Raw genomic sequence first — 112398 nt, 5'->3', positions numbered from 1 at the left:
GAGCAGCACGCAACCACAAATAGTCCCCGGGCTGTGTCAGTGTGGGAGTCATCCACAGGGCTGGAGGACGGATGGGCGAAGGGCGTTGGGTGTTGGTGCGGGCGGGGGATGGGTTGAAGGGGAAGGCGTTGCAGTTGCTGCGGCAGGAGTTGGCTGAGCAGGACCTGGCTACGCAGGAGATGCCGGGGGAGGCGATTGCGGTGGGGCTGGCGGGTGGGGTGGCGCCGGTGGTGGTTGCGGAGTTGCGGGACTGGATTCATCGGCGGAAGAGTCCGGAGCGGGTGGTGCTGACGATCGGGGCGGATTCGCTGGAGGTGCAGCGGGCGACTGTGGACGACAGCACCAAGGAGATCGAGGCGTTTCTGGTGGGGAGCCAAGGGAGCGTTTGAACGTTGTGAGGCGAGTTCGGGCGGCGTAGCGTCAAAGGCGAACGGCGGGGTGACTCGTCACAGGAAGCTCTGCCCTGAACTCCCCTCCACAAGGGTGGAGCCCAAAGGAGCCCGGAGTGCCATGCACCCCGGGCTCCCTCGACCGGACGCAGACCGCTGCGGGACGTATCCAGCCCGGGATCATGCCGCGCGATCCTGAGAAGGCGTGCTGCCGGAGCCGGAACGACCCGCCCTGGTAGGTGCCGATGGCAAGCATCCTGGGCATTGAGAAGGGCCGGTCCGTTGTGGACCGGCCCCATCTGTTGTCTCTACAGGTTGCGGAAGAACTTCCGGAGGTCGGCGACGACATCCCCGGGGCGTTCGAGGGAGGCGAAGTGACCGCCTTCGGAGAAGTTGGACCAGTGGACGATGTTGGGGTTGTCGCGGTCGGCGAGTGGGCGGATGGTCTTGAAGTCGTCGGCGAAGACGGCGACGCCGGTCGGGGCGTGGTTGAGTTGGGGTTCGGCGGCGGCCTTGGCCTCTTCGTAGTGGTAGCGGCCGGCGGTGGCTGAGGTGTTGGTGAACCAGTAGAGGGAGACCTCGGTCAGGATCTGGTCGCGGGTGACCAGGCTGGTGCCGTTGCCGAAGTTGTTGAAGAGTTCGTTCCAGGCCAGCTGGCCGACGGGGGAGTCGGAGATACCGACGGCAACGGTCTGCGGGCGGGTGGAGTTGATGGCGTTGTAGCCGCCGACCGACTGGAACCACTGCAGGTGCTCGAGCGCCGCGTAGTCCTCGGGCGTGAACTTCTCGAACTCGGCCGGGTCGCCCGACGGGAACGAGAACAGCTGCAGTACGTGCAGTCCGAGGAAGCCTTCAGGATTGAGTACGCCGAGTTCCCGCGAAACCATCGCGCCACCATCGGAGCCGTGCGAGCCGTACGAGTCGTATCCGAGCCGGCGCATCAATGTGTCGAACGTCTTCGCGACCCGGGCCATCGTCCAGCCGCGGTCGACCAGCGGCGTGCTGAAGCCGAAGCCGGGGATCGAGGGCACGACGACGGAGAACGCGTCCTGGTCCGAACCGCCGTACGCCGCCGGGTCCGTCAGCGGACCGATCATGTCGAGGAAGTCGACGAAGGAACCCGGGTAGGTGTGCACCAGCAGCAGGGGCGTCGCGCCCTCGACCTTCGACGGGACGTGGATGAAGTGCACGGTCTGGTCGTCGATCTCGGTCAGGTAGTGCGGGAACTCGTTCATCCGCGCTTCCTGGGCACGCCAGTCGAAGCCGTTGCGCCAGTGGTCGACGGTCTCGCGCAGGTAGTGGTTCGGGGTGCCGTAGTCCCAGTTGTCGCCGGGCGCCGGCTCGGGCAGCCGCGTCCGCTCGAGGCGGGCGTGCAGATCGTCCAGGTCGCTCTGGGCGATGTCGACGGTGAAGGTCCGGATGTTCTCGTTTGTGCTCATGGCTTTACCGTAGAATCCGTATAGGAACATTAGGTTCCTAATTAACCAAGGAGTTTGGGCAGTGCTGGAGACGTCGTCGCGGTTGCTCTCGTTGCTGGCGCTGCTGCAGACCCGGCCCGCCTGGACCGGTGCCGAGCTGGCCGATCGGCTGGAGGTGACGACGCGCACGATCCGGAACGACATCGACCGGCTGCGCGAGCTCGGGTATCCGGTCGATGCGGCGCGTGGGCCGGCCGGTCACTACAAGCTCGGGGTCGGGGCCAAGCTGCCACCGCTGCTGCTGGATGACGAGGAGGCGGTCGCGGTCGCAGTCGGTTTGCGGACGGGTGCGGGGCTCGCCGGGATGGCCGAGAGCAGCGTGCGCGCTCTCACCAAGCTCGAGCAGGTGCTGCCGCATCGGCTGCGGCGTCAGGTGAACGCGGTTCATCAGGCCACGACGAAGGGGCCCGACGACACGGGCACGAACGTCGAGGCGCCCGAGATCGATCCGACTCTCCTGAGCACGATCGCGGCCTGTATCCGCGACGAGCACTACCTGCGGTTCGACTACGAGGTTCCCCAGGGAGCGCTCTCTCGGGATGCAGGATCTGCGCGTTCTTCAGATCTTCCGGTTCTCGTGCAGCCGTACCGGATGGTCAGCTGGAACCGGTTCTGGTACGTCGTCGCCCGTGATGAGCGCGACGAGTGGCGGACGTACCGGGCGGACTGGATGTCGTTGCGGATGGCAACGGGTATGCGGTACAAGCCACAGCCGATGCCGGGTGACGACTACACCGACTTTGTACTGCGCGACGTCGCGTCGACCGGGTGGAAGGTGCACGCCCGGATCACGGTGTTCGCTCCGGCGGCCGACGTTCTGAGCCGGATTCATGCGGCCGTCGGTGTCGTCGAGTCGGTCGACGAGGAGACCTGTGTGCTCGTGACGGGCTCGGATTCGCTGGAGATGATCGCGGTGTACGTCGGGATGCTCGGCCTCGACTTCCGCGTCGACGGCCCGGCCGGGCTGGTGGAGCATCTGAAGACCCTGGGGGAGCGTTATCTCCGGGCGATCTCCTAGGGAGTTTCACCTGGATCGAATGCTTAGGCAGGGTGCGGGTTAGGCGCTATATCTATGGAGTCCATAGATAATCAGAGGGGCTTCGCGATGACTGACTCCGCCCAGACTCAGCCCAGCCGTCGGCAGGTGCTTGGTTGGCTGACGGCTGGTACCGCCGCAGCTGGTTTGCCGTTGCTCGATGCCCGGGCCGCCAACGCCCTGGCCGCAGCGCCGGCTGGTGCCGCGGCCGCGCCGTTGACCGTCTGGCTGCCCTCCCCGGCCGACAAGATTCGCCGGGATCGGCCGTTCCCTGGTTCCTCCCCGGCCGCGATCAGCCTCGCCGCGGCACGGAACGAGTACGAATCGGGGCAGTTCGTCGTACGGACCACCAGCGGTACCACTCAGCTCGGGGTCAGTGCAGGTGAGCTGACCGGACCGGGTGGCGCGAAGCTGACGGAGATCGAGGTCTTCGAGCAGCACTACGTGCATGTGGAGAAGACCTGGCCGGAGAGTCAGCCGAAGTACATGCCGGGGCCTTGGCCGGATGCGTTGGCGCCGCTCCCGCCGAGCCGCACCCTGGCGGTGGGATCCGGCAGCAACCAAGGCATCTGGTTCACCGTGCACATCCCGAAGGACCAGCCCGCCGGCACGTATACCGGCAGCATCACTCTGACCGGTGGTACCAGCCCGATGTCCGTCCCGGTGGAAGTCGAGGTCTGGCCGTTCGAGATCCCGGACACCGCGAGTACGACCACGGCCGCCGCGATCTGGTACCAGCAGGTCGCGCGACACTATGGGCTCACGCACACCGACCCGCGGCACGAGCCGATGATGCGGAAATACTACGAACTGCAGAAAAAATACCGGCTGATCTCTACCGATCCGCCGGGGCCCTTCCGTGCCGCCCCGGCACCCAATGGGCTGTGGCCGGGGCCGGGATTCGAACCGGAGCCGACCGAGTTCCTCCGGTCGGCCGACCGATACTTGCTCGACCCCAGCGCGGGCCGGTTCCGGATCCCGCTGTATGCCACCGGTGACTACAACACCGGCTTCAAGTTCGATGCCGTGAAGGTCAGGCAGGTTCTGCAAGGCCTGCGTGAGCGCGGGATCGTGGACCGCGGCTACTTCTACTTTGCTGACGAGCCGATGACCGAAGCCGCGTTCGCGCACGTCAAGAAGTTCTTCGCCGACGTCTCCGCGGTAGCGCCCGACATCGACCACGTGCTGACCTTGACCGACCCGCCGAACCAGGACCTGCTCGACTTCGTCCGAGCCTGGTGCTTCGTCATCACCGTCCCCAAACCGGAGTTGCCCGGCATCGTCGAGGCACTGAAGGCCCGGGGCGACACAGTCTGGTGGTACACCGCCTGGCGGCACGCCTACCCGCTGCCCAGCATGTTCCTCGCCGACAGTTCGGTCAGCGCCCGCATGCTGCCCTGGATCCAGTACAGCCACGGGATCGAAGGCTGGTTGTTCTGGTCGACCACCGTCTTCGGCAAATGGGAGCACGACCGCGGGTACGCGCCCAGCGACCGCTGGACCGACCCGTTCCCCCTGCCTGGTGGGGACGCAGGCGACGGCTACCTGATGTATCCGAGTGCGGACGGCCCGGTCCCGTCGATCCGCCTGGACAACCTGCGCGACGGGTTCGAGGACTTCGAGTACCTCGCTCTGTACGACCGCAAGGCCGCTGAACTCGCAGGTGGGTGGGACCTGCCCGTACCGGCGAAGGCGCTGCAGTCGTACCACGACGTGCTCCACACGGGCCCCGCGCCGTACCGGGACGACCCGTCGCTGTTCCACCGCATCCGCCGCCAGGTGGGCGCGGAGGTGGCCCAGCTCTTCGGTAGTGCGCCGGCTGTGGTCCGGATTGCGCGGGCCACCGCGCACGGTGTCGTCGTCGAGCTCATCACCGGCCGCGACAACCCAGTGACCGTCGGCGGGGTCAGCAGCGAGCCAGTGCAGACGACGGCGACCGGTGCGCGGCACCGGGTGGTCGTGGACCTCGCTGCGGGCCAGCGGAACATCGCGATCACCGTTGCCGGCTCCACGTTCACACGGACAGTGGAGATCCGGCCGGTCGCCGTACCGCACGACATCCCCATCAACTCGTTCGAGACTCCGGCAGATGTGGCCCGGCTGATCACGCAGGAGGCCAGCGCGACCTGGTCCGACCAGCACCCCACGACCGGGCGACACTCGGCCAAGCTGGTCTTCAACGCCAATGCGGCCGACCCGGCGTGGTCTGGCGTCTACTTCTACACCGCGCGGGAGAACCGGCCGGACAACTCCATCGGGCGCAACGACTGGTCCAAGATCGACGCGGTGGCGTTTGACGCGTACAACGACTCCAACGACGTAGCGGTGATCTACTGCGACTTCCACGACCCAGTCCGGCTCGACAACGGCAACCCGTTCTACCTGTCTCCGCGCAAGCATCAGCGAGTCGTCATACCGCTCACCGGTCTCGTGAGTGACCTTCCGAGGATCACCTCGATCCACCTGCGGACTCCCAAGCGCAGTACGCCGTTGACGGTGTTCATCGACAATGTCCACTTCCAGCGCAGCCGGACCGACCTCCCGGTACCGGGAACGTGGAGCAGGCAGGACGCGGACCGGCTGCTCACGGTCCAGACGGTTCAAGCCGACGGCTCGATCCGGTACCTGCAGCAGGACGGCACCGGTTGGAGGGCGACCAGTCTCCCCGCGGGAGTCACGGGGGCTGTCGCAAGTGCCCTGGACCCGGCCGGGCGAATGAACCTCTTTGCACTGACGTCGGCTGGTGTCCTCAAGTGGAGCCGGAGCGGGCAGCACGTCCTCCTGGACCTGACGCCGACGAACGGGCCCAAGCAGCAGCTGACTGGACGTCCTGCGGCGATCGTGGACGTCGCTGGGCGGATGGCGTACTTCGTCCGATCGGTCGACGGTCACCTGATCCACGGTCGGCAGACGGCACCGGGCTCGCCTGTGTGGACTGCTACCTACATCACGGACGGCGGCGGCGCCAGGGTCCGCATCAGCGGCGACCCTGCTACTGCGCAGGACGTGTCGGGCAACCTCACCTACATGGTCCGCAATCTGGCCGGCGAGCTGTGGCACGGCTGGGAAAGCGCTCCGGGCAACAACCAGTGGACCGGGGACCGGATCCTGCAGGGCGGTACCGGCGAGGTGGTCCGGCTGGAGGGCCGTCCGGCCATGGCACAGGACATCTCTGGTCGACTGACCTTCCACGCCCGTAACGCAGCCGGTGCTTATGTCCACGGCTGGCAGTCCACCCCGGGTAACGGCCCGTGGCGCTGGGACCTGCTTCCGTTGACAGTGACTGTCGACGGGGACGCGGAGACCGTCACTGTGGCTGGCGATCCCGTCAGTGCCTTGGATGCCTCCGGCAAGCTGGTCAGCTTCGTCCGTACCACCGACAACCGCATCTTCCACAACTGGCAACGCCACCCAAGTAGCGGGCCCTGGGACGCCACCGTCATCCGCGTCGGGACCGCCTACGCACAGGTCAGCGGCGAAGGCGCGGTCGGCCAGGACAACACAGGTGTTCTGCACTACTTCGCGCCGACAGCCGCCGGGCCGCTGGGGCACTGGTATCAGTACGGGCCTGGTGTCGGTCCCTGGCAAAGCGGGCCGCTGCCGTCGTGACCCAGGCCGTGACGCCTACCGGCGGTCCTCGGTACCCAGGCCGGCGTTGCGAGCCTGGATGATCGCGGTGGCGCGGTCGGCGATGCCGAGTTTGGTGAAGATCGCGGAGACGTTGTTCGCGACAGTCTTGGAGGCGAGGTGCAGGCGGTCGGCGATCGCGGGGTTGGAGAGACCGGCCGCCAGGAGATCGAGGATCTCGCGTTCTCGGCTCGTGAGCTCGGGAAACGGTTCGGCCGCTGGGGCAGGAGCGGCGAAGAACCCGAGAACGCGGCGCGCGACGCCGGGTCCGAAGATCGCCTCTCCGGCGGCGACCGCGCGGATCGCGCGGGCGATCTCGTCCTGCTCCGCGCCTTTCACGAGGTAGCCGCGTGCTCCGGCGCGCATGGCCGCGAACACCGAGTCGTCGTCCTCGAACATCGTCAACACCAGTACGGCGACCTCGGGCGCCGACCGTGCCAGCTCACGGGTGGCCGCGAACCCGTCGAGATCAGGCATCTGCAGATCGAGTACGGCGACGTCCGGTCGGTTCGTGATCACCTCGCGAACCGCCTCTCGCCCGGTCGCCGCGACCCCGACCACCTCGATCCCGGGCAGCGACGTCAGCAACGCCGCCAACCCGGCCCGAACCACCGGATGGTCATCAGCCAACACAACCCGAATCACAGCGCAGCTCCCAAGAACGCGTTCTCTGCGGACGCGGCGACGATCGTGGATCGCGAGAACGCGCTCTCTGGAGACGCGGCGATGATCGTGAGTCCCGAGAACGCGCTCTCTGGAGACGCGGCGGAGATCGTTAGTCCCGAGAACGCGCTCTCTGGAGACGCGGTGGTGGTCATGGGGTGTCCAGGGGGAAGCGGGCGTGGACGCGGCCGCCGGTGGGGGTTGGGCCAGCTTCGAAGGCGCCGCCCAGTTCGGCGGCTCGCTCGCGCATGGCGTGCAGGCCGACGCCGGGGCGCCACGTGCCGTTGGGTGGGCCGTCGTCGGTCACCTCGACCTCCAGATCGTCGCCACAGCGCAACGCTAGTACGGCGGAAGTCGCGCGCGAGTGCCGGACCACGTTGGTGAGCGCTTCGGTGGCGATCCGGTACGCCGCGACTTCCAGCGCCGCGGGCAGTGCGGGCAACCCTTCCGCCGCGACCTCGACCTGGATCGACGCGCCGTCGGCCCGGAACGCGAGCTGATCCGCTCTCTGCTGCAGCGCGCCCACCAGCCCCAGCTCGTCCAACGCAGGCGGACGGAGGTCATCGACAAGACGCCGGACGTCGGCGATCGCCGTGCGCGTATCGGTCCGCAAGGTCGTGAGCAGATCACGAGCCTTACCGGTATCGGTGTCGATGAGGTTCGCGGCAGCGTCGGCGGTGAACGCTACTCCGGTGAGGGTGGGGCCGAGTCCGTCGTGCAGGTCTCGGCGGATCCTGCGTCGCTCTTCCTCGCGCGTCGCGACCAGCTTCTCGCGGGACGACTGCAGTTCGCTAGAGAGCCGGGTCGCGTGGACTGCGACGGCCAGCGGTACCGCGAGCAGTGCAAGCACATCGCGATCAGCGCTCGACAACGCGTTCTCGCCGGAGCGAAGTCCGATCGTCAGCTGGGCAACCGTCGTACCGCCGTACTCGAGATCCAGCGGTACGACGATCTGCGGCTCGGTGCCGTCGGCGGCGATGACGGTGCCGTCGACCGTGAGCGCGGTGTACGGGAAGCGGAGGCCGGAACGGATCGCGGCGACGACGCCGGGGAGTCCCGCGGACAGCTGTTCGCCGACCCGGGATGCGATCCGGGCGGGATCACGGCGATCTCCGTAGAGAGCGCGATCGACGAGTTGCTGGAGACGCGGCAGGATCGGGGCGATGATCAGCGCCACGAGAACGGTGATCGCTGCTGAACGGCCGACCCGCGACGGGATCAGTGAACCGAGGATGGCCGCGAGACCCGCATAAGAACCGATGGCCACGAGCGTCAGGAGTCCCCAGGTCAGCGCTCGGGACACGACCAGACGGATGTCGAGCAGCTGGTGCCGGACGATCGCGACCGCGACGGAGATCGGGATCAGCGGGATCGCGAGCAGCACCAAGATCGGCGTACCGGCGATCAGGCCCCAGGGCGTGATGAAGAGCAGTGCAATCACTGAGGCTAAAAGCAACCAGAGGAGCTGGCGGCGGCCGACCTCGTCGGCGCGGCGGAAACGGATCACCAGACAGCCGATAGCCAGCAGGAGCGCGATCAGGTTGCGGATCTCGGTGGCGGTCCACAGCGGCTGCAGGTCGGCGTACGAGGGGATCGCCAGAAACCCGTTCGGGAGACCGTTGGAGATCGGTTCGCCGCTGGCGCCCATCTCGATCACGAACAGCGGCGCGGTCACGATGACGCCGAGCGAGACCCAGCGCCAGCGTGGAGAGAGCGCTCTCCCATTCGGGAACAGGAGCAGAGCGAGCGGCAGGAACAGTCCGATCGACCACGGCCAGGCCAGGAGCGTGATGGTGACGACCAGGCGCTGAGCGGACCTCGGAGCACCGGCGTCGGCCAGCACCAGCGTCAGTGGGCCGCCGAGGGCGGTGGTCGCATGACCGATGCCGTCGGCAATGAACAGCCAGCCGATCGGATTGCTCGGGCGGTGCCACGCGATCACCGCGCCGCAGAGACCGAACGTGACTCCCATCAGGCCGTTCGTCACGACGAACCCGTCGAGCATCTCCTGCCAGCCCCAGCCGGCCCTCGCCGAGAACACCAGTCCGAGAGCGACCTCGAGAACGACCAGCGCACCCAGACCGCCGGCCAGACCACGCCGAGAACGCGCTCTCTCCGGACTCACGCGATCTCTCATACCGGCAGTGTGCCCCTGAGAGTGTCCCGGCGTCTCGGGATCACGATCCCGGACGGGCTGGGGAACTGCCCGAGAATGGGGGATCGCGCTCTCAGGTGCTCTCCGGCGGAACTCGCGACGGTGGTTCCAGACGAACTGGAAGGAGTTCTGAAATGTCTGGAATCTACAAAGCGGGCCTCGTGATCCTCGGCCTGGTCTCGGTGGCAGACCTGTCCACGCCGCTACTGAGCGACGGCGAGCACCCGCCGATGGCGGTCGCGATCGGTACCGCCGTGGTCGGCCTGATCAGCCTCGTACTGATCGCATTGGGCTGGCGGGGAAAGCGCTGGGTGCTGGCGCCGCTGATCGCGTTGCGGCTGGCATCGGCTCTGCTCGCGGTCCCGGCGTTCTTCGTGGCCGGCGTACCGGCAGCCGGAGTCGCAGCGGCCGGCGTCGGAGTCGCTGCGACGATCTTCGGAGTCATCGCGGTCCTGATGCCCGCACGCACCCCGGCGCGTGTGTGATGAGCCAGACGGTCGCAACAGCGCCGCGGGCGGACATCCGTACGGCGTCCCGGTGGTTCGCGGCGCTCATCCTGCCGATCGGTCCGGCCGCGGTCGCGTTGCTGCGGTACTTCCTGCCGTACGACACGGTCGATGATCCGGCGACGATCACCAGCAAGCTGATGGGCGATCCCGGCGGCACCTCGCTGATGCTTTGGCTGGGCTTCATTGCAATGCTCACCCTGGTACCCGGCGCCTACTTCGTCAGCCGGCTGATCCGGACCCGGGTGCCCTGGCTGACCGCGATCTCCCTGATCCTCGTCGTACCGGGCTATCTGGTGCTGCCGTGGATGGCGTCCGGTGACGCCTTCATCTGGTCGGCCGGACAGGCCGGGTTGGACGCAGCCTCGATCACGACGGCCGCCGAAATGCCGCATGGGTCGGTCAGTCTCGCCGCGGTCGTGTTCGTGGTGGGCCATGTACTGGGCACGATCCTGCTGGGGATCGCGCTCTGGCGTTCCCGGATGGTGCCGCGCTGGGCGGCGATCGCGACCGCGATCTCACAGCCGCTCCACATCGTCGCGGCAGTTGTCGTGGTCAGTCACACGCTGGATCTGGCCGCTTGGGGCCTGCAAGCAGCCGGGTTCGCCGCGGTGGGGTGGGCGATCCTGCGACTGCGCAACCACGACTGGGAACCGTTGCCCTAGAGAACGGATGTACCCACTGGCCGGCTCGCCCGGCGCCGGTCTCGAGCTGCTGAAGGGGGATAGCAGATGACCGAGATGCAGGCGCCGGGCGAGCTTGGGGCGAAATGCAGTCAGAGCCCCTGTTGCTTGAGGAAGGCAACGGTTCGGCTCATTGAGGTCGGCCAGGCCGGGCCGAACGCGTGTTCCTCGCCGGGGTACGTGTGCAGCGTTGCCTTCTTGCCGGCGGCGGTGAGCTCAGAGAGCGCTCTCCGGGACCAGACGATCGGGCAGGTCGAATCCGACTCGCCGTGATGGATCAGCACCGGTTCGGTGATCCGGTCGAAGAACGTCGCCGGAGAAACGTTTCTCCAGAACGCCGGGTTCTGGGCGGGCTCTCCGTACGCGCGCAGGATCGTGGCGGCGACCGCGCGGTTCGGGCGCGTCCAGCGGTTGAAGTTGTCGACGGTGTTGGTGCTGACCGATGCGAACACGACCGCGGCCTTCACCAGGCCGGGCTGGGTGACGAGCGTGTTGTACGTGATCCCGCCACCCATCGACCGGCCGAGCATTCCGATCCGGTCGGGATCGACGTACTCCGAGGTCTGTAGCGCGAGAACGGCGTTGATCACGTCCTCGGTGTAGCCGAGCCGCAGGTTGAGTTCGGAACGCGGATCGTCGGACGACTGCGCGTGATTGCGGTAATCGGTGTGCAGTACGACGTATCCGCGGCGGGCGAGGTAGTCCTGCTCGCGGGCGAGGCCGCGGCCGTTGGTGTAGACGGCGGGGTCGATGAAACCGTGGTTCAGGACGAGCGCGGGATGCGGGCCCGGGGTGCTCGGGACATTGAGGATCCCGGAGATCGTGAGAGCGCCGCTCGCATACGTCACGTGGTACCGGGTGTAGGCCGCGTTCCGGGCCAGGACACGGCCGAGGCGCAGGTCGCGGCCGTCGTACTTCTTCGCCATCAGTGCCGGGAGGGACACCGGGTGAGCGCTCTCTGGCGTTCTCGGCGGCGGTGTTGGACTCGGGGCAGGACTCGGCGTCGTACTGGCGGGCGGGGTCGATGGCCCGGCGGACGGCGCATTCCCGGTGCTGCCCGGGGTGGTCGGAGGGGTTGCCGCGTCTTTGCTGCTGCATCCGACAGCGGCTGCCATCACGAGCGCACCGAGTGTCGTCAACGCCGTCCGTCGCTCCATGCGCCCAGTCTGCCGTCCGGCATCGAAAACCGGTCGAAAGCGCTCGCAACGATGCGGGAGAGCGGTTGCTCGGCCGGCGCTGTGGCGACTCGGTGCGGGGCCGTGGCATTGACGAACGGGGTGAGCGGGAGGAGGGTCGAGGGGAAGCGGGCGAGGTCTGGGGGAAGGCCGGCCGCGCTGCCGGGGTGGGGATGCTCAGGGTTCGCGTTGCTCCCGGCAACGACCGGTCTCTGCGGTGCCGCGTCGTGGACGCGGGCCGCGTCGTGATCAGCGACCGGGCGGGGAGCACACATGAGCACCATCGAGAACATGAGAGAGCGCGTTCGCGGGCAGATCTTCACCGCCGGCGACGACGGGTACGACGACGCACGCCGCGTCTACAACGCGATGCACGACAAACGGCCGCAGGTCGTCGTGCGCTGCGAGAACGCCGGGGACGTGATGGCCGCGGTCGACTACGCGCGGACGAACGAGCTGGAGCTGGCGGTGCGTGGTGGGTCGCACAGCGTGCCGGGCTTCGGCACCGTCGACGGCGGAGTGGTGATCGACCTCAGCGGCCTGCGGAACGTCCGGGTGAACCCGATCAGCCGGACCGCACGAGCCGGTGGCGGAGCGACCTGGGGTGATTTCAACGCGGCCACACACGCATTCGGGCTGGCGACGACCGGCGGGATCATCTCGACCACGGGCGTCGGCGGCCTCACGCTCGGCGGCGGCATCGGGTACCTGGCCCGCGGTCTGGGCCTGTCCTGCGACAACCTGATCTCGGCTGACGTGGTCACCGCGGACGGGCAGTTCCTGATCGCGAGCGAGAAGGAGAACGAGGATCTCTTCTGGGCCCTGCGTGGTGGCGGCGGCAACTTCGGTGTGGTCACCGCACTGGAGTTCCGGCTGGCTCCGGTCTCCACCGTGTACGGCGGCCCGATGCTGTTCGAGATGGCGGACGCGGCCGCCGTACTGGCCGGATTCCGGGATCTGATCGCTGATGCGCCGGAAGAGCTGGGCGGATTCCCGGCATTCCAGCTCGCGCCGCCGCTGCCGTTCATTCCCGAGAACCGGCACGGAGATCCGTTCACGCTGATCGTGGCCTGCTGGGCGGGAGATCCTGACGCTGGAGAGAGCGCGATCTCGGGGTTCCGGGAGTTCGCGCCGGTGGTGGCCGAGCACGTCGGGCCGATGCCGTACCCGGCGCTGAACAGTGCGTTCGACGGGCTGGTCCCGGCCGGACTGCAGCACTACTGGAAGGCGAACTTCGCCACCGAGCTCACCGACGAGGCGATCCAGGCTCACCTGCGGCATGCGGCCGGCCTGCCGGCGGTCAACTCGACCGTGCACATCTACCCGATCGATGGTGCGTGTCATCGGGTGACCGCGGATGCCACGGCGTTCGCCTATCGCGACGCCAAGTTCGCCACGGTGATCGCGGGCATGTGGCCGGACCCGGCGCAGAACGCGGCCGGTACCGAATGGGTGCGGTCGTACTACGACGACATCGCGCAGCACTCCGAAGCCGGTGGCTACGTCAACTTCATGGCCGGCGACGACCAGGAGCGGATCCGCGACAACTACAAGGGGAACTACGACCGCCTGGTCGAGGTGAAGCGCAAGTACGACCCGGGCAATCTCTTCCACCTCAACCAGAACATCGTTCCCTAGACACAGCGACTCAGGAGACACAGCACTGCGGCCCGGTACGACGTACCGGGCCGCGCAGGTGATGTCAGGCTTTCGGGGCGAGCTTGTGAACGACGATGCCGGACTTGAAGGTCGTCGTGTCGAGCAGTTCGAGGTGGTGGATGTCCAGGCCCTGTCCCTGGAACATCGTTTCGCCGTCGGCCAGCACAGGGAAGACCCAGAAGTGGTACTCGTCGACCAGCTTGTTGTCCAGCAGCGTCTTGGACAGCGATCCGGTACCGAACTTGAGCAGGTTCCCGCCGTCCTGCTGCTTGAGCTCGCGGATCGCCTCGACGGTGTCACCCTGCAGCAGGGTGGCGTTCCAGGTCGTCTCGGTGAGGGTGCGGCTGGCGACGTACTTCGGGATGTTGTTGAAGGTGTCCGCCATCTCTCCACTGCGTGACGACCAGGCCTCGGCGAACCCCTCGTAGGTGCGCCGGCCGAGCAGCAGCGCCTCGGTCTCGGCCAGCAGGGCGCCGGAGTAGCCGAAGTGGTCCTCGTCCCAGTAGGGGCCGGAGTAGTCCTGCGGGTCGCTGATGACGCCGTTCAGGGTGACGAAGGTGGACTCGATGAGCTTACGCATGATGGTGCCTCTCTCTACGGTTGGTAGGGACGCTTGGTGCGGGCGTCCCGGAGTGCTTGGGCCCACCAGACGAGCTGGTCGAGCATGAGTTTGGCCTGGGCTTCGTAGCCCGCCGACGGACGTGGCCAGTCCCCGTCGGCGGTGAACTGCTCCCAGTAGCAGGGCAGTGTGACTGTGTTGCGGATGGTGACGGCCTGCAGCTCGGTGAACACCTGCCGCAGTTGGGCGGTGGCCAGCAGGCCCCCGCTCTCCCGGCCGTAGCTGACGATCGCGACCGGCTTGGCGTGCCACTCCTCGTAGTACCAGTCCAGTGCGGTCTTCAGAGGAGCCGGATAGCCGCTGTTGAGCTCCGGAGTGACCACTGCGAACGCTTCTGCCGCTGCGAGCCTCGGAGCCAGTACGGCGACCTCCGCGGGCGTCGGGTCGTCAGTATCCAGCAGTGTGGTCGGCAGGTCGGCGGCTGCGAGGTCGATCAGGTCGACCGTGAACTGCTTCGCTGCCTGTTCCGCCAGCCAGTGCGCGAGGGTCGGTCCGAAGCGCCCGTGGCGAGTGCTGCCGATGATGACTGCCAGTCGCATTTCCTGCCTCCTTCCTGTTGACCCAAACTCTGCCGGAAGGCGTTTACGGTTTCTTTCCGGTCGGAGCGGTGACCACCGGAAAGATAGGGTGCGGCCATGCGTTTCGGGGTGCTGGGACCGGTGACGGCCTGGACTGACGCGGGGGAGCCCGTGGTCATCCAAGGCCTGAAGGTTCGTGCGCTCCTGGCCGACCTGCTCGTACATGAGGGCCGTCCGGTCCCCGCGGACCGCCTGATCGATGACCTTTGGGACTCGCAGCTGCCCGGCAATCCTGCAGGGACCCTGTCCGCCAAGGTCTCTCAGCTGCGCCGTGCTTTCGAGGATGCCGAGCCGGGTAGTCGCGCCCTGGTCCAGTCGGGGCCGGCCGGCTACTCCATTGCGGTCGACAAGTCGTCGTACGACGCACTGGCGTTTGCGGACCGGGTGGAGGCCGGGGCGCTGAGCGAGGCGCTCGCGCTGTGGCGGGGACCGGCGTACGCGGACTTTGCGGACGAGGCCTTCGTCGAGACGGCAGTGGCTCGGCTGACCGAGCAGCGGCTGACTGTGCTGGAGCGGGCAGACGTGCCGGTCAGTGAGCTGACAACGCTGGTCGCTGAGCACCCGCTGCGCGAGGGCCTCCGGGCGGCGCACATGCGTGCTCTGTACCGCGCTGGTCGGCAGAGCGAGGCGCTGGAGAGTTTCGAGGAATTACGGCAGCTCCTGCTCGATGAGCTCGGTCTGGACCCGAGTCCGCCGCTGGTAGCGCTGCAGCAGTCGATTCTGGCCCAGGCGTTGCCACAGGCTCGCAGCAATCTGCCGGCCCAGCTGTCGGAGCTGATCGGCCGCTCAGATGCGCTGGATGCGATCAGCAGCAGTCTGAGCACGTCCCGGCTCGTCACGCTGACCGGACCGGGTGGAGTCGGGAAGACACGGCTGGCGTTGGCGACCGCAGCCTCAGTGGCTGACCGGTTCGCGGACGGCGTGGTCCTTGTCGAACTGGCCGCAGTGACGCCGGACGCGATCTCGGTGCGTGACTCGCTGACTGACGCATTGCACGCTGCCCTGGACCTGCGCGACAGCGCTGGATCAGCTGCAGCGACCGTCGAGCGCCTGGCATCAGTGCTGGGCTCACGGCTGCTGGTGCTCGACAACTGCGAGCAGGTGATTGCTGAGGTCGCCGACCTGGCGGACGACCTGCTGGCGGCCGCACCGGGTCTAAGAATGCTGGCTACGAGCCGGGAGCCACTCAACTTGGCCGGTGAGGTGGTGTGGGCGGTACCGCCACTAGACGTGCCCGCCGCCGCGTCAGATCCAGGTGCAGTGGCGGATTGCAGCGCCGTACAGCTGTTCGTCGCTCGTGCGTCTGCTGCGGCTCGTGACTTCGCACTGACCGCTGACAACGCTGCGGACGTTGCAGTGCTGTGCCGGCGACTGGACGGCATTCCGTTCGCGCTGGAACTCGCGGCGACCCGAGTGCGTGCACTGGGCGTCCGTGGGCTGGTAGCTCGCCTAGATGACCGCTTCCGCCTACTGGCGACCGGGCACCGCGGTGCTGCGCCACGACAGCAGACCCTGCTCGCGATGATCGACTGGAGCTGGGAGCTGCTCAGCTCCGACGAGCAGGTCGTGCTGCGACGGCTCGCCGTACATGCGGATGGCTGTACGGCGGAGGCCGCGTCAGCCGTGTGTGATGACGACGTGCTGGAGGTGCTGGTTCGACTTGTCGACAGGTCGCTTGTTGTTCCGGTGCACGGTGCGGACGGCCCGCGGTACCGGTTGCTGGAGTCGGTGGCGGCGTACTGCACGGACAAGCTCATTGCTGCCGACGAGTTGGAGTCTGTGCGGCAGCGACACCTGGAGTACTACGTGCGGCTCGCCGAGTCCGCCCAGCTGTTCGGTGAAGGCCAGGCCCACTGGCTGCGTGCTCTGGACGAGGACGCGTCCAATCTGCGGACGGCGTTCGATCGTGCGATAGCAACTGGGCAGTCCGGTCTGGCTGAACGGCTAGTCGATGCAATGGCGTGGTACTGGTTCCTGCGCGGGCGCCTGGCAGAGGCAGTGCGGTCTTTGAACGCCCTGCCTGATTCGGAACGCGCAGGTGCCTGGCGCACAGGCTTCCTGTACATGCAGGCGGATAGTGGGGCCGCTGCCGAGCGCGAGCGATGGCTGCCGACTGCAGACGCCCGCGGGCAGTGGTGGATCGCGTTCACGAGTAGTGATGTCGGCGAGCTCCAGACCGGCCAGGTGCTCTTGGATCGGTCGCTGAAGACGTTTGAGGCGGACGGAGACACCTGGGGTATCGCTGCAGTGCTGGTGGAGCGTGCGAAGCACGCGCACGTCCGCTCCGACGTGCATGCGTTGCGCGCGGACGCAGAGAAGGGCCTCCGGCTGTTCCAGTCGCTAGGCGACCGTTGGGGCATGCTGCAGGCGACGAGTTGGCTTGGTGCGGCCGCTGAGCTGGCTGGCGATTTTGACGAGGCTGCGCGGCTACATGGTGAGTGCGCGCAGATCGCGGAGGAGCTGGAGCTTTGGCCTGAGGTGGCCGGTGCGCTGGGGATGTTGGGCTGGACTGCCGTCAGACAGGGCGAGTACTCGGCCGCGCGAGCACATGGTGAGCGTGCGCTCCGACTGGCGACTGAGCAGGGCCAGCGGGCGCTCCAAGCGCTGGCAGAGATCGTGCTGGCGTTCGCCGCCCGACGTACAGGCGATCTGGACGACGCTGAGCGCCGGCTGCGGTTGCTGCTGGACGCGGCGCGGTCGCAGAGCGAGGCGGTGCTCTACCTGTCCATGGTGCTGGACGAGCTCGGCTTCGTGCTCGAGCTCAAGGGGGACCTGGCTGCGGCGCTGAAGCTCCACGCCGAGGCGTTCGAGGTAGCGGCCGGGTACGACGCCGTCCGCAGCCTGTGCTGGGCGCTGGAGGGCATGGCCTCCTGCCTGCCGGACAAGAGCCTCGCGGCCCAGCTCCTCGGCGCAGCAGCCGCGACTCGGGCGCGCGAACAGCATTTGAGCGCTGCGACCGAGGTGGACGATCTGGCGCGCGCTGTCGAGGCGGTGCGCGGCGCGCTCGGCCCGGACGCCTACGAGCGGGCGTACGTGCAGGGCGGTCTGCTGACCCCACAGGAGGCGTTCGATCTGCTCCAGGATGTTCTGTAGTTGAGATTATTTGCTGTACTGAGTACTTTTGAGCCATGGACTACGGCCACGATCTGGTCTTCGGAACCTTCCTGACCCCGGCGATCGACGATCCGGCGCGCGTGATCGCGCTGGCACAACTGACCGAGCAGGTCGGGCTGGACCTGGTGACCTTCCAGGACCACCCGTACCAGCCACGCCTGATGGACGCCTGGACGCTGCTGTCTGTCGTCGCAGCGCAGACCCAGCGCGTCAAAGTCGCGACGAACGTCGCCAACCTGCCCCTGCGGCATCCGGTCGTGCTGGCACGCAGTGTGGCCACCCTTGACCAGATCAGCGGCGGACGTGTCGAGCTGGGCCTCGGAGCGGGTGGATTCCTGGAGGCTGTTGCGGCCAACGCCGGACCACGCCTCACAACCGGTCAGAGCATCAGTGCGCTCGAAGAGGCCATCGCGATCATCCGGGAGGTCTGGACGCCGACTGGTGGCGGCATCAGGCTTCCCGGCAAGCACTACACCGTTTCCGGCGCAAAGCGCGGTCCGCAGCCGGCCCACGACGTACAGATCTGGCTGGGTGCCTACAAGCCGCGCATGCTGGCCGTCACCGGCCGCCTTGCGGATGGCTGGCTGCCCAGCAGTGGGTACGCCGGACCCGACCAGCTCGCTGCGATGAACAAGCTGATCGACGAGGCGGCTGTCGACGCAGGACGTGATCCAGCATCGGTGCGGCGGTTGTACAACGTGTCGGGGCGGTTCTCGGGCAGTGGTGGGTTCCTGGAGGGACCGGAGGAGCTGTGGATCGAGCAGCTCACCGAGCTGACCCTCGGCGAGGGCATGAGCACCTACATCCTGGCTTCTGACGACCCGACCGACATTCGCCGCTTCGCTGAGGTGGCGGTCGGAGTCCGAGAGGCCGTGGAGGCCGCCCGGACCGGGGCTGTGGTTCCGGCGGAGGTGGTTCCGCAGTCCGGCGGGTTCGCCGTCGTACCGACTCCGCCGCCTGCTGTACGACGAAGCGCCGTACAAGTACTCGACGAGTCGGAGCGACCCACGGGGCCGGCGCTTGATCCCGAGCGGGCGTACACGCCGTACCAGCTGTCGTCGGGGCAGCACCTGATCGACGTACACGATCATCTGCGCGCGGAGCTTGAGCAGATTCACGATCTGGTTGAGCAGGTGGCGGCTGGTTCGCTCGGCATCGGCCAGGCGCGCTCACACATCAACACGATGACCATGCGGCAGAACAACTGGACGCTCGGCACGTACTGCGAGTCCTACTGCCGGCTCGTCACTACACACCACTCGCTCGAGGACGCGTCGCTGTTCCCGCAGCTACGTCGGGCCGACCCGGCGCTGGTCCCAGTCGTGGACCGGCTGCAGGAGGAGCACCTGATCATCCACGACGTCCTAGAGGGCGTGGACAAGGCTCTGGTCGCACTGGTGGATGGCTCCGGCGACATCGACGGACTGCGCGCAGCGGTCGACCTGCTGGACGACACGCTGCTGTCGCACCTGTCCTACGAAGAGCGCGAGCTGGTCGAGCCGCTGGCCCGGCTCGGCGTGATGTAGCGGACTACTTCGCCTCGCCCAGCACTGAAGCGAGGATGTCGAGCAGACGCAGTACGGGAGCCTCACCGAGCAGCCGGGCCGCCGACGTGGGCGGCTCGGCGTTCAGACGGACCTGCAGGAGTTTGAAGTCGCGCACGTTCGCCGGATTCACCAGATCGGCGTGCATAGCGCCCAGCAGCTCCGCACCGGCGGATGCGTTCGTGTAGGTCATCCGGATGAAGCTGTCGCTGACAGGGAAGAGAAACGGCCGCTTCAGGTGCAGCAGCTTCGACTTCTTGGCCTGCCCGAAGCCCCGGTGCCCGGAGAACTTCTCGTCGAGCGCCATCGCAGCCTCGAACAGCTCACTCCCCGGCGCGGCGTCCTCCAGCCGCGCATCGACCGGCACCGCCGCGAACTCCTTGTCCGCATCCACCTCGAGCAGCCACGGGATGTCCAGCGCCCGCAGGTCGGAGCCGATCACCATCGTCCGCGCCAGGTCCTCCAGCGTCACCCGGCTCGGGTCGCTGCCACCGACATTCGTCATCCCCGGCAGGCCGTCGTAGTAGCGCAGTACGGCGCCGTTGCTCTCGGCATAGATCCGAAGCTGGGCGATCGCCTCGTCGACGACGATCTTCCGAGTACCGATGTTCATGGCCACACCCTCACACTCTTGGTGGCAGACCCGCCAGCAGGCGGACCATCATTCCTCACCGCGTTTCCGCAGATCGTAGGCGACCCCACGCTCACCCACACGCCTGGGTCACTTCCCGTTATCCACAACCTGTAACCATCCGTCCCGAATCCCCCGAATCGCCATAAACTCTCCGTAACAGGCCAACTACCGAACGGAGGCGAACGTGAGCACAGCCCGGCGACTGCTCGCCAGGGGTGAAGTGGACTACGGGCATGTCGACGCGATGATGCTGGAGGACGGCGTGTATGCGCTGGCGGGTGATTGGGGTTCGATGAGGATCCGTGCGGCGTCGGCTCGCGTGACGATCGACGGCTGAGGTAGGGAGTCAATGGCGAACCACGGAGAGGGTCTGCTTGCGGGGGTGGATCTGCCGGACAGCTTTGTCTATCCGAGGGCATTCCTGCGGGTGGTGGGGTTGGGGCTGGTTGATCTGGAGCCCTGGCAGGTTATGAGCGGAGAGCGGCTGTACCAGCGGTACCGGGGATTGGCGAAGCGGTATCCGGGGCGGGTGCTGGTTCCGCTTGCGGCGCGTCAGGACAACGACGACGTCGCTTGTTGGACCGTGGGGTCTCCGGAGGTTTTGCTCATTCACGATTTCGCCAGTGCGGGGTATGAGCTGATGGAGACGTTGCCTTCGTTCTACGACTGGTTGCGGCGGGCGGTCGAGGACCTTATCGAGTTCGAGCCGGAGGAGTGACGGTGGTATTGCCGATGTGGGCGGGCATCGAATGGGATCTACCGTGACGGCCTAGGAGGCGGGGCATATCGACACGATGCCCTGGAGAACGGCGCGCTGGCCGGCGACTGGGGTTCGATGGCCGATCGTGCCGGCGCTGCGCGAATGGTGCTGGGCGGTGGCTGAGCCGATGGTGTCGGACGGCGGCCAGGGCCTGTCCGCGGAGCCGCAAACCTGTTGCCTCTGCGAGGGGGATCGATGAGGCTGCTCGGCATGCTGACAGATGCCGAGGTCGCGTCGTTCATGCGGGATGGTTTCGTCGTTGTTCGGGGTGCTGTGCCGCGTTCGGTGGCGGATGCCTGTGTGGATGTTGTCTGGGCGGAGTTGGAAGGGCGTGGCATCAGGAGAGCTGATGCTGGGTCCTGGAAGACACCTGTGGAGCGGATCGGCTGTCCCGAGGACGGCGGCAACGGAGGTCCGTTTGCCGAGGCAGGTACGGCCGACGTCCTGTGGGAGGCCTACGACCTGTTGATCGGCCCGGGGAAATGGTGGAAGCGTCACGGGATGGGTGGCACGATTCCCGTTCGGTTCCCGCATCCTGCTGATCCGGGGGACGCAGGCTGGCACATCGAGGCCAGCTACTGGGACGGCACCGATTGGCGGGCGAATATCCGGAGCCGTGAACGCGGTCTGCTTTCGCTCTTTCTCCTGACCGATGTGGGCCCCGACGATGCTCCGACCCGAATCCGGGTCGGCTCGCACGCGGACGCCGCGCGGGTCCTGGCTCCAGCAGGCGATGGCGGGCTCACCATGGCCGAGTCGGGTCCGCCGATCGTCGAGGCAAGCGCGGACCGGCGGGTTATCGAGGCCACGGGCTCTGCCGGGGATGTCTATCTGTGCCACCCGTTCCTCGTCCACGCCGCCTCGTGGCCGCACCGCGGTATCAGCCCACGCATCATCACCCAGCCAGGAGTCGCGCTCTTGGAACCCTTCACCCTGACAGACCCAGCCGCCGCGCACCCCGTGGAAGCCGCCATCCTCGCTGCAATCTCCGGATAGCCAGAGCTCAGGCAGTTCGAGTCGGCGGGTGAGTTCGGTTGCGCCGACGTGGGTGGTTAGAGCCGGCGGCAGTAGATAGGGCCGTTCTTGGGGAGGACAGCCCGGGCTTCCCTTGGTCCAGGTCATGTGGGAGAGGCCGAAGGGCTGGCTGCATTTGTAAATGGGTTGAGGTGGGTGGGGTGGTTCGGATGATGGGGGTATGACTACGACCTTTGGGGTGTTGCTGACGAGACTGGTTGCTGATGTGGCGGCTGGGGTTCAGCAGCAGGGTGGTCGTTGCCGGAGGTCTTGCCGCTTCCGGTCGTGATGGAGGTGGTGGTCGCCGGGGTGCTGGCTGGGTACGGGATTGCTGTGCCGGTTGGGCCTGTGGGGACCTATCTCGTGGGGTTAAGTGCGCGGAGCTCGGGGCGTGTTGCGGTGTGTGCGGCCTTGGGGATCGCCTCGGCGGACGGAATTTACGCGCTGGTGGCTGCGGTCGCGGGGGCGGCGCTTGCGCCAGTGCTGGTTCCGGTCGTGGTGCCGTTGCGGTGGGTTTCCGTGGGGGTGCTGATCGGGCTGGCGGTGCTGGGGGTAGTCACTGGGGTACGGCGGTATCGGGCGCGCAGGTTGACCGGGATGACTCGGGAAGCGCCGGTGCGCGGGAGTACGGCGTACTTCGGGATGCTCGGGATGACGCTGCTCAGTCCGATGACGGTGATCTACTTCGCGGCGTTGGTACTAGGCAGCTCGGGAACCGGGTCGGCCCCGGTGTTCGTGGCGGCTGCGTTTCTGGCGTCGGCGAGCTGGCAACTGCTGCTCGCCGGTGGCGGCGTGCTGCTGGGACGCGTGCTGACTGGGAATCTTGGGCGACTCGTGACTGCGCTCGCGTCGAGTGTGGTGATCGTGGTGCTGGCGGTTCGCTTGGTGGTTTAGGCGATCGCCTGGGTGATCTCGGCCAACTCCGTTGCCCTTGGCCTGTAATCGAAGGTCAGATCGGACCATCGAGCTTGGTCGCACCAGTCGATGACCTCTTGGGCGTCGGGGCGGTCGGCGGGGTCCTTGGCCAGCATGCGCAGCAGTTGGCGGCTGACCCCGGCGTCCATTCCTGAGGGCACGATCGGTACGCCGCTCACGTGGCACCGGAGCACTCCGGTCGGGGTGTCGGCCAGGAAGGGCGGGGCGCCGGTGAGTAGCTGGTAGAGGACGCAGCCGAGTGAGTAGATGTCGGCGGCCGGGCCGGCGGGATCCGCGCGGGCGCGTTCGGGAGCGACGTAGAAGCTGGTCCCGAGAAGATGGTCGTGGGTCTCCCGGTCGTCGGTCGTGTCGTCGAGGAAGCGGGCGATGCCGAAGTCGGCGATCTTGACGGTGCCGTCGTCGCCGAGCAGCAGATTGGCCGGTTTGATGTCTCGATGGACGACGCCTTCGTGGTGGGCGGCGAGCAGGCCGTCGGCCGTTTGCGCGACGATCCGCACGACGGCCGGTAGCGGGAGTGGGCTGTGGCGACGCAGCTCGCCCGCGACCGTCGTCCCGTGGACGAACTCCATCACCAGATAGTGCGAATCGTCGTACGAGCCGAAGTCGTGGACGTCGACCACATGTGGATTGTTGATCACCGCACCGGCTTGGGCCTCGCGCCGTAACCGCGCACCTGCCTGGTGGTCCGCGAGGAGCTTGATCGCCACCGGCCGCATCAGCACGGTGTCCCGCGCGCGCCAGACCTCACCCATGCCACCGCGCCCGACGACCGCCTCCAGCTCGTACCTGTCCGCGATGCGCATGGGCTGCTCCCGGGTCTTTGCCCAGCCAGTACCCAATCACGGTACGCCGCCAAACCCACGGTTGCCTAGGGCAACTGGCGGGCCACCGCCCCGGCCGGGTTGAGGAACAGCAGGACCGGTGGGCCGGTGTTGGGCAAGATCTCTGTGTAGGCCTGCAGTTGCGGGGCGTAGTAGGCGACGCGGCTGTCCAGCGCGGCCGCGGGTACGGCGTCGGTCTTGTAGTCGACGACCGTGAGCCGGCCGTCGTCCTCGCGGTAGATCAGGTCGACGAAACCCTCGAGGACGGTGCCGTCGGGCTGCACGGTGCCGACGTACGACTCGCGCCAATGATCGCGGGCCGCTGCTCGCTGCACCACCTCGGCGCCGAGGGCCGAGCGGACCAGTGCAGTCACGACGTCGGTGTACTCAAGGACACCTTCGGCGAGGCACTGGGCTGCGACGGCGGATTCGAGGCCGGCGCCGGTGGACAGGTCGACGACCTGCAGTACGCCGTGGACTGCGCGCCCGATCGCGGTTCCGTACCGGCCCTTCGACCAGGGCGGGAGCTCGAGATCGCGTGGAGCCTTCGTCGTACCGGGGTCCACATCGGTCAACGCGGTCTCGGGACCGGTGCCTTCGAGGCCGGACGCACTGCGAGCAGAGGGACGGCGACTGGATTGGCGGGCCGCGGTGATCTGCTCGTCCCAGTCGCGGCGGCTCATCGGCGGGGTGACATCCGACGTCGACCGCGGGTCGCGATCGGCCGGCGGCGGGCCGTCGAACAGAGTGATCCCGGAGACCTCCGCAGCACCGGCGGAGGCGAAGAGCTCGGCATTGCTGGAGTGACGGCGAGTCCCCGACCGGTGCAGCGAGACGACCAGGTGGTCGCGGGCACGTGTCGCCGCGACGTACAGGAGGCGGCGGCGTTCGTAGTCGTCCATCTGTTCGTCGACGGGCTGGACAAGATCGAAATCCTCGGTCTGCACCGACGCCTTGAGCTTCACCGCGTAACCACCGTCCGGCGGCCAGAGCACCTGGACGCCGCGCTGACGGTTCGGCGCGGCCGTCATGCCGGACAGGATGACGATCGGGAACTCGAGCCCCTTCGCGGCGTGGATCGTCATCACCCGCACGGCGTCCGCATCGGTCTCGGGCAGCACGGCCTCGGCAACGCGGGACGTCTCCTCGCCCTGATGAGCGGCCCAGGCGAGGTACGAGCGCAGACCGCCGTGCTCGACCTCGGACCAGGCGCGCGCCTGATCGACGACGAACCTGATCCGGCGCCACGTGTCGCGAGCGCGCGGCCCGATCGCAGCGACCTCGAGCATGCGGCGGTCGGCGACGATCTTGGCCAGCACCTCGCTCGGTGTGAGCCAGCGAGAGGCGTAATACGTGCGGCGCAGCCACTCCATCGCTTCGCCGATGGGATGCGTCAGCAAGTCGTCGGGGACGGGCGCGGTCAGCGTGAACGAACCGCCGGACCGCTTCCAGGTGAACAGATCGTCGTCGCCACAACCGAAGAGAGGCGAGCGCAAGGTGGTCACCAGCGCGAGCTGATCGCTCGGATCGCCGAGCGCGCGGGCGCAGGCGAGCAGGTCGCGGACCTCGGCGGTCTGGTAGACGAGCGAGCTGGCCTCAGCCCGGTACGGGATGTCGGCCCGGTCCAACGCATCCTCGAGGAACGGCAGCGACGTCCGCGCCGGAACCAGTACGGCGATGTCGCCGGCCGCTGCCGGCCGCCAAGCCGACATGCGCTCGTCGTACACGAGCCAGCCGTCGCGGAGCGCCTGATCGATGGTCGCCGCGACATCGGAGGCTTCGCGCTCGCGCAGGACCGACGCCTGGGCGCGCGGCAGATCGTCATGGGGGACCGCGCCGAGGACTGTGACGGCGGGACCGGAGACAGAGTCGTCGTACGGCGCTGGGTCGGGCTCGGCCGGTGTGTCGCCCGAGCGCCGGAAGGGCAGCACCGTGGCCAGCGGCTCCGAGGGCTCGGGCTCCAGGAAGTCGAACAGGGTGAGTTCGTCGTCGGAGTCCCGGGTGACGTCGGCGGGAAGCGGGCCGGGCAGCGGAGGTGGGGCGGTGGTTGGCGTGGTTGTGCGGTGTGGTGTCAGGGCGTGGTACGTCGGCTGGGCCGCCTCCTGGGGCTGGATCAGCGTCGTGAACACGTGGTTGATCCAGTCGAGAACCGGCGGCACCGTGCGGAAGTTCGTGGTCAGCGTGACAGTTTCGCCGAGCAGGTCCTGTGCGGTCAGGTACGTCGCGATGTTGGCCCGGCGGAAGCGGTAGATCGACTGTTTGGGGTCGCCCACCACGAACAGCCGGCCGTCCGGAACCTCGACATCGCGCCAATCCTCAGCCTCGGCATCAGCGCCGGCCGCGATCCGGACCGCGAGCTCGATCTGGATCGGGTCGGTGTCCTGGAACTCGTCCAGCAGCAGCCGCTCGTACCGCTCGTGCAGCGCAGACCGGACCGAGGCGTCCCGCCGGAGCAGGTTGCGCGCGAGCACCAGCAGATCGTGGAACTCCAGCCGCCCCTCGGCACGCCGTACCTCGGCCGACTCCAGCACTCGCTCCGCGATCCAGTGCGAAAGGTGCCGAAGGCAAGCATCGAGCAGCAGCTCGACCAGCGACCCGGCCACCTCCACGACCTCGGCGCAGTCCGAACGCATCTTCGCGACGTCGGGCCAGTTCTCCTTGCGGCCGATCTTGCCGACCTTCAAACCACGCAATGCCTGCAGATAAGCGAGCTGTGATTCCTGGTCAGTGGCGGCCTCCAGCATGACGCCGAGGTCGCGGATGGCGTGCAGCTTCGGCAGCAGCCTGTCCTCGGGATCCCGGCAGGAATCGACGGCCGCGCCGAGCTGGGCGGCGGCAGCGGCCAGGCCGGTCAGGTCCGGCATCGCGACGAGCTCCGGCGGATCCACCAGGACGCGTTCGCCGATCAGGTCCCAGTCGTTGCCGAACAACCTTGCCAGCGATCGCAGGTGCTTCAGCTCAACGCCGACCGCCATCGCGAGCAGTAATGGCTCGGCGATCGAGTCGTCATCCAGGAGTTGCTGCTGCAGCTCCGCCCAACGCTCCTCGAACGCGACCGATGAGCCGACCTCGTCCAGTACGTCGATCAGCGGCGGCAGCCCCGCCTCGATCGGATGGGCGAGGAGTAGTTGCTGGGCGAACGCATGCAGCGTCCCGATCGAGGCCGAATCCAGATCGTCGAGCGCCTCGTCCGCAAGCGGTCCGGCCGGCCCCTTCCGAGCCTTCTCGAACTCGACCCGCAGCCGGTCCCGCAGCTCCGCTCCGGCCTTCTCGGTGAACGTGACCGCCGCGATCGTCCGCAGCGGTACGCCGTCGCGCAGGACCAGCGTGGTCACCCGGTCGACCAGCGCGTGCGTCTTCCCGGATCCGGCCCCGGCCTCCACGAACAGCGTCGCGTCGGTGTCGGTCTTGATCCGATCGCGGGCAGGCCCGTCGAGCAACTGCTCACTCATCGCCCACCTCCTCGTAGACCACCGGGTCGATCAATCGCACCAGCCGCTCCAGCGTCGGGTCGTGCCGCTTCCGATCCCAGCGCGCTCGCACCTCGCTGTGCCCGAGCCCATCCGGGTTGCAGTAATGGCACTGCACCCATAAGAAGTCCGGTATCTCGGGCGCCTTCGGTGGGAACAGCCCACCGGCGATCGACGACACAATCACGTCCAGCGTCTCGACGTACCGGGCCTCGACCTCGGCGGTCAACGGCACCGGGATTCGTTTACCGCCACGCCGGACGAACCAGTACGACGCCTCGACCGGGGTGTCCGCTTCGCCCAGCCGGGCGCGTGCCGCATACGCATAGACCGGCAACTGCAGTTTGGTCCCACCGGCCACCGGATCGCTCTCGATGCCTTCGTAGCGCGAGAAACCACCTGTCTTCACGTCGGTGACGTAGATCGTCCCGTCGCGCCCCAGATCAACCTTGTCGGCAGATCCGCGCAGCAGCACCCGCCCAGACGGCACCGGGATCTCCACCGGCGGCTCCCCGTCGAATCCGAACCGCAGCTCGCTGGCGACCACCGAGGCATCTCGCGATGCGCGCCACCGGTCGTCGTCGGCCAGCAGCACCATCAGGTCGCCGAGTATCCGCTGCCGCTCGCGCTGCCACAGCCGTGGGTGACCGGTCAGCCCCTCGGCCTCGAACTGATCGGCCAGATCCGCACCGATCGCCAGCAGAAGCTGTCGCTGCTCGGCCGACCAGGGCTCACCCCACGACGGCAGCGATCCGGCCAACCGGGACACGAACGCGTCGAGGCTGTTGTGGATCAGATTCCCGATCTGGATCGGTGAGATGACCAGCAGATCCTCCGGCGCCTCCAACGGCTCCACCTGAAGCAGCCGCTCGACGAAGTACGCATGCGGACAAGTCGCATACGCCTCCAGCGACGTGGGCGACGCGATCCGTTCCTCCACCGCATACTCCGGCAGTCCCGGTACGCCGGACAGATCGCCGTCGAACCGGGTGAACGCCGGAGACCCGCGCCCGCGCAGCATCTCGCGTGCCCGCACAAGCACTCGATCACTCAGCCACAGACCGGCCGCGGCGGACCGCACCTGCCATTCCTGCTCACTCGCCGGCATGGTTGCCGTAGTCAACGATCCCGCGTACGACGCCGAGGTCCGGAGCCGATCGCCGTACGCGCCCTGGTCCCAGGCGGTCGCGGCCAGCGCGTGGTCACCGCTCAGCTCCCGCATCGAGCCGAGCAACCACCGGGTCGGCAACCGGCGCGACGATCGCCGCAGGTCGCCGCGCGGGAACGACGCGACCACCTTCTTCGCACCGGCCGAGAACGCGACCAGCAAATGCCGCTGCTTCTCGTCCAGCCGATCCCGGAACGACGCCAGCTCCGGTGCCGCGGCCTCCCGAACCCGATGCGGCAGCAACGCATCCTCGTGCACGCGCCCCGGATAAAGATCCTCCGACAGCCCAACGACATACACGATGTCGGCCGCCAGCCCCACACTCGCCGACAGAGGCGCAACCAGTACGCCGGTCCCGAACGTCCCGACCCGGGGCAGCGACTGCTGTAACTCCAGATCCAGTACGTCGCGCAGCACCGACAAGCTCGCTGGTGTCCCGAGCTCGTCCAACGTGGAGAGCCCGCGCAAAGAACCCTCCACGGCCGCGGCGGCGTACTGCTCCTCGATCGGCAGCGACGAGTAGTCGCCAAGCAGATCCTGAAAGAGCTCCAAGACCCCCGCGGCCAACGCCGACCAGCTCTCCAGCCCGGCGATCGTCCTCAGACGACGCCGGAGCTCGGACGCGAAGGCGTGCAGCCGCTCGGCCCGCTCAGCGTTGCCGAGGGCACGGCGGATCGCAGCAGGTCGCGGGTCCTCGGCCGCCTCCTCCTGATCAGCCGTCCGGCGCTCCGACTCCGCATACCGCGCGAGCCGCGTGTCCCAGTCGTCGCCACGAACCACACCGGCCGCGCGCGACATCCGCTCCCACTGCGGCACCGGGATGCGCTCGCCGGTGAAGTCCCGGGTCGGTGCGTTCGCCAGTGCGCGGAACACATCGGCTCGTGGCAGATCCTGATCGACCAGAGCGAGCACCTCGAGCAGGGTCCGCGCGATCGCCCGCTCATGCACCGGCCTGGTCCCCGGCCCGTTGACGGCGATTCCCGCGGCCGCGAGGTGCTCGTGCAGCAATCGCGCGTACGGCGTGATCGCCGAGTACAGCACGGCGATCCGGTGTGCTGGAGTCTTCTTCAGCGACTCGACCACGTCCCGCACGACACAGCGGATCTCGTCGTCGGCGTCGGATGCGTTGAGGATTTCGGTCGCGACCGGATAGTTCCGTGAGATCGAGGTCGGCAGGTCGAGCCCGATCCGCTCCAGCGAACGACGCACGGCCCGGTCGGCCCGCCGTACGTCGGTGAATCCGACGATCACCGTCAGATCGGCCGCGGCGGCCCCGAGTGCCTCGACAAAGGCCGCCTCGGCCTGAGTGAGCTCCTGTGGGAGGTAGAGCACGAGCGCGCCGAGCTCGCGGACGATCTCCGGCTCGGCATCGACACGTGCCGAGGCGGCCCGGAGCAGGTCGGTCTCGTCGTACCAATCGGTGCCGAGATCGGAGCTGATCTGGCGATGCAGCCGGACGAGATCCGGGCCGAGCACCGAAGCCCCGGCGACCTTGTCCAGGGCAGGCTCGGACAGATCGCGTAGCTCCCGATGAGCCGAGGCAAGCGCTTGGATGGTGGACGGATGGTCGGCGACATCCTCGAAAATGCCCGGTGCCTTCGACAAGGCGGTCCGCCAGGTGGCGGCCACGATCGGGCGCGTGGCGGGTCGGCGTGGTGACAGCACACTGGCCGCGAGCTGCTCGGCCAACCGCTCGAGCGTCGCGAGGAACAACCCCGCGATCCCTGTCGTGGCGAGCTGCCGACGGGCGACGACGCCGGCCAGGTTGTTCGGCAGGAGCAGGGTGACAGGCGCCATCGGATCGTCGGCCTTGAGCCGCGTCACAACGGCATGCAGGCGGTCCAGGGCGGCCGCGCCGTACGCCGTACTCTCGATCCGGGTGGTGCTCACGTCGTCCCCGATCTTTCGACTGTCACCGCAGACGGTAGACCCTGCCACGGACAAGTTTCGAAACGGCGCGAAACGCAGGAGTTTCTGCAGGGTTCGCGACAGGCTCCGACAATGAAGAGATGACCAGGCAGACGGCGATCGCGCGGGTGCTGATGGTGGCTGTCTTCGCACCGTCCGGCGGCCTGTCCGGCAAGGGTGTCGCCGAGGCCGCGCAGGGTCGCGAGTGGTGGCCGTGGCTGATCGCGGCGCTGGTCTGGCTGATCGTCTCGGGGTCGATCTCGATGGCCGTGACGAACTACTTCGACGAGCACAGATAATGCTCCGATGGTTGCTGCAGTGCATCACGTCGAGATCTGGGTCCCGGACCTGCAACGCGCCCAGCACAGCTGGGGCTGGGCACTGAACCGGCTGGGCTGGAAGGACGGTGACGGCTGGCCCGGCGGGATGACCTGGATCGCCCCCGACGGCAGTTACGTCGTGGTCGAACAGAGCCCCGCGATGTCGGCCGACGTCCACGACCGGCTCCGCCCCGGGATGAACCACCTCGCGCTGAACGCCGCCTCCCGCGCCGAGCTCGACGCGATCGTCGCGGAGTCCGCCGGCCACGGCTGGACGCTGATGTTCGCCGACCGGCATCCGTACGCCGGTGGGCCGCAGCATTACGCCGCCTTCCTGCACAACGAGGACGGGTACGAGCTGGAGCTCGTCGCCCCTGACTGAGGTCGTCTGCCTGATGCGTGAGACTACTGATGCCTGGAGTGACCACTGGGGCTACTGGTGTGACACAGTTGGTCCAGGCAGTAGGGGTCGCGGGGCAGAGGTGGAAGGACGGTGCTCGTGACGGAGAAGCCTGACGGGGAAAGTGCGCCCGGACCGGCCTCGGCGCGAGAGTCAGAAACAGCGCGGCACAACGAAGCAGCACCAGAGCTTCTGGAGGCGCGGATCCGGGGTCTCCAGCACGCCCTGGGCCAGTTGCTGGAGCATGCGCGCCGGCTGACGCAAGGCGAGCACCAGCGTGCCGTGCAGCAGCACCGGCAGCTGCAGGAGCAGACTGCGATCGCGCGGCGCGAGTCCCGGGCACAGGTCGACGCCAAGACCGCCGAGGCGCTGGCAGAGGCTGAGCCGGCCGCACGGCTGCTCGCACACCGCCTTGCGCCCGGACTGGCCTCCATCCCGCCGAACGACGCCCGCTGGCGTTCCAGACAGCTCGTGGGTGCGGGAGTGCCGCCGTACATCCGCATCGGTGAGCTGGACGGCGGTGTGCCGGTCGCCGTGCCGCTACTGCGGACCAACGGGTGGAAGGTGACCGCCGACCGCAACGAGTCCGCGCGCAGACTGCTGCAGAGCGTCGCACTGCGGCTGGTCGCGGCCGCCGAGCCGTTCCGGCTGCGGATCGATGCGTTCGACCCGAAGCTGACGGGCACCATGGGGCTGCTCGGTCACCTGACCACCAAGTACCCGCAGTTGGTGCCTAGGGCAACGCACACTGCGGAGCAGCTGCACTCAGTGCTGTCCGGACTGGTCGATGTGTCGTCGCTGCGCGCCAGTAGGCAGGCGCAGCTCGGTCACAAGCGGTTCGAGGACCTGATCCGGGAGACCGGTCGCGTGACCGATCCGTACCGGCTTGTCGTGCTCTTCGACTATCCCCTTGGGATCGACCAGTTGGCGCAGCGGGACCTGCTGCGGCTCGCTGCGACAGCTGGTGAGCGGGGCATCTGTTTCCTCGTCCACCACGACCCGTCGTCCCCGGCCGAGAGTGACGTCGACACGAAGCAACTGCTCGACCTGCTCGATGCCGTGGTGGTCACCGGCGACAAGGTCGATGCTGCGACTTTGCCGGGAGTATCGGCGAAGCTGGACCCGGCCTTCGACGCGAACGTTGCCGCAAGCATCTGTGACGTCGTGGCCGAGCTGGCGGAGATCGCCGTACTGCCGACCATCGACTTCGAGCGGACGCTGCCGGACCGCTCGACCTGGTGGCAGCCGGTCAAGGACGAGATCGGCACAGTGATCGGGTACGACGATCGCACGCCGGCGCTGGTGCGGTTGCGCAGCGGCAACCCGGCGCTGCCGCACGTGCTGGTCGGTGGCGCGGTCGGTCAGGGCAAGTCGAACCTCCTGCTCGTGTTGATCCACGGTCTGGCCGCGCGGTACGACCCGGTCGACCTGGAGATGTACCTGCTCGACTTCAAGCACGGTGTGGAGTTCTCTGCGCTCGGTCCGGCCGGAGAGCGTGAGCACTGGCTCCCACACGTGCGCGTGCTCGGGATCCACAGCGACCGGGCGTTCGGCCTCGCCGTACTGCGTCATCTGTCGGACGAGCTGGCGCGGCGGAGCGAGATCTTCAAGTCGCACGGCAACGTTGCGGACATCGCCGAGCTGGCTCCGGGGCCGGACCGACCGCCGCGGATCCTCGTGGTGCTGGACGAGTTCCAGGTGCTGCTCGAGGACGACGACGAGCTGGCGGACGAGGCGGCCAAGCTGCTGGAGCGGTTGGTGCGGCTGGGACGCGCGTACGGCGTTCACGTCGTACTGGCGACGCAGACGATCGAGGGGGTCAAGCGGCTGTCGACGCGGCGGGACTCGATCTTCGGACAGGTGCCGTACCGGATCGCGCTGAAGACCACTCCGGCTGATTCACAGGCGATCCTGCGCAGTGGGAACACTGCTGCGGCCGAGTTGCAGTTCCGCGGTGAAGCGGTGCTCAACGCGAACTTCGGCTCACCGGACGACAACCAGCATGTGCTGGTCAGTTTTGCGGACAAGGCTGTGCTGGACGACCTGCGGCGTGAGCTGTGGCGACGAGCCGGTACGGCGGTGCATCCGCCCCGGGTGTTCCACCTGGCTGAGCCGGCGCGGTTGACGGATACGGCAGCTGCCGTGAAACCGGAGCTCGGACGGCCATGGACCGGTCTGCCGATCGCGGTGACCGAGGAGCCGGTGCAGGTCGAGGTACGGCCCGAGCCGGGAGCCGGCGTACTGGTTCTGGGTGACGGTCCGGCGGATGCGCTCGGCGTACTGAGCGGGCTGGCGTTGTCGACAGCTGCGGCTGCGGTGGAGCCGCCGCGGTTCATCTTCATCGACGGGACCGATTCGTCGCCTGCTGTTGCGGACGGCAAGGGTGCACTGGTGCATGCGCTGCAGGCGCTCGGTTGTGATGTGGAGACCGTCGACAAGCACGACGAGATCGCGCCCCGGTTGTTTGCGCTGCGGAATGCGCTGCGGGACGGAGAGGTCAGCGGTCAGACCTATCTGCTCGGTTTCGGCTTCCATGGAGTGCCGCGGATGCAGCTGCACGCGGAGGGGTTCTTCGAGAGCCCGGCCAACGCACTGCAGGACATCGTGCGCGACGGTCCGGCGCAGGGGCTCATCACCTTCGGCTGGTGGAACAGACTGCACGTCTGCACCGAACACCTCGGCTACGGCCGGGCCAACGTCGCCACGCACCTGTTCCTGCGGCACCCACAGGATGGTGTCCGTGCGGTGTGCGGTCCGCTGGTTCGGTGGGCTTCGGAACCACACCGCGGCCTGCTGTGGGACGGGCTGCATCCGGAGGCGCAGGTCGTCGTACCGTTCGCTGCGCTGCGGTCTGACGAGGTAGAGCGGGCAGTGGAGTTGGTGCGGCGATGAAGACGGAACAGCAGCAGTGGACGAACTACGCGCGCGCTCTCAGGATCGTCGCAGGCGCCCGTACGGACGCACAGCAGGCGCAGGACCGGTTGACCGCCACCAAGTCCCGGGCAGAGGCCGCAGCGCAGGCAGAGGCCGCTGCGATGGCAGAGCGCGGCCGGCAGGTCGAGGAGCGGCTGAACGGGCTGGCCGAGAAGGCGGCGGTCAGTCTGCAGCGCGCTGGGCTCCCGGCTGACGGGAGACGAGTGAACATCCCGTCCCCGGAGATCCGCGGTCTGAGCGACCTGGAGTCCGCAGCTGCTCGGCTGACCAAGCAACTGGGGGAGGCGGTCGACCAGCTCGAGGCTGTCCGCGCAGAGGGGCGTGCGCTCCAGGAGCGGCGCAAACGTCGTACGATCAGCGCCGTCCTGACGCTGGTCGGGTTCGTGCTGGTGTGGATTGTCACCGGTTCGTTCCTGGCCGGTGTCGAGGCGGCGGCGATCGGTGCGGTCACCATGCTGGCCGCATCACGAGTGCTGGGGCTGCCCAGGCTGCCCGGTGCTCGATGGTGGGGATGGGGCGGTGCGGGCGTGGTCGTGGTCGCGATGGCGGCAGGGCTGCCCTGGTGGCTCGCGATCCTGGTACCGGTGGTCGTGGCCGGTACGGCGATCGTGCTGCCGAAGAAGCGCAACTGACATAGTGGAGTGGTTCAGGTGTCCGACGTACAGCGGCTCAAGGAACAGCTGTTTCAGGTCTCGATGGAGGCCAAGCAGGCAGCGGGCGGGCTGGCCGGGTTCAAGCTGCGGTTCACCCAGCACAGCCAGCAGGTCGAGAGCCTGATCGCCGGTACGGCGACCGGGGTGGACCGCGACATCTCGGAGATCCTCGATGCGGCCGGTAAGGCCGTGGAGCAGGCTGCGGAGGCGTTGGAGATCGCCTCGGCCGGATGCAAGAGCTACGCCGACCAGATCTGATCTCTCATGCCCTCGGACTTGCAGCGGGTGGCCCGTGGGCTGGTCGACTGCCTGGACGAAGTACCGCAGGTGCTACTGCATCTGCAGCGGATGGCTGTCCGGTGCCGCGAGAACGCGGCTGTTGCGGCACAGGGTGGTGCGACTGTCGCCGCACATCAGCTGGACGCGGCGGCACGCGCTTGTGAGGCGGCCGCGCACTACCTGTCGATGGCACCACCGAAGGCACGGGTGTGGGCCGACCGGTTGGTCGGGGGTGGGTCGGGTACGGACCGGCCCTCGTCGGACTCCGCCGATCGCAACCGCGCGACCGGCGGCACCGGTGACGTGGCCGAACGCGACGAGCGCGGCCGCACCAAACGCCTCACCGCGACCTTCGACGACGTAGAAGTTGCCGAAGACAACGAACCCCCACTGATCACGGTCGCCCGTAAAGCCTTCGAGAAGTTCCGCAAGGACCACGAGAAGGACGACGAGGAGAACCCCAACCCCGAAGAACCCCTCGAGGTCGAGATCGTCGTCACCGAGACCGGCGAGTTCGAGATCGAGGAACGCACCGAGAAGGAAGAGAAGGAGGAGGAGAAGCGCAACGAACGCCTCCTCGCCGACCACGAGTTCCTGATCGATCTCGAAGAACCCCTCAAGAACCTCCTCGAAGCCATGGCCGAAACCGCCGCCCAAACCTGGGACCACGCCACCTTCACCATCACCCCCAGCACCATCGACGCCACCTTCGACTACCCCGAAGACACCGACAAACCCGCACCCATCGTCGTAGACATCAACCTCCCACCCCTGAAGCCCGCCGTACCGGACTTCGACCCAGCCTTCGACCTCCGCCCCCTGGAATTCGACTTCGGCCCCGCCGTGCACGATCCGCACGGGCAGTTCGAGCCGAAGGAGCACTACCTCGCCGAACGGCTTGTGGAGGAAGGATGGCGGGTGGACGCTCGTCCCGAGGATTACACCGTGAAGGGGAGGGCGAATCCCGACGCCACCCTGCGCCGCCATCCCGCCGACGAAGGTCACGTCGTCGAGTTCAAGACCCTGCGGGAGGCGTCGACGACGGCCGTGAAACGTAGCATCCACACCGCGCTGAAGCAGCTCAAGGACATCGACTCCGGTGGTGAGGTGTTCATCGACGGCCGGGCAGTCGACCTGCGGGAGGCGATCGCCGAGCAGGGATTCCGGCGCGCGTGTGGTCAGCCCGGCACCTCCGTCTGGGGGCCTATCCATGTCATTCTCGGTGACGGTCGCATGGTCACCTGGACAAAGGAGCAGTGATGTCATCGGACGACAACGTCTTTCTCGACGTCGCAGTTGAGGACGTCGCGGCCTGGCTGCCTTCGGCCCTCGGAGCGGCACCGGTCGAGGACTCGTCGCTGGACCCGGGGGAGCAGCTGTTCGTCGTCGACGCCCTCACGGTCGATCGGCAGCTGGCGCTCCTGCTGGCGCCGAACGACTACGGAGACGTCGACCCGGAGCCCGAGGACGTCTCGGCGATCGACGACTACGCCGCTGACCTGCATGTGCGGCTGGTCGGACCGAAGGATGAGGACGTCCAGCGCCGCGAGTGCCGGGCGATCTTCGATCGCCTGGTGGCCGCTCATCCGGAGGTCCCCATGCTCCTCGTGGAGAACCTGTCGAGACTGTCCGCGGCCCACCTGCCTGGCGCGGGCACGCACGACTTCGAGGAGTCGATCAGTCCCGACTACCCACACCTCGAGACGTGGCGTCCTTGGGTGCGCGGTTGGCGCGACGGCCGATAGCGACGAGATCTCATTACCCGTTCTTCGGTACGCCAGGGGCCGGTGGGGCTCGCGTTCGAAGGGGTGTTCGAGCGGGGTGGTGAAAAAGATTTGGGGAGTTGCGTCATGAAGTTGTGTGGGGGCCGTCACTACCTGTGAACCCATCCCCACAGGGAAGTGGAAGTGATCGACGTGAACCGTAGGTCTTGGAAGCCGCTGATGGGAACGACCTTGACTCGCCGGGTGCATTGAGATGGCCGGCGATCCTGGTCCGCAACGGTGCCGCGTACGGGTGTGGTTCGGGGACCACGTCGTCGCGGACTACAGTGCCGAGGCCGAGTTGGCCGAGAGGTATGCGGAGGCGATGTCACGGCGGTTCGCGGGGTTGAAGGTGACCAGCGATCCGATTCCGGTGGCCGACCCGCGGCAGTTCCGGGCGTTGCCGGGGGAGCGGTTGTGGGAGGTTGCCCCGAAATGAGCGCTCGTCGTTTCCGGCTGATCCGCCATCATGATGTCTCCGGGGTGAGTGGGACCGGGCCCGTCGCCGAGGGCGTGCAGTTCACCGACGGGGCGGTGGCGCTGCGGTGGTACGGCGACTATCCGACCACGACCGTGTGGGACGGGATCGAGTCCGTCGTCGCGATCCACGGGCATGGCGGAGCCACCGAGATCGAGTGGCTCGATGCCGAGTCGGGGCCTGATCCGGGGCCGGCGCTGCCGCCGCGCGACACGCTGGCGGCACGGCCGTGGCCGGATCTGCACTCCGCGCCCGAACCCGAGGACCCGGACCCCCTGCACCACGAGCGCGACCAAGGCTCGTACGGCGGTGCGCCGCCGGGCAGCTGGTCGTCGTACCGGGTCTTCCGCTGAGCTAGCTACCCAATGAGCAGGTCCGGGTCCGGCGCCGCGGATCCGGGCCAACGCGGCCGCCACCGCGCCCGCTGCCTCGGGCCCAGCCGAATGCGAGTCCGGCTGGGCCCGAGCCCCACAGCATCAGCTGAAGTCGGTCGACTGCAGTACGTCGAGGTCGTAGAACTTCGTCGGCCCGTCGCACAACTCCATCAGTGCGGCCGCGAACTCACCGGTGTCGGATCGTGCGGAGTTCTCCATCGCCTCTTCGTGCGACGCGAACTCGACGACCGTGAAGTACCGGTCGGCGTCGTTGCGGTCCGAACACATGACGGAGCGGACCGGCCGCGGACCGTCGCCGGCTGCGTCCCGCTTCTCCCGGTAGGCCTCCGCCAGCGCGGCCACCTCGTCCGGTTTCGATGTCCGGTACTCGATGATCTGAACGAAACCAGCCATGTCGCCCCCTTGCCCAAGGCATCCGTTCTCGGATGCCGCTCACTGCCGACACTGCGCCTGGATCGGGGTTGTCGGCAAGGGTTCGCGCCTTACGGCATGCTTTCTGCCCTCGGCTAAGGAGCTTGGGAATTGTCGATGGGGCCTGATTGGCTTACCTGCATGGAGATTCTGATCCTTGGCGGGACGGCATGGCTGGGGCGTGAGCTCGCGACGCAGGCGCTGGCGCGCGGGCATTCGGTGACGTGTATTGCACGCGGTGAGAGCGGCGCGGTGGCCGAGGGGGCCGAGTTGGTGGCCGTCGATCGGAGCCTTCCGGATGCGTACGACGCGGTGCCGGAGCGGGAGTGGGATGCCGTTTTCGAGGTGTCGTGGCAGCCGGGGTTCGTCCGCGGGGCGCTGGCTGCGTTCGGGCCGCGGGCCAAGCACTGGACGTATGTCTCGTCGGTGAACGTGTACGAGAAGTTCGATACGCCCGGAGCAGATGAGAGCGCGGCGTTACGAGCGCCCTCCGAGGGTGACGTCGCCGAGCGGGAGCAGTACGGCGAAGCGAAGGTGGCCTGTGAGCTCGCATCGGTGGATGCAGTCGGGGATCGCCTGGTGATCGCGCGGGCGGGGCTGATCGGTGGACCGGGTGACAAGAGTGATCGGGCCGGGGCGTGGGTGGCGCGAGCTGCTCTCGAGCCGTCGGAGCCGCTGCTGGTCCCGGACTCACCTGACCTGCCGACCGCGGTGATCGATGTGCGCGACCTGGCCGGGTGGTTGCTGGACTGCGCAACCGAGGGCCGCACCGGTACGTTCGATGCCCGTGGTCCGGTCGTGCCGTTCGGTGAGTGGATCGAGCTGGCGCGGGAGGTCGGCGGTCACACCGGGCCAGTGGTTCTCGCGAAGCCGGAGTGGCTGGAGGAGCAGCAGGTCGAGCAGTACATGGGGCCTGAGTCGCTGACGATGTGGATGACCGACCCGGAGTACGCCGGTTGGTCCTGCCGGAGCGGGGCTGCGGCGGAAGCGGCGGGGCTGGTGCATCGGCCGCGGCGGGAGTTCCTGGTCGACGCACTCGCCTGGGAGCGCGAGCTGGGCCTGGACCGGGAGCGTCGGTCCGGTCTGAGCCTCGGCCGGGAGAAGGAGTTGATCGCGGCCTTGGACCAGTAGAGGGTGTGGGGATGCGGTTGGTGCTGATTTCGGACACTCATCTGCCCGTGCGGGCGAAGCGGCTCCCCGACGCGGTGTGGGAGGCGATCGACAGTGCCGACGTGGTGATTCACGCCGGTGACTGGGTGAATGTTGCACTTCTCGACGAGCTGGAGGCGCGGGCCGCCCGATTGATCGGCTGCTGGGGTAACAACGACGGTCCCGAGCTACGCGCCAGACTGCCCGAGGTCGCGCGGGTGACGCTCGACGGGCTGTCCGTGGCGGTTGTGCACGAAACCGGGGCGTCGAAGGGCCGCGAGCAGCGCTGTGAGCGGGCTTACCCGGGAGTAGACCTGCTCGTCTTCCCCAGCTGCCACGAGCCGCCCGGCTCGACGGACTCGAAGCTGTCCGGCAGGAACACCGACCGCATGCCCTGGGCCAGCCACTTCAGCGGGAAGAACTCCGAGACCGTCCGCATCCAGGCCGGCAGGCTGCTGTAGACGAAGTACACACCGGAGATGAACTGCAGCAGCAGGACAACCGGCGTGACGACGGCCGACGCCGCCTTGCCGGACCGCGGTACGACGGAGAACGCGATCCCGAGCACCGAGCCGGACGCCGTACCGAGAACGAAGATCCACAGGAACCGCAGCCACTTCTCCGGCTCGGTCGGGATCGCGACGTCGAGCACGAGACCGGCGATCAGCAGCAGCAGGCCGAACTGCAGGACCGAGGTGATCAGGACCAGCCCGATCTTCCCGGCGAAGTACGACTGCGGCGACATCGGCGTACCGCGCAGGCGTTTCAGCACGTCCTGGTCGCGCTCGATCGCGATCGAGACGGACAACGACTGGAAGCTGGACAAGAAGATGCCGGAGGCAATCATCCCGGGAGTGAAGTAGGTGGCGGCGGTGACCCCGCCGCTGAAGTCGGTGCCGCTGAACACGGCCGAGAAGATCCCGAGGAAGATGATCGGGAAGAAGAACGTGAAGATCAGCTGCTCCCGCTCACGGAAGAACTCCTTCACCTCGAGCTTGGTCCGCGACACCCCGACCTTCAGCGGCGACGGCAGGTTCACCGTGGTGCTCATCGGACTGCTCCTTCCAGGTCGGCCTCGGCCGCGGCCGGCTTGCCGATCAGTTCCAGGTAGATGTCTTCCAGGCTGGGCCGACGGACCTGCAGCTCCGGTACTTCGCCGCCGTACTGCGCCAGCAGCCGGGACACCTCGGCGGTCGGGGTGTCGGTGCGGATCTCCCGCAGGCCGTCCGCAGCCAGCCAGGAGACACGGGCAGTCCGGGCGCCCCGACCGCCGAGGGTCTCCGGCGTCGCGACCTCAAGCATCTTCCCGTCGGTGATGACCCCGACCCGGTCGGCCAGCTGCTCGGCCTCGTCCAGATAGTGCGTGGTCAGCAGGATCGTGGTGCCCTCGGTGCGCAGGTTCTCGATCAGCGTCCAGAACTGCCGCCGCGCCTCAGGGTCGAAGCCAGTAGTCGGCTCATCCAGGAACAACAGCTCCGGGTTCCCGATCACGCCGAGCGCGACGTCGAGCCGGCGACGCTGACCGCCGGACAGCTTCCGGGTCCGCGTCTTCCGCTTCTCCTCCAGCCCAACCGCGGCAATCACCTCTTCAGGATCCCGCGGCGTCGGATAGTACCCGGCGAAATGGTGGATCAGCTCGGCCACCGTCAGCTCGGCCTCGTCCCGCGACGACTGCGCCACAATCCCGATCCGCGCCCGCCACTGCCGGTCGCCCCGCGCCGGGTCACTACCCAGTACGTCGACCTCCCCCTCGTCAGCGCGCCGATGCCCCTCCAGGATCTCCACAGTCGTCGTCTTCCCGGCCCCATTCGGTCCCAGCAGCGCAAACACCTCACCGCGGTAGATATCCAGATCCACCCCCGCGACCGCCACCTTGCCCGGGTACCGCTTCACCAGCCCCCGCACCCTCACAGCCTTATCCGTCTCCATACCCCAACCCTCCCGCCGCCACCCCCTCCCCAGGGAGCACCACCCGGCTGACCCCCTGTCCCCCAACCGGTGGACAGAGATGTCGGGAAGGACATGAGGTAGTGCCGGATTCGACGCCCATCGAACGCCGCCTGAGCGTGGCGGCCGGCCGCGGAGGTGGACACTACGTGTCCTTACCGACGCGGTATGGCGCGGAAAACCGCCACGCCCGCAGCTGCTGACGGGAGCAGGGTCAGGCGGTTAGCGTCGGGGGATGGGACAGACGGTGCGTGGTGTGGTGGCGGCGGCCAAGGGTGCGCCGGTGACGATCGAGGAGATCAACATCCCGGATCCTGGGCCGGGGGAGGCGGTGGTGCAGGTTCAGGCGTGCGGGGTGTGCCATACCGATCTGCACTATCGCGAGGGTGGGATCAACGACGACTTTCCGTTTCTGCTTGGGCATGAGGCGGCGGGGATCGTGGAGAGCGTTGGCGACGGTGTCACGGACGTGCAGCCTGGTGACTTCGTCGTGCTGAACTGGCGGGCTGTCTGCGGCAACTGTCGCGCTTGCCTGCGCGGCCGACCGTGGTACTGCTTCAACACGCACAACGCGAAGCAGAAGATGACGCTTGCCGACGGTACCGAGTTGAGCCCGGCGCTGGGGATCGGGGCTTTCGCGGAGAAGACGCTGGTTGCTGCTGGTCAGTGCACCAAGGTGGATCCGGCTGCGAAGGCTGAGGTCGCCGGGTTGCTCGGCTGTGGCGTGATGGCCGGTCTGGGTGCTGCGATCAACACTGGGAACGTCGGCCGTGGTGACACCGTCGCCGTGATCGGATCGGGCGGCGTCGGTACGGCGGCCGTGGTTGGGGCTCGGTTGGCCGGGGCCGCGAAGGTGATTGCGATCGACATCGACGAGCGGAAGCTGGCCACGGCCCGGGAGCTCGGCGCGACCCACGCGATCAACTCCAAGGAGCTCGACCATGATGGTGTGGTCGAGGCGATCCAGGACCTGACGGGCGGGTACGGCGCGGATGTGGTGATCGACGCGGTCGGCCGGCCCGAGACCTGGAAGCAGGCGTTCTACGGTCGCGACCTGGCCGGCACCGTCGTGCTGGTCGGCGTACCGACACCGGACATGCGGCTCGACATGCCGTTGCTGGACTTCTTCGGCCGCGGCGGTTCCCTCAAGTCCAGCTGGTACGGCGACTGTCTGCCGAGCCGCGATTTCCCGCTGCTGATCGACCTCCACCTGCAGGGCCGGCTACCGCTCGACCGCTTCGTCTCCGAGACCATCGCCCTCGAAGACGTGGAGGCCGCGTTCACCAAGATGCACCACGGCGATGTGCTGCGGTCGGTCGTCCTCTTCTAAACCGTGAAAGAGATCCACGTGTCCGGCGGAGCATCGGGACGGCCTTTGATCGGGCGGTGCTCCTCGGTCCACGCGTCTCCGGACATCGCCGTCGCGACCCGCCGCCAGAAGTGGACGGCGGTCGCGTTGTTGTCCTGGAATGCGACCTCACACGGTCCGGGGTGATGCGCGAGCACCTCCTGGACCGCTCGCAGTCCGAGGCCACCACGCCGTACTGGCCGGACGATGAAGAAGCTGTTCAGCACTCGCACTGGCTGCTGCAGCGCCCGCATCAGGCAGTAGCCGATCGGGTGCTCACCACTGTGGAAGATGTACCCCGCCCACTCCGGATCCCCGGTCAGCGCTGACTCCAGCCAGTCGCTCCGGTAGCTCCCGTCCGCCTTCGGTAGCTGTCCCTGAAACTCCGACAGGTCGTGCCGGAACATCAGGTACAGCCGCTCCATCACCACTCGATCGTCGGCGTCGAACCGCCGTACGGCCAGATCCGTCATCAGACTCCTCAGTCCAGAACGCAGAAAAGCCTCCCGCCGGAATCATCCGGTACGGAAGGCTTGCTGCACGCTATGCCTTACGTCACGCCTGCTGGCAGTCGGCGCAGGTGCCGAAGATCTCCAGGGTGTGGCTGATGTCGGCGTAGCCGTGCTCGGCGGCGACCTTGTCGGCCCAGCGCTCGACGGCCGGTCCCTCGACCTCCACGGTCCGGCCGCAGTTGCGGCAGACCAGGTGGTGATGGTGACCCTTCGAGCAGCGCCGGTACGCCGTTTCGCCGTCGGCTGTCCGCAGTACGTCGACCTCGCGGGAATCGGCCAGTGCCTGCAGGGTGCGGTACACGGTGGTCAGCCCGACGGCCTCCCCGGAGGACCGGAGTTGGGCGTGGATCTCCTGGGCAGTCCGGAAGTCGTCGAGCGTGTCGAGCGCCAAAGCGACCGCTGCGCGCTGACGGGTCGAGCGTGTTCCGATGGCCACCGTTCCTCCTGTCCTCACCGGCTTTTCCGCGGTATCGCCAGTAATTGTCTCAGAGCTCAGCAAATCAGTGCTCATCCCAATGGTCACCGTGTGCCGCGTGCAGGTGACCGTCGTGCACATAGTCGACGTGATCGCCGTGTTCGACCTTCTTGTGACCGCATGCCTGGCTGTGCGCGTGCGGGTGCCCGGCGCTGACCACGTGCGGCTCCGGAGCCGGTACGCCGACCTCGGGCTCCTCGTCGTCGAGTGGAGCGACCCGGCTGGAGCGCCGGCGCAGTAGCGCGCCGACGGTCGCGGCCACGACGAACCCGGCCAGCGCCAGCACGACGATGGTCGCGCCCGGCGCGACGTTCGCGTTGTACGACGTGATGATGCCCGCCAGGCAGGCGGTCACCCCGATCGCACATGCGGTGACGAAGGTACTGCGGAAGGACCGTGTGACCTGCTGAGCAGTCGCGACCGGAACCACCATCAGCGCACTGACCAGCAGCAGGCCGACAGTCCGCATCGCGACCGTCACGGTCACCGCAGCCATCACGGCGATCAGCAGGTTCAGCAGCTGGACGCGCAGCCCGGTCACCCGGGCGAACTCCTCGTCCTGGCAGACCGCGAACAGCTGCGGTCCCAGCCCGATGGCGATCACCAGCACCGCCACGGCCAGCCCGACCACGACGTACAGGTCGCTGGCGGAGACGGTGGTGAGCGAGCCGAACAGATACGTGTTCAGCGTGGCCGCGCCCTGACCGGCCAGCCCGATCAGCAGCACGCCGCCCGCGATTCCGCCGTAGAAGAGCAGTGCGAGAGCCACATCGCCGGACGCCTTCCCGCGGGCCCGGACGAACTCGATCGCGGTCGCACCGGCAATCGCCACGATGATCGCGGTGAGGACCGGCGCAGTCCCCGTCAGCAGACCGAGAGCGACACCCGTGATCGCGATGTGCCCGATCCCGTCACCCATCAGGGACAGCCGTCGCTGCACCAGGTACGTGCCGATCGCCGGCGCGGACAGCCCGGTCAGCAGCCCCGCGATCAACGCGCGCTGCATGAACTCCAGCTGGAAGAGGGTCATGAGGTCAGCCAACCCGAATCGTCTGAGCTGTGGGAGTGGTGGACGTGCGCGTGGGTCTGCGAGGCGTGCGGAGGACCGTCGTACACGATCCGGCCGCGGCGCAGGATGATCGACCGGTCGATCAGCGCGTCCATCGGGCCGAGGTCGTGGCTGACCATCACCACGGTGGTGCCGCGCGCGACCCGCTCCCGGATCGCGTCGGCGAAGATCTGCTGGCTGGCCAGGTCGACCCCGGCCGTCGGCTCGTCGAGGATGAGCAGCTCGGGGTCGGAGACGAGAGCACGTGCGATCAGCACGCGCTGCTGCTGACCACCGGACAGCTCGGCGACCGCGTCCTTGCGCCGGTCGGCCATGTCCACGACCCGCAGCGCGTCCTCGATCGCAGCCTTCCTGGCCGCACCCAGCGGCGCGAACAACCGCCGCCGCGACAGCAGCCCGGACGACACCACTTCATACACAGTCGCCGGTACGCCGCCCGCTGCGGTGATCCGCTGCGGTACGTACCCGATCCGCTTCCAAGCGCGGAACCGGGGAACCGGCGTACCGAACAGCCGCACCTCACCACGGGCGGCCGGCAGCAGCCCGACCACCGTCTTGATCAGAGTGGACTTGCCGGAGCCGTTGGCCCCCAGTACGGCGACCACCTCGCCCTGGCGGATCTGGAGATCGACGCCCCGCAACACCAGACGACCGCCCAGGTCGACCGAGAGATCGGTGACCTGGACGGCCTTCGCGGCGGTGTCTGGTTCCGCGTCTTGTGGTTGTGTCACGCGCAGCTGTTCGCCTTCCGGAGCTCTTGAAGGTTCTCCCGCATCAGGCTCAGGTAGGTCTCTTGGGAGTTGGCGTCCGACAGCCCCTCGATCGGGCTCAGTACGGCGGTCTTGACGCCGACGTCACGCGCGATCGTCTCGGCCACCTTCGGGCTGACCAGCTCCTCGTAGAAGATCGTGGTGACGTGTTGCGACTTCACGATCTCCTGCACCTCCTTGATCCGGGTCGGGGTCGGCTCGGCGTCCGGGGTGAACCCGGCGATGCCGACCATCGTCAGACCGTACCGCTTCGCGAGGTAGGCGAAGGCCTCGTGACTCGTCACGAACGTCTTCAGTTTGCAGTTCGCCAGGCCGGACTTGTACTCGCCGTCCAGTTTGCCGACCTCGTCGAGCAGCGTCTTGGCGCGGGCCTTGTACCCGTCCGCGTTGGCGCTGTCGGCCGCGGCGAGCCTGTCGGTGACCGCGTTCACGACGGCGGTGTACCGGATCGGGTCCAGCCAGAAGTGCGGGTCGAGGGCCTCGTCGGCGTGCGCGGCCGGCTTGGCCTCGCCCTCCTCGTGCTCCTCGAAGTCCGCGCCGGTGGCCTCGAGCTTCGCGGCCGGGGCGACGTCGAAGCCGGCGTCCTTGGCGTTCTGCTCGACGGCCTCGTCGACGGCGGGCTGCAGGCTCTTCTCGTAGACGACCAGCTTGGCCGCCGCGATCTCACCGACCTGCTTCGGTGTCAGCTCGAGGTCGTGCGGTTCCACGCCGGGTGCGGTCAGTGTGGTGACATTGACCGCGTCACCCCCCACTGTCCGGGCGATGAACTCGAGCGGGTAGAACGAAGCAACGACGTCGAGCTTGCCGCCGCCGGAGCCACCGGCGGACGGAGAGCCGCCACATCCGGCCAGGGTGACGGTCGCCAGGACGGCGACACCGGCGACGACAGCGCGAGCACTAGATCTCATGACAATCATTTTCATTTAACTGGAGATGATTGTCAAAACAGGGAGTTCAACCGATGAGCAGCCGACCCGTGGGGCGCCGCCGCGCCGACCGCCGGGGAACCCGCCGCCGTACCCTCGACACGCCCGCCGGGCACGGCCATGGGCACGGTCACGGCGGCGATCACGTGGTCGACACCTCCGTGGTGGACAACGACGCGATCGTGGCCCGCCGGGTCCGGATCGTGGTCGCGGCCGTGCTGGCGCCGCTGATCACGGCCGCGGTGATCGCGATGATCGTGATGTGGCCGGGCGGCGGGGTGCAGGTCGCGACGTACCAGACCAACACCGCCCGCGGCGAGGTCACCAAGCTCGCGCCCTGCCCGGACAAGCGGGACCAGTGCGACCTCGCCTCGGTCAAGCTGAGCACCGGCCCGGACAAGGGACAGATCGTGCCCGTCCAGGTGCCGCAGGCGGGCAAGGTGCCGATCTCGATCGAGGTCGGCCAGTCGATCATGCTCGGTGTCCAGACCGATGCGAAGGACATCGCCGACCGCTATCAGTACGTCGACCACGACCGCAGCAAGCCGTTGCTGATCCTGGCCGCGGTCTTCGCGCTGGCGGTGGTGGCGTTGTCGCGCTGGCGTGGTTTCGCCGCGCTGATCGCACTCGCGATGACCGCGGTGATGCTGACCCAGTTCATCCTGCCGGCGATCCTGAAGGGGTCGAATCCGCTGCTGGTCGCGGTGGTCGGCGGCACGGTGATCATGGCGGTAGCGCTGTTCCTGACCCATGGGATCAACGCGCAGAGTTCGATCGCGTTGTCCGGGACCATCGCCGCGCTCGGGATGACCGTCGTACTGGGGTGGTTCTTCACCAAGTTCTGTCAGCTGACCGGGCTTGCCTCGGACGGCGCGTCGGCGGCCAAGCAGTTCTTTCCGAGCCTCAGTCTGACCGGCCTGCTGGTGGCCGGCATGGTGATCGGTGCGCTCGGCGTACTCGATGACGTCACGGTCACCCAGGCGGCCGCGGTCTGGGAGCTGTCCGCCGCCAATCCGTCCGCCTCTCGCGCCGAGCTGATCGGCGCCGGGCTCCGGATCGGCCGCACCCACGTCGCCTCGGTGGTGAACACGCTGGTCCTCGCGTACGCCGGTGCTGCGATGCCGGTGCTGATCACCTTCGCGATCCAGGGCCTGCCCGGCCAGTACGTGATCTCGACCGAGATGGTCGCCATGGAGATCGTCCGGGGCCTGGTCGGCAGCCTCGGGATCATCGCCGCCGTACCTCTCACCACCACGCTCGCGGCGCTCGCTGTGGCCGACCGCAGCAGGGATCTAATCACTCACAGTGATCATATCGACACTAACTGACAACAACTGAAAATCAGCTCTTCCCCGGGGGGCCGCAGGCTCCTAGAGTGCAATTAGGTCACGGAGAGTCCGCCAATGACTACCTTCTGTGGCCAGTACGGGGTGAGGAGTGCTGATGAGATTCCGCCATCGGGACGGTTCTGTCGTCCACCTGGGGTATTCCGCCACAGTTCTGCCTGCCACGGACCTGGATGAGCTGATCAAGTGGCTGGACGGCTGTGCGGGCGCCGCGCGGGCCGAGCTCGGCGTACCGTCGCTCGGCATCGGGCTGTGGCTGGTGAGCCCGCTCGCCGACCGGCTGGCCAACTCACCGGTCGCCTTGCGGCGTCTGCAGCGCGCGCTGACGCGCCACAAGCTCGAGGTCGTTTCGCTGAACGGCGTCGCCCACTCGGCGTTCGTCGACAAGGTCGTCGGGTCCAAGGTCTACTGCCCGGACTGGACCGACACCGAGCGGCTGCGCTACACGGTCGACCTGGTCGACATCCTCGCCGAGTTGCTGCCGCCGGATGCGGAGTACGGCTCGATCTCGACGCTTCCGCTGGCCTGGCGTGAGCCCTGGTCGAAGCAGCGCGACGCGGCGACCCGGGTGGCGTTCGACCGGCTGGAATTCCACCTGGACCGGACTGAACGCCGTACCGGTCGGCGGATCCGGATCGCGGTCGAGCCCGAGCCCGGGTGTGTGCTGGAGATGGTCGGGCAGGCGGCGGGCTGGCTGAGCACCTACGTCAGCCCGGACGCCGGCAAGTCGCGGATCGGGCTCGGACTGGACACGTGTCACCTCGCTGTTCAGTTCGAGGAGCCGGGTCCGGCGTTCGAGACGCTGTGGCGGGCTGGTGTGGATGTGGTGAAGGCCCAGTTGTCGGTGGCTCCTCAGCTGGTCGACCCGTCGGACGGTCTCGGCCGGCAGGTGCTGGCCGATCTCAGTGACCCGAAGTATCTCCGTCAGGTACGGGAGTGGTGTGGCCCCGGTGTCGATGACGTCGATCTGGCGTACCAGTTGTCCGGTCACGCCTGCTGGCGGATGCACGCCCACATCGCTGCCCACGAACCGCCCCCGGCCCCGCTCACCGCGACCACCGCCGTACTGGATGAGTGCCTGACCCGCATGGTCGGCGGCGGCCATCCCATGACACATCACCTGGAATCAGAGACCTACACCTGGACCCGCCAGCCCCGGACCCGCGCCCAACTGGCCAAACGCATCGTCGGCGAACTCCAGTGGCTCCGCGACCGCGTTACCGGCCTGGGTCTGCAGGAGATCTTGGACTGAGCAAAGCGGAGTAGTCAGGCAGTGCCGTCGAGCCGAGCGCCTTGCCGACGGCGTTCTGCGACCAGATGAACCGCTGGATCGGCCTGGGCAGTTTCGGTACGACGGATGTCGCCAACGGCAGCAGGCGGAGCGTGGCCGGCCCACGCGGGATGATCGAGCCCATCACCTTCGGACCGATCTTGCGGCTCCGGTCGACCATCTGCCGGACCTTGGCCTCGTAGGTCCGCAGTCCGGCGGGGCCGTTGGCAGCCAGTTCTCCGGCCAGGATGTACGCCGTTGCGACGGCGAGGCTGGTTCCTCCACCGACTGCGGGCGCGGGGCAGTAGCCCGCGTCGCCGACCAGGCCGATCCGGCCGCGCTGCCAGGTGTCGAGAGTGATCTGCGCGATCGCGTCGAAGTAGAAGTCGTCGGCGGCCTCGAGATGCTCGAACAGTTGCGGTACCCGCCAGCCGTAATCACGGAACGCCGTTGCCAGTAAGGCCTTCTGCTGATCCTTGTCGCGGTAGTCGTACTCGAGCTCGGCCTCGGTCCGGACCATGAACATCGCTCGGGACTGCCCGGTCTGACGGACGCTGTACAGCCCCACCAGCCGGTCGACGGACTGGTGGATGAGCATGCTGGAACCGAGGGGGAAGAGGTCCGGCATCGAGTAGACAGCGAGGTAGCCGCCGAGATGACGGCGTACCGGCTCTTCCGGGCCGAAGGCCAGCCGGCGGACGTTCGAGTGCATCCCGTCGGCGCCGATCACCAGGTCGAACCGACGCGGCGCGTTCCGCTCGAAGGTCACATCGACCCCGGCGCCGTCGTCGGTCAGCGCGGTGATCGAGTCGCCGAAGAGGTACTCGGAGGTGGTCGCGGACGACAGGATCCGGATGAGTTCGCCGCGCAGGATCTCCACATGCCGGTCGGAGATCCCGGCGTACAAGCGTCCGAGATCGACGTGCACGGGTCGCCCACCGGAGCGCTCGATCGTCAGATCGTCGATCATCGTCCGGGCCGCCTTGACCTCGTCCCAGAGGCCCATCTGCTGGACGACGTCGGTCGCCTGCCCGAACAGGTCCACCGCGTGACCGCCGAGGCCGTGCCGCAGCGCCGGTGTGCGTTCGACGACGGTCGTCTCGAACCCGTACCGATCCAGCCAGTAGGCGAGTACCGGCCCGGCCACGCTCGCGCCTGAGATCAGGACCTTCATGCCGTCCTCCTCCTGATTACTTAACGGAAGGTAAGCAGAGCTGGCGACCTCGTGTCAACGGTTTACTTAACGGAAGGTCAGTTAGACTCGGCTCATGCCGAGACTGCGCACGGACGACCCCAAGGCCCGCATCCAGCAGGTCGCGGTCGAGCTGTTCGCGGAGCGCGGCGTCCAGCAGACCAGCCTCCGTGACATCGCTGAGCGACTCGGCGTCACCAAGCCCGCCCTCTACTACCATTTCGCGTCCCGCGAGGACCTGCTGAACAGCCTGGTCCAGCCCCTCGTCGACGACTTCGACGCCTACGTCGCCGCCCAGGAGGCTGCGGCCCCACTCGCGGCGGAGGACCTGCTGACGTCGTACTTCGACCTCGTGTACAAGCACCGTTGGCTGATCCAGATCCTCATCCGCGACCTCGGCGTCCTCACCGAACTCAAACTCGTCGACCGTATGTTCGACTGGCGCGCCCGCGTGACCGAACTCCTCATCGGCCCGGCCCCGGCCTTCGACGCCAAGGTCCGCGCCGTCGTCGCCCTGGGCGGCCTCTCCGACTCCGCCGTCATGTTCGTCGACGAACCCCTGGACGCCCTCCGCGCAGCTGCCGTCTCCGCAGCCCACGACTGCCTCCGCCCGACCTGAGGGTGGCGGGGTCGGTGGTCAGGCTGATTCGCGGATGACCAGTTCGGTGGGGAGGGTGACTGGGGCGGCGGTGCCTTGGGTCAGGAGGGTGAGGAGGAGCTGGACGGTTTGGACGGCCTGGTCGGTCATGGGGGAGCGGATGGTGGTGAGGGCGGGGGCGGTGTAGAGGGCGGCTTCGATGTCGTCGAATCCGATGACGGCGACGTCGTCGGGGACGCGGCGGCCGGCTTGGCGCAGGGTGCGGAGGGCGCCGATGGCCATCAGGTCGTTGGCGGCGAAGACGGCGTCCAGGGTCGGGTCGTCCTCCAGTAGCTGGCGCATCGAGTCGGCGCCGGAGATGCGGGTGAAGTCGCCGAGGGCGATGATCGAGCGGCGGCCGGTGTCCTTCAGGGTGTCCCGGTACGCCGCGAGGCGTTCCTGGGCGGCGGTCATGTCGAGCGGGCCGGAGATGGTCGCGATCCGGCGGCGGCCCTGGTCGAGCAGATGCTGGACCGCCTTGGTGGCGCCGCCGTGGTTGTCGTTGTCGACCCAGGGCATCAGGCCGGGGGTGGCCAGGCGGCCGTGCGAGACGATCGGGAGACCGGTCCGCGACAGTACGGCGGGGAGTGGGTCGGCGCCGTCCATCGAGACCAGGATCGCCCCGTCCACATGACCGGCGGCCAGGTACTGCTCGACGCGCAGGCGGCTCTCGTCGGAACCGGCCAGGACGAGTGAGACCTGCTTGCCGGCGCGCTCCAGCTCACGGCTCGCGGCGCGGACGACCATCGCGAACATCGGGTCGTCGGAGACCAGGCCGGCCGGGGGATCGGAGACGATGATCGCGATCGTGTTCGTCCGCTGGGTGACCAGATTGCGGGCCGCGCCGTTCGGGACGTAGCCGAGCTCGGCCACCGCGGCCAGCACGGTCTCCCGGATCGCGGGCGCGACCGTCGGCTCCCCGTTGATCACCCGGGACACGCTCGACTTAGAAACCCCGGCCCGGGCCGCCACCGCATGCAACGTCGGCCGTCTCATGCCTTCGAGCCGTTTCATTCCATAAGGGTGGCACGGTTCCGGAACCTGTCAACTCTTGACACCGTTCCCCGACAGGCACAGTCTCCCTCTCAGGGAACGTTCCCCGACAACTTCATCGATGTGCATTGTCCGACTGCCCCCGGAGACGCCCATGCCACATCTCACCCGCCCGAGAACTGTTGCTGCGCTGGCAGCCCTCTCCCTCCTGATCGGCCTGCTCGTCGCGCTCCCCGCACGCGCCGCCGACGTACTGCTGTCCCAAGGCAAGACCGCCACCGCCTCCTCGTCCGAGAACGTCGTCTTCGGCCCCGCCTCGGCGGTCGACGGCGACCCCGGAACCCGCTGGTCGAGTGCGTTCGGCGATCCGCAGTGGATCCAGGTCGACCTCGGCGCGAGCGCCACCGTGACCCAGGTGCAGCTCGCCTGGGAGGCGGCGTACGCGACCGCCTTCCAGATCCAGATCTCCACCGACGGCAACAACTGGACCACCGTCAACACCACCACGAATGGTGCCGGAGGCAACCAAACTCTCAACGTCAGCGGGACCGGACGCTACGTCCGCCTGCTGGGCACCCAGCGCGCCACCCAGTGGGGCTACTCGCTATGGGAGTTCAAGGTCTTCGGCAGCACCAGCGGCCCTGCCCCCGGCTCCGGCCTGCTGTCCTACAACAAGTCAGGTGTCTCGTCGACGCAGCAGCACGACAGCAACTGCTGGGAGTGCACGCCGGCCCGCGCCTTCGACCTCGACCCGGCCAGCCGCTGGGCGACCGCGACCGACTCCGGCTGGGTCGACCCGGGCTGGATCTACGTCGACCTCGGCGCGACCGCGCAGATCGACAAGGTCGTCCTGCAATGGGATCCGGCCTCGGCGAAGTCCTACCAGCTGCAGGTTTCGAACGACGCGAACAACTGGACCACGATCTACTCGACCACCAACGGTCCCGGGTTCAAGGAGACGCTGACCGTTTCGGGCAGCGGCCGCTACGTCCGCATGTACGGCACGCAGCGCAACACGCCGTACGGGTACTCGCTGTGGGAGTTCCAGGTCTACGGCACCGGGGGAGCGCCGAACACGCCGCCGACCCCGCCGGCCGACCCGGCGAACCCGCCCCAGCTGATCTGGGAGGACAACTTCAACACCCCGGCCGGCGCCAAGCCCGACGCTGCGAAATGGCGTGCTGACCCCGGCATCGGCCAGAACAACGAACTGCAGGTCTACACCAACAACGACAACATCCAGACCGACGGCCAAGGCAACCTGGTGATCGAGGCACGTCGGCAGGAAACCCCCGGTACGACGTGCCCGATCGACCCGGTCAGCGGTAAGGGCACCTGCCAGTACACGTCCGGCCGGATCAACACCGGTACCAAGTTCGACACGACGTACGGCAAGATCGAGGCCCGGATCAAGGTGCCGAAGGGCAACGGCCTGTGGCCCGCGTTCTGGATGATGGGGAGCGACTTCCTCACCGGCCGTCCGTGGCCGTACAACGGCGAGATCGACATCATGGAGATCCTCGGCCGCGAGACCACCAAGGGCTACTCGACGCTGCACGCCCCGGCCTACAACGGCGCCGGCGGGTACGGCGGGACCTACGGTCTGCCCGGCGGCGCGGACTTCGCCGACGACTTCCACACCTGGACGATGCTGTGGAACTCCACCGGCATCACCTACCAGGTCGACGGCGCCACCGTGTTCACCGTCGACAAGGCGCAGCTCGAGGCGACCCGTGGCCCGTGGATCTTCGACCACCCGTTCTACCTGATCCTCAACCTCGCCGTGGGCGGCGACTTCCCCGGTCCGCCGAACGCGCAGACGCCGTTCCCGTCCCGGATGCTCGTCGACTACGTCCGCGTCTACCACTGAGGGGAGACCTACAGTGAAACGAACAGTTCTCCTGACACTGCTGGCGGTCCTCGGCGCCTTCCTGGTGAGTGGCGCCGGTACGGCTCAAGCGGCTGAGACCCTGCTGTCCCAGAACCGACCAGCCCTCGCCTCGTCGACCGAGAACGCCGGTACGCCGGCCGCCGCGGCCGTGGATGGCAACAACGGCACCCGGTGGGCCAGCAGTTTCGCCGACAACCAGTGGCTGCGGATCGACCTCGGGTCGACCCAGTCGTTCAACCGCGTGCTGCTGCGCTGGGAGGCGGCGTACGCGCGTGGGTTCCAGATTCAGACGTCCAACACCGGCAACGAGTGGGTGACCGCTCACACGACGGTGAACGGCACCGGCGGTGAGCAGAACCTCGCCATCAGTGGCTCGGCCCGCTATGTGCGAGTGCTCGTCACGGAACGCGCAACGCAGTACGGCGCATCGCTCTGGGAGTTCCAGGTGTACGGCGGGACCGGCGGACCGATCGTCCGGGTCGCGGAGTTCCTGGCGGACTGCCCGTACACGCACCGGCTGCCGGACGACCCGATCGTGTTCCCGAACATGCCGGGTGCGTCGCACATGCACAGCTTCTTCGGTGCGACTGTGACGAACGCCCACACCACGGTCGAGGACCTGGCCAATTCGCCGACGAGCTGCAACCCGGCGGTCGACACCTCGTCGTACTGGGTGCCGACGTTCTACTCGAACAACCAACCGGTCGAGCCGACGGGTACGACGTTCTACTACCTGGGCGAAGGTGTCCGGGACGACGTGATCGCGCGGACCCAGCCACTGCCGTACGGACTGCGGATCGTGGCCGGTAACGCCAAAGCCACCGGGCCGAACGACAACACCATCTCGCGATGGTCGTGTCTGCACGCCGGTGACGCGGGATCCGGGCACGACTTCATCACCTGCCCGGCCGGGTCGATGCTGGAGTCCTACCTGGACTTCCCGCAGTGCTGGAACGGACGTGACCTCGACTCACCGGATCACAAGAGCCACATGGCGTACCCGGTGAACGGCGACTGCCCGGCATCCCACCCCGTGCCGGTGCCGAAGCTGCGGCAGGTGCTGCGCTATCCGGTGAACGGCTCGACAGCCGGCTTCCGGTTGGCCAGTGGTGGCGGGTTCACCATGCACGGCGACTTCTTCAACGCCTGGCCGGTGGACGAGATGGCTCGGCGGGTCAACGACTGTATCCGCCCGATCATCAAGTGTGGGGCGGACGGCCGTCCGTGAAGTACCTCGTACTGGCGTTGGTCGCCGGAGTACTCGGAGGATGCGGTTCGGCCCCGCAACCTCCCGCTCCGGCGGCCTCCGTCGCCTCGGCCTTCAACCCGACCGACGCTGCCTGGCTCGGGCTGATGATCCCGATGAACGAGCAGTTCCTCCGGATCCTCGGATTTGCGCCAACGAACTCCACGGACCCCGCCGTACGCCGGTTGGCCGCGGAACTGACGGTTGGTCACCAGGCCGAGCTCAAGCAGCTGCTCGCCCTGCGCGACCGAGCGCGGTTGCCGACCACGAACGCTCATGCGGGGCACAACATGCCCGGGATGATGACCGAGGAGGAGGTGGTCGCGCTACAGAAACTGCGCGGCCCCGCCTTCGACAAGGTGCTGCGAGCCGAGGTGAAGGACCACCTGACCCAGTCGGCCCTCGTCACCCGCAGCGTAAAGGCCGCCGGCCAGGAGCCCGGAGTGAAGAACCTCGCCACCGCAATCGAGAAGCACCGAACCGCACAGACGGCCCGGCTGGGTACCTAGGCGCCGGCGATTCGGGAGACGCCGAACAGGAGGATTACCAGGATCGAGAAGACGCGGAGGAACTTCGGGCCGGTGGTGACGGCCGGCCAGGAGAGGAAGGCCAGCCAGCCGAGGACCAGGGCGAGCAGGATCAGGGCCGGGACGGCGACCACGACCGGAGCGAAGACCCCGACCAGCGCCAGTACTCCGGTGATGATCGGCAGGGTCAGCTTCGGCATCCCGTGCAGCTTCGCGACGTACGGGTAACTGATCTTGGTGATCCGCTGCCGGAGCGGGCTCACCGGCTGACTGCTGGGGGAGCTCATGAGCCCATTGTTCCAGGTCATAGGGTGCGTACATGTTCGTGGTGATCAGATTCCGGGTTCCGGAGGCCGAGCAGGCCGAGTTCGCGCTCCGGGTGGAGGCGGCGGTCGAGGTGCTGAGCCGGCAGAAGGGGTTCGTGACGGCGCGGACCGGGCGGAACGTCGACGACCCGGAGCTGCTGGCGCTGAACCTCGAGTTCCTGAACATCGGCAGCTACCGGCGCGCGCTCTCGCCGTACGAGGTGAAGCTGACCGCCGTACCGCTGCTGTCGCAGGCAATCGATGAGCCCACCGCCTATGAAGAGCTTTCGGAGTTCCTGACCGGACACTGAATGCGACTCCGGCCGCCCCGGACCGATAGCCTGGTGTTTTCCGTACCCGACCTGTGCCCGTTTCTGGAGTTCAAAAGTGCCCGTGGAAACCGTCGATGCCGTCGTCAGCCTCAGTAAGCGGAGAGGCTTCGTGTACCCCTGCGGCGAGATCTACGGTGGAACCAAGTCGGCCTGGGACTACGGTCCGCTCGGGGTGGAGCTGAAGAACAACGTCCGCACCCAGTGGTGGCGGACGATGGTGACGAGCCGTGACGACGTCGTCGGGCTGGACTCCTCGGTGATCCTGCCGACCAAGGTCTGGGAGGCGTCCGGGCACCTGCAGGAGTTCGTCGACCCGCTGACCGAGTGCCAGTCCTGCCACAAGCGGTTCCGTGACGACCACCTGCGCGAGGACTACGCCCGGCGCAAGAACAAGGACGCCGACGCCGTCGAGCTGGCCGAGATCGCCTGCCCGAACTGCGGTAACAAGGGCACCTTCACCGCGCCGCGGATGTTCAACGGCCTGCTGAAGACCTACCTCGGCCCGGTCGAGTCCGACGAGGGCCTGCACTACCTGCGCCCGGAGACCGCCCAGGGCATCTTCGTGAACTTCGCGAACGTGATGGGCACGGCCCGGAAGAAGCCGCCGTTCGGGATCGCCCAGGTCGGCAAGAGCTTCCGCAACGAGATCACGCCGGGCAACTTCATCTTCCGCACCCGTGAGTTCGAGCAGATGGAGATGGAGTTCTTCGTCGCGCCGGGTGCGGACGAGGAGTGGCACGAGTACTGGCTGAAGGCGCGCTGGGACTGGTATGTCGGCCTCGGGCTGAACCCGGACAACATGCGGTTCTACGAGCACCCGAAGGAGAAGCTGAGCCACTACTCGAAGCGCACCGTCGACATCGAGTACAAGTTCAACTTCGGCGGTAAGGAGTTCGACGAGCTCGAGGGCATCGCGAACCGCACCGACTTCGACCTCTCCACCCACTCCAAGCACTCCGGTGCGGACCTGTCGTACTTCGACCAGGAGAAGGGTGAGCGCTGGACGCCGTACGTGATCGAGCCCGCGGCCGGCCTGACCCGGAACGTGCTCGCCTTCCTGCTCGACGCCTACACCGAGGACGAGGCCCCGAACGCGAAGGGCGGCGTCGACAAGCGGACGGTCCTGCGCTTCGACCCACGGCTCGCGCCGGTCAAGGCCGCCGTACTGCCGCTGTCGCGGAACGCGGACCTCTCCCCGAAGGCGCGCGACCTGGCCACCGAGCTGCGCAAGAACTGGAACGTCGACTTCGACGACGCCGGCGCGATCGGCCGCCGCTACCGCCGCCAGGACGAGATCGGTACGCCGTTCTGCATCACCGTCGACTTCGACACGCTCGAGGACCACGCGGTCACGATCCGCGAGCGCGACTCGATGAAGCAGGAGCGGGTCGCCCTGAGCGAGGTCACCGGCTACCTGGCCCAGGCCCTGGTGGGTTGCTGAGATGCGATTGCTGACCGGCGAACGTCTGCGCTTCGGCCTGGCCGTGTTCGGGGTGTCGGCGCTGGCCGTCTTCCTGCTGGCCGCCTGCTCCGACACCGACCCGAAGTCAGGCAGCACCCCGTCGGCACCCGGCAGCAGTTCGGCTCCTTCGACCGAGCCGATCCCGACCGCGTCGACGCCGACCCTGAAGCCGCTCCCGAGACCGGCCAAGCCGTTCCCGACCCCGGCCGTCACCGGCGCCCCGGAGTCGGACGCACCGCTGGCGAACCGGATCCGCTTCGCGATCGCCAAGCAGACCCAGCTCACCGCCGGCAAGGCCGCGAAGACCACGGTCAACTGCCCCGGCATCGACGCCGCGGACAAACCCGGCAAACACACCCTGAAGTGCACGGTCACGTACGCCGGCAAACCCTTCACCGGCACTCTGACGGTCGACGCCCAGCCGTACAACGCGTCGTACAAGTTCACCTCGGAACAAGTTGCCGTCGTCAAGGAAAAAGTCGTCGACGCCGTCCTCCGCGCCGTCCCCGACGCGAGCAAGATCACCTGCACGATGGACTTGGTCGCCGTCGTACCATCGAGTGGTGACGGCATCCGGTGTGACGTCACCACCACCGCGAACGCGGTTGTTCCCCACAACGCCCGAATCTCCGGCGACGGCAAGATCCTCGTCGCAAAGGCCTAATTCATGCTCAAGCTCGGCAATCTGACCATCGATACCCCCGTGGTGCTGGCTCCTATGGCCGGGATCACGAATGCGGCGTACCGGCGGTTGTGTGCTGAGCAGGGGGCCGGGCTGTACGTGTGCGAGATGATCACCTCCCGCGGGATCGTCGAGGGTGATCAGAAGTCGTTGGACATGCTCACGTTCGACGAGCGGGAGACCGTTCGGTCGGTGCAGTTGTACGGCGTGGACCCGGTCTACATCGGGAAGGCCGTGCAACTGCTGTGTGACCAGTACGGCGTTGCCCACATCGACCTGAATTTCGGGTGCCCGGTGCCGAAGGTGACCCGGAAGGGTGGCGGCGGGGCACTGCCGTGGAAGCGGAACCTGCTCGGCGCGATCCTGAAGTCGGCCGTGCAGGCGGCGACGCCGTACGGGATTCCGGTGACCATGAAGACCCGGATCGGGATCGACAGCGACCACCAGACGTACCTCGACGCCGGCCGGATCGCGGAGGAGTCGGGGGCGGCCGCGATCGGGCTGCACGGGCGGACGGTGGCGCAGGCGTACTCCGGCCAGGCGGACTGGACGAAGATCGCCGAGCTGGTCGAGCACGTGAACATCCCCGTGCTCGGCAACGGTGACATCTGGGAGGCCGGTGACGCGCTCCGCATGGTCGCCGAGACCGGGTGCGCCGGTGTGATCGTCGGCCGGGGTTGCCTCGGGCGGCCGTGGTTGTTCCGCGATCTCGCGGTGGCGTTCGCGGGTGGTGAGGCGCTGAACCTGCCGAATCTGGGCGAGGTCGCGGCCGTGATGCGGCGGCACGGCGAGCTGCTGGCGGATCTGATGGGGGAGCAGCGCGGACTGCGCGACTTCCGCAAGCACGTGCCCTGGTACCTCAAGGGCTTCCCAGCCGGCGGCGAGCTCCGCGCCGCCCTCGGCATGGTCGACACACTCGCCCACCTGGACGAGCTGCTCGCTCAGCTCGACCCCACCGTCCCGTTCCCCACCGGCGAGCTGGGCGCACCCCGCGGCCGCCAAGGCAGCCCGCGCGAGCGCGTCATCCTCCCGCACGGCTGGCTCGACAACACCGACGGCCTCACCGACGACATCGCCGACGCCGAAATCGGCGTCTCAGGCGGCTAGGGCGTGTCTCTTGAGCCCACGCCTACTGCGCTGAGCTCGGCACGCAGCTGGGCCGTCAACTCGATACGTTGAGCCTCGCCGTTAGGGAGTTGATCGCCAAGCTCCCAGCGCCAGGCGATGACGATCGCGAGCATGAGCAGTCGGCACTGCCGCAGCAGGTCCTGATCGACTCCCGGGTAGTGCGCGGCGATCTCGTCCGGTGCATGCGCGATGTCGAATTCGACCGGCCCTCGGCACACCGTCTCGAAGTCGATGAACAGCGGACCGTCTTTCGTGCTGAGCAGGTTCCCCGGGTGTGGTTCGCCGTGCAGCAGCTGCTCGGGGGCACCCGTCGCACGGACGGCCTGGCTGGCCTTGGTCAGCGTCGTGACCAGAAGCTCGCGATCGGCCTCGGGGGCCTCCGGTGAGAGGGCCTCAACTGCCAGCACATACGTGGCTTCGATCACCCGATCCATGAAATTCGGTACCGGTACGTCGATCTCGCGCATCCCACCGTGGAGTCGGCGCAACGCGGCGGCGAACTCGTCCGGCGGGATCGGTGCTTGTGGTTCGTAGTACGGCCAGAAGCTGACCGAGATGCCCTCCTGCTCGTGGACCTTCGGATCTGCGGGTGGGACCACCGGGTACCCAGCCTCGGACAGGCGCCGGCTGAGCTCCAGCTCCCGCTCGAACCCGTGCTCATCCGCCAACGCTACCCGCGCGACGACGTCGTTCGGCAGCAGCCGCACGATGACCTTGTTCGATGCGTTGAGCACGATCGCGTCATCCGCCGACGTGATCGCCTTGGCCACTGCAACCGCCGGTTCGACATCCACGCGCCGACCGTAACAAGCCGCCGCCGCCCCGGCGACCGAATTCCGGCGGCACGAAGAACAGGAGGTATTGCCGGGGAAGGAGATCGGGCGGGGAGCGTCAGGCGGTGGAGGGTCGCGACGAGGCAGTGACCTCCTGTCGTTCGTGCTGGCTAGCGGGGGTTGGTGGTGCGCCAGGTGACGTAGTCGGCTACGGCGGCGGGGATGTCGTAGGTGGGGGTGAAGCCGGTTTCGGCGGTTAGGCGGGTGATGTCGAGGTAGGGGTCGGCGCCGGGGCCGGACTGGCGGCCGGGGAGGAGGTCTAGGTGTAGGCCGGGGGTGATGGCTTGGAGGGCCTCGGCGATCTGGCGGTTGGTGGATCGGGTGCCGCTGGAGACGTTGTAGGTCCGGTGCTGGAGGGTCTGGGCCGTGGTGAGAAGGGCTATCGCACGGCCGGCGTCGGGGGCGTAACAGAAGTCGCCGCCATCGTCGGCGTAGCGGGCTTCCGGTGTTTCGCCGCGCAGGATGGCGCTGATGTACGGGGCGATCGTGATGATCGGGGATTCCGGATCCATCAGTGGTCCCCAGGTGCTGCCGATCCGGAGGAGGACGGGGTCGATGCCGGTGCCCTGGAGGCTGTGCACGGTGATCGGTTCGACGGCCTTCTTGAAGGCGACGATCGCCAGGGGCAGGTCTGCTTCGGGGAGCGCGAGCTCTTCGTGCCAAGGGATCTCGGGCCGGCCGATGTAGTTGCCGATGCTGCTCGCGACCGCGAACCGGCGGACACCCCAGGTCCGGGCCGCGTCCAGCGCGTTGAGCAGACCGGCCAGGTCGTTGCGGAAGTACGCGACCGTGTCGTCACCCGGAATGCTTCCGGCCAGGTGGACGATCTCGGTGATGTCATATTCCTTGCCCAGGGCAAGGAAGGCGTCCCGGTCAGTCATGTCCAGGGTCTCGACCGTGACCCGGCCGGCCAGGAACGACGGGACCTCGCTGCGATGATGCGAAGTCACGACCACCTCGCGGCCGAGGTCGACGAGTGCGCGGGCTGTCGCGGCTCCGATCATGCCGAGCCCGCCGGTGACGAGGATCATCGAATCACCGCGTAGTGCAGGTGCGTCACACCAGGCGCCGGTACGGCCTCGATCAGCCGGAGCTCGACGTGAGCGGGCAGCTCCTGGAAGAACCGGTGGCCGCCGCCGAGCAGGATCGGAATCTGGTGCAGCACGACCTCGTCGACGAGCCCGGCCGCGAGCGCGGACGTCGCAGCACCGCCGCCCATGATCCCGATGTTCTTGCCCTCGGCAAGCTTCCGTGCCACCTCGACCGCCTCTTCGATGCTCGAGGCAAGCGTCTGCGCCGGACCGACCTCGAGCGCCTGGTGACTCAGCACCACCAGCGGCGCAGTCGGATGCGGGCTCCCGCCACCGAAGTCGCTGGAATGCTGGTACGTCGTCCGCCCGCAGATGATCGCGCCGTCCCGAGCCGCCAGACTGTCGAAGAGCCGAGCACTAGGCGCGCTCAGCTTGAACCCGTCGAACACCTCGCTCGGGGTATCGCCGTTGAAGTACCAGTCGAACAACATCCCGGCGTCGCCGAGCCCACGTCCGAACTCTTCTGCGCCAGCTGGCGTTCGCCCGCTGATATAGCCGTCCACCGACACGGACAGCGCGACGATGACTTTGCTCATGACAGGTCCTCTCAGAGTGCTTGGGGGAAGGTGAAGAACCGATCCGGGTCGTAGGCCTGTTTCACTGCGCGCAGCCGGGCGAGGTTCTCGCCGTGGTACGCCGCGGGACCATCGGCCAGCGACAGATCGGGAAAGTTCGGGTAGACGCGGCCGCTGCCGTCCGCGTGCGCGATCGCCCACGACCGGTCGTTCGCGGTCTCCAGCAGGAACCGCTGGTTGCGATGGGCGAACGCCGTCGCGTCGGCGGCGATCCTGTTGTACGCACCGCCCATCGCGGTGAACGCCAACCGCCCGCCACCGACCAGCTCGCCGAGTACGTCGTCGGACAGCGACTGCTCGAAGAACTCCGAACGGATCCGCGGCCGCTCGTCCGTGGCCGGTTCGCCGAAGCTCGCCTTGACCGCGGACAGTGGCATTCCGGCGCTCAGTTCGAACGGCACCGCCGTACCGACCAGGTCGGCGAACTCGACCAGCAGCGCGTGAGTCGGTTCGACGGGGAGCAGGCTCGCGCCGATCAGAACTGCCCGCGGTCCGTCGATGGTGAGATTCAGTGTGAGGTCGTCCGGGGCGTCCGGAGCCCAGGCCTGCCAGGCCGCGACGACGGTCTCCAGTTCATCGGCCGGCCAGTCGGCCGCGATCCGGGTCATGACCGGTTCCGCGATGGTGGCGAAGCGGAACTCCGTCACCACGCCGAACTGCCCACCACCTGCGCCACGTAATGCCCAGAACAGGTCCGGCTCCCGATCGTCGTCACACTCGACGACACTGCCGTCGGCGAGTACCACCTGCGCACCGATCAACCGATCGCAGGTCAGCCCGTACTTGCGGCCGATCAGCCCGATCCCACCCCCGAGCGTGAGACCGGCGATACCAACCGTCTGCCCGCACCCGGCAGGCAAACCACGGCCGGCTGCGTGCAGAGCGTCGTACACCTGATCCAGCAGCGCACCCGCACCGATCGTCGCGACCCCATCGGCGCGTACCTCGATCGTGTTCAGACCGGTCAGATCTAGTACGACGTCGCCGCTCGACGACCGGTCGACGAAGCAGTGTCCGCCGCCCCTCGGCACCACGCGGTCGCCGCTCTTGATCGCGGCGACGACATCTTCAACTGATCGGCAGTGCAACATGCCCCGAGGCTAGGAGCGGCGTACCGCCTGCTTCTTGAACAAAACGTGCATCCTCAGCGGCGCCGGGCGAGGAACGGCCGGTACGACGCCGAGTGGTCATGACCGCACGCGCACCGGTCGAGATCGCCACCGAGCAATTGCGTCGGGGTGAGCCCGGTCAGCCGGAGACACTCGCGACTGAGATGGGCCTGGTCGGCATACCCGGCGTCGATCGCGAGACCCGCCGTACCGTCGAGACCGGAGCGGCCGGACGGGGTCGCGCCGGCCTGGGCCAAGGCCAGGAAGCCCTGGAAACGCAGCGTCCGCTGGAGCACCTTCGGCGTCGTGCCGACGGCCTGCAGACAGCGGCGGCGAAGCTGACTCGCCGACAGCGACAGGTGGGTTGCCAGCCCATCGATCGAGGTTGACTGCCAAGGCATCAGCGCCAGAACAGCCTCGTGAACAAGCGGATCCAGACGCTCGCTGCTGCGGAACTCGTTCAGCAGGTGGGCCTGCAGGTAGAGCAACGCACGCTCGGGTGTCGCTGCCTGGGCCATCGCCTCGACCAAGCGGTCGGCCGTGTGCCCCCAGAGGTCGGTCAGGCTGAGGTGCTGGTCGATCAGCTCATCCAGTACGGCGGGCAGCGGCGGCGCCGTACCGGGGTGGAACCGGACCCCGACGAGCGTGGTGTGCGCGGGGATGACCTCGATCGCCGGACCGGTCAACGGACCGAGCAACTGCGGCCGGCCGCCGAGCGGGAAGTGGATCTCGACACCGCCGGTGGGGAGGTGGCGGTGGACGTGGTCGATCGCGCCGGTGCGTTGGATCCAGACGGTCCTCACCACACCTGCCAGGCCGGCCACCGGGAGTTGTTCGACGTACTCCACGGGAGCACTGAAGCGGCTGGACTAGACCGGTGTCAAGGAGTGTTACCGGGAAATTTCATTCCGCTGATCCCTTGACCTGGACCCCCGATCAGGTGGAGCTTTGTCCGCATCGGATTTACGAGTCACTTCCGAACATGGTTCGTAAAAGGGAGTCCTGTGGCCATCGTGATCGGGGTTGTCACCCACGCGACGCATGGAGTGCTGTTCCGCGAGGCGGCCAGCACGCTGCGCGGCGTCGATCTGGAGTGGGTCAGCTACGACCACGAGGAGAACGTCCGGGACAAGGTCGCCGAGTTCCTCAGCACCACCCGGCTCGATGGGTTCCTGGCCGGTCCGGTGCCGTACACGGCCAGCCGCGAGCTGCTGCCACCTGGTCTCCCGGTCGGCGTCGTCCGGCCGTCGGCACTCGACCTGACGCTGGCGCTCTACCGGGCGCAGCAACGTGGCTGGGGTGGGATGCCGGTCAGCATCGACACCTTCCCGGCCGAGGCCGTCGAGGCGGTCACCAGTGCACTTGAGCTCGACCAGGACCAGATCACTTCGTTGCCCTATGCACCGACTCAGTCGGTCGAGGAGATCATCGAGTTCCACCGCTCGGCGTACCACCGCTTCGGTGACCGCGGCTACGTGATCAGCGTTCGGGCCGCGGTGCGCGAGCAGCTGGCCGATGACGCGATCGGGATCATGAGCGGGATGCCGGTGCCGGCCACGATCCGGACCGAGCTGCACGAGCTCGCCCTGCGGATCGAGTCGGAGCGGGCGAGCGCGCAACGGTTCGCGGCCGGGGTCTTCCTGATCTCGCAATCGGCCGACGAGGAGCGCGCCCGGGTCGGCCTGATGAACCTGCTGCTGAACACCCCCGAGTTCGCCGGAGCCTGGATCGAGGATCGCGGTCGCCGTGGCGTCGTCGTCTTTGCCCACAAGGCCCTGTTCGAGCGCGTGACCCGCAACTGGGTCGCCGTACCGGCCCTTGCCGAAGCCGGTACGGCGCTCGGTGCGCAGGTGTCGGCCGGGTTCGGGGTCGGCGTCTCCGCGCGCAACTGCGTGCTGCTTGCCGAGCAGGCCGCGGCGCGGGCGGAGCAGGAGAACGAGCCGTGTGCCTACCTGATCGAGGACAGCGGGGTGATCATCGGGCCGATGGGTCCGCTGACCACCTCGGATCGTGAGGCGCTCAGCTTCTCCTACCGCGAGCACGGCGAACACGTCGAGCAGCTCGCGAAGACCGTCGGTCTCAGCGCGGCGACCGTGTCGCGACTGGCCGCCCTCGACCACGAGCTGGAAGGCCGGGCGATCTCGCCTGGAGAGCTCGCCGACCGGCTCGGCATCACGGATCAGAGCGGCCGCCGGCTGATCCGCACCCTCGACGCTGGTGGCCTGGTCAGCGACGAAGGAACCGCACAACACCACCCCAAGGGACGCCCTACGCGTCTCTACCGGCTTCGCATCTCCCAAGAATTAGCGAAGGGAACCACACCATGGAGCTCAACCGCCGCCAGGTCCTGAAGCTCGCCGGCCTCGGCCTGGGCGCGACGGCCACCCCTGGCCTGCTCGCCGCCTGCTCGAACGACACGTCCGGTGGAGGCGCCGGGGACGGCAGCGTGAAGTTCGAGGGCTGGGACTACGAGGCGACTCTGGTCCAGCAGAACCTCGACCGCTTCACCAAGGCCAGCAACATCAAGGTGAACTACACGCCGATCACCAGCGCGCAGTACGTGCAGAAGGTCGTTGCCGAGTTCACCGGTGGTGGCGGCCCGGACGCCCTCTACGTGTACGACGACTCGCTCGCGGCCTGGGTCGAGGGTGACTACCTGCAGCCGATCGACGGCCTGCCTGGCGTCGACGAGGTGTACGCCGCGATCTTCCCCGGTAACGCGGAGGCGATGACGTACCAGGGCAAGCGCTACGGCCTGCCGTACTACACCGACTCGAACTGCCTGATCTACAACGCGGAGATCCTCTCCAAGGCCGGTTTCAGCAAGCCGCCGGCCAGCCTCGAGGAGCTTGAGGCGCAGGCGGCCAAGATCAAGAGCCAGGGTCTGCTGGAGCACCCGATCGGTCTGCCGGCGCAGCTGTCCGACACCTGGTGGGCGTGGGTCTGGGGTCTGGTCTACTCCAGCGGCGGCAATATGTTCGACGATCAGCAGGCGCCGATCATGAACACCACCGACACGGTCACGAAGGATGTCCTGACCTGGCTGCAGAACGCGGCCAACAAGTCGAAGGTGCTCGACCCGGCCTCGCTGCAGCTGTTGCCGGTTCCGGTCGACAACGCGATGAAGGCCAACCGGTACGCGTTCACCATCGGCGCCCGGTACGCACTGCGCGACTACAACGACCCGCAGAAGTCGAAGGCGGCCGGCAAGATGAAGATGGCGCTGGTGCCGAGCCTGGACGGCAAGGTGCACGGGACGATCAGCAACACCCGGATGTACGGCCTGGCCAAGGACACCGAGGTCAAGGACAACGCGTTCAAGCTGCTCACGTACCTCGGCGGCCTCGGTGAGGACAAGACGCCGTACACGGCGAAGTTCTGGTTCCAGCAGCGCGGTCTCGGCTTCGCCTACAAGGACCTGGCCAAGGACCCGGAGATCACCGCGTCGCTGAAGAAGTTCGCGGACCCGGCGATCTACGCGCACCTGGCCGAGATCGCCCGGCCGCGCAACGTCCTCGGTGTCGCCTGGTACACCGAGTTCGAGACCGAGATGCACAAGGTGGTCCAGGGCGTCCTGAGCAACCAGGTTCAGCCCTCGGCCGCGGTCGCGAGCCTGGCGCAGAGCGCCGAGACCCTCAAGAAGAAGTACTCCTGACGTGAGTGTCCTGACCGAACGCCGGCCGCTGGGCGACAGCGCGAAGGCGTGGGCCCTGAACGCCCCGGCCATCACGGTGATCGCCCTGCTGGTCGCGTATCCGATCGGCTACTCGTTCTACGTCAGCCTGCAGCGCAACAACCTGAAGCGTCCCCGGGCCAAGCGGTTCATCGGCTTCGACAACTACAAGTCCCTGCTCAGTGACGACGCCTTCCTGTCGGCGCTGAAGGTGTCCGCGGTGTTCGTCCTCGTCGTCCTCGGGCTGACCGTGATCCTGGCGCTCATCCTGGCCCTGGTTCTGAACGAACGCTTCCGCGGCCGCGGCCTGCTGCTCAGCCTCGCTTTGTTGCCCTGGGCAATGCCCGGCGTGGTGAACGGCCTGATGTGGCGCACGATCTTCGACGCCAAGACCGGGGCTCTGAACGGCCTCATGATGCAGCTAGGCCTGATCGACAGCTACCAGGCCTGGCTGACCTCCGCGACCGGCGCCTTCCTGTTCACCGCACTGGCGCAGGTCTGGAACACCCTGCCGTTCTCGGTGATCATCCTGCTGGCCGGCCTGTCCACCATCCCCTCCGAGCTGTACGACGCCGCGACCGTCGACCGCGCCGGCGCCTTCCGAAGGTTCACCCAGGTCACCGTCCCGTGGCTCCTGCATCCGCTCCTGATCGTGCTGATCCTCGAGACGATGAACGCCTTCCGCGCGTTCGACACGATCTACGTCCTCACCGGCGGCGGTCCCGGCGATGCCACGACCACGATCGCCCTCCTCGACGTACAGACGGTGCTGACCTTCACCGACTTCGGTCTCGGCAGCGCCTACGCCTGGGTCATCACCGCGATCACCTTGATCATCTCGGTCGGCTACATCGGCCTCCTCTACCGGAAAGGCAATTTCGAGGTATGAGCACCCTGGTGCAAGTTCCGCTCCGGTACCGGATTCCGTGGAAGAAGATCGCGTTGTACGTGCTGGCGATCGCGTTCGGGTTGTATCTGGTGCTGCCGTTCTACTGGATCGTGGCGATGAGTTTCATGCACGAGGCCGACGCGATCGCCGTACCGCCGAACTGGGTGCCGGTGAACCCGACACTCGAGAACTATCTGGGGTTCGTGAATCCGAACGCGGCGCAGGAGCTGGTCGGCGGGCGGGCGGTGTCCGAGACGCCGTACTCGTTGCGGAACAGCTTGATCGTGGCGTCGGCGACCGCCGTACTGAATCTGGCGCTGGCGACGTTCGCGGCGTACTCGTTCAGCCGGTTGAAGTTCCGGGGCAGTCAGGTGCTGCTGGTGCTGTATCTGCTGACGCGGATGGTGCCGGGGATCGCGATCATCATCCCGTTCTATCTGCTGATGCGGCAGTTCGGGCTGCTGGACACCTACCTGGCACTGATCCTGTCGTACACGACGTTCGCGCTGCCGATCACGATCTGGATCCTGAAGGACTTCTTCCGGTCGGTACCGCGGGAGCTCGAAGAGGCGGCCCGGGTCGATCGGTGTGGCTGGTTCCGGACGATGTGGTCGGTGTTCCTGCCGGTCGCGGCGCCGGGGCTGGTGGCGGCGGCCGTGTTCGCGTTCATGACGGCGTGGAACGAGTTCATGTTCGCGCTGTTCCTGACCAGTACCAAGGCCGCGAAGACGATCCCGGTGGTGGCGGCGAACTTCGCCACCGACTTCAACACCCAGTTCACCGTGATGGCCGCAGCCGGGGTGCTCGCGGTCGTCCCACCACTCGTACTGGCCCTTCTCTTCCAGCGCAAGCTGGTCCAGGGGATGGCCGCCGGATCTGTGAAGGGCTGAGACGATGGCAGAGGTACGACTCGAAGGCATCACCAAGTCCTTCGGTAGCAAGGTGGTCGTGGACGACCTGAACCTGACTATCCGGGACCAGGAGTTCCTGACGCTGGTCGGGCCGTCCGGGTGCGGGAAGTCGACCACGCTGCGGATGATCTGCGGTCTGGAGCGGGCGACCAGCGGCAACGTGTTCTTCGACGGCAAGCCGGTCAGCTGGCTCCCGGCGAACAAGCGGGACGTCGCGATGGTCTTCCAGAGCTACGCGCTCTATCCGCACAAGACCGTCCGGCAGAACATCGGGTTCGCGCTCAAGATGATGAGAGTGCCCAAGGCAACGATCGACGAGCAGGTGCTGCAGGCGGCCCGGACGCTCGACATCGAGGACCTGCTCGACCGTAAGCCGCGCGAGCTGTCCGGTGGTCAGCGGCAGCGGGTCGCACTCGGCCGGGCGATCGTCCGCGACGCGGGTGCGTATCTGCTGGACGAACCGCTGTCCAACCTGGACGCGCAGCTCCGGGTGCTGATGCGGGCGGAGATCAAGCGGCTGCACGTCGACGTGGCCCGGACCTTCATCTACGTCACCCACGACCAGGTCGAGGCGATGACGATGTCGGACCGGATCGCGGTGATGCGTGACGGCATCATCCAGCAGTGCGCGACGCCTGAGGAGATCTACGAGAGGCCGGCCAACCGGTTCGTGGCCTCGTTCATGGGCTCACCGCCGATGAACTTCGTCAGCGGTGAGCTGGCCGATGTCGATGGTGTCCGGATGTTCCGTAGTGACGCGTTGACCCAGGAGATCAGCCTGTACGGCGATGCGCCGGCCGATGCTGCAGTCGTGCTGGGGGTTCGCCCGGAGGACGTGTCGTTGTCGGCGACCCCGGCGCCCGGATATCGCCAGGGCCGGGTGTTCGTGTCCGAGCCGCTCGGGCCCGACGTACTGGTCACCGTGCGGATCGAGGGCGAGCTGCTGAAGGCGCGGGTGCCGACGCCGTTCCGGCTCGGTCACGACGCGCCGGTGTATGTCGGCTTCAACCCCCAGCGCCTGCATCTGTTCACGGCGGCCGACGGGACCGCCCTGCAGGCTCCGAGACAGGAGGCTTCGTGAGAGACGTTGAGAACGCGACCGTCGAGGTTGCGCGGCCGGACGACTTCGACTCGTTCTGGGCTGCGGGGCTGGCCGACTGCGCGTCGTACCCGCTGGATCCTGTCCTGACCGAGATGCCGACGCTGTCGACCCCACGGGTGGTCGTGTACGACGTTTCGTACGTGAGCTTCGGTGGTCTGCGGGTCTCTGCCTGGTACGCCGTTCCGCGGGGCGGCGAAGCGCCGTACCCGGGTCTCGTCACGATCCCGGGGTACATCTCGGAGCCGACGATTCCGAAGGAGTGGGCCGAGCTCGGGTACGCCGCGTTCGCGGTCGCGCCGCGCGGGAAGCTGCGGTCGAACGCGGTGTTCAATCCGGGGTATCCGGGGTTGCTGACGAACAACATCGTGGACCACAACACCTACGGGTACCGCGGGTTCTACCTGGATGTGGTGCGGGCGGTCGACGTGCTGCTGGAGCGGCCGGAGGTCGACAGTTCGCGGATCGGGCTGGCGGGGTCGAGTCAGGGTGGCGGGCTGGGGATCAGTACGGCGGCTTTGCGGCCTGATGTGATCAAGGCGGTCGCGTGTGGGGCGCCGTACCTGTGCGGGATCATGGCGGCGCCGACGCTGACGCGGTCGTATCCGTATGAGGAGATCAACGAGTACCTGCGGCTGCATCCGAAGGACGTCGACCGGGTGCGGGAGACGGTCGCGTACTACGACGGGCTGAACTTCGCGCCGGCGGTGAAGGCGCCGACTCTGATCTATCTGGGGCTCGAGGATGATGTCTGCCCGCCGGAGACCGGGTTCGCGCTGCATCGCGTGCTGACGTGCCCGAAGACGCTGCGGACGTATGAGCACTGCGCGCATCACGCCGGGCTGCCTGGGGTGATGCGGGTGGTCGAAGACTTCCTGGCCGACCACTTGAAGCCGGTGATCTGACATGGACTTCTTGGAGTATTGGAACGCTGTCGATGACGAGCTGGCCGCGATCCCGGCTCGGCCGGTACTCGATCTGGTTCCGCAGCGGACCAACTCGGAGGCGACGACGTATGCGGTGCGGTTGACGAGCGTTGGGCCGTATCGGGTGTTCGGATCGCTGAGTATCCCGGTCGGTGACGGACCGTTCCCGGCGCTGCTGCAGGTGCCGCGGTACGGGAGTGTCAACAACATGGCGCATCCGAACGACCGCAGCCGGTACGTCGTTCTGACGCTGATGCACCGTGGTCAGCGGCTGGCCGACGAGTTCTTCCGGGCGGCGTATCCGGGACTGCTCACGTTGGGGATCGACGATCCATCGACGTACATCTATCGCGGGATCGCGGCGGACTGTCTGCGGGCGGCTTCATTTCTGATGGGTCTGGTGGAGGTCGATCCGGCGCGGGTCGCTGCCGTCGGCAACGAGCTGGCGATTCTGACTGCAGCGCGGCGGCCGGGGATCAGCGCGGTGCGGGTGTCGGACCTGGTGCTGTATCGGGCGATGGAGGCGCGGCTCTGGTCGAGTCACTATCCGTTGGAGGAGCTGAACGATCACCTGCGCGCTGGTTCGTCGGCCGAGGTGATCGGCCGGACGTTGTCGTACTTCGACCCGATCCGGCATGCGCCAGCGGTGACGGCTCGGACGCTGGTCGGGGTGGAGGATCCGGACTGGTATGCGCCGCTGGTTGATGCGTTGCCGGCTGGTGAGGCGTATCAGGTGACGCATCTCGACGGGACCGACGCCGACTTCTACGACGCGTGGCTCGCTGGACAGGTCGGCGTACCGGCGATGTCGAAGTTCGTGCGATGAAGATCCGGCCGGTCATCAACGCGAACGCAACGGTCACGGTGCTGGGTGGGTCGCTGATGCCGCCGCCGGTCGTGCAGGCGATGGTGGACGCGGCGGGTCAGTTCGTCGACCTGCCCGCGATGTACGAGGAGGTCGGCGAGCGGATCGCGGAGCTGACCCACAACGAGGCAGCCTGCGTGACGGCCGGCGCGGCGGCCGCAATCACGCTGGTCGTCGCGTCCTGTATCGGGGAGCCGGCCCAAGCCTTCCCGGTAGCGGCCGAGGTGGTCATGTTCGCCTCCCAACGCAACGGCTACGACTACTCGGCCCGGCTCACCGGAGCGCGCGTGGTAGAGGTCGGCCCAACCGTGGAGGAGCTGAAGGCAGCACTCGCCGGCCACCCGACACCACCCGGTGTCGAGGCCGGGGCAGCGCCGCCGGGTGTTGGGGACGGGATGGTTGCTCGGCCGGCGTGCGTGTTGTGGTTTGCGGGGGCGCACTATGCGGCTGGGGCGTTGCCGATCGAGGATGTGGTGCGGGTTGCGGGGGAGGTCGGGGTGCCGGTGATTGTGGATGCGGCGGCGCAGGTTCCGCCGGCGTCGTCGCTGTGGCGGTTCACCACGGAGATCGGTGCGGACGCGGTGATCGTCAGTGGGGGTAAGGGGTTGCGCGGGCCGCAGACGACCGGGCTCGTGCTCGGGCGGCGGTGGCTGGTGGATCGGTGCCGACGGCATGCATCACCGAACCAGGAGATCGGCCGCGGCATGAAGGTCGGCAAGGAAGAACTGGCCGCTCTGCTCGCCGCGGTGGAGTGGACGTTGGAGCAGGACGAGGAAGCGCTGCTCGCGGGCTACGAGCGGTCCGTCGCACTCTGGGTCGATGGACTCCAGGGCCTGCCCGGCATCACGGCGTACCGGGGTTATCCCAGCGAAGCCGGCCAGCCCCACGGCCGCGCCGTACTCCGCTTCACCAACCGCTCCCGCGCCGACGTCATCACCGCCCTCTGGGACAACAACCCCCGCATCGCCGTAGGCACCTTCGGCGTCGCCCACAACGAGCTGGCACTCAACCCACAAACCCTCCAACCAGGCGAAGACCAGCTGGTCCTGGACGCCCTCCGCCACCTCCTCACCTGACAGTGCAACTTCTGGCTTCAGACCATAAGCTCGGCAGATGGCGAGGAAGCCGGATGAGACGCGTGACGGGGTTGACCTGACCAATCTGGATGCGCCGCTGTTCGACGGGGCGGAGGCGACCAAGCGGGAGCTGGTCGACTATCTGGATGCGGTGCACGAGTGGATGCTGCCGGAGTTGCGGGAGCGGCCGCTGTCGGTGATGCGGATCCGGCCGGGGCAGCCGGCGTTCATGCAGAAGAACGTGCCGAAGTACACGCCGGAGTGGGTGAAGACGACTTCGGTGTGGGCCGAAGCGTCGAAGCGCGAGGTGTCGTACGCGTTGTGCGACGACCGGCGGACGCTGCTGTGGTTCGCGAACCAGCGGGCGGTCGAGTACCACCCGACGCTGATGCGCGCCGACCGCTGGGACCGCGTCACCCATCTGGTGCTGGATCTGGATCCGCCGGAGGGGGACGACACTTTCGGCAAGGCGGTGCAGGCGGCGTTCCTGGTGCGGCAGGCGCTCGCCGAGGCCGGGCTGACCGGTGCCGTGAAGACCAGCGGGGCCAAGGGCGTGCACGTGATCGTGCCGATCGACGACTCGGTACCGATCGACGACGCGGCCGCGGCGACCCGTGCAATCGCTGCCCGCGCTGAGCGGATCGACCCCGCGGTCGCGACGACGGCGTACATCAAGGAGGACCGGCACGGGAAGGTCTTCGTGGACTCGACGCGCTCCGGCGGTGCGACCGTGGTGGCCGCGTACAGCCCGCGGATCCGCCCCGGTACGCCGGTCTCGTTCCCGGTCGGCTGGGACGATCTCGACCGCGTGACACCCCGCGACTTCACCGTGCGCACCGCGGTCGACCTCTTGGCCGGCACCGACCGCTGGGCCTCGCAGCTGCCCGAGCCGCAATCCCTCCCCGAGGATCTGCTGGAGGAGGGCCGCGCGATCCCGATCGCCCGAGTCGTCGCCATGCACGAAGGTAAACGCCGCAAACGCGCCCAACGCGAAGCCGAGCAGCAGTAACGACAGGAGGTAGCTGGCCTTAGCGACGGGCGCGGCGGCTGGTGCAGCGTGGCGGATGCCCGACGCGGGTGATACCTCCTGTCGTTAGTGCATCAGGCCTCGGTTGCGGTGACGGTGTCGAGGGCGGCTTGGCGGACGTCGGCGACGGAGTGGTTGCGCAGGGCAACCAATAGGCCGCGCCAGGTGGGGGCCCAGCCGGTACGGTGGCCGGCGGTGCTGGTGATGGTGCAGGCGAGGAGGCCGGCCATCAGGGTGTCGGAGCGGAGGAGTTCGCGGGCGGTCGGTTCGAGTTGCTCCGGGGTCCAGTGGGGGTGGGATTGACCGAGCCGGGAGCCGAGCCGGAAGGCGGTGTTGTAGGCGACGATCGGGCGGTCCGCGACGGCTTCGATCAGCGTGGGGAGCTCGGCGGCGAGGTCGTCCCAGGCGATGCCGCGGATCAGCAGGTCCAGGCGGAGGTCGAGGAGGTCCGGGGTGTCCAGTTCGGCTGCGATCACCTTGAGGGTCTGGCGGGTTTCGGCCGGCTTACCCTGCAGAGCCCCGACCAGGCGTTTGGCCAGCTCAGCCAGGCGTTGCCGCGCCGGGTGATCACGGTCGGGAGTGGCGTTCGGCAGGTTGGGGTCGTTCTCCGCACGGACGAGCAGCCGCACGGCCGCCTGCAGGTCGTCCAGGCCACGGTTCGCGGCCACGATGGAGACGAGGGCAGAGGTCGCCTCGCTCCAGGTCTTCGAGTTCAGGTCGGCGATGAATCCGGCGCACACCGGTGCCACCGACGGGCTCCACGGCGCCCACCGCGGCAGCGCGTGCAACGCGGTCCGCACGACCTCGGGCTCGGGCCGATTCGTCACGGCCACGACCAGTTCGGCGTACCGGGAGCGGTACCTCGTTGCCATCCCGTACGCCGGTCGCTGCGTGAGCACGATCGCCGTGGCGGCGCTGTCATGTACCGCCTCCTGCAGCAACGCCCAGCTGGCCGGTTCGTGCAGCAGGTACAGCGAGGCCGCGCTGGTGATCGCGGCGCGCACATCCCGATGCGCGCCGCTCCAAGCATCAGCCAGTACGGCGCTCGCCCCCGGTGCGCGCAGTAGACCGAGCAGCCGCGCGGCCTCCTTGCGGGATGTCACCTTCGCGCCCTCGCCGACCAGGACCGGGTGCAGGAGACCCGGCAAGAGACTCGGCCGGACGAACTGCGCTGCCCGGCTGGCGGCGTACGACGCGACGCGTGCACGGTCGTCGTTGGCATGCGCGAGCAGAAGCGGCAGGACCTCTTGCGGGGAGTCGGTCCACGCGAGCGCGCTCAGTGCGGCTTCTTGGAGCAGGACGTTGTCGTGGTGGAGGAAGGGTTCGAGGGCCGCGCGACCGACCGAGGGGATCCGGCCGAGGGTCGATACTGCCTCCGCGCGCGCCCACTCGGGCATCCGTTCGTCGGCGGCTGCCTGCGCCACCAGCTCGGCGTACCGGGCTTGCTGGCGGGGGAGCCAGGACCGGAGTGCTCGGAGGGGGACCTCCCAGTCGGGGGTGTCGCTGTCGAAGCGGTGGATGCGTTCCGGCTCGGCGAAGACGGCGTCGAGAAGATCGGTGCGCAGTTCGGTGACACCGCCCCAGACGTGCGGCCACTGGGCCATGCCGACGTCGCGCCGGATGATCTCGGCAACCCGCTCGCTGCGGGTGTCGCGTCGCCACAGCCAGAGCTCGCAGGCTTCGTCGACGGTGTTCTCCTGGTTCGACCAGACGCCTTGGGCGAGTGCGTCCTGCAGGTGGTCGATCGTCCAGCCACGCTTGTCGAAGGCCCGCGCGATCGCGAACGGCAGCCGGAACTGGAGGCGGGCGACTGCATTGTCGACGTACGGGCGGAGGACGTCGTACACGGCGATCTCCTGGCCGTGGGGGAGTCCGTCGATCACCCCGTAGAGCATGATCGTGCCGTTGTTCTGGGTGATCCGGCCGTGAGTCTCCAGACCCCATTCGAGCAGCGCGATCTGGTTGCGCATGGCTCCTTGCCGCAGGGCGCTCAGTGCGATCTCGACCAGCGAGTTGCGGGTGCCCCAGCTCGAGTCGCGGGACTCCAGCACAGCGGTCGACAGGATCTGCAGCGAACCGGTCAGCTGGTCGCTCAAGGTTGAGGGCGGCAGTTCGTTGACGGCTTGTATGACCGCGCCGAGTACGCGATCGCGATCGTTCCGGACCTTGGTCGCCCATTCCAGCGCGCTCTCGATCGCCGCGGGTTGCCGGGAGCGACCGGCCGCTTCGATGACCGAGCGGTAGACGATGGCACGGTCGTCGGCGTCCGGGTGGTGGACGTCCGGTGTGAGCAGGGCGAACGCCTCGTCGTACGGGAGGAAGGCGGTGGTCCGCCGGCGTTCGCGGTCGTGGTCGGCGACCGGGGCGAGGGTCAGCATTCGGCGGGCCTGCTCGACGCGTAGCTCGTGGGGGAGCACGGTGAGCAGGCGGGCCGGGAGGACGGCCTGGCCGAGGTCGACGGACTTGGTGATGCCGGTGAAGATCGTCGCGCGGCGGCTCGGCGGGAGGTCCTCGACGAGCAGGGTGGGGTCCGGCCAGAGCAGTTCACCGAGGGCGATCAGGTCGTCGTCGGCGTACCGGTTCAGGCGGCGGCGGACGGCCGGGGTGAGGGCCTGGTGGAGCGTGTGCGCGCGGTCGGGTTCGAGCAGCAGCTCGAGGACGAGGGGATCGGCGTCGATCAGCCGGCCGAAGACCGAGGTGATTGCTGTCGGCAACTGTTCGGGTGGGAGCGCGCGGACGAGCAGGAGCGTGGCGCGCTCGGGATCGTGCTCCAGGACACCGGTCAGCCCGAACGCCGGGCCTTGCCACCACTCGTCGCGATCCGGCCCGGTGGGCAGGGTGCGGAGCGCGTAGTCGTGCACGGGCCCGGGGTGTTTCGCGCCCAGGCGGCGCCACTCGCCGCTGCCGAGGCAATAGGCGAGCTCAGGCAGGAGACGTTCGACGGTCGCGTCGTCGGTGGCGACGAGCAGTGCGGCGGCGGCCGGATCACCCCAACGTTCGCGGTGGTCGTCGATCAGGCGGGCAGCCAGCCGCGAGCGGCCGGTCTTGCGGACGACCTGCAGGAGGCCGGCGCGCAGCCTGGCCGGGGCGTCGTCGTACAGGATCCGCAGGTCGTCGTCCGAGACCGGTACGCCGTTCCCGACCGCGGCGAGCGCGCGAGAGTGAACCGACGGGACCGGGTCGTTCAGCAGACGGGTCACGGTCGCGACGTCTCGGGTCGCCTCGGCGATAGTCAGGCTGAGGGAGCGTTCGTACGGCGTGCCGGCGGTGAGCTCGTCGAGGAGATCCCGCAGATCGGGTGCGCTCAGGCCGCGGGCCTCGGTGATGACCCGCCGGAGGCGCTCGCCGTACGGGAGGTTGTCGATCGACCGCAGCAAGTCTTTGGCACGCATGACCCCATCCTGCCTAATGACCGAGTCAGCTGACCTGCTCGAGCTCGGCGAACGCAACCGCCAGCTTCGGCAACGTGTAGTGCGCGTTGAGCCCACTCGGGTTGGGCAGAATCCACACCCGCGTGGACCCGATCAGCCGCTCCTGCCGCCCCATCTTCGCGTCCCGCTCACCGAACGCATCCCGGTACGCCGTCACCCCGACCACAGCCAACCACTCCGGCTGATACTCCAGCACCTTCGCCACCAACTGCTCCCCGCCGGCCACCAGCTCCGCCCGGCTCAACTCCCCAGCTTTGACCGAAGGCCGCGCCACCACGTTGGTGATCCCCAACCGGTAGGTGAGCAGCTCGCCCTGTTCCTCCGGCTTGAGCTGCCGCGGAGTGAACCCACTCAGGTGCAACGCCGGCCAGAACCTGTTCCCCGGCCGCGCGAAGTGATGCCCCGTTTCCGCCGACATCAGCCCCGGGTTGATCCCACAGAACAACACCTTCAGATCAGGACCGATCACGTCGGGCAGAGGCTGCATGCCTAGACCGTAGCCAAGGACACGTAGTAGTCGGGCGCCGGCTGGATCCGCACGCGGGGCGGTGGCGTGCGGAGCGGCCGGGAACCCACTACTACGTGTCGTTACCGACAACCTCAGTCGTTCTCGTTGTTGAGGCCGGCGGGGAGTTGGGCGGCGATGCAGCTGCGAGCCACGAAGAGCCAGATGGTTTCGCCGAGGGCGTCGACGCGGATCATCGAGGCGCCGAGGTCGTTGGTGGAGTAGCGGTAGCCGCCGGTGGACGGGAGGGCGAAGCCGACCGGGTCGTGGAGGCGGCCGGAGGTGTAGTTGCTGTCGACGAAATAGTTGTAGTAGCCGGTGCAGGCGGCGGGGTTGATGCGGACGATGATCGCGCCGTTGCCGGTGTGTGGTGCGGCGTCGAAGTCGCGGCCGAAGGAACGGCGGTGGGACAGCCGCGAGCTGGTGTCGCTGCTGCAACTGGCGGCGACCGGAGTCGAACTGGACAGGTCGAGGGCGCCCGGGACCAGGAAGGCGCAGAAGTTCGAGCCGTCACCCGCACGCCAGCGGCCGAAGTGGAAGTTGTTCGGTGTGGTGGTGTGCACATCGAAGCGGGTGCCGGCGATCGCCGTGCCCATCACGTAGCCGCACGACTTGTTCGCCAGCCAGCCGCCGGCGGGGATGGTACCGAAGTTGTTGCAGGCGGCGGGTTTGGTGACGTTGCCCTTGGTGACGTACTGGTTGACGGCGTGCGCCGGTGCTGCCAGCGCGCAGAGGGTTGCGACGATCAGCGCCGCGAGGAGACGCCTCATCAGCAGAACCAGCCGTCCTGGACCCAGCCGTCGTGGTTGATGTCGCCGTACGCGAAGCCGAAGGCCCACTCGCCGCTGATCTGCTTGACCAAGAAGGTCTGCGGTTTGTGCAGCGTGCCCATCCGGGCGCCGCCGGGCTTGACGCGCAGCTCGAGGTCCTGGGCGCAGACGGTCTCGCGGACGCCGACGGTACCGCCGGCGGCATGGGCTGGTACGGCGGTCAGTGCTGCACCGGTGATGAGCACGGCACCGGCCAGAGCGGTGACGCTGCGGGCCTTCACCAGCTGCCCCATCCGCCGAGGCATTCGTAGCGGACGAAGCCCCAGTCGTTCGGGCCGAAGTCCTGGATCGAGGCCCAGCCGTTGTAGACCGGGTGCTTACCGCGGGTGTGCCCGACCTTGTTGCCGTAGACGAGGGTGCGGAGCGGGTTCACCGGGCCGGGGATCGCGAAGTTGTAGTTCTCGTACATCGTCGCGTCCTGGCACACGATGATCGCGTGCTGCGGCGGATCGACGGCGACCGCGGCCTGGGTACCGGCCAGCAGTACGGCGCCGGTCACGGTGGCCGCGGTCAGGAGGAAGGGGGCGGACTTCCTTGTCATCAGAACCTCCATGGAGTTGTTATCTGTGATGACGGTAAATCGTGTCGCCCAAGATGGCAATGGCTGTCATCACTGGATACAGTGAGCCGATGGGCGCCCGGGCGGAACGCAAGGCTTTCTACGGCATCGCCGAGATCGCGGACGCACTCGGCCTGAACCGGCAGCTCGTCACCGCCTGGCGCCGCCGCCGCAGCCACGGCATCCCGGAACCGGACGGCGAGCTCTCGTCCGGGCCGATCTGGCGCGGTACGACGATCGAGCCCTGGATCGATGTGGTTCGTTCCCAGCGGGACTCGCCGGCGCAGCCGATCAGCCCCGAGTTCGCGTTGCAGGCAGGCCGCCGGATGCTGCGGGTCGCGGCGCTGCTGCTGGAGGAACCGATCCGGCTGAAGCTGCTCAGCCAGTCGCTGGCCGAGGCTCGCGAGCTCCTGCCGGTCGCCGAGGACGCGGCCGACGATCCGCTCGGCCGCGCCGTACGGCAGGTGTTGTCGCCGCTGCGCTACGAGTCCGGCAACCTGCAGCGCTTCCGGCGGAAAGTGCTTGCTGAGCTAACAGCGCTGGAACCCTTGGTAGAGCTGGCGGCAGAATCCCTTCCGGAAGCAGACAGTGCGGGTTAGTGTGCGTGCCGTGATCGTCGAAGTACCTGGCTACCGCCTGGCGGAGCCGCTGGGTGCGGGTGCGACAGGGGTGGTGTACGCGGGGGTCCGGCTGGCCGATGGGGGGTCTGTCGCGGTCAAAGTCGTGCATCCGGAGCTGGTCGACCCGCAGTACCGTGACCGGCTGCGCCGCGAGGCCCAGCTGGCCGAAGCTGTCGTGCATCCGGGTGTGGTTCGCGTGCACGAGGTCGGCGGTGAACGCGACCAGGCCTGGCTGGTGATGGACCGCCTCAGCGGGCCGGATCTCCAGCAGCTGCTGGATTCTGACGGTCCGCTCCCGGTCGCTCAGGCTGTCGAGCTGCTCGCCGACGTGGCTGACGCGGTCGACGCCGTACACCGTGCCGGCGTCATCCATCGCGACCTCAAACCGGCCAACCTCATCCTCCACGACGGACGCCCGATGGTCGCCGACTTCGGCGTCGCCCGCCAGCTCGCCAGCCTCGAGTCGACGACCGGCCTGGACCTCAGCGGCGATGCCTGGCTGCACAGCGGTACGCCGTCCGGTCCGTCCCTGGGCTCGATGGCGGGAACCGTTGCCTACATGGCGCCTGAGCAATGGCGCGGCGACCCCGTCACCCCAGCCACCGACGTCTACGCCCTAGGCGGCACCCTCTACGCCCTCCTGACCGGCCGCCGCCCGTACGACCGCCGAACCCTCCCCGAACTCGCCTACGCCGTAGCCATGCTCCCGCCTCCAACCACCAATACCCAGTACGACGAACTCATCCGCCAAGCCATGGCGAAAGATCCAGCCGACCGCCACCCAACCGCCGCCGCCTTCGCCACCGCCCTCCGCACGGTGGCCGGCCAGCGGCCTCAGCCACGGGAGGGGGCTCGCGTTCACAACAGACGGCCGGAGCGGCGAGGGCTTGGCGCCCAGCTTGTCGGCCGCATGGTCGGCGGGCGTGAGGGGCGAGTGGGGTGGAGGCGGCGGTGGGTTGTGGGGGTGGCTGCGGCTGGTGTCGCGGTGGTGGGGATTGGGGTTGCCGTGGTGTTGGGCGGGGGATCGGGGGCTGTGGAGGAGCTGACGGTTTGTGCTCGGGATGCGACGGTGCGGGAGGCGCCGCGGAGCCGGGCGGTGGTGGCGACGGTTTATCGGGGGGATCGGTTGACGCCGATCAAGCAGCGGGACGGGGAGACGTGGGTGCAGGTCCGGTTGCCGGACGGGCGGACCGGGTGGTCGTTGACGGAGTACGTGCGACACAGCTGCTAGTTCGTCAACCCGGGGTTGACGAGGTCGAGGTGTCAACCTAGGGTTGACGCATGACTCCTGGACCGGATCTTCAGCAACTCATCAACACCATCAAGGACGACGCCGGTAGCGACGACGAGCTCGTGCAGCTCGGGACGGCGGCGTCGACCATCAGTGAGCTGACCAGCACCGGTGATGCGGCGCTCGGGTTCTTCGTGGACCGGGCGCGGGGTGCGGGGAAGTCGTGGGTCGAGATCAGTGGGGTGCTCGGAGTGAGCAAGCAGGCGGCGCACAAGCGGTTCGCGGACTCGTGGAGTACGACGCCACAGTTCGACCGGTACACGCAGCGCGCGAGGAACGTCGTACAGGCAGGTGCTGCCGTGGCTCGCGAGCGGAACCACAACTTCGTCGGCACCGAGCACCTGCTGCTCGGCTTCTTCGCCGAACCGGACTCCATCGCGACCAAGGTGCTCACCGGTCGCGGCATCACCGAACAGACGGTCCGCGAGGCGGTCGACGTACTCAGCCCGGCGTCCGACACGACCGATACATCCACCCCGGACGAGCCGCCGTACACGCGTCGCGCCACGCATGTCCTGCACGGGGCCGTCGCGGAGGCTCTCACGCTCGGCCACAACTACGTCGGCACCGAGCATCTGCTGCTCGCGTTCTACCGTGACGCCGAGACTGTCGCGGCGAAGGTGCTGCTCGGGCAGGGCCTCGACGAGCAGACCGCCTGGCAAGACACGCGCGTCCTGCTGGATCAGTACACGAAGTAGGTTGGGGCGCATGCCTGACTGGTCTGCGCGGTTGAGTGAGTTGGCGGAGGCGGCCGCGGTTCCGGGCGCGGTGCTCGGTATCTGGGCCGGCGGTGAAACGACGATCACGCCGTACGGCGTCCTGAACGTCGCGACCGGGGTTCCGACCACCGCCGACTCGCTGTTCCACCTCGGTTCGATCAGCAAGGCCTGGACGGCGACGATGATCGTCCAGCTCGCCGACGAAGGCCGGTTCGAACTCGACGACACTGTGGTCAAGGTGTTGCCCGAGGCCCCGATCGACCCGCGGATCACCGTCCGGCACCTGCTCACCCACACCAGCGGTATCGACGGCGACGTCTTCACCGACACCGGCCGCGGGGACGACTGCGTCGAGCGGTACGTCGCCCTCCTGGCCGGCGTCCCGCTCCTCTTCGACCCCGGTGCGGCGTACTCCTACTGCAACGCCGGCTTCGTCATCCTCGGCCGCATCATCGAGGTCCTCGACGAGCGCACCTGGGACGAATCGCTCAGGGCCCGCCTGATCGACCCGCTCGGCCTGACCAAGACCGTCACCCTCCCCGAAGAGGCGATCCTGCACCTCGCCGCGGTCGGGCACCGCGATGTCGACGGCGTACCGGTGAAGACCTGGCAGCTCCCGCGCAGCATCGGCCCGGCCGGCACGATCGCATCGACCGCGGCCGACCTGCTCACCTTCGCCCGCTCGCACCTGACCGACCGCTACCTCGCAATGCGTGAGCCACAAGGAATCGACACCGGTGGGTCCGGCGGATTCGACGTCGGCCTGACCTGGCGCCTGTACGACTGGGGCGGTCACCAGCTGTTCGGCCACGACGGCGCGACGATCTCGCAGCTCGCCTATCTCCGCATCGATCCGGCGGCCGAGGTCATCGTCTGTCTGCTCACCAACTCCGGCAACGGCAACGCTCTGTTCGAGCCACTCGCCACGGAGGTCTTCACCCACCTCACCGGCGCCGCCCACCCCACGCCGCCGCAACCTCTGGATCTCCCCACCGACGACCGCCACGTCGGCAGATACGAACGTGCCTCGGTCCGCCTGGACGTCGTACGGCGTGATGGCCGGCTCTGGGCGCACTACCAGGCGACCGGGGACCGGCTCGCGTTCGCCGAGAACCCGGTCACCGAGTTCGAGTTGTTCCCGACCGAACCGGCCGACGGCAACCACTTCGTCCTGCGCGACTCCCCGAGGCATCCCTGGGTGCCGATGACGTTCAAGGAATCCCACGTGCTGACCTCTGGCCGAATTACTCCTCGACTTTTGGGTGATGCGAGCTAACGTCGTGACGTGACCAGTGCACCTGCTGAACTTCCTCGTACGGCTGGTGACCTTCGGGCCGCCGGCTATCTGCCTCGGTCAGTCAAGGCCGAGCTTCGTGACAACCTGCTGAAAGAACTCCGGGCCGGGCGTGATCCCTGGCCCGGCATCGTCGGCTTCACCCGGACGGTGATTCCGCAACTGGAGCGTGCCCTGCTCGCGGGGCACGACGTCGTACTGCTGGGTGAGCGCGGCCAGGGCAAGACCCGGCTGCTGCGCACCATGGTCGGACTGCTGGACGAGTGGACCCCGGTGATCGACGGCGCCGAGCTGCCCGAGCACCCGCTCGAGCCGATCACGCCTGCGTCGATCCGGCGCGCGGCCGAGCTCGGTGACGAGCTGCCGGTGGCGTGGCTGCACCGCAGTCTCCGGTACGCCGAGAAGCTCGCGACCCCCGATACCTCGGTTGGTGACCTGATCGGTGATGTCGACCCGGTGAAGGTTGCCGAGGGCCGCAGTCTCGGTGACCCGGAGACCATTCACTTCGGGCTGGTCCCGCGTTCGCACCGCGGGATCGTGGCGATCAACGAGCTGCCCGACCTGGCCGAGCGGATCCAGGTCGCGTTGCTGAACGTGATGGAGGAGCGCGACATCCAGGTCCGCGGGTACACGCTGCGGCTGCCGCTGGACGTGTTGCTGGTGGCAACGGCCAACCCGGAGGACTACACCAACCGCGGTCGCATCATCACGCCGCTGAAGGACCGGTTCGGTGCGGAGGTGCGGACGCACTACCCGCTCGACATCGAGTCCGAGATCGACGTGATCCGGCAGGAGGCCGAGTTCACGGCCGAGGTCGGGGAGCCGCTGCTGGAGGTGCTGGCGCGGTTCGTCCGGCACCTGCGGGAGTCGCCGGCGATCGACCAGCGGTCGGGTGTTTCGGCCCGGTTCGCGGTGGCTGCGGCGGAGACGATTGCCGCGGCGGCGTTGCGGCGGAGTGCGATCACCGGTGAAGAGCCGGCGGTGGCTCGTCCGGTCGACCTCGACGCGGTCCCCGCCGTACTGCGGGGCAAGCTGGAGTTCGAGCCGGGGGAGGAGGGGCGCGAGATCGAGCTGCTCGAGTACCTGCTGCGCCGCTCGGTCGCCGACACCGCGCGGGAGCGGTTCGCCGGTCTCGACCTGACCCCGCTGGCGCATGCTGTTGCTGAGGGCAACCTTGTCACCACGGGTGAGCGGGTGCCCGGCAAGGACGTCCTGGCCGCGCTGCCCGAGCTGCCGGTCCTGCACGACGTCGCCGCCCGCGCCGGGGTCGACGCGAGCGATTCGCCCGGCCGGATCGCGGCCGCGGTCGAGCTGGCCCTGGAGGCGTTGTACCTGTCCAAGCGGCTCGCGAAGGACGCCGACGACGACACGACGGTCTACGGGGTCTGATGACTGCATCGATCCCGGAAGGCTGGTCCTACGGCCCGTGGCACGACGGGCCGGATCCACTGGCGCCGCCGGTGGACCTGCGTGACGCGCTCGACGAGATCGGCCGCGACGTGATGAACGGATCCTCGCCGCGATCCGCGCTGGAGGAGTTGCTCCGGCGCGGTACCGAGCGGACGCAGGGTCTGGACGACCTGACCCGGCGGTTGTGGGAGCGCCGCCGGGAGATCCAGCGGCGGCACAACCTGGACGGCACGCTCCGCGATGTGCAGCGGTTGCTGGAGGAGGCTTTGGAGGCGGAGCGGCGCGAGCTGTTCCCGAACCCTTCCGACGATGCGCGGTTCGCGGAGGCACAGCTCGACGCACTGCCTTCGGGTACGGCGGCCGCCGTACGGGAGCTGGCGTCGTACGAATGGCAGTCGTCGGAGGGGCGCGCGAAGTACGAGGAGATCCGCGAACTGCTCGGGCGGGAGTTGCTCGGGTCGCGGTTCGAGGGCATGAAGGACGCGTTGCAGCAGACGACGCCGGAGGATGTCGAGCGGATCAACGAGATGCTCGGCGATCTGAACGCGTTGCTGGCTGCGCATGCACAGGGTCGGCCGGATGTGCCTCAGCTGTTCGAACAGTTCATGGCCAAGCACGGGGAGTTCTTTCCGGAGAATCCGCGGACGGTCGAGGAGCTGATCGACGTACTGGCTGCTCGGGCGGCTGCGGCGCAGCGGATGATGAATTCGATGACGCCCGAGCAGCGGGCCGAGCTGGCTGAGTTGTCGCAGCAGGCTTTTGGTAGTCCGCAGCTGGCTCAGCAGTTGGCGCAGCTGGATTCACAGCTGCAGTCGTTGCGGCCGGGTGAGGACTGGTCGGGGTCGGCTCGGATGAGTGGTGATGATCCGCTCGGGTTGGCCGAGGGTGCGCGGGCGATGTCGGATCTGGCTGAGTTGGACGCGTTGGCCGAGCAGCTGTCGCAGTCGTATCCGGGTGCGCGGCTGGAGGACATCGATCTGGATGCGTTGACCCGGCAGTTGGGTGATGAGGCGACGGTCGACGCTCGGCGGTTGAGCGAGCTCGAGCGGCAGCTTCGCGACCAGGGGCTGCTGGAACGCGCGCCGGATGGCTCACTGCAGTTGTCACCGAAGGCGCTGCGGCAGTTGGGGCAGACGGCGTTGGCCGACGTACTGCGGTCTGCGCGTAGTTCGGGTGAGCGGGACGCGGCGAATGCCGGTGCTGCCGGTGAGCTGAGCGGGTCGACACGGCCATGGCAGTTCGGCGACACCCAGCCGTGGGACGTGTCGCGGACCGTGCAGAACGCCGTACTGCGGACTGCTGGTTCTGGTGGACGCGGATCGGTGCGGCTGGACGTGGCGGATGTGGAGATCGCCGAAACCGAACACCGGGCTCGGGCCGCGGTCGCGTTGCTGGTCGACACGTCGTGGTCGATGGTCCAGGAGAACCGCTGGCTCCCGATGAAGCGGACAGCCCTCGCCCTGCATCAGCTGATCTCAACGCGGTACCGCAACGACGCACTCCAGCTGATCACGTTCGGCCGGTACGCCGGAGTCGTCGAGCTGCCGCAACTGATCGGCCTCGAAGGCACCTGGGAACAAGGCACCAACGCCCACCACGCGTTGCTGCTGGCCGGCCGCCACCTCCGCCGCCACCCCGACGCCCAACCAGTCGTCCTGATGGTCACCGACGGCGAACCGACCGCCCACCTGGAACCCGACGGCACCGCCGAGTTCTCCTACCCACCCGAGCCGGCCACCCTCCGCAAAACCATCTTCGAGGTAGACCGCCTGGCGAAGCTGGGTGCCACCCTCACCGTCTTCCGCCTGGGCGACGACCCACGGCTGACCGCCTTCGTCAACCTCCTGGCCCGCCGCTCCGGCGGCCGGGTCCTGGCCCCCGACCCCGACGGCCTGGGCGCCGCCGTAGTCACCGACTACCTCCAAACCCGCCGCAACCTCTAGGACCCGAACGCCAGCCCCATCACAACTGAATCCCCGACGACCGCGCCCGCCTGAACCCAGCGGGCGCAGTCACCTGTGATGGCCTGGCGATCCGGCCCATCCCAGTCACTCGCCCACCCCTGACCCGGCCGTCAGCACTAGCCACGTCGCGGCGCCCGCCCGACGTGGGGCGCGGACCTCAGGCACTGGCCAACCTGCTGGGTGGTGCCTGCCATGCCACCGCCGAGCGTGCGTCCGCCGCAACCTCCGTCGTTGGTCAGTGCCGGGTCCGGACGCCCATCACCCAGGAACCCCGTGGATCGGGCACCCCGTGTCGGCCTTCAGGCGTGGCCTTGGGGTGCCCGGCTTGGTGGGTGGTGGCGGTCCGCCTGAACCTCGTCTGCGCGGACGCCCAGGCCATCACAATCGGTCGACCTTCGGCCCGCGCCCGCCTGAAGCCGGTGGGCGTGCTCACTTGTGATGGCCTGGCGGTCCGGGCTGCCCGCCGCAAACCTCATCCCGCGGCGATGGGTGGGTTCAGCGGATGCGGCGGGCTTGGGTGGGGTCGGGGGTTTGGGCGGTGAGGATCTGGGTGAGGAGTTCGATGCCTTCGATCAGGCGGGGGCCGGGGCGGGCGAAGTAGCTGTTGGAGTCGACTGCCCAGACTTCGGAGTCGATCGGCAGCAGGTCGTCGTGTACGAGGCCTTCCGCTAGCTCGTAGGCCGCGTCTACGCCGAAACCGCACGGCGCGACGATCACCACCTCGGCCCCGGCCAGTGCACTCCACTCCACGGGGTGCGATCGAGCTCCCGCGGTACCCAGGATGTTCACGCCACCGGCCAACTCCACTTGCTCTGGGAGCCAATGTCCTGGTGCGTAGGGCGGATCGGTCCACTCCAGCAACGCGACCCGCTTGCCGGTCATGCGGCCGAGAGCGTGGGCGCCGGGTCCTCGCCGCTCCGGCCGTCTGTTGGGATCGCAAGCCCGCTCCGGTGGCTGGGGCCGGCTCCTGCCCGCCGTGGCCGGCGTGGTCGGCGTGCCTGCCGTGCCCGTTGTGGCGGTTAGGCGGTGGGTGAGGTTGGTTAGGAGAGGGGTTGGGTTGCGGTTTATGGCTTTGGCGATTTGCTCGATGGAGGTGAGGACTTCGGGGAGGGTGTGGGGGTTGGTGGTGACTACCTTGGCGGTGCAGCCTAGGTAGTCGAGGGCGGAGGAGACGTCGGTGGTGTCCAGGGCGCAGGCGGCGCAGAGGTCTTGGGTGATGATGACGTCTGGGTTGAGGTCTTGGAGGGCGCCGGCGTCTAGTTTGTAGAGGTCTTCGCCGGCTGCTACCCGGGCTCGGACGACTGCGTCGATCTCGCCGGGGGTTAGGCCTTCGGGGAGGGTGGTGGTGGAGACGATGCGGCGGGTGCGGGCGGCGGCGGGGTAGTCGCATTCGAAGGTGACGCCGACGACGGAATCGCCGGCTCCCAGGGCGAAGCAGATCTCGGTTGCCGAGGGCAGAAGCGAGACGATGCGCACCAAACGACTGTAGACGAAACCTGACCGGTACCCGGACGGAACGCCGTCGACACCGCACCGGTTGCGATTCATCGATGGAGACGCCGATTGTCTCGCGTTGTCAACCAGGTAAGGGTTTTCCGGCCTTCGGTCTGTGGGGAGTGTCACGTCGGCATTGTGAGACCAGTGTTCAACTGGACTGGTTTTCGGGCTTACTCTGAAAAGACGCCCACGCCATTGAAGTCGAGGGGCCAGCGGGCCACCGCCCCGTGCCTCCAGCAGCAGCACCCGCACCCCAGGGAGTGAACGTGCCGAAACTCGTCTACGACTTCGCCGAAGGCAACAAGACCATGAAGGAACTCCTCGGCGGCAAGGGTGCGAACCTCGCCGAGATGACGAACCTCGGTCTGCCGGTACCGCCCGGATTCACCATCAGCACCGAGGCGTGCAAGGCCTATCTGAGCACCGGTTCGGTGCCGGCGGAGCTGGCCGACGAGATCGACCACCATGTCGACGTACTGCAGCAGAAGATGGGCAAGAAGCTCGGGCAGGCCGATGACCCGTTGCTGGTCTCGGTCCGTTCCGGTGCCGCGGTCTCGATGCCGGGCATGATGGAGACGGTCCTGAACGTCGGCCTGAACGACGACTCGGTCAACGGGCTCGCGCACCAGTCGGGCAACCCCCGGTTCGCGTGGGATGCGTACCGGCGGCTGATCCAGATGTTCGGCAAGACCGTGCTCGGCATGGAGGGTGATGTCTTCGAGGACGCGATCGAGGCGGCCAAGCAGGCGAAGGGGACCAGCAACGACCTGGACCTCGACGCCGACGACCTGAAGACGCTCGTGCAGACCTTCAAGCAGGCCGTGCACGACCACACCGGCCGCGAGTTCCCGCAGGACCCGCGGACCCAGATGGACCTCGCGATCGAGGCTGTCTTCGGCTCGTGGAACTCGGAGCGCGCGATCCTCTACCGCCGCCAGGAGCGGATCGCCACCGACCTCGGTACGGCGGTCAACATCTGCTCGATGGTGTTCGGCAACCTCGGCATGGATTCGGGGACCGGTGTCTGCTTCACCCGTGACCCTTCCACCGGTCAGCCCGGTGTGTACGGCGACTACCTGCAGAACGCGCAGGGCGAGGACGTGGTGGCGGGTATCCGCAACACGGTCCCGCTCGCGGATCTCGAGCAGATCGACAAGACGTCGTACGACGAACTGATGGCGATCATGGCCAAGCTCGAAGGTCACTACCGCGATCTGTGCGATATCGAGTTCACGGTCGAGCGCGGGAAGCTGTGGATGCTGCAGACCCGGGTCGGCAAGCGGACCGCGGCGGCGGCGTTCCGGATCGCAACCAGCCTGATCGACGAAGGTGTGATCGACACCGACGAGGCGTTGAAGCGGGTGAAGGGTGCGCAGCTGGCGCAGCTGATGTTCCCGAGGTTCGACGCGGATGCGGACAAGGAGCTGATCACCAAGGCGATCGGCGCCTCGCCGGGTGCCGCTTCGGGCAAGGTGGTCTTCACTTCGGCCGCGGCGGTCGAGGCAGCGGACAAGGGCGAGAAGGTGATCCTGGTCCGCCGCGAGACGAATCCGGACGACCTGCACGGCATGATCGCGGCGCAGGGCATCCTGACCAGCCGCGGTGGCAAGACCTCGCATGCGGCCGTTGTTGCCCGCGGCATGGGTAAGACCTGTGTCTGTGGTGCCGAGGAGCTCGAGGTGAATGTTGCCGAGGGCACCATCAAGGTCAACGGCACGGTGCTCGACGCGGACGCGACGATCTCGATCGACGGCACCACCGGTGAGGTCTTCGCCGGTGAGGTTCCGGTCGTCGCCTCGCCGGTCGTCCAGTACTTCGAGGGTTCGCTGGACCCGGAGGCGGGCGACGAGCTCGTGGCCGCGGTGCACCGGTTGATCTCACACGCCGATGAGGTACGGCGTCTCGGCGTCCGGACGAACGCGGATACCGCGGACGACGCGGCGCGGGCCCGGCGGTTCGGTGCCGAGGGGATCGGGCTGTGCCGGACCGAACACATGTTCCTCGGCGAGCGGCGGGAGGCCGTCGAGCGGTTGATCCTCGCGGAGGACGACGCCGACCGCGAGGCTGCGCTGACCGAGCTGGAGCCGTTGCAGCGCGGCGACTTCCTCGAACTGCTCGGCGCGATGGACGGCCAGCCGGTGACGATCCGCCTGATCGATCCGCCGTTGCACGAGTTCCTGCCCTCGATGGAGGACCTCGCGGTCAAGGTTGCCCTGGCCAACGAGCGCGGCGAGGACCCGGGCCGCGACGCGAAGCTGCTCACCGCGGTCCAGCGGCTGCACGAACAGAACCCGATGCTCGGCCTCCGCGGTGTGCGGCTCGGCCTGATCATCCCGGGGTTGTTCGCGATGCAGGTGCGGGCGATCGCGAGCGCTGCGGTCGAGCTGAAGAGCCAGGGCAAGGACCCGCGGCCGGAGATCATGATCCCGCTGGTCGGCGCCGTGCAGGAGCTGCACTTGGCGCGCGACGAGGTGACCAAGGTCCTGGCCGAGGTCGGTGTCGAGTGGAGTATCCCGATCGGCACGATGATCGAGCTGCCCCGGGCCGCGGTGATCGCGGACCAGATCGCCGAGGCGGCCGACTTCTTCTCGTTCGGGACCAACGACCTGACCCAGACCACGTGGGGGTTCAGCCGCGACGACGTCGAGGGTTCGTTCTTCTCGCGGTACCTGGAGAAGGGGATCTTCGCGGTCTCGCCGTTCGAGTCGATCGACGTCGAAGGTGTCGGCGCGCTCGTCCGGACCGGTGTCGAGCGCGGCCGGGCCACCAAGCCGGACCTCAAGCTCGGCATCTGCGGTGAGCACGGCGGCGACCCGGACAGTGTCCACTTCTTCCACGACGCCGGCCTGGACTACGTCTCCTGCTCGCCGTTCCGCGTCCCGATCGCCCGCCTCGAAGCGGGTCGCGCGGCCCTCTAATTCGGCAGACGCTCCGGCTCACCCCGTACTACGGTGCATGGGTGAGCCGGGAGCAGCTACGCCAGACCTTCACCGAAGACGCCGAGCTCTACGACCGAGTCCGCCCGACCTATCCAGAGCAGTTGTACGACGACCTCGCCGACCTGCTCGGGGTCGGGGAGGAGGGCGGCCCGAGCATGCCGATCCGGGTCCTCGAGATCGGGCCGGGGACGGGCCAGGCGACGCACCCCATGGTTGAGCGCGGGTGGTCGATCACCGCGGTTGAGCTGGGTGCAGAGCTCGCCGCAGTCGCGCGCCGAAACCTCCCGACGGCCGACATCATCGTGGCGGACTTCGACACCTGGGAGCTCCCGCCGCCGACGTTCGACCTCGTGCTCTCGGCGACTGCGTTCCACTGGCTCGATCCTGCGACTCGGGTTCGGCGGTGTGCGCGGGTGCTGCGGCCGGGCGGCGTACTGGCGATCGTTTCGACGCATCATGTCGCGGGTGGGAGTGAGCAGTTCTTCGTCGACGTGCAGCGGTGCTACGACCGGTTCACCGACGATCCGATCAAGGGCCGGCTGCCAAGAGCGAGCGCCGTACCGGAGGACTCGAGTGAGATCGACGCGACCGGCCTGTTCGGGCCGGTGACGTTCCACCGGTACGAGTGGGAAGTGGTCTACTCGGCCGCCGAGTACCTCGAACTTCTGTCGTCGTACTCAGGTCATCGGGCCTTGACAGCGGACCGGCGTGACGGTCTGTACGACTGTGTCCGCGCTCTCATCGACGCCGGCGGCGGAACCGTCACCAAGCGTTACCTCACTCAACTTTCTGCCGCAGTTTCTCTTAACCAACCCCTTGCGTTGCGGGCCACCGACCGGTCAAGATAACCGGGCGGGAAGGGAATTCACCGTCGACTTTCGGGTCTGACTCGAACCAGCCGCTGTGGCGGCTCGTGATTCCCTCTCCCGCACCAAACCTTCTTGTACACAAGGCCATACCGACCCTCGTTGTAGGGTTCGCGGTATGGCCTTTTTCGTGGTGCAACTGCAGTTCGACCTCGCCGAGACCGATGAGCGGCTGGCCGTTCGTCCCGCCCATCGGGAGTACCTCAATGAGCTCAAGGCGGCCGGCAAGCTCGTCGCCGCCGGACCCTTCACCGACCAGACCGGCGCCCTGCTGGTGTACAACGTCGCCGACGAGGCCGAGCTCCGCGACATCCTCGCGAAGGACCCCTACACCCCGGCCGACGTCTACCAGCTCGCATTGCTCACCGAGTGGCAGCCGCTCTTCGAGTTCTAGACGTTCTAGACCTCAGCACCCTCGAGGTCGAGATGGTCGACATAGGCCCAGAGCCACACCAGCGGGGCGAGGACGAGCTCCGGATCGCCGTCCTCGTCGCCGATGAAGATCATCGAGGCCTCACCGTTCTGGATGTCCTGGACGACGGCCTCGCAGACCGCGAGCGCGGCCTCGAAGACGAGCACCTCCGGCCCGTTCTCCCAGCGCGGCTGGGGGAGCGGGAGGACCGGCGCCTCGTCGGTGCCGTCGAGCTCGACCGAGACCCGCTGCAGCTCCTCGTACAGGTCGAAGGTGATCAGCCCGGCCAGCGGGCGCCCGTCGTACCCGATCAGATAAGGGTCCTCGACGCCGCTGCGGAAGTTGTCGCGCAGATCCGACAGCGCGGCCTGTAGATCGGTCGCCTCCAGGTACGGCGCTTCGTCAGGCTCGTCGTCGCCCACCTCGACCTGGCCGCTGCGCATCTCGTCGAACTGGTGCAGCAGGTCGTTCAGCTCTTCGTAGGCATCGCTGCCCGGCGACTTCTGCGCCATCGCTTCGAGGCCGTGCAGGTGGTCGACCAGATCGTCCTCGAAGTGCAGCTCGTACCGCGGCAGCCCAGGCTCGCGGCCCGCGTTGATCTGCGCGACGAGCTGGGTCGAGATCGGCCCGAGCCGCTCGGCCAGCACCTCGAGCGGAGTGGTCGGCTTGCCGTCATCGTCGTCGTGTGCGCAGGAGTCGTCCTCGACGGTGGTGCCGCCGCCGTCCAGTGCGAGCAGCACCTGGAAGGCGGGGAAGGCGAGCAGTGCCGCGGTGGCCATCATCCCGTCGCCGATCAGCATCAGCGGGTTCCCGCCGGCTTCGGTACGGCGCAGGTGGTCCGGCATCAGGATCGCGGCCTGCTCGACGTTGACCTGGCTGGCCAGTGAGGACAGGCCGTGGTCGGCGTCGACGCCGAGCAGCTCGATCAGCCGCTCCGAGCTCATGTCGAAGTTCGAGCGCAGGTAGTAGCGCAGCCAGCCGGCGTCGACCGGGTTGCCGAGCAGCTCGGCGATCCGGGACCGGAAGTCGGCCAGGTCGGCGATCGCGAGCACGACCAGCACCGGCTGGTCGCCGTCACCGATCACCAGCGGCCGGGTGTCGCCGTTCTGGAAGCCGTCGATGACCTGGTGCAGACTGTCGGCCGCTGCCTCCAGCGGCCAGGCCTCCGCCTCGAACTCGTTCACCACCGCGGAGGTGTCGTCCTGCATGTGTTGGTCCTCTCCGGATGGCGGCGGGAGTTGGGTAAGTGTAGGCGGCGCGGAGCCCACGACAGGTCAAGGGGGCGGCGGCCGGCGGCGAAGTGACGTTCGCTACGCTGCCAGCGGCGGGTCGGTGCAGAGGTATCTCACATGTGAGATAAGGTCCGGCGCATGACCGATGACTACCTGAGCCGGATCGGCAATCTCATCCGGGACGCCCGTAAGCACCGCGGCTGGACCCAGTCGCAGCTCGCGGAAGTACTGAACACCAGCCAGAGCGCGGTGAACAGGATCGAAAAGGGTCATCAGAACCTCACCCTCGAGATGCTCGCCCGGATCGGCGAGGCCCTCGACTCCGAAATTGTCTCTCTCGGTGGCGGTCCGGTCCACCTCCGTGTGGTCGGCGGACTGAGATTGTCCGGATCGATCGACGTGAAGTCGTCCAAGAACGCCGGGGTCGCACTGCTGTGCGCGAGTCTGCTCAACAAGGGCCGGACGACGCTGCGCAAGGTGGCCCGGATCGAAGAGGTCAACCGGCTGCTCGAGGTGCTGAACTCGATCGGCGTGAAGACCACCTGGCTGAACGACGCCGGTGATCTGGAGATCGTCCCGCCGGCGCACCTGGATCTCGGCGCGATGGATGCCGCCGCGGCCCGCCGTACCCGCTCGATCATCATGTTCCTCGGCCCGCTCCTGCATCGCGAAGACACCTTCCAGCTCCCGTACGCCGGTGGTTGCGACCTCGGCACGCGGACCGTCGAGCCGCACATGGCCGCGCTGCGGCCGTTCGGGCTGGACGTGAAGGCGACCGCCGGTGAGTACCACGCGATGGTGAACCGGGCGATCACGCCGGCCAAGCCGATCGTGCTGACCGAGCGCGGCGACACGGTGACCGAGAACGCGCTGATGGCGGCGGCCCGGGTCGACGGCGTCACCGTGATCCGCAACGCCAGCTCGAACTACATGGTCCAGGACCTCTGCTTCTACCTCGAGCTGCTCGGTGTGAAGGTCGACGGCGTCGGCTCCACCACGCTCACCGTGCACGGCAAGCCCGAGATCGACGTGGATGTCGACTACGCGCCGTCCGAGGACCCGATCGAGGCGATGAGCCTGCTCACCGCGGCGATCGTCACCGGTTCCGAGATCACCATCCGCCGGGCGCCGGTCGAGTTCCTCGAGATCGAGCTCGCGCTGCTCGAGGAGATGGGCCTGGACTACAGCCGCAGCGACGAGTACCTGGCCGAGAACGGCCGGACCCGGCTGGTCGACCTGACCACCCGGCCGTCCCAGCTGCACGCGCCGATCGACAAGATCCACCCGATGCCGTTCCCGGGCCTGAACATCGACAACCTGCCGTTCTTCGCGGTGATCGCGGCGTCGGCGACCGGTCAGACCCTGATCCACGACTGGGTCTACGAGAACCGCGCGATCTACCTGACCGACCTGAACAAGCTCGGCGGCCGGGTCAAACTGCTCGACCCGCACCGCGTGATGGTCGAGGGCCCGACGCACTGGTCCGGCGCCGAGATCATGTGCCCGCCGGCGCTGCGCCCCGCCGTGGTCACGCTGATCGCGATGATGGCCGCGAAGGGTACGTCGGTCCTACGCAGTGTCTACGTGATCAACCGTGGCTACGAGGAGCTCGCGGCCCGGCTGAACTCGCTAGGCGCTCAGATCGAGACCTTCCGCGACATCTGACCGCTTGCTCACGTTGCCGGTCAGGAACGTGACGGCTTCCTCGATCACGGCCGGGTCCGAGAGGATCCGGCTGTGGCCGAGTCCGGTCTTCGCCGAGTGCCGGGCCCGCGGTCCGTACCCAGCCAGCAGTACGGCGACCTGGGCCGGGTCCACGACGTCGTCCACGTCGTTGTGGATCACCAGCAGGTCTGCGTTACCGCGGCTGACCGAGAACTTGGTCCAGATCTCCGGATCGCCGTCGAACAGCCGCCCTTCGATCTCGCGGCGCAGACGGTTCTTCACCGCGGTCCGCAGACCCAGCTCGGCACCGAACTTGTCGACCACGTAGCCAAAATCGCCGAACCCGCTGATCGAGACGAACCGTGCCGCCGGTGCCACCCCGCGAGCGGCGTACAGGGCGAACGGCACGCCGAGCGAATGGGCGATGATGCCTTCGAAGGTGCCGTGCTTGGCTGCTAGTGCGGTGATGATCCGCTGGTGGTCGAGGATCGTGCCCATCGCGACGGTCGTGTCGCCGTGCCCGGGGCCGTCGTACGAGATCGGGCTGTAGCCGAGCTCGAGCAGCCGGGTGATGAAGCTCGCGTACCGCGAGGCGCGGGATCGCCAGCCGTGGACGAGCAGGACCGGCCGGCGGCCGTCACCCCACGCATAGGTGGCGATCCCGTCGACGACCTCGACCCGGGCGGCCTCGTGGATCTCCCGCTCGGCGTCGCGGACGCGGCCGCGCGCCAACGGCCGGCGCCACAGCTCGAAGGCGATCCGGCCGGCCCATCGCGGCGAGAACACTCCGAGGGTCATCATTCCCGCGCGTGCCAGCTTCTGCATGGTTCTCCTTCGCCCGGTAAACTATACGAACGGTCGTATTATTAGTTTGGGAGAGCTCAGCGGTCAAGCGGAATAGGATCGGAGCGTGGAGAAGGTCGACGGACGGTTGGTGCGCGGTGACCAGACCCGCCGCGCGGTGCTGCGGCGCGCGGTCGACATCGCGTCGGTCGACGGGCTGGAAGGGCTGTCGATCGGGCGGCTGGCCACCGAACTCGGGATCAGCAAGAGCGGGTTGTTCGCGCACTTCGGGTCGAAGGAGGAGCTGCAGCTCGCGACGATCCGGGCCGCGCGACGGATCTACGCGGACGCCGTGGTGCTGCCGGCGTTCGAGGCGGAGCCGGGGATCGAGCGGGTGCGGAAGCTGAGCGAATGCTGGATCGACTACTCACGGCGCCGGGTGTTCCCTGGCGGCTGCTTCTTCCAGAAGGTCTCCCACGAGTACGCCGCTCGCGGGGGAGCCGTCCATGAGGCGCTGGCCGGGGTCCACCGGGAGTGGATGGATATGGTGACGGACGTCGTCCGGGGGGCGGTCGAGCGCGGGGAGCTCGATGCGGATCCGGTGCAGCTGGCGTTCGACCTGAACGCGTACTACGAAGCGGCCAACCTCGCATCGATCCTGCATGGGGACGAGGGGGTCTACGACCAGGCGAGGCGGTCGATTGGGGCGCGGCTAGAGTCCGCTCGGCCGTGAGTCGGCAGGTCGCGCCGTCCGCGGATAGGTGAGAGCAGCAAGACCAAACCGGCCAGCGGTACGCCGGCTGTGGTGATCCACAGGGCGGTTTCGAGGCCGAGCCACGTGGCCAGGCTGCCGCCGAGGAGCGCGCCGAGCGGGATCGTCCCGTAGTTCACGAACGACGTGGTCGCGGTCAGGCGGCCGAGCAGGTCGGGCGGGCAGTAGGACTGGAGGAACGTCGACTTCACCACGTTGCCGCCGACCACGCCCGCGCCGACTCCGAAGCCGCCGATCACGTACAGCGCTGGGCTGAGCTGGGCGAGCGGGATCAATAGGGCGAGCGTCGGTAGGCCGAGTTCGCAGAGCAGCAGGGCGCGCGCCGTACCGAAGCGTTTGGCCAGTCGACGGCCGACGAATGCGCCGAGCACTCCGCCACTGGCCGCGGCTGCGACCAGCGCGCCGACGGTGCCAGGGGCCAAGCCGACTGTGCGGACCAGGAAGACGACGATGATCGCTTGGTAGCCCATCAGGGCCAGGTTCGAGGTGGCGCCGAAGATCGTCAGGGTTCGCAACCAGACGTCCCGCGCGACGAGGTGGATCCCCTCGCGAATCGCGCCGGTACGACGGGAGGTCGTCGTACGGCGTTCGCGGAATCGGATCGCGGTCAGGCAGCAGGCGGCGACGGCGAAGGTCGCCGCGTCGAAGAACAGGGCGTTGGTCGCTCCGGCGAACTGGACGATCAAACCACCGCAGCCCAGCCCGGCGATCTGGGCGGCCGCGGCGCTGCCGTGGAGTTTGGCGTTGCCTTCCGCGTGATCCGCGGGGTCGAGCAGCGCGGGGAGGTAGGCCGTGTAGGCGGTCTGGAACACGACGCTCGCGGCGCCGGTGAGCAGCGCGATCACCAGCAACAGCTGGATGGTGAGCAGCCCGGCGAACGCTGCAACCGGTACGGCGATCAACAGCAGCAGGGACACGACCGACGTACCGATCATGAGTGGCCGGCGATGCCGCCGGTCGATCCACGCGCCGACAGGCAACCCGATCGCGAGCCACGGCGCCCACGCTGCCGCCGTCAGCAAACCGACCTCGAACGTGCTCGCAGCCAGTTCGGAGATCGCGATCAACGGAATCGCCACCCCGGAGATCGCAGTCCCGAACCGGTTGACCGTCTCCCCACCCCACAACAGCCTGAAGTCCCGGTGCGTTCGCAGCAGGCTCATGGGTGTTCCGGACGCTGGGGGAAGGACTGAAGCTGGACGATGATGCGCTCGGCGTTCTCGCCGTCGGGGGCTAGGTCGATGTAGCGGTCGATGATCGCGCCCAGTTCCTCGTTCAGGTTCTGGAGCTGGGACGGGGTCAGGTGGAGGTTGCGCCAGTCGGAGAGAGAAGCGGCGGACTGCCACTCACCGGGCCAGTTCTCGTCGAGGTACCTCCGGACGCGGCCGAAGTAGCGCTCGACGAGGTGGCTCAGGTAGACGCGCAAGGCGCCGCTGGTCTCGGGGTCGTCGCGGAACTCGGCCGGGTCGAGGACGGTCGCGCCCTTCGGGATCCGCCACCAGCGCTCACGTTTGTTGCCGCGCTCGACGTCCTCCTCGAGGTAGCCGTGCTCGGCCAGCAGGCGCAGGTGCCAGCTGATCGTGCCGGTGTTCTCCCCGAGGCGGGCCGCGAGAGTGGTCGAGGTGGCTGGGCCGTCCACCTCGATCGCCTCCAGGATGTTCATCCGCAGCGGGTGGGCGAGTCCGCGCAGGCTTCGGGCGTCGATGCGTCGCATGATTGCAGAGTAGTCTCTGCAGAGGAGTCTCTGCAATATCCAGGAACTGTCGGTGGTGATCTCTAGCGTTCGGGGTATGCGGCCTCATGTAGTGGCTCAGGTGGCGGTCTCGCTGGACGGGCGGACGGCCGGGTTCGATGCGGACCTGGCGCGGTACTACGCGATGGCCACGCTCTGGCAGGAGGACGTGACGCTGGCCGGCGCGGACACGATCCTCGCCCAGGAAAGCGTGGTGCGCGGGGTGTGTCGCGCCGACCCTGAGGGTGAGGCGCGGAGGCTTGGGGTGCGGGAGGCCGGGCCTCTGTTGGCGGTCGTTGACAGCCGGGGGCGGGTGCGGGAGTGGGATGCCCTGCGGCAGCTCGGTCATTGGTCCGACGTGCTCGCGCTGTACGCCGATCAGACGCCGGCTCGCCCGCCGGATGCGACGACCCGGGAGCTGGTCACTGGGTATGAGCAGGTGGATCTGGAGGAGGTCCTGGACCGCCTGGGGGAGCGCGGGGCGCGGGTGGTTCGGGTCGAGTCTGGTGGCGAGTTGATCGCCGTACTGCTGGAGCTCGGGTTGGTGGATGAGTTGGCGCTGCTTGTGCATCCGGTGATCGTCGGCGAGGGGCAGCCGTGGTGTGGGACGACCGGGGTCCGGCTGGAGCATGCGGGGACCGAGGTGTTCGCGGGCGGGGTCATCTGGTCGCGCTACTGCGTTTCTTGAGCCGATCGGGAACAAAAGGTTTGGCTCTGCCGTTAAACTGGGTACAGTGTACGTAGTTTCAACGAAGGGGAGACGTTTTGTCAGAGGCGAGTGTGCGGGAGTGGTTCGAGCGGTACGACGCGCTGGTGGCGGCGGAGGACTTCGAGGGGATGGCGGACCTGGCGTTGTTCCCGCTGAACGAGGTGACCGACGACGGCAAGGGCACCGGGAGTGCGATCCAGATCGACCGGGCGGCGTACATCGCGCAGATGAAGGAGGTGGTCGGTGCTGGTGAGGTCAGGTTCGACACGACCAGGACGCCGCACTTCCTGTCCGACGACCTGGTCTTCGTGATCACCGACGGGACGATGACGTACGTCGAGAGCGGGCAGACCGTGCCGTCGCGGTACGGCGATCTGCTGGTGAAGGTCGACGGGGACTGGAAGTTCCAGACGATGGTGCAGGGCGGTTGGGGGTAACGAAAACTGTCGGTGCTCGCCGTTAGTGTGAACGGTGATGAGGAAGCAGCACGAGTGGTACGACGAGCACGACGCCGAGCGGTGGGTCGCGGAGCCGGTCAAGAGACCGGGCCGGACGGCGTTCGCGCGTGATCGCGCCCGGGTGCTGCACAGTGCCGCGCTGCGGCGGTTGGCGGCCAAGACGCAGGTCGCCACCGCCGGCAGTGACGACTTCGTCCGCAACCGGCTGACCCACAGCCTCGAGGTCGCGCAGATCGGCCGTGAGCTGGCGTCCACGCTCGGCTGCGATCCCGACATCGTGGACGCGGCCTGCCTGGCGCACGACCTCGGGCATCCGCCGTTCGGGCACAACGGTGAGCGGGCGCTCGATCAGCTCGCGGCCGAGATCGGTGGTTTCGAGGGGAATGCGCAGACGCTGCGGTTGCTGACCCGGCTGGAGTCGAAGACGTTCGACCCGGCCGGGCGCAGTGTCGGGCTCAACCTCAGCCGCGCGACCCTCGACGCGTCGACCAAGTACCCGTGGCCCCGCCGCGCGGGGGTGCGCAAGTTCGGTGTGTACGACGACGATCTCGCCGTGTTCGGGTGGTTGCGGCAGGGGGTCGGTGAGCGTCAGTGTCTCGAGGCGCAGGTGATGGACTTCGCCGACGACGTGGCGTATTCGGTGCACGACGTCGAGGACGGGATCGTCGCGCACCACATCGACCTGGCCGCGGTCGATGCGGACCGGGCGCCGTACTGGGAGACTGTCCGGCAGATGTACTTGCCGGAGGCAACCGATGCGGAGCTGGACGAAGGCTGGCGGCGGTTGACCGGGCTGAACTACTGGCCAGGTGGTGCGTTCGACGACAGCCGGCGCGCGCTCGGTGGGCTGAAGGACCTGACCAGTCAGCTGATCGGGCGATTCGTGACATCGGCCGAGCAGGCGACCCATGCGGTGTTCGGCCGCTCCCGCCTGATTCGGTACGAGGCGGATCTCGTCGTACCGGATGGCGTCCGGGTGGAGATCGGGTTACTCAAGGGAGTCGGCATGTTCCACGTGCTGAACTCGCCGGAGCGTCAGGCCAGGCGCGCCACCCAGCGCGAAATGCTCACCGAGCTCGCCGACGCGCTCTGGAGAACGGGACCGACGCATCTCGACGCGCCCCTCCGTGCGGACTGGCACGACGCCGCTGACGACAAGGCGCGACTGCGCGTCATCGTCGATCAGATCGCGTCGTTGACGGACCCATCCGCCGTCGCGTGGCATGAGGAGCTGGTGCGGCCGGCCTGACGCCCCGCCAACGACAGGAGCCTGGCGCGACACTCTGGTGACACAGGGCTAAGGTCGGTGACATGACTGCTGCAGAGCCCATCGTCATCGTTGGTGCGAGCCTCGCGGGAGCAACCGCGGCCAAGACCCTGCGAGAGGAGGGCTGGTCCGGCGGCATCGTGCTGATCGGCAGTGAGACCGAGTTGCCGTACGAGCGGCCTCCGTTGTCCAAGGACGTCCTGCTCGCCAAGAAGGGGCCGGAGTCCGCGCAGCTGCACGACCGGCAGTGGTACGACGACAACACCGTCGAGCTCCGGCTCGGTACGACCGTGACCGCGATCGACAGCGCCTCGCACACGGTCACCCTGGACGACGGCTCGACGCAGTCCTACGCCAAGCTGCTGATCGCGACCGGGAGCAGGGTCCGGAAACTCGACGTACCGGGTGGGGACCTGGAAGGGGTTCACTATCTGCGGACTGCGGCCGAGTCGCAGGCGCTGACGGACGCGTACGCCGCGACCCCGCGCGTGGTCGTAGTTGGTGCTGGCTGGATCGGGCTGGAGGCCGCTTCGGCTGCGAAGGAACGCGGTTGCGAGGTGACCGTGCTCGAGCCGCAGTCGACCGCGCTGGCCTCGGTGATGGGTGAGCAGGTCGGTGAGCTGTACGCCGACTTCCACCGCGCGCACGGTGTCGAGCTCCGGTTCGGGACAACGGTCGAAGGTTTCGAGGGCACGGACAAGGTGACCGGCGTGCGGATCTCCGGCGGCGAGGTGCTGCCGGCCGATCTGGTGGTCGTCGGTGTCGGCGTCCAGCCGAATACGGAGCTCGCAGCGGAGGCCGGGATCGAGGTCGCCACTCGCGAGGCAGGCTCCGGCATCGTCACCGGCGCCGACCTGCGGACCTCGGCCGAGGATGTGTACGCCGCGGGGGACGTGGTGCGCTGGGATCACCCGCTGTTCGGCCGTCCGATCCGCCTCGAGCACTGGCAGAACGCGAAGGACACTGGCGCGGCGGCCGCGAAGTCGATGCTCGGTCAGGACGTGGCGCACGACGCGATCCCGTACTTCTTCACCGACCAGTTCGACCTCGGCATGGAGTACGTCGGCGACATCCCGCACGGCGCGTCGTACCAGGTCGTCCTGCGCGGCGACCCGAAGTCTGGTGCCTACCTGGCCTTCTGGCTGAGCGACGACCACCGCGTCCTGGCCGGCATGCATGTGAACCTCTGGGACGACGGTATCGGCGGCGTCCGCGACCTGATCAAGTCCGGCCGGCAGGTCGACCCGACCCGCCTGGCCGACCCCTCGATCCCGCTAGCTGACGTCTAGCGGATAGGCGACGTACGCGAAGCTCGTGCTGTCCGGTGACCAGCTCGGCACGTTCATCGTGCCCTGGCCACCGAACAGCGTCGTGAGGTCGCGGATGCCTTCCTCCGTGAGGAGGCGGAGGCGGACGTCGTCGATGTCGGCCGGGTGGCCTTCGGTGCCGGGCGGGAAGCTGACGTAGGCGATGGAGGAGCCGTCCGGCGCGGGGTGCGGGAACCAGTTGACCCGCTCGTCGAACGTGAGCTGCTCCACCTCATCTCCGATCCGGAAGAGCTGCGCATGCCCGGCGCGTTCGGAGTTGAAGTAGATCCACTTCCCGTCCGGACCGTACTCTGACCCGTCGTCGGCGTGCTCGTCGTTCGTGATCTGTACGTCGGGCCCGCCGGCCGCTGGGATGGTCCACACATTGGTGATCCGTCGGCCGTTGATCGACTCGAGCCCGATGTACGCGAGCGTCGTCCCGTCCGGCGAGATTCCGTGCAGGTAGTGGTGGAAGCCCGGTCCGCGGTCGTTGCTGACCCGGCGACCAGGCCCGCCGGCCAGCGGAACGGCGTACAGGTGTCCGTCGTCCGCGGAGACGTAGACGGTCGTGCCGTCCGGGCTCACGACGTGATCGTTGTTGATGTCCGGCACTCCGTCGAGCTCGATCTCGATGAGTCCGTTGTCGACGCGGAACAGCTTGCCGTCGCCGTTGACGATCAGGTTGCCGTGCGGCGTCCAGTTGGGTGCTTCGAAGAGGGTCTCGTCACTCGTGAACACCAGTTGGTGCTCGCCGGTGCGGACGTCGACGGTGTAGAGCTCGGACCGTTGGCCGGGGCGCAGGGTTCGGGGCACGCAGCCAAGTTAGCTGACGCAGCCCGGACCTTGGAGTGCCAGTTCGCTCTGCAGGATGTCCAGGTATCGGCACCCGTCACGTTCGTTGGGTTCGATGACGCCGCCCTCGTGCCACTCGTTCCAGGCATAGAGGTAGAGGTAGTTGTCGACGGTGGACGGGCGGGTGGAGGCGGCCAGGTCGGCGGTGGCGTTGCGGAGCGCTTGGCGGAAGCCGTCGAAGGACTGGTCGGGCATCCAGCGGATCTTGCTGACGTCCGTGGTCTCGATCGGGTAGCGCGGCCGCTCGTCGAAGTCCGAGAGCACGCAGCGGCCGTAGGGACCGGTGGGTGCCTGGTTGTAGAACTTGCGTTGGTCGCGCAGATAGGTCGCGTACGAGCGTGCCTCGATACTCGGACCGTCGGTCGTGCAGTACGGCGAATTGGCGCCGGCGTTGCTGACCTGCTGCGGGTCGAATCCGGCCTGGTTGATCATCACGTAGAGGTCCTGACCGGACTTCGCGCGCACCGCGTCGATGAACTGCTTCACCTGCGCATTGCTGCCGTCGCCCAGGCCGCGGGCGTCGCAGATGTTCAGGATCTTGCGGCCGTCGTTCGTGCGGAGCGTGTTGTCCTGCTGCAGGTACTGCGCGAGGTTCGTCGCGACGGCGTCGTACTGGGCGACGGGGATGTTGAGTGGTGCGTACGGGTGGGCGCAGACGCCGATGGTGAAGTCGATGCTGTCCTTGTTGCCGGCCTGGAGGAACGCGTCGAGTGCTTTGTCGGTGAGATCCTGGCGCTGCTTTCGGCTGTCCCAGTAGTAGTAGAAGTTGAAGAAGCTGAGCCCGGCCGACGTCGCCTGGGTGATGTGCTTCTCCAGCGTGGCCGGTTGGGAGTCGTCGTAGTACCCGATCGACGGCTTGAGGTTCGACCAGTCCTCGCCGGGCCAGTTGTCGGCTGCGTAGCGGGTGCCGTCGTGGAAGTCGCGGACACCGCCCCACCAGTCGTTGTCGCGGCCGTAGATCTCCTTGGTGCGCTGGATGATCGTCGGGTGACCGCCGGTGTGGAACATGCCGAAGTAGACCGCGCCGGCCCGGATCCAGGTCTGGCGGACGTAGCCGACCGGGCCGTCGAGGGTGTAGCCCGCGTTCAGCAGTTCGGTGGTGCGTGGCTCCAGGGCGAGCCGCCATTCGGAACCGTTCGTGAACCGGCGGAGCTGGACCAGGCCCGCGCCCGGCTGGGTGGCGACGTACCCGGCCGTGCCTTCACTGACCCAGCCTCGAGCGATCAGCGTGTCGCGCTCCTGGGTGGAGGCGGTGAAGAGCCATTTCGACGCGCTCGCCGACGGCTTGAGCCGGAACAACGGGGTCGAGCCGGAGGAAACCGTACGGTCGATGAAGCCCGTCGTACCGGGCTGGCGGCGGTAGCCCGCGGCCGTCGCGGCATCGAGCTCGCGGGAGTCGGCGGTGTAGAGGCGGCCGACGCCGCCGGGGGAGACCAGCTCCACGAAAGGCGCTGGTTGGGCTGGTTTCGCCGCTGCCTCTGCCGGTCCGGCGGTCAGCAGCGCGGCCACAGTGGCGGCACTCAGGACGAGCAGCGCGAAAGTTCTGTGCACGAGTTTCCCTCCCGTGGGCAGGAGCCCTTGCCGGAGATCGTAGACTCGCGGGGTGGCAGGCAGGATCAAGGACGAGGACATCGCGCTGGTGCGCGAGCGGGCCCGGATCGACGACGTCGTCGGCTCGTACGTGACCTTGAAGAACGCCGGGGGTGGCTCGCTCAAGGGCCTGTGCCCGTTCCACGACGAGAAGTCGCCGTCGTTCAACGTCACTCCGGCGCGCGGGTTCTTCTACTGCTTCGGCTGCCAAGAGGGCGGCGACGTGATCGACTTCATCCAGAAGATCGATCAGATCACCTTCCACGAGGCGGTCGAGACGCTGGCCGCCAAGGTCGGCATCCAGCTCCGGTACGACGAATCCGGCGCACCGATCCAGCGCGGCCCGGCGAACCAGCGGCCGCGCCTGGTCGAGGTCCACAAGGTCGCCGCGGAGTACTTCGTCGAGCAGCTCTTCGGTGCTCCGGAGGCCGCGCTCGGCCGGCAGTTCCTGGACAAGCGTGGTTTCGACCGCGATGCCGCCGTACATTTCGGGGTCGGGTTCTCACCACGTGGCGGGGAGGCGCTGACGAACCATCTGCGCGGCCGCGGCTTCACGAACGCCGAGCTGGTCGCGTCCGGCGTCTCCGCCGAGGGCCAACGCGGTCTGTACGACCGGTTCCGCGGCCGCCTGATGTGGCCGATCCGGGACGCGTCCTCGGACGTCATCGGCTTCGGCGCGCGGCGGCTTTTCGACGACGACAAGATCGAAGCGAAGTACCTGAACACCCCCGAGACCCCGATCTACAAGAAGTCCAAGGTCCTGTACGGCGTGGATCTGGCCCGCCGGGAGATCGCGAAGGGCCACCAGGCAGTGGTCGTCGAGGGGTACACCGACGTGATGGCCTGCCACCTGGCCGGCGTCCAGACCGCGGTCGCGACCTGCGGGACGTCGTTCGGCGAGGACCATGCCCGGGTGCTGCGGCAGTTGCTGCTCGACCATGACCAGTTCCGCGGCGAGGTGATCTTCACCTTCGACGGTGATGAGGCGGGTCAGCGGGCGGCGCTCAAGGCGTTCGCCGGGGACCAGGCCTTCGCCGCGCAGACCTACGTCGCGGTCGAGCCGGATGGGCTGGACCCGTGTGACGTGCGGCTGCAGAAGGGCGACGCCGCGGTCCGTGAGCTGATCGGCCGCCGGGTTCCGCTGTATCGGTTCGTCCTCGGGAACGTGCTGTCGAAGTACGACCTGGACCGGGCCGACACCCGGATCGACGCGTTGCGCGACGCGGCCAAGCTCGTGATCAGCATCCGGGACCGCTCGAAGGTGGACGCGTTCACCCGCGAGCTGGCCGGGCTGCTCGGCATGGAGGTCGACCAGGTCCGGTCCGAGGTGCATCGCGCCGCGTCGCGCCCGGCCGCGGCGCCGCAGACCCCGCAAGGGCGGACGCCGGTCACGACCACCACCGAGGCCCCGGCTCCGCCACCGCGCAACGACCTGCCGTCGCCGCGGGACCAGCGGTTCGTGATCGAGTGGGACGTCCTGAAGGTCGCGATGCAGCACCCCCATCTCGTCGGCGTCGCCTTCGACGAGCTGGACGACCACGACTTCACCCACCCCTGGCTGGCCGCGGTCCGCGCCGGCATGGAGAAGACCGGTGGCCCGTCGACGGCAGCCCCCGGCGAGGCCTGGGTGGTCGCCGTACGGGATGCCATCGGCAACGACCCGGCCGCTGCCGTGGTCGGCGCGCTCGCGGTCGACCCGCTCCGGCTGGGCCGCGAGCCCGACGAGCAGTATGCGCTGGCCCTGGTCGCGCGAGTGCAGGAGCTTACCTGCGCCCGCCGGATCATGGACCTGAAGTCGAAGCTGCAGCGGACCAACCCGATCGACAAGGCCGACGACTACAACCGCATGTTCGGCGAACTGATCGCCCTCGAGGCCTACCGCGCCGACCTCCGCAAGAAAGCGATCACCGGCGCCATCTGATTGAGTAGTTCAGCGCATGCCGTCGGGTCGGCGAGTGGCGAGGATCTTGCCATGACCAACAAGCCCATTCAGCCGTCGCAGACCAACGCGTACTACGTCCAGGCCGTCATCTCGTTCGGCCTGTCCCTGACCGCGATGACCGTCGCCGTCATCTACCTGCCTGCTCCGGGGTGGGTCCGTGCCTTCCTCGGGCTCGGGCTGCTGTACCTGGTCACCTCGACGGTCACGTTGTCGAAGGTCGTCCGCGATCGGCAGGAGTTGTCCGTCGTCACCACCCGCGTCGACCAGGCGCGACTCGACAAGCTGCTCGCCGAGCACGACCCGTTCCGCGTCGACTGACATATTCCTTGACAAGAATATTCTCTATGGAGAATACTTCGGGTTATGGAGCAGATCGCGGCAGTACTGGGTGACGGAGCGCGGTGGCGGCTGGTCGAGTTGCTGGCCGAGCGCCCGCGTTCCGTGGGTGAGCTCGCTGAGCTCACTGGGCTGCGGCAGCCGCAGACCACCAAGCATCTCCAGGCGCTCGGCCGGGTGGGGCTGGTGACGGTCTTCCCGCTGGGGCAGCGTCGTGTGTACGCGCTCGAGGGTGAGCCGTTGACGGCCTTCGCCGATCGGTTGCGGCAGTTGGCGTCGAGCGCCGGGGCGCATGCCGGTGAGCGTGATGTGCTCGCGCGCTACCGGGATGCCATCTCGCGGGAGACGGCGCTTGCTGATCGCGATAGTTGGGCCGACGGGCGGACGTTCTCCTTCGAGCGCGTGCTGCCGGCTTCGGCCGAGATCGTCTGGCGGCATTGGGTCGAGCCCGACCTGCTCGCCTCGTGGTGGGCGCCGCCCTCGATGACAGTCACCGAGGGTTTGCTCGAACCACGTGCTGGCGGGCGGGCGGTTCTCGAGTACCGCGATGCCGACGGCCGGTACCGGTCCGAGGGAACGGTGCACGAGGCGACGCCGTACAAGCGTTTGGTGTTCGATCTCGCGGTGCTCGGAGCTTCGTTCAGTGCGACGTACGACGTTGCGCTGAACGCGGCTGCGGATGGCACCCGGCTGCGGCTCGACCTGCGGCTCGACGACGCCACTGTGGCGGCTGCTCCGTCCATCGCCGGTATCGAGACCGGCTGGAACCAAGTACTCGACAACCTCACCCGCGTCATTCAAGGAGCTCAGTCATGACCAACCGTTTGGTGACCGCCAACCTCGCGCTCAGCCTCGACGGCCACTACCACGGCGCCGGCGGTCCGCAGGACTTCGCGCCGTTCCTTCCCTTTGTCGCAACGGATGTCGCCCGCGACCAGATGTCCCGCATCTGGGAGTCCGCCACCACGGCACTCCTCGGCCGCAACAGCGCCGAAGGCTTCCTCGGCTTCTGGTCGACAGTCGCCGACGACGAGAACGCCGACGCCCGCGACCGCGGCTACGCCAAATGGCTGGTCGACGTGGAGAAGGTCGTCCTCTCCAGCACCCTGACCGAGGCCCCCTGGGCGCATGCCCGCATCGCCAACGCCCCCGCCGCCGCGGTAGTCGCCGACCTCCAGTCCACCGGGACCGGCGACATCCTCGTGAACAGCGCCCCCACCGTCATCAAGTCCCTGCTAGCGGACGACCTCATCGACCGCCTCTACCTCACAGTCGTCCCCGTCATCACCGGCGGCGGCTCCCGCCTCTTCGAAACCGGCCTCCCGGCGACAACCTGGGCCCTCACGCACCACCAGACCGGCCCGACCGGCGAACAAGCCCTCACTTACGACCGCATCCGCTGAGTAGTTGAGCACCGCTCACCTCTACCGGCAGGTAAGAAAACTGACTGTGACCTGTTGACTACCTCTGGTGAGGGATTTAGCGTCGTTGGCGGCAGCTGCCCTGCGACTCTAACCGCCCCCCATCTGGAGGTCGCCATGCGCTTCCGTACTGCAGTCCTGTCCGCCCTTCTGGTGGTGTCGTCCGTCGGCGTGGCCGCCGGTCCGGCATCCGCCCGCACCGATGCAGCCGGCTCTGGGACCATCACGTTCCAGGGCACGTCCTGCGCGTTCACCTTCACCTACGCAGGCGGCCCGCCCCCGGCCGCCGTACAGATTCAGTCGATCGACATCGCCGACAGTTGCTCCGCCGACGGCACCGCATCAGGCACGCTCACCTTCGGCCCCGGCAACGCAGCAAGCCTCACCCTGGACGTCTCCGTCACCAAACCGATCAGCTGCGGCTACTCAGGCACGCTGACCGGCACCTACTCCGGTAACGCGGGCACGTTCCCCGAACAAAGCGTCCCGAAGAAGAGCGGCAGCTTCCTCTGCCCGAACCCCGCAAAGATCGCGATCACCGCAACCCTCTGACCTGATCGCAGTTCGGGGAACACCGTGCCCGGCACGGTGTTCCCCGAACACCTACCACTGACAGGGACAGACTAGGTGGGCTCACTGTCGTTACCGTCGAACGGGAGATTGCTTCGGTTCGAAAGGGTGATGTTGTGGCACTGCCACTTGCAGGTCGACGGGCGTTGGTGACGGGAGCTTCGCGAGGGATCGGAGCGGCAGTCGTGCAACGCCTGGTGAGCGATGGCGCTGCGGTCGCCTTCACGTACGGCGCCTCGGTCGCCGCGGCCGAGAAGCTGGTTGCCGATCTCGGGGGTGCGGCCGTCGCGATTCAGGCCGACAGTGGTGATCCCGAGCAGGTCAGCAGATCGATCGACGAGACCGTGGCCCAGTTCGGTGGTCTGGACATCCTCGTCAACAACGCGGGAATCCTCCCTGCGGGTCCCATCGAGTCGCTGACCATGGAGCAGTTCGACCGGGTGGTCGCCGTCAACGTCCGCAGTGTCTTCGCGGCGATCCGAGCAGCTCTACCGCATCTGGACTCCAACGGTCGCATCATCAACATCGGCAGCATCAATGCCGACCGAGTGCCCCTGGCCGGTATGTCGATCTATGCGATGTCGAAGGCGGCAGTCGCCGGACTGACGCGCGCCCTCGCCCGCGAACTCGGCCCTCGAGGCATCACCGTCAACAACCTCCAGGTGGGACTCACGCCACCGACATGACCGCCGAGACCGGCGAGATCGCAAACTCGCTGCGCGACCTGATGGCTCTTGGCCGTTTCGGCCGCCCCGACGAGATCGCCGCCGCCGTCAGCTACCTGGCCGGACCGGAAGCAGCCTTCGTCACCGGCGCCAACTGGACCGTGGACGGCGGCTTCACCGTCTGACGCCAGAAGCTTGTGGTGGGGCGGGTGGTGCTCGGGATTGGGGCCATAGGCAACTGCCTGTGGACGTGCCAGCCGGCGGCTCGACGCCGGCTGGCGACAACTTTCGTCAGGAAGAGGGAGGTGCGCCCTCGCCGGTGAGGCCGTCGATGGATTCTCTGATCAGGTCGGCGTGGCCGGTGTGGCGGGCGTACTCCTCGATCAGGTCGACCAGAATGTAGCGCAGGCTCGGCGACCTACCGCTGCTGCTCTTCCAGGCGGCGAGTTGGTCGAGACCGCCCTTGGCGAGTGCTTCAGCGACGGCGGCGCGGGACCGCTCAACGGCCGCGTTCCACAGATCGAGCAGTTGCTCGGGGGAGTCGTCTGCGGCGCTCTGCCACTCCCAGTCCGGCGTGGCGTCCCAGTCGACGGTGTTCCAAGGGGCATCGAGTTCACGGTTGTGCAGGCGATGGGTGAAGTACTCGTCCTCGACGAGCGCGAGGTGCTTCAGCAGCCCTCCGAGTGTCACCGTCGACGGTGCATGCGTCTGGCGCAGCCCGGCAGCGTCCAGGCCGCCGCATTTCCAGGCGAACGTACGGCGGTTGCGCTCCAGCGCGCCGATCAAGGTGTCGGCTTCGGACCCGGCAACCGGCGGCTCAGCCAGCGGCGACGCGGTCGAAACAGTCGAGGTGTTGTCCATAGGACCGACCGTCGACGACATTCCGGACGATGTGCGTCCGGAAGGCGCACCGGCGAGTGCCCCGCTCGCCGATCGCGACAAGACCTGAGGACTGTGGGTGGGGCGGGTGGGGCTCGAACCCACGACCCAAGGATTATGAGCCCTGTAAAACCCATCTTGTCGTTGCCGGAGGGCCGAACGTGCCGCTTGTCGTTCTTGCCGGCCTCGTACGGCCACCCGTCGTTGGCGGCGACGGTGGCCAAGGCCGCCGGATCGGCGGCACCTGCTGCTTCACCGGCCGCGGAGGAGCAGCACCCAACGGCGGCGGTGAAGTCGCCTTCCCCAACTTCGGCGCAGGACCCGGTGCCCCAGGCAACAGCCCCGGAGGCGGCGGTTCTGGCGGCTTCGGCAGTACCGCGAACTAGCCCGGCGGAGCAGGAGCGGCCGGGAAGCTCCTCGTCACCTCAATCTACTGATGCCACGTCCTAGGGCCTGCCGACCGCCGGATGGGGCATGATCAGTACATGAGCGTTGGCGATCTGGAGCTGGGGCAGGTGATCTCCTCAGCAGAACAAGAATTGGCACCCGCAGTCATCGAGGCGATGACTGCGGGTGTCCCTCGGCAGCTACAACTTCGCGATGTCGACTCCGGCGAGCGGCTGGACAAGATCTACAGGCTCGACGCGGATGCACAGATCGTTGTTCACGACTACGAGGTTGAGCATCACGTCTACACCAACCTCACGGCCGAAACGCTCAAGGTCCAGCTTGGCCCGGACGCCTTCACGGTCGGCCCCGGCGAAACCTTCCATCACACGGGGCGAGCGCGACCAGACATCTTTCCTCCGGATCTCTGGAATCACGAAGCCGTCTGAGTTTTTTTCAGGCCTCTCACGTGTGCCACGCTGCCGAGCCGCCGGTCGACGAGACCTTGTACCGGTAGGTCTCCCATTCCCACGGACCGAACATCGGCTGGTTTCCAGCGCTCGTCTTGAACGTCAAGCGGTACCGCATGAAGTAATTCGCGCCCCTGGTCCCGCCTTGACTCCAGTTCTGGGCGTTGACTAGTGCACGGAACGTCCAGCTGTGCGCATTATGCGCGGCCGGGCAGTTTGACCAGGTGCGAACGGTCGTGTCCGGCAGGGAGTTTTGATCGTACCGTGTCAGGCATTCAGCCGCTGTGAAGTCGACGGACGGACCCTGCTGCACCCACCACTCGCCATCAAGCGTGACCGTCGGGTAGAAGTTGAGTACGGTCCGGTACTCAACTCCTACCTTGCCGACGAGTGAGCAAGTGGAGCCATTGCAGTAGAGGTAGTCGATCATGCCATTCTGGAAATGTGTGCCGCCGACAATGCGACCGCCCGGTGACGGTTCCATGATCTTTGGCGTTCCCTTGGCTGCAGCAGAGACCAGACCTTCGAGGACTCCTTGCTCGGCGTCGGGTTTCGCATTGCCACGTGCAGCAACGAAGTTGCGTGCTTTGGCCAGCTCTCCCCGTGCGATCGCCTGCGAGACCGCAGCCTGCTCGGGCGAAATGCTGCCGCCCTCTGCAACTACAGCTGTCAGGCATTCTCCGCTGTCGAGCTGAGCGGCGCTGCAGAACTCCGTTGATGATTCCGGCGGTGCTGCCTGGACGGTCGAACTGCCGGAGGCTATTGCTGTGGCCGCCGCGAGGGCAGCCGTAAGCATTCTCATTCTGCGGTTCATGGGCGGTTCCCCTTGTTTGAGATTGCGTTTAGCACATCTCCGATCACCCTCTGCTGTCAACGGTCGCCGCGAATCTTGCAGCTATGCGCAATAGCTGTCGCGCTCAGATTGCAGCTTTGTGCAACGAGAAACGGCGGTGCAGATCGCTGAGTCGGTCGCCGGCCGGCGCCGGATCGTTCGTCATGTTGGTTCGGCGCGTGACGAGGCCGAACTCGGATTGCTGATCGAAGAAGCGAACCGGTTGCTTGCTGATGATCGTCAAGGAGTCCTTGACCTCGGCATCACCCCGGCCGTTGCCCGTGCGGTACCTGCAATGCTGCCCATGACAAGGCACGCGGCTAGTGAAATCGCCGTAATCGTCTTGAATTTCCCCATTTGTTCCTCCCTTTGAGTTCCTAGCATGACGACGGTAAATAGAATCCAATGGTCATAACGCCATCCGGAGAATCACGGCGACGGCAGGAGGTGCCGACGGAGGCGGTTTTGTCTGTCCGAGTGTCAGCAGACGGCCAGGCGCCGGGCCGCCATCAATGGATGTGGCGCGAGCCACATCCATTGATTACGGGCTCACGCTGGGTGGGGCCAGTCAAGTTGTCTAGACCAACTGGTTGCAGCTTGATGCAACCAGGATGGACAACCCGGGCAAGCAGTCGTTTGCGAGGACTGCCTAGGTCAGTGGCGAACGTCGCGCATCGGCGGGGTATCCAAAGTGGGGCGGGCGGGACTCGAACCCGCGACCAAGGGATTATGAGTCCCGTGCTCTAACCAGCTGAGCTACCGCCCCGTGCGGGGTGATGGTATCTGGTGTGGGGGCTGGTTGGGACAGACCGGGCTGGCGTGCCCGCAGTTCGGGCGGTCGCGGTGGTGCAGTAACGACAGGATGTGTCGGCTGGATCGGGGCTGCGTCCGTTCGGTCCAGGCGTGGGAACGGGTACACGTAGACACCTACCTCCTGTTGTTCGTGCTGCGGGGGTTGGAAACCAGGGGTGGGTCAGGGGTTTGACGGAGTGGTGGCTGGGGTGGAGGGGGCATGATGGAGGCTAGGCCGGTGGTAGGTCCGGTCCGACGAAGGGAACGGCGATGGGCTGGTTCATTTTCCTTGTGCTCGTGGTCGGGGCGGTGGCGGCGTTCAAGTACCGGGTGCCGCTGATCGCCAAGCTGACCGGGCAGCCGCAGCAGCGGATTCAGCGGGCGATCGATCGCCGCAAGGGCAAGTAGCCGCGGAGTACGGGAAGGCGGGCCTCAGCTGAGGTCCGCCTTTGAGGCCAACCCCTGGGCCCGCGCCCGATAACCGGGGGGGGGGGGGGGGGGGGCCCGGCACCGGGGGGTTTTAACAGGGAATTAGTTTGTCAAGCCCAC

General features: G+C 67.7%; 106 protein-coding genes, 1 tRNA gene and 2 pseudogenes (1 of these 109 only partly in view). 68 read left to right on the top strand and 41 right to left on the bottom strand.

Annotated elements, in window-relative coordinates; genetic code table 11:
- Together ACFCV3_RS39150 and ACFCV3_RS39145 are read left to right on the top strand one after the other, a co-directional pair.
- Positions 1–23 carry the 3' end of a helix-turn-helix transcriptional regulator gene (locus tag ACFCV3_RS39150; RefSeq protein ID WP_376039575.1) on the top strand. The gene continues 997 nt to the left of window position 1, outside the view, so only the last 23 of its 1020 coding nucleotides appear in the window; its start codon lies off the left edge, out of view; the stop codon is at positions 21–23.
- Positions 24–71: 48 nt separating this feature from the next.
- Positions 72–389 carry a hypothetical protein gene (locus ACFCV3_RS39145; protein ID WP_376039572.1) on the top strand — a complete coding sequence of 106 codons (318 nt, stop codon included), beginning with the start codon at positions 72–74 and terminating at the stop codon, positions 387–389.
- A 308-nt stretch (positions 390–697) separates the two neighbouring features.
- Here ACFCV3_RS39145 and ACFCV3_RS39140 read toward each other — a convergent pair whose 3' ends face one another.
- Positions 698–1828 (bottom strand): epoxide hydrolase family protein, encoded by a 1131-nt coding sequence (locus ACFCV3_RS39140; protein ID WP_376039570.1) that lies wholly within the window; start codon positions 1826–1828, stop codon positions 698–700.
- Positions 1829–1889: 61 nt separating this feature from the next.
- Here ACFCV3_RS39140 and ACFCV3_RS39135 point away from each other — a divergent pair, with 61 nt between their 5' ends.
- Positions 1890–2885, top strand: coding sequence for a helix-turn-helix transcriptional regulator (locus tag ACFCV3_RS39135; protein ID WP_376039567.1), 996 nt, complete (start codon positions 1890–1892; stop codon positions 2883–2885).
- 87 nt (positions 2886–2972) lie between these two features.
- The gene (locus tag ACFCV3_RS39130) at positions 2973–6512 is read left to right on the top strand and encodes a glycoside hydrolase domain-containing protein (RefSeq protein WP_376039564.1); all 3540 of its coding nucleotides are present in this window, start codon (positions 2973–2975) and stop codon (positions 6510–6512) included.
- 15 nt (positions 6513–6527) lie between these two features.
- Here ACFCV3_RS39130 and ACFCV3_RS39125 read toward each other — a convergent pair whose 3' ends face one another.
- Both ACFCV3_RS39125 and ACFCV3_RS39120 read right to left on the bottom strand, forming a co-directional pair.
- Positions 6528–7175 (bottom strand): response regulator, encoded by a 648-nt coding sequence (locus tag ACFCV3_RS39125; RefSeq protein WP_376039562.1) that lies wholly within the window; start codon positions 7173–7175, stop codon positions 6528–6530.
- 169 nt (positions 7176–7344) lie between these two features.
- Positions 7345–9330: a histidine kinase gene (locus tag ACFCV3_RS39120; protein WP_376039560.1), complete on the bottom strand. Its 1986-nt coding sequence runs from the start codon at positions 9328–9330 to the stop codon at positions 7345–7347.
- Positions 9331–9482: 152 nt separating this feature from the next.
- Between ACFCV3_RS39120 and ACFCV3_RS39115 the strand changes: the two genes are divergently transcribed.
- On the top strand, positions 9483–9833 hold the full coding sequence (locus ACFCV3_RS39115) for a hypothetical protein (protein ID WP_376039557.1): 351 nt from the start codon (positions 9483–9485) through the stop codon (positions 9831–9833).
- Positions 9833–10519: a hypothetical protein gene (locus ACFCV3_RS39110; protein WP_376039555.1), complete on the top strand. Its 687-nt coding sequence runs from the start codon at positions 9833–9835 to the stop codon at positions 10517–10519. The genes ACFCV3_RS39115 and ACFCV3_RS39110 overlap by 1 nt, the downstream gene beginning before the upstream one ends.
- Positions 10520–10629: 110 nt before the next feature.
- Here the strand turns inward: ACFCV3_RS39110 and ACFCV3_RS39105 are convergent, their stop codons facing one another.
- Positions 10630–11694 carry an alpha/beta hydrolase family protein gene (locus ACFCV3_RS39105; protein WP_376039552.1) on the bottom strand — a complete coding sequence of 355 codons (1065 nt, stop codon included), beginning with the start codon at positions 11692–11694 and terminating at the stop codon, positions 10630–10632.
- Positions 11695–11985: 291 nt separating this feature from the next.
- Between ACFCV3_RS39105 and ACFCV3_RS39100 the strand changes: the two genes are divergently transcribed.
- Complete coding sequence (locus tag ACFCV3_RS39100; RefSeq protein WP_376039550.1) at positions 11986–13350, top strand: FAD-binding oxidoreductase; 1365 nt, start codon at positions 11986–11988, stop codon at positions 13348–13350.
- Between the two features lie 64 nt (positions 13351–13414).
- Here ACFCV3_RS39100 and ACFCV3_RS39095 read toward each other — a convergent pair whose 3' ends face one another.
- Both ACFCV3_RS39095 and ACFCV3_RS39090 read right to left on the bottom strand, forming a co-directional pair.
- Complete coding sequence (locus ACFCV3_RS39095; protein WP_376039547.1) at positions 13415–13951, bottom strand: dihydrofolate reductase family protein; 537 nt, start codon at positions 13949–13951, stop codon at positions 13415–13417.
- Positions 13952–13965: 14 nt separating this feature from the next.
- Positions 13966–14529: an NADPH-dependent FMN reductase gene (locus tag ACFCV3_RS39090; protein ID WP_376039546.1), complete on the bottom strand. Its 564-nt coding sequence runs from the start codon at positions 14527–14529 to the stop codon at positions 13966–13968.
- 96 nt (positions 14530–14625) lie between these two features.
- Here ACFCV3_RS39090 and ACFCV3_RS39085 point away from each other — a divergent pair, with 96 nt between their 5' ends.
- Together ACFCV3_RS39085 and ACFCV3_RS39080 are read left to right on the top strand one after the other, a co-directional pair.
- Positions 14626–17661: a BTAD domain-containing putative transcriptional regulator gene (locus ACFCV3_RS39085; protein WP_376039544.1), complete on the top strand. Its 3036-nt coding sequence runs from the start codon at positions 14626–14628 to the stop codon at positions 17659–17661.
- Positions 17662–17696: 35 nt separating this feature from the next.
- On the top strand, positions 17697–19208 hold the full coding sequence (locus tag ACFCV3_RS39080) for an LLM class flavin-dependent oxidoreductase (RefSeq protein ID WP_376039542.1): 1512 nt from the start codon (positions 17697–17699) through the stop codon (positions 19206–19208).
- A gap of 4 nt (positions 19209–19212) precedes the next feature.
- Here ACFCV3_RS39080 and ACFCV3_RS39075 read toward each other — a convergent pair whose 3' ends face one another.
- Positions 19213–19839 carry a DUF6308 family protein gene (locus ACFCV3_RS39075; RefSeq protein WP_376039540.1) on the bottom strand — a complete coding sequence of 209 codons (627 nt, stop codon included), beginning with the start codon at positions 19837–19839 and terminating at the stop codon, positions 19213–19215.
- Positions 19840–20044: 205 nt separating this feature from the next.
- On the opposite strand from ACFCV3_RS39075, the gene ACFCV3_RS39070 reads away from it, so the two are divergent.
- From ACFCV3_RS39070 to ACFCV3_RS39055, 4 genes are all read left to right on the top strand, one after another.
- Entirely contained in the window at positions 20045–20197 is a 153-nt protein-coding gene (locus ACFCV3_RS39070) for a hypothetical protein (protein ID WP_376039538.1), read from the top strand.
- Positions 20198–20242: 45 nt separating this feature from the next.
- A complete protein-coding gene (locus ACFCV3_RS39065; protein WP_376039536.1) occupies positions 20243–20578 on the top strand; it encodes a hypothetical protein in 336 nt (111 codons plus the stop codon).
- Between the two features lie 237 nt (positions 20579–20815).
- Positions 20816–21616: a phytanoyl-CoA dioxygenase family protein gene (locus ACFCV3_RS39060; protein WP_376039533.1), complete on the top strand. Its 801-nt coding sequence runs from the start codon at positions 20816–20818 to the stop codon at positions 21614–21616.
- A 276-nt stretch (positions 21617–21892) separates the two neighbouring features.
- Positions 21893–22528 carry a lysine transporter LysE gene (locus ACFCV3_RS39055; protein WP_376039531.1) on the top strand — a complete coding sequence of 212 codons (636 nt, stop codon included), beginning with the start codon at positions 21893–21895 and terminating at the stop codon, positions 22526–22528.
- Here ACFCV3_RS39055 and ACFCV3_RS39050 read toward each other — a convergent pair.
- The 3 genes from ACFCV3_RS39050 to ACFCV3_RS39040 all read right to left on the bottom strand — a co-directional run bounded on the left by ACFCV3_RS39050 (position 22525) and on the right by ACFCV3_RS39040 (position 29919).
- Positions 22525–23373, bottom strand: a complete 849-nt coding sequence (locus tag ACFCV3_RS39050; RefSeq protein WP_376039530.1) for a serine/threonine-protein kinase — start codon at positions 23371–23373, stop codon at positions 22525–22527. The two genes, ACFCV3_RS39055 and ACFCV3_RS39050, sit on opposite strands and share 4 nt — an antisense overlap.
- Positions 23374–23438: 65 nt before the next feature.
- Positions 23439–26843 (bottom strand): UvrD-helicase domain-containing protein, encoded by a 3405-nt coding sequence (locus ACFCV3_RS39045; protein WP_376039528.1) that lies wholly within the window; start codon positions 26841–26843, stop codon positions 23439–23441.
- Positions 26836–29919: a PD-(D/E)XK nuclease family protein gene (locus ACFCV3_RS39040; protein ID WP_376039526.1), complete on the bottom strand. Its 3084-nt coding sequence runs from the start codon at positions 29917–29919 to the stop codon at positions 26836–26838. Before ACFCV3_RS39040 ends, ACFCV3_RS39045 begins: the two co-directional genes overlap by 8 nt.
- Before the next feature lie 119 nt (positions 29920–30038).
- On the opposite strand from ACFCV3_RS39040, the gene ACFCV3_RS39035 reads away from it, so the two are divergent.
- The 9 genes from ACFCV3_RS39035 (at position 30039) to ACFCV3_RS38995 (ending at position 37117) form a co-directional block, all read left to right on the top strand.
- Entirely contained in the window at positions 30039–30236 is a 198-nt protein-coding gene (locus ACFCV3_RS39035) for a hypothetical protein (protein ID WP_376039524.1), read from the top strand.
- 7 nt (positions 30237–30243) lie between these two features.
- The gene (locus tag ACFCV3_RS39030; RefSeq protein WP_376039522.1) at positions 30244–30639 is read left to right on the top strand and encodes a VOC family protein; all 396 of its coding nucleotides are present in this window, start codon (positions 30244–30246) and stop codon (positions 30637–30639) included.
- Positions 30640–30756: 117 nt separating this feature from the next.
- Positions 30757–33549, top strand: a complete 2793-nt coding sequence (locus ACFCV3_RS39025; RefSeq protein WP_376039520.1) for an FtsK/SpoIIIE domain-containing protein — start codon at positions 30757–30759, stop codon at positions 33547–33549.
- Positions 33546–34223: a hypothetical protein gene (locus ACFCV3_RS39020; RefSeq protein WP_376039518.1), complete on the top strand. Its 678-nt coding sequence runs from the start codon at positions 33546–33548 to the stop codon at positions 34221–34223. Before ACFCV3_RS39025 ends, ACFCV3_RS39020 begins: the two co-directional genes overlap by 4 nt.
- Positions 34224–34241: 18 nt before the next feature.
- The gene (locus tag ACFCV3_RS39015) at positions 34242–34502 is read left to right on the top strand and encodes a hypothetical protein (RefSeq protein ID WP_132414728.1); all 261 of its coding nucleotides are present in this window, start codon (positions 34242–34244) and stop codon (positions 34500–34502) included.
- A gap of 6 nt (positions 34503–34508) precedes the next feature.
- Positions 34509–35783, top strand: coding sequence for a hypothetical protein (locus ACFCV3_RS39010; protein WP_376039516.1), 1275 nt, complete (start codon positions 34509–34511; stop codon positions 35781–35783).
- The gene (locus ACFCV3_RS39005; RefSeq protein WP_376039513.1) at positions 35783–36268 is read left to right on the top strand and encodes a hypothetical protein; all 486 of its coding nucleotides are present in this window, start codon (positions 35783–35785) and stop codon (positions 36266–36268) included. Before ACFCV3_RS39010 ends, ACFCV3_RS39005 begins: the two co-directional genes overlap by 1 nt.
- Before the next feature lie 232 nt (positions 36269–36500).
- On the top strand, positions 36501–36725 hold the full coding sequence (locus tag ACFCV3_RS39000) for a hypothetical protein (protein ID WP_376039511.1): 225 nt from the start codon (positions 36501–36503) through the stop codon (positions 36723–36725).
- On the top strand, positions 36722–37117 hold the full coding sequence (locus ACFCV3_RS38995) for a hypothetical protein (RefSeq protein WP_376039509.1): 396 nt from the start codon (positions 36722–36724) through the stop codon (positions 37115–37117). Before ACFCV3_RS39000 ends, ACFCV3_RS38995 begins: the two co-directional genes overlap by 4 nt.
- Before the next feature lie 123 nt (positions 37118–37240).
- On the opposite strand, the gene ACFCV3_RS38990 is transcribed toward ACFCV3_RS38995, so the two are convergent.
- Positions 37241–37552, bottom strand: a complete 312-nt coding sequence (locus tag ACFCV3_RS38990; RefSeq protein WP_376039507.1) for a hypothetical protein — start codon at positions 37550–37552, stop codon at positions 37241–37243.
- Between the two features lie 159 nt (positions 37553–37711).
- Here ACFCV3_RS38990 and ACFCV3_RS38985 point away from each other — a divergent pair, with 159 nt between their 5' ends.
- On the top strand, positions 37712–38701 hold the full coding sequence (locus ACFCV3_RS38985) for an oxidoreductase (RefSeq protein ID WP_376039505.1): 990 nt from the start codon (positions 37712–37714) through the stop codon (positions 38699–38701).
- A gap of 11 nt (positions 38702–38712) precedes the next feature.
- Positions 38713–39003: pseudogene (locus ACFCV3_RS38980) on the top strand (metallophosphoesterase family protein); the annotation flags it as partial.
- 14 nt (positions 39004–39017) lie between these two features.
- On the opposite strand, the gene ACFCV3_RS38975 reads toward ACFCV3_RS38980, so the two are convergent.
- On the bottom strand, positions 39018–39770 hold the full coding sequence (locus ACFCV3_RS38975; RefSeq protein WP_376039504.1) for an ABC transporter permease: 753 nt from the start codon (positions 39768–39770) through the stop codon (positions 39018–39020).
- Positions 39767–40630 carry an ABC transporter ATP-binding protein gene (locus ACFCV3_RS38970; protein ID WP_376039502.1) on the bottom strand — a complete coding sequence of 288 codons (864 nt, stop codon included), beginning with the start codon at positions 40628–40630 and terminating at the stop codon, positions 39767–39769. Before ACFCV3_RS38970 ends, ACFCV3_RS38975 begins: the two co-directional genes overlap by 4 nt.
- Before the next feature lie 271 nt (positions 40631–40901).
- Here ACFCV3_RS38970 and ACFCV3_RS38965 point away from each other — a divergent pair, with 271 nt between their 5' ends.
- Positions 40902–41996 carry an S-(hydroxymethyl)mycothiol dehydrogenase gene (locus ACFCV3_RS38965; RefSeq protein WP_376039499.1) on the top strand — a complete coding sequence of 365 codons (1095 nt, stop codon included), beginning with the start codon at positions 40902–40904 and terminating at the stop codon, positions 41994–41996.
- Here the strand turns inward: ACFCV3_RS38965 and ACFCV3_RS38960 are convergent.
- From ACFCV3_RS38960 to ACFCV3_RS38940, 5 genes are all read right to left on the bottom strand, one after another.
- Positions 41993–42487: a GNAT family N-acetyltransferase gene (locus ACFCV3_RS38960; RefSeq protein WP_376039497.1), complete on the bottom strand. Its 495-nt coding sequence runs from the start codon at positions 42485–42487 to the stop codon at positions 41993–41995. The two genes, ACFCV3_RS38965 and ACFCV3_RS38960, sit on opposite strands and share 4 nt — an antisense overlap.
- An 82-nt stretch (positions 42488–42569) precedes the next feature.
- Complete coding sequence (locus tag ACFCV3_RS38955; protein WP_376039495.1) at positions 42570–42962, bottom strand: Fur family transcriptional regulator; 393 nt, start codon at positions 42960–42962, stop codon at positions 42570–42572.
- A gap of 64 nt (positions 42963–43026) precedes the next feature.
- Complete coding sequence (locus ACFCV3_RS38950) at positions 43027–44031, bottom strand: metal ABC transporter permease (RefSeq protein WP_376039494.1); 1005 nt, start codon at positions 44029–44031, stop codon at positions 43027–43029.
- A complete protein-coding gene (locus ACFCV3_RS38945) occupies positions 44028–44801 on the bottom strand; it encodes a metal ABC transporter ATP-binding protein (RefSeq protein ID WP_376039491.1) in 774 nt (257 codons plus the stop codon). Before ACFCV3_RS38945 ends, ACFCV3_RS38950 begins: the two co-directional genes overlap by 4 nt.
- On the bottom strand, positions 44798–45748 hold the full coding sequence (locus ACFCV3_RS38940; RefSeq protein WP_376039488.1) for a metal ABC transporter substrate-binding protein: 951 nt from the start codon (positions 45746–45748) through the stop codon (positions 44798–44800). The genes ACFCV3_RS38945 and ACFCV3_RS38940 overlap by 4 nt, the downstream gene beginning before the upstream one ends.
- A 53-nt stretch (positions 45749–45801) precedes the next feature.
- Here ACFCV3_RS38940 and ACFCV3_RS38935 point away from each other — a divergent pair, with 53 nt between their 5' ends.
- On the top strand, positions 45802–47094 hold the full coding sequence (locus ACFCV3_RS38935; protein ID WP_376039485.1) for a YibE/F family protein: 1293 nt from the start codon (positions 45802–45804) through the stop codon (positions 47092–47094).
- Between the two features lie 115 nt (positions 47095–47209).
- Positions 47210–48364, top strand: coding sequence for a metabolite traffic protein EboE (gene eboE, locus ACFCV3_RS38930; RefSeq protein WP_376039483.1), 1155 nt, complete (start codon positions 47210–47212; stop codon positions 48362–48364).
- Here the strand turns inward: eboE and ACFCV3_RS38925 are convergent.
- Positions 48330–49556, bottom strand: a complete 1227-nt coding sequence (locus ACFCV3_RS38925; protein WP_376039480.1) for an FAD-dependent monooxygenase — start codon at positions 49554–49556, stop codon at positions 48330–48332. The two genes, eboE and ACFCV3_RS38925, sit on opposite strands and share 35 nt — an antisense overlap.
- Before the next feature lie 94 nt (positions 49557–49650).
- On the opposite strand from ACFCV3_RS38925, the gene ACFCV3_RS38920 reads away from it, so the two are divergent.
- Complete coding sequence (locus ACFCV3_RS38920; protein WP_376039477.1) at positions 49651–50193, top strand: TetR/AcrR family transcriptional regulator; 543 nt, start codon at positions 49651–49653, stop codon at positions 50191–50193.
- 18 nt (positions 50194–50211) lie between these two features.
- Here ACFCV3_RS38920 and ACFCV3_RS38915 read toward each other — a convergent pair whose 3' ends face one another.
- Entirely contained in the window at positions 50212–51225 is a 1014-nt protein-coding gene (locus ACFCV3_RS38915; protein ID WP_376039475.1) for a LacI family DNA-binding transcriptional regulator, read from the bottom strand.
- A gap of 133 nt (positions 51226–51358) precedes the next feature.
- Between ACFCV3_RS38915 and ACFCV3_RS38910 the strand changes: the two genes are divergently transcribed.
- The 3 genes from ACFCV3_RS38910 to ACFCV3_RS38900 are packed head-to-tail and all read left to right on the top strand — an operon-like array spanning position 51359 to position 54850.
- Complete coding sequence (locus ACFCV3_RS38910; protein ID WP_376039474.1) at positions 51359–53074, top strand: discoidin domain-containing protein; 1716 nt, start codon at positions 51359–51361, stop codon at positions 53072–53074.
- Positions 53075–53087: 13 nt separating this feature from the next.
- Entirely contained in the window at positions 53088–54323 is a 1236-nt protein-coding gene (locus tag ACFCV3_RS38905) for a DUF1996 domain-containing protein (RefSeq protein WP_376039472.1), read from the top strand.
- A complete protein-coding gene (locus ACFCV3_RS38900; RefSeq protein WP_376039469.1) occupies positions 54320–54850 on the top strand; it encodes a DUF305 domain-containing protein in 531 nt (176 codons plus the stop codon). The genes ACFCV3_RS38905 and ACFCV3_RS38900 overlap by 4 nt, the downstream gene beginning before the upstream one ends.
- On the opposite strand, the gene ACFCV3_RS38895 is transcribed toward ACFCV3_RS38900, so the two are convergent.
- Entirely contained in the window at positions 54847–55155 is a 309-nt protein-coding gene (locus ACFCV3_RS38895) for a DUF6703 family protein (RefSeq protein WP_376039467.1), read from the bottom strand. The genes ACFCV3_RS38900 and ACFCV3_RS38895 overlap by 4 nt on opposite strands.
- 32 nt (positions 55156–55187) lie before the next feature.
- Between ACFCV3_RS38895 and ACFCV3_RS38890 the strand changes: the two genes are divergently transcribed.
- The 4 genes from ACFCV3_RS38890 (at position 55188) to dusB (ending at position 58756) form a co-directional block, all read left to right on the top strand.
- A complete protein-coding gene (locus ACFCV3_RS38890; RefSeq protein WP_376039465.1) occupies positions 55188–55484 on the top strand; it encodes an antibiotic biosynthesis monooxygenase family protein in 297 nt (98 codons plus the stop codon).
- A gap of 76 nt (positions 55485–55560) precedes the next feature.
- Positions 55561–56946 carry a glycine--tRNA ligase gene (locus tag ACFCV3_RS38885; RefSeq protein ID WP_376039462.1) on the top strand — a complete coding sequence of 462 codons (1386 nt, stop codon included), beginning with the start codon at positions 55561–55563 and terminating at the stop codon, positions 56944–56946.
- A 1-nt stretch (position 56947) separates the two neighbouring features.
- Positions 56948–57631 (top strand): hypothetical protein, encoded by a 684-nt coding sequence (locus ACFCV3_RS38880; RefSeq protein ID WP_376039459.1) that lies wholly within the window; start codon positions 56948–56950, stop codon positions 57629–57631.
- A 3-nt stretch (positions 57632–57634) separates the two neighbouring features.
- Positions 57635–58756 (top strand): tRNA dihydrouridine synthase DusB, encoded by a 1122-nt coding sequence (gene dusB / locus ACFCV3_RS38875; RefSeq protein ID WP_376039456.1) that lies wholly within the window; start codon positions 57635–57637, stop codon positions 58754–58756.
- Here the strand turns inward: dusB and ACFCV3_RS38870 are convergent.
- From ACFCV3_RS38870 to ACFCV3_RS38850, 5 genes are all read right to left on the bottom strand, one after another.
- Complete coding sequence (locus ACFCV3_RS38870) at positions 58753–59571, bottom strand: phosphotransferase (RefSeq protein WP_376039453.1); 819 nt, start codon at positions 59569–59571, stop codon at positions 58753–58755. The two genes, dusB and ACFCV3_RS38870, sit on opposite strands and share 4 nt — an antisense overlap.
- Positions 59572–59720: 149 nt before the next feature.
- Entirely contained in the window at positions 59721–60641 is a 921-nt protein-coding gene (locus ACFCV3_RS38865; protein ID WP_376039451.1) for an NAD-dependent epimerase/dehydratase family protein, read from the bottom strand.
- Positions 60638–61237 (bottom strand): dihydrofolate reductase family protein, encoded by a 600-nt coding sequence (locus ACFCV3_RS38860; protein WP_376039448.1) that lies wholly within the window; start codon positions 61235–61237, stop codon positions 60638–60640. Before ACFCV3_RS38860 ends, ACFCV3_RS38865 begins: the two co-directional genes overlap by 4 nt.
- Positions 61238–61248: 11 nt before the next feature.
- Positions 61249–62367 (bottom strand): FAD-binding oxidoreductase, encoded by a 1119-nt coding sequence (locus ACFCV3_RS38855; protein WP_376039445.1) that lies wholly within the window; start codon positions 62365–62367, stop codon positions 61249–61251.
- Positions 62368–62420: 53 nt separating this feature from the next.
- Positions 62421–63233: a helix-turn-helix domain-containing protein gene (locus ACFCV3_RS38850; RefSeq protein ID WP_376039443.1), complete on the bottom strand. Its 813-nt coding sequence runs from the start codon at positions 63231–63233 to the stop codon at positions 62421–62423.
- 156 nt (positions 63234–63389) lie between these two features.
- Between ACFCV3_RS38850 and ACFCV3_RS38845 the strand changes: the two genes are divergently transcribed.
- The 9 genes from ACFCV3_RS38845 to ligD are packed head-to-tail and all read left to right on the top strand — an operon-like array spanning position 63390 to position 72833.
- Complete coding sequence (locus ACFCV3_RS38845; protein ID WP_376039440.1) at positions 63390–64736, top strand: hypothetical protein; 1347 nt, start codon at positions 63390–63392, stop codon at positions 64734–64736.
- Positions 64709–66040, top strand: a complete 1332-nt coding sequence (locus tag ACFCV3_RS38840) for an ABC transporter substrate-binding protein (RefSeq protein ID WP_376039439.1) — start codon at positions 64709–64711, stop codon at positions 66038–66040. Before ACFCV3_RS38845 ends, ACFCV3_RS38840 begins: the two co-directional genes overlap by 28 nt.
- 1 nt (position 66041) lies before the next feature.
- On the top strand, positions 66042–66947 hold the full coding sequence (locus tag ACFCV3_RS38835) for a carbohydrate ABC transporter permease (RefSeq protein WP_376039436.1): 906 nt from the start codon (positions 66042–66044) through the stop codon (positions 66945–66947).
- Entirely contained in the window at positions 66944–67837 is an 894-nt protein-coding gene (locus tag ACFCV3_RS38830) for a carbohydrate ABC transporter permease (protein WP_132410956.1), read from the top strand. Before ACFCV3_RS38835 ends, ACFCV3_RS38830 begins: the two co-directional genes overlap by 4 nt.
- Before the next feature lie 4 nt (positions 67838–67841).
- A complete protein-coding gene (locus ACFCV3_RS38825) occupies positions 67842–68939 on the top strand; it encodes an ABC transporter ATP-binding protein (RefSeq protein ID WP_376039434.1) in 1098 nt (365 codons plus the stop codon).
- On the top strand, positions 68936–69862 hold the full coding sequence (locus ACFCV3_RS38820; RefSeq protein ID WP_376039432.1) for an acetylxylan esterase: 927 nt from the start codon (positions 68936–68938) through the stop codon (positions 69860–69862). The genes ACFCV3_RS38825 and ACFCV3_RS38820 overlap by 4 nt, the downstream gene beginning before the upstream one ends.
- Before the next feature lies 1 nt (position 69863).
- Positions 69864–70709: an acetylxylan esterase gene (locus ACFCV3_RS38815; RefSeq protein ID WP_376039429.1), complete on the top strand. Its 846-nt coding sequence runs from the start codon at positions 69864–69866 to the stop codon at positions 70707–70709.
- The gene (locus ACFCV3_RS38810) at positions 70706–71824 is read left to right on the top strand and encodes a hypothetical protein (protein ID WP_376039426.1); all 1119 of its coding nucleotides are present in this window, start codon (positions 70706–70708) and stop codon (positions 71822–71824) included. The genes ACFCV3_RS38815 and ACFCV3_RS38810 overlap by 4 nt, the downstream gene beginning before the upstream one ends.
- A 37-nt stretch (positions 71825–71861) precedes the next feature.
- Complete coding sequence (gene ligD / locus ACFCV3_RS38805) at positions 71862–72833, top strand: non-homologous end-joining DNA ligase (protein ID WP_376039423.1); 972 nt, start codon at positions 71862–71864, stop codon at positions 72831–72833.
- 92 nt (positions 72834–72925) lie between these two features.
- Here ligD and ACFCV3_RS38800 read toward each other — a convergent pair whose 3' ends face one another.
- The 5 genes from ACFCV3_RS38800 to ACFCV3_RS38780 all read right to left on the bottom strand — a co-directional run bounded on the left by ACFCV3_RS38800 (position 72926) and on the right by ACFCV3_RS38780 (position 78158).
- The gene (locus tag ACFCV3_RS38800; RefSeq protein WP_376039421.1) at positions 72926–76243 is read right to left on the bottom strand and encodes a HEAT repeat domain-containing protein; all 3318 of its coding nucleotides are present in this window, start codon (positions 76241–76243) and stop codon (positions 72926–72928) included.
- Positions 76244–76268: 25 nt separating this feature from the next.
- A complete protein-coding gene (gene mug, locus ACFCV3_RS38795; protein WP_376039418.1) occupies positions 76269–76769 on the bottom strand; it encodes a G/U mismatch-specific DNA glycosylase in 501 nt (166 codons plus the stop codon).
- 113 nt (positions 76770–76882) lie between these two features.
- Positions 76883–77557: a hypothetical protein gene (locus ACFCV3_RS38790; RefSeq protein WP_376039415.1), complete on the bottom strand. Its 675-nt coding sequence runs from the start codon at positions 77555–77557 to the stop codon at positions 76883–76885.
- Positions 77557–77850 (bottom strand): hypothetical protein, encoded by a 294-nt coding sequence (locus ACFCV3_RS38785; RefSeq protein ID WP_376039413.1) that lies wholly within the window; start codon positions 77848–77850, stop codon positions 77557–77559. Before ACFCV3_RS38785 ends, ACFCV3_RS38790 begins: the two co-directional genes overlap by 1 nt.
- The gene (locus tag ACFCV3_RS38780; RefSeq protein WP_376039410.1) at positions 77835–78158 is read right to left on the bottom strand and encodes a hypothetical protein; all 324 of its coding nucleotides are present in this window, start codon (positions 78156–78158) and stop codon (positions 77835–77837) included. Before ACFCV3_RS38780 ends, ACFCV3_RS38785 begins: the two co-directional genes overlap by 16 nt.
- Before the next feature lie 89 nt (positions 78159–78247).
- On the opposite strand from ACFCV3_RS38780, the gene ACFCV3_RS38775 reads away from it, so the two are divergent.
- From ACFCV3_RS38775 to ACFCV3_RS38750, 6 genes are read left to right on the top strand one after another with little or no spacing between them, the layout of a single operon-like run.
- Entirely contained in the window at positions 78248–78775 is a 528-nt protein-coding gene (locus ACFCV3_RS38775; RefSeq protein ID WP_376039408.1) for a hypothetical protein, read from the top strand.
- Between the two features lie 10 nt (positions 78776–78785).
- Positions 78786–80027, top strand: a complete 1242-nt coding sequence (locus tag ACFCV3_RS38770; protein ID WP_376039405.1) for a serine/threonine protein kinase — start codon at positions 78786–78788, stop codon at positions 80025–80027.
- A 50-nt stretch (positions 80028–80077) separates the two neighbouring features.
- A complete protein-coding gene (locus ACFCV3_RS38765) occupies positions 80078–80785 on the top strand; it encodes a Clp protease N-terminal domain-containing protein (RefSeq protein ID WP_376039402.1) in 708 nt (235 codons plus the stop codon).
- 10 nt (positions 80786–80795) lie between these two features.
- Positions 80796–82082, top strand: coding sequence for a serine hydrolase domain-containing protein (locus ACFCV3_RS38760; RefSeq protein ID WP_376039400.1), 1287 nt, complete (start codon positions 80796–80798; stop codon positions 82080–82082).
- A gap of 9 nt (positions 82083–82091) precedes the next feature.
- A complete protein-coding gene (locus ACFCV3_RS38755; protein ID WP_376039397.1) occupies positions 82092–83489 on the top strand; it encodes a sigma 54-interacting transcriptional regulator in 1398 nt (465 codons plus the stop codon).
- Positions 83489–85453 (top strand): VWA domain-containing protein, encoded by a 1965-nt coding sequence (locus ACFCV3_RS38750; RefSeq protein WP_376039395.1) that lies wholly within the window; start codon positions 83489–83491, stop codon positions 85451–85453. Before ACFCV3_RS38755 ends, ACFCV3_RS38750 begins: the two co-directional genes overlap by 1 nt.
- Before the next feature lie 516 nt (positions 85454–85969).
- Here ACFCV3_RS38750 and ACFCV3_RS38745 read toward each other — a convergent pair.
- On the bottom strand, positions 85970–86950 hold the full coding sequence (locus ACFCV3_RS38745; RefSeq protein WP_376039392.1) for a cobalamin-binding protein: 981 nt from the start codon (positions 86948–86950) through the stop codon (positions 85970–85972).
- Between the two features lie 287 nt (positions 86951–87237).
- On the opposite strand from ACFCV3_RS38745, the gene ppdK reads away from it, so the two are divergent.
- The 3 genes from ppdK (at position 87238) to ACFCV3_RS38730 (ending at position 91170) form a co-directional block, all read left to right on the top strand.
- Positions 87238–89889 (top strand): pyruvate, phosphate dikinase, encoded by a 2652-nt coding sequence (gene ppdK / locus ACFCV3_RS38740; RefSeq protein ID WP_376039391.1) that lies wholly within the window; start codon positions 87238–87240, stop codon positions 89887–89889.
- Positions 89890–89930: 41 nt separating this feature from the next.
- Positions 89931–90758 carry a methyltransferase domain-containing protein gene (locus ACFCV3_RS38735; RefSeq protein WP_376039388.1) on the top strand — a complete coding sequence of 276 codons (828 nt, stop codon included), beginning with the start codon at positions 89931–89933 and terminating at the stop codon, positions 90756–90758.
- Positions 90759–90894: 136 nt separating this feature from the next.
- On the top strand, positions 90895–91170 hold the full coding sequence (locus ACFCV3_RS38730) for a YciI family protein (protein WP_376039385.1): 276 nt from the start codon (positions 90895–90897) through the stop codon (positions 91168–91170).
- A gap of 5 nt (positions 91171–91175) precedes the next feature.
- Here ACFCV3_RS38730 and ACFCV3_RS38725 read toward each other — a convergent pair whose 3' ends face one another.
- Positions 91176–92396, bottom strand: coding sequence for a hypothetical protein (locus ACFCV3_RS38725; protein WP_376039383.1), 1221 nt, complete (start codon positions 92394–92396; stop codon positions 91176–91178).
- A 162-nt stretch (positions 92397–92558) separates the two neighbouring features.
- Here ACFCV3_RS38725 and ACFCV3_RS38720 point away from each other — a divergent pair, with 162 nt between their 5' ends.
- Positions 92559–94085 (top strand): UDP-N-acetylglucosamine 1-carboxyvinyltransferase, encoded by a 1527-nt coding sequence (locus ACFCV3_RS38720; protein WP_132408851.1) that lies wholly within the window; start codon positions 92559–92561, stop codon positions 94083–94085.
- Here the strand turns inward: ACFCV3_RS38720 and ACFCV3_RS38715 are convergent.
- Positions 94050–94910, bottom strand: coding sequence for an alpha/beta hydrolase (locus ACFCV3_RS38715; protein WP_376039380.1), 861 nt, complete (start codon positions 94908–94910; stop codon positions 94050–94052). The genes ACFCV3_RS38720 and ACFCV3_RS38715 overlap by 36 nt on opposite strands.
- Positions 94911–94995: 85 nt before the next feature.
- On the opposite strand from ACFCV3_RS38715, the gene ACFCV3_RS38710 reads away from it, so the two are divergent.
- Positions 94996–95601 carry a TetR/AcrR family transcriptional regulator gene (locus tag ACFCV3_RS38710; RefSeq protein WP_376039378.1) on the top strand — a complete coding sequence of 202 codons (606 nt, stop codon included), beginning with the start codon at positions 94996–94998 and terminating at the stop codon, positions 95599–95601.
- On the opposite strand, the gene ACFCV3_RS38705 is transcribed toward ACFCV3_RS38710, so the two are convergent.
- Both ACFCV3_RS38705 and ACFCV3_RS38700 read right to left on the bottom strand, forming a co-directional pair.
- On the bottom strand, positions 95547–96803 hold the full coding sequence (locus ACFCV3_RS38705; RefSeq protein WP_376039376.1) for an MFS transporter: 1257 nt from the start codon (positions 96801–96803) through the stop codon (positions 95547–95549). The two genes, ACFCV3_RS38710 and ACFCV3_RS38705, sit on opposite strands and share 55 nt — an antisense overlap.
- Positions 96800–97354, bottom strand: a complete 555-nt coding sequence (locus tag ACFCV3_RS38700) for a helix-turn-helix domain-containing protein (RefSeq protein ID WP_376039374.1) — start codon at positions 97352–97354, stop codon at positions 96800–96802. The genes ACFCV3_RS38705 and ACFCV3_RS38700 overlap by 4 nt, the downstream gene beginning before the upstream one ends.
- 76 nt (positions 97355–97430) lie before the next feature.
- Here ACFCV3_RS38700 and ACFCV3_RS38695 point away from each other — a divergent pair, with 76 nt between their 5' ends.
- The 4 genes from ACFCV3_RS38695 to ACFCV3_RS38680 all read left to right on the top strand — a co-directional run bounded on the left by ACFCV3_RS38695 (position 97431) and on the right by ACFCV3_RS38680 (position 101095).
- Positions 97431–98060, top strand: a complete 630-nt coding sequence (locus tag ACFCV3_RS38695; protein ID WP_376039371.1) for a RibD family protein — start codon at positions 97431–97433, stop codon at positions 98058–98060.
- A 77-nt stretch (positions 98061–98137) separates the two neighbouring features.
- Positions 98138–98518, top strand: a complete 381-nt coding sequence (locus ACFCV3_RS38690) for a nuclear transport factor 2 family protein (protein WP_376039368.1) — start codon at positions 98138–98140, stop codon at positions 98516–98518.
- Positions 98519–98555: 37 nt separating this feature from the next.
- The gene (locus tag ACFCV3_RS38685; RefSeq protein ID WP_376039366.1) at positions 98556–99788 is read left to right on the top strand and encodes a deoxyguanosinetriphosphate triphosphohydrolase; all 1233 of its coding nucleotides are present in this window, start codon (positions 98556–98558) and stop codon (positions 99786–99788) included.
- 62 nt (positions 99789–99850) lie between these two features.
- Positions 99851–101095 (top strand): NAD(P)/FAD-dependent oxidoreductase, encoded by a 1245-nt coding sequence (locus ACFCV3_RS38680; protein WP_376039363.1) that lies wholly within the window; start codon positions 99851–99853, stop codon positions 101093–101095.
- On the opposite strand, the gene ACFCV3_RS38675 is transcribed toward ACFCV3_RS38680, so the two are convergent.
- Together ACFCV3_RS38675 and ACFCV3_RS38670 are read right to left on the bottom strand one after the other, a co-directional pair.
- The gene (locus tag ACFCV3_RS38675; protein WP_376039360.1) at positions 101081–101926 is read right to left on the bottom strand and encodes a TolB family protein; all 846 of its coding nucleotides are present in this window, start codon (positions 101924–101926) and stop codon (positions 101081–101083) included. The two genes, ACFCV3_RS38680 and ACFCV3_RS38675, sit on opposite strands and share 15 nt — an antisense overlap.
- Positions 101927–101935: 9 nt before the next feature.
- Entirely contained in the window at positions 101936–103516 is a 1581-nt protein-coding gene (locus tag ACFCV3_RS38670) for a glycoside hydrolase family 99-like domain-containing protein (protein ID WP_376039357.1), read from the bottom strand.
- 52 nt (positions 103517–103568) lie between these two features.
- On the opposite strand from ACFCV3_RS38670, the gene dnaG reads away from it, so the two are divergent.
- The 6 genes and pseudogenes from dnaG (at position 103569) to ACFCV3_RS38640 (ending at position 108674) form a co-directional block, all read left to right on the top strand.
- Complete coding sequence (gene dnaG, locus ACFCV3_RS38665; RefSeq protein ID WP_376039355.1) at positions 103569–105476, top strand: DNA primase; 1908 nt, start codon at positions 103569–103571, stop codon at positions 105474–105476.
- A gap of 51 nt (positions 105477–105527) precedes the next feature.
- Positions 105528–105815, top strand: coding sequence for a YiaA/YiaB family inner membrane protein (locus tag ACFCV3_RS38660; RefSeq protein ID WP_376039352.1), 288 nt, complete (start codon positions 105528–105530; stop codon positions 105813–105815).
- A 45-nt stretch (positions 105816–105860) separates the two neighbouring features.
- Positions 105861–106649 (top strand): metalloregulator ArsR/SmtB family transcription factor, encoded by a 789-nt coding sequence (locus ACFCV3_RS38655; RefSeq protein ID WP_376039349.1) that lies wholly within the window; start codon positions 105861–105863, stop codon positions 106647–106649.
- The gene (locus ACFCV3_RS38650; protein ID WP_376039346.1) at positions 106646–107236 is read left to right on the top strand and encodes a dihydrofolate reductase family protein; all 591 of its coding nucleotides are present in this window, start codon (positions 106646–106648) and stop codon (positions 107234–107236) included. The genes ACFCV3_RS38655 and ACFCV3_RS38650 overlap by 4 nt, the downstream gene beginning before the upstream one ends.
- A gap of 135 nt (positions 107237–107371) precedes the next feature.
- On the top strand, positions 107372–107806 hold the full coding sequence (locus ACFCV3_RS38645; RefSeq protein ID WP_376039344.1) for a hypothetical protein: 435 nt from the start codon (positions 107372–107374) through the stop codon (positions 107804–107806).
- A gap of 134 nt (positions 107807–107940) precedes the next feature.
- Positions 107941–108674 (top strand): annotated as a pseudogene (locus tag ACFCV3_RS38640) (3-oxoacyl-ACP reductase family protein).
- A 106-nt stretch (positions 108675–108780) separates the two neighbouring features.
- On the opposite strand, the gene ACFCV3_RS38635 reads toward ACFCV3_RS38640, so the two are convergent.
- Positions 108781–109350: a DinB family protein gene (locus tag ACFCV3_RS38635; protein WP_376039342.1), complete on the bottom strand. Its 570-nt coding sequence runs from the start codon at positions 109348–109350 to the stop codon at positions 108781–108783.
- 503 nt (positions 109351–109853) lie between these two features.
- On the opposite strand from ACFCV3_RS38635, the gene ACFCV3_RS38630 reads away from it, so the two are divergent.
- Positions 109854–110204 carry a hypothetical protein gene (locus tag ACFCV3_RS38630; RefSeq protein ID WP_376039339.1) on the top strand — a complete coding sequence of 117 codons (351 nt, stop codon included), beginning with the start codon at positions 109854–109856 and terminating at the stop codon, positions 110202–110204.
- 16 nt (positions 110205–110220) lie between these two features.
- On the opposite strand, the gene ACFCV3_RS38625 is transcribed toward ACFCV3_RS38630, so the two are convergent.
- Positions 110221–111039, bottom strand: a complete 819-nt coding sequence (locus tag ACFCV3_RS38625; RefSeq protein WP_376039337.1) for a hypothetical protein — start codon at positions 111037–111039, stop codon at positions 110221–110223.
- A gap of 136 nt (positions 111040–111175) precedes the next feature.
- Here ACFCV3_RS38625 and ACFCV3_RS38620 point away from each other — a divergent pair, with 136 nt between their 5' ends.
- Entirely contained in the window at positions 111176–111430 is a 255-nt protein-coding gene (locus ACFCV3_RS38620; RefSeq protein WP_376039335.1) for a hypothetical protein, read from the top strand.
- Positions 111431–111749: 319 nt separating this feature from the next.
- On the opposite strand, the gene ACFCV3_RS38615 is transcribed toward ACFCV3_RS38620, so the two are convergent.
- Positions 111750–111823 (bottom strand) — tRNA-Ile (locus ACFCV3_RS38615).
- 296 nt (positions 111824–112119) lie between these two features.
- Between ACFCV3_RS38615 and ACFCV3_RS38610 the strand changes: the two genes are divergently transcribed.
- Positions 112120–112257, top strand: coding sequence for a hypothetical protein (locus ACFCV3_RS38610; RefSeq protein ID WP_165952873.1), 138 nt, complete (start codon positions 112120–112122; stop codon positions 112255–112257).
- The last annotated feature ends 141 nt before the right edge of the window (positions 112258–112398 follow it).

The sequence above is a fragment of the Kribbella sp. NPDC056345 genome, from assembly GCF_042262745.1.
Taxonomy (GTDB): domain Bacteria; phylum Actinomycetota; class Actinomycetes; order Propionibacteriales; family Kribbellaceae; genus Kribbella.
This window is presented reverse-complemented; position numbering and strand designations above follow the sequence as displayed.

What these genes read in the sequence shown, in the direction of transcription:
- ACFCV3_RS39145 (WP_376039572.1), top strand. Translation starts at nt 72, where the DNA reads ATGGGCGAAGGGCGTTGGGTGTTGGTGCGGGCGGGGGATGGGTTGAAG.
- ACFCV3_RS39140 (WP_376039570.1), bottom strand. Translation starts at nt 1,828, where the DNA reads ATGAGCACAAACGAGAACATCCGGACCTTCACCGTCGACATCGCCCAG.
- ACFCV3_RS39130 (WP_376039564.1), top strand. Translation starts at nt 2,973, where the DNA reads ATGACTGACTCCGCCCAGACTCAGCCCAGCCGTCGGCAGGTGCTTGGT.
- ACFCV3_RS39120 (WP_376039560.1), bottom strand. Translation starts at nt 9,330, where the DNA reads ATGAGAGATCGCGTGAGTCCGGAGAGAGCGCGTTCTCGGCGTGGTCTG.
- ACFCV3_RS39115 (WP_376039557.1), top strand. Translation starts at nt 9,483, where the DNA reads ATGTCTGGAATCTACAAAGCGGGCCTCGTGATCCTCGGCCTGGTCTCG.
- ACFCV3_RS39110 (WP_376039555.1), top strand. Translation starts at nt 9,833, where the DNA reads ATGAGCCAGACGGTCGCAACAGCGCCGCGGGCGGACATCCGTACGGCG.
- ACFCV3_RS39105 (WP_376039552.1), bottom strand. Translation starts at nt 11,694, where the DNA reads ATGGAGCGACGGACGGCGTTGACGACACTCGGTGCGCTCGTGATGGCA.
- ACFCV3_RS39100 (WP_376039550.1), top strand. Translation starts at nt 11,986, where the DNA reads ATGAGCACCATCGAGAACATGAGAGAGCGCGTTCGCGGGCAGATCTTC.
- ACFCV3_RS39095 (WP_376039547.1), bottom strand. Translation starts at nt 13,951, where the DNA reads ATGCGTAAGCTCATCGAGTCCACCTTCGTCACCCTGAACGGCGTCATC.
- ACFCV3_RS39090 (WP_376039546.1), bottom strand. Translation starts at nt 14,529, where the DNA reads ATGCGACTGGCAGTCATCATCGGCAGCACTCGCCACGGGCGCTTCGGA.
- ACFCV3_RS39085 (WP_376039544.1), top strand. Translation starts at nt 14,626, where the DNA reads ATGCGTTTCGGGGTGCTGGGACCGGTGACGGCCTGGACTGACGCGGGG.
- ACFCV3_RS39080 (WP_376039542.1), top strand. Translation starts at nt 17,697, where the DNA reads ATGGACTACGGCCACGATCTGGTCTTCGGAACCTTCCTGACCCCGGCG.
- ACFCV3_RS39075 (WP_376039540.1), bottom strand. Translation starts at nt 19,839, where the DNA reads ATGAACATCGGTACTCGGAAGATCGTCGTCGACGAGGCGATCGCCCAG.
- ACFCV3_RS39060 (WP_376039533.1), top strand. Translation starts at nt 20,816, where the DNA reads ATGAGGCTGCTCGGCATGCTGACAGATGCCGAGGTCGCGTCGTTCATG.
- ACFCV3_RS39050 (WP_376039530.1), bottom strand. Translation starts at nt 23,373, where the DNA reads ATGCGCATCGCGGACAGGTACGAGCTGGAGGCGGTCGTCGGGCGCGGT.
- ACFCV3_RS39045 (WP_376039528.1), bottom strand. Translation starts at nt 26,843, where the DNA reads ATGAGTGAGCAGTTGCTCGACGGGCCTGCCCGCGATCGGATCAAGACC.
- ACFCV3_RS39035 (WP_376039524.1), top strand. Translation starts at nt 30,039, where the DNA reads ATGACCAGGCAGACGGCGATCGCGCGGGTGCTGATGGTGGCTGTCTTC.
- ACFCV3_RS39030 (WP_376039522.1), top strand. Translation starts at nt 30,244, where the DNA reads ATGGTTGCTGCAGTGCATCACGTCGAGATCTGGGTCCCGGACCTGCAA.
- ACFCV3_RS39020 (WP_376039518.1), top strand. Translation starts at nt 33,546, where the DNA reads ATGAAGACGGAACAGCAGCAGTGGACGAACTACGCGCGCGCTCTCAGG.
- ACFCV3_RS39010 (WP_376039516.1), top strand. Translation starts at nt 34,509, where the DNA reads ATGCCCTCGGACTTGCAGCGGGTGGCCCGTGGGCTGGTCGACTGCCTG.
- ACFCV3_RS39005 (WP_376039513.1), top strand. Translation starts at nt 35,783, where the DNA reads ATGTCATCGGACGACAACGTCTTTCTCGACGTCGCAGTTGAGGACGTC.
- ACFCV3_RS39000 (WP_376039511.1), top strand. Translation starts at nt 36,501, where the DNA reads ATGGCCGGCGATCCTGGTCCGCAACGGTGCCGCGTACGGGTGTGGTTC.
- ACFCV3_RS38995 (WP_376039509.1), top strand. Translation starts at nt 36,722, where the DNA reads ATGAGCGCTCGTCGTTTCCGGCTGATCCGCCATCATGATGTCTCCGGG.
- ACFCV3_RS38990 (WP_376039507.1), bottom strand. Translation starts at nt 37,552, where the DNA reads ATGGCTGGTTTCGTTCAGATCATCGAGTACCGGACATCGAAACCGGAC.
- ACFCV3_RS38985 (WP_376039505.1), top strand. Translation starts at nt 37,712, where the DNA reads ATGGAGATTCTGATCCTTGGCGGGACGGCATGGCTGGGGCGTGAGCTC.
- ACFCV3_RS38975 (WP_376039504.1), bottom strand. Translation starts at nt 39,770, where the DNA reads ATGAGCACCACGGTGAACCTGCCGTCGCCGCTGAAGGTCGGGGTGTCG.
- ACFCV3_RS38965 (WP_376039499.1), top strand. Translation starts at nt 40,902, where the DNA reads ATGGGACAGACGGTGCGTGGTGTGGTGGCGGCGGCCAAGGGTGCGCCG.
- ACFCV3_RS38960 (WP_376039497.1), bottom strand. Translation starts at nt 42,487, where the DNA reads ATGACGGATCTGGCCGTACGGCGGTTCGACGCCGACGATCGAGTGGTG.
- ACFCV3_RS38950 (WP_376039494.1), bottom strand. Translation starts at nt 44,031, where the DNA reads ATGACCCTCTTCCAGCTGGAGTTCATGCAGCGCGCGTTGATCGCGGGG.
- ACFCV3_RS38940 (WP_376039488.1), bottom strand. Translation starts at nt 45,748, where the DNA reads ATGAGATCTAGTGCTCGCGCTGTCGTCGCCGGTGTCGCCGTCCTGGCG.
- ACFCV3_RS38935 (WP_376039485.1), top strand. Translation starts at nt 45,802, where the DNA reads ATGAGCAGCCGACCCGTGGGGCGCCGCCGCGCCGACCGCCGGGGAACC.
- eboE (WP_376039483.1), top strand. Translation starts at nt 47,210, where the DNA reads ATGAGATTCCGCCATCGGGACGGTTCTGTCGTCCACCTGGGGTATTCC.
- ACFCV3_RS38925 (WP_376039480.1), bottom strand. Translation starts at nt 49,556, where the DNA reads ATGAAGGTCCTGATCTCAGGCGCGAGCGTGGCCGGGCCGGTACTCGCC.
- ACFCV3_RS38920 (WP_376039477.1), top strand. Translation starts at nt 49,651, where the DNA reads ATGCCGAGACTGCGCACGGACGACCCCAAGGCCCGCATCCAGCAGGTC.
- ACFCV3_RS38915 (WP_376039475.1), bottom strand. Translation starts at nt 51,225, where the DNA reads ATGAAACGGCTCGAAGGCATGAGACGGCCGACGTTGCATGCGGTGGCG.
- ACFCV3_RS38910 (WP_376039474.1), top strand. Translation starts at nt 51,359, where the DNA reads ATGCCACATCTCACCCGCCCGAGAACTGTTGCTGCGCTGGCAGCCCTC.
- ACFCV3_RS38895 (WP_376039467.1), bottom strand. Translation starts at nt 55,155, where the DNA reads ATGAGCTCCCCCAGCAGTCAGCCGGTGAGCCCGCTCCGGCAGCGGATC.
- ACFCV3_RS38890 (WP_376039465.1), top strand. Translation starts at nt 55,188, where the DNA reads ATGTTCGTGGTGATCAGATTCCGGGTTCCGGAGGCCGAGCAGGCCGAG.
- ACFCV3_RS38880 (WP_376039459.1), top strand. Translation starts at nt 56,948, where the DNA reads ATGCGATTGCTGACCGGCGAACGTCTGCGCTTCGGCCTGGCCGTGTTC.
- dusB (WP_376039456.1), top strand. Translation starts at nt 57,635, where the DNA reads ATGCTCAAGCTCGGCAATCTGACCATCGATACCCCCGTGGTGCTGGCT.
- ACFCV3_RS38865 (WP_376039451.1), bottom strand. Translation starts at nt 60,641, where the DNA reads ATGATCCTCGTCACCGGCGGGCTCGGCATGATCGGAGCCGCGACAGCC.
- ACFCV3_RS38860 (WP_376039448.1), bottom strand. Translation starts at nt 61,237, where the DNA reads ATGAGCAAAGTCATCGTCGCGCTGTCCGTGTCGGTGGACGGCTATATC.
- ACFCV3_RS38855 (WP_376039445.1), bottom strand. Translation starts at nt 62,367, where the DNA reads ATGTTGCACTGCCGATCAGTTGAAGATGTCGTCGCCGCGATCAAGAGC.
- ACFCV3_RS38840 (WP_376039439.1), top strand. Translation starts at nt 64,709, where the DNA reads ATGGAGCTCAACCGCCGCCAGGTCCTGAAGCTCGCCGGCCTCGGCCTG.
- ACFCV3_RS38830 (WP_132410956.1), top strand. Translation starts at nt 66,944, where the DNA reads ATGAGCACCCTGGTGCAAGTTCCGCTCCGGTACCGGATTCCGTGGAAG.
- ACFCV3_RS38825 (WP_376039434.1), top strand. Translation starts at nt 67,842, where the DNA reads ATGGCAGAGGTACGACTCGAAGGCATCACCAAGTCCTTCGGTAGCAAG.
- ACFCV3_RS38815 (WP_376039429.1), top strand. Translation starts at nt 69,864, where the DNA reads ATGGACTTCTTGGAGTATTGGAACGCTGTCGATGACGAGCTGGCCGCG.
- ACFCV3_RS38810 (WP_376039426.1), top strand. Translation starts at nt 70,706, where the DNA reads ATGAAGATCCGGCCGGTCATCAACGCGAACGCAACGGTCACGGTGCTG.
- ligD (WP_376039423.1), top strand. Translation starts at nt 71,862, where the DNA reads ATGGCGAGGAAGCCGGATGAGACGCGTGACGGGGTTGACCTGACCAAT.
- ACFCV3_RS38800 (WP_376039421.1), bottom strand. Translation starts at nt 76,243, where the DNA reads ATGCGTGCCAAAGACTTGCTGCGGTCGATCGACAACCTCCCGTACGGC.
- mug (WP_376039418.1), bottom strand. Translation starts at nt 76,769, where the DNA reads ATGCAGCCTCTGCCCGACGTGATCGGTCCTGATCTGAAGGTGTTGTTC.
- ACFCV3_RS38790 (WP_376039415.1), bottom strand. Translation starts at nt 77,557, where the DNA reads ATGAGGCGTCTCCTCGCGGCGCTGATCGTCGCAACCCTCTGCGCGCTG.
- ACFCV3_RS38785 (WP_376039413.1), bottom strand. Translation starts at nt 77,850, where the DNA reads ATGGGGCAGCTGGTGAAGGCCCGCAGCGTCACCGCTCTGGCCGGTGCC.
- ACFCV3_RS38780 (WP_376039410.1), bottom strand. Translation starts at nt 78,158, where the DNA reads ATGACAAGGAAGTCCGCCCCCTTCCTCCTGACCGCGGCCACCGTGACC.
- ACFCV3_RS38775 (WP_376039408.1), top strand. Translation starts at nt 78,248, where the DNA reads ATGGGCGCCCGGGCGGAACGCAAGGCTTTCTACGGCATCGCCGAGATC.
- ACFCV3_RS38765 (WP_376039402.1), top strand. Translation starts at nt 80,078, where the DNA reads ATGACTCCTGGACCGGATCTTCAGCAACTCATCAACACCATCAAGGAC.
- ACFCV3_RS38760 (WP_376039400.1), top strand. Translation starts at nt 80,796, where the DNA reads ATGCCTGACTGGTCTGCGCGGTTGAGTGAGTTGGCGGAGGCGGCCGCG.
- ACFCV3_RS38750 (WP_376039395.1), top strand. Translation starts at nt 83,489, where the DNA reads ATGACTGCATCGATCCCGGAAGGCTGGTCCTACGGCCCGTGGCACGAC.
- ACFCV3_RS38730 (WP_376039385.1), top strand. Translation starts at nt 90,895, where the DNA reads ATGGCCTTTTTCGTGGTGCAACTGCAGTTCGACCTCGCCGAGACCGAT.
- ACFCV3_RS38725 (WP_376039383.1), bottom strand. Translation starts at nt 92,396, where the DNA reads ATGCAGGACGACACCTCCGCGGTGGTGAACGAGTTCGAGGCGGAGGCC.
- ACFCV3_RS38720 (WP_132408851.1), top strand. Translation starts at nt 92,559, where the DNA reads ATGACCGATGACTACCTGAGCCGGATCGGCAATCTCATCCGGGACGCC.
- ACFCV3_RS38715 (WP_376039380.1), bottom strand. Translation starts at nt 94,910, where the DNA reads ATGCAGAAGCTGGCACGCGCGGGAATGATGACCCTCGGAGTGTTCTCG.
- ACFCV3_RS38705 (WP_376039376.1), bottom strand. Translation starts at nt 96,803, where the DNA reads ATGAGCCTGCTGCGAACGCACCGGGACTTCAGGCTGTTGTGGGGTGGG.
- ACFCV3_RS38700 (WP_376039374.1), bottom strand. Translation starts at nt 97,354, where the DNA reads ATGCGACGCATCGACGCCCGAAGCCTGCGCGGACTCGCCCACCCGCTG.
- ACFCV3_RS38695 (WP_376039371.1), top strand. Translation starts at nt 97,431, where the DNA reads ATGCGGCCTCATGTAGTGGCTCAGGTGGCGGTCTCGCTGGACGGGCGG.
- ACFCV3_RS38685 (WP_376039366.1), top strand. Translation starts at nt 98,556, where the DNA reads ATGAGGAAGCAGCACGAGTGGTACGACGAGCACGACGCCGAGCGGTGG.
- ACFCV3_RS38680 (WP_376039363.1), top strand. Translation starts at nt 99,851, where the DNA reads ATGACTGCTGCAGAGCCCATCGTCATCGTTGGTGCGAGCCTCGCGGGA.
- ACFCV3_RS38660 (WP_376039352.1), top strand. Translation starts at nt 105,528, where the DNA reads ATGACCAACAAGCCCATTCAGCCGTCGCAGACCAACGCGTACTACGTC.
- ACFCV3_RS38655 (WP_376039349.1), top strand. Translation starts at nt 105,861, where the DNA reads ATGGAGCAGATCGCGGCAGTACTGGGTGACGGAGCGCGGTGGCGGCTG.
- ACFCV3_RS38650 (WP_376039346.1), top strand. Translation starts at nt 106,646, where the DNA reads ATGACCAACCGTTTGGTGACCGCCAACCTCGCGCTCAGCCTCGACGGC.
- ACFCV3_RS38645 (WP_376039344.1), top strand. Translation starts at nt 107,372, where the DNA reads ATGCGCTTCCGTACTGCAGTCCTGTCCGCCCTTCTGGTGGTGTCGTCC.
- ACFCV3_RS38635 (WP_376039342.1), bottom strand. Translation starts at nt 109,350, where the DNA reads ATGGACAACACCTCGACTGTTTCGACCGCGTCGCCGCTGGCTGAGCCG.
- ACFCV3_RS38630 (WP_376039339.1), top strand. Translation starts at nt 109,854, where the DNA reads ATGAGCGTTGGCGATCTGGAGCTGGGGCAGGTGATCTCCTCAGCAGAA.
- ACFCV3_RS38625 (WP_376039337.1), bottom strand. Translation starts at nt 111,039, where the DNA reads ATGAACCGCAGAATGAGAATGCTTACGGCTGCCCTCGCGGCGGCCACA.
- ACFCV3_RS38610 (WP_165952873.1), top strand. Translation starts at nt 112,120, where the DNA reads ATGGGCTGGTTCATTTTCCTTGTGCTCGTGGTCGGGGCGGTGGCGGCG.